The sequence below is a fragment of the Streptomyces sp. PKA51 genome, from assembly GCF_057552455.1.
Genome location: NZ_BAAJPZ010000005.1, coordinates 339,126 through 454,468, shown reverse-complemented (window position 1 = coordinate 454,468; position 115,343 = coordinate 339,126). Strand labels below are relative to the sequence as shown.

At 72.0% G+C, this 115,343-nt stretch carries 90 protein-coding genes, 2 tRNA genes and 1 pseudogene (2 of these 93 cut by a window edge); 63 read left to right on the top strand and 30 right to left on the bottom strand.

Annotated features, from left to right (window positions below):
• The 7 genes from AC27L3_RS11400 to AC27L3_RS11370 all read right to left on the bottom strand — a co-directional run.
• A protein-coding gene (locus AC27L3_RS11400; RefSeq protein WP_487233865.1) for a hypothetical protein crosses the window boundary here: on the bottom strand, positions 1–795 show its 5' portion. It extends 552 nt beyond the left edge of the window; only the first 795 of its 1,347 coding nucleotides appear in the window; its start codon is at positions 793–795; the stop codon falls past the left edge of the window.
• Between the two features lie 449 nt (positions 796–1,244).
• Positions 1,245–2,252 (bottom strand): N-acetylglucosamine kinase, encoded by a 1,008-nt coding sequence (locus AC27L3_RS11395; RefSeq protein ID WP_487233864.1) that lies wholly within the window; start codon positions 2,250–2,252, stop codon positions 1,245–1,247.
• Entirely contained in the window at positions 2,243–3,496 is a 1,254-nt protein-coding gene (locus AC27L3_RS11390) for a 6-phospho-beta-glucosidase (protein ID WP_487233863.1), read from the bottom strand. The genes AC27L3_RS11395 and AC27L3_RS11390 overlap by 10 nt, the downstream gene beginning before the upstream one ends.
• Positions 3,493–4,335, bottom strand: coding sequence for a carbohydrate ABC transporter permease (locus AC27L3_RS11385; protein WP_487233862.1), 843 nt, complete (start codon positions 4,333–4,335; stop codon positions 3,493–3,495). Before AC27L3_RS11385 ends, AC27L3_RS11390 begins: the two co-directional genes overlap by 4 nt.
• A gap of 5 nt (positions 4,336–4,340) precedes the next feature.
• Positions 4,341–5,285 (bottom strand): carbohydrate ABC transporter permease, encoded by a 945-nt coding sequence (locus tag AC27L3_RS11380; RefSeq protein ID WP_487233861.1) that lies wholly within the window; start codon positions 5,283–5,285, stop codon positions 4,341–4,343.
• Positions 5,286–5,298: 13 nt separating this feature from the next.
• On the bottom strand, positions 5,299–6,657 hold the full coding sequence (locus AC27L3_RS11375) for an extracellular solute-binding protein (protein ID WP_487233860.1): 1,359 nt from the start codon (positions 6,655–6,657) through the stop codon (positions 5,299–5,301).
• A gap of 17 nt (positions 6,658–6,674) precedes the next feature.
• A complete protein-coding gene (locus AC27L3_RS11370; protein WP_487233859.1) occupies positions 6,675–7,877 on the bottom strand; it encodes an ROK family transcriptional regulator in 1,203 nt (400 codons plus the stop codon).
• A gap of 178 nt (positions 7,878–8,055) precedes the next feature.
• On the opposite strand from AC27L3_RS11370, the gene AC27L3_RS11365 reads away from it, so the two are divergent.
• A complete protein-coding gene (locus AC27L3_RS11365; RefSeq protein WP_487233858.1) occupies positions 8,056–8,559 on the top strand; it encodes an FBP domain-containing protein in 504 nt (167 codons plus the stop codon).
• A 19-nt stretch (positions 8,560–8,578) separates the two neighbouring features.
• Here the strand turns inward: AC27L3_RS11365 and AC27L3_RS11360 are convergent, their stop codons facing one another.
• Positions 8,579–9,652 carry a mechanosensitive ion channel family protein gene (locus AC27L3_RS11360; RefSeq protein WP_487233857.1) on the bottom strand — a complete coding sequence of 358 codons (1,074 nt, stop codon included), beginning with the start codon at positions 9,650–9,652 and terminating at the stop codon, positions 8,579–8,581.
• Positions 9,653–9,865: 213 nt separating this feature from the next.
• On the opposite strand from AC27L3_RS11360, the gene AC27L3_RS11355 reads away from it, so the two are divergent.
• On the top strand, positions 9,866–10,402 hold the full coding sequence (locus tag AC27L3_RS11355; protein WP_365967679.1) for an HNH endonuclease: 537 nt from the start codon (positions 9,866–9,868) through the stop codon (positions 10,400–10,402).
• Positions 10,403–10,493: 91 nt separating this feature from the next.
• On the opposite strand, the gene AC27L3_RS11350 is transcribed toward AC27L3_RS11355, so the two are convergent.
• The gene (locus tag AC27L3_RS11350; RefSeq protein ID WP_487233856.1) at positions 10,494–13,472 is read right to left on the bottom strand and encodes a beta-N-acetylglucosaminidase domain-containing protein; all 2,979 of its coding nucleotides are present in this window, start codon (positions 13,470–13,472) and stop codon (positions 10,494–10,496) included.
• A 266-nt stretch (positions 13,473–13,738) separates the two neighbouring features.
• Between AC27L3_RS11350 and malQ the strand changes: the two genes are divergently transcribed.
• The 3 genes from malQ to AC27L3_RS11335 all read left to right on the top strand — a co-directional run bounded on the left by malQ (position 13,739) and on the right by AC27L3_RS11335 (position 17,307).
• Entirely contained in the window at positions 13,739–15,850 is a 2,112-nt protein-coding gene (gene malQ / locus AC27L3_RS11345; protein ID WP_487233855.1) for a 4-alpha-glucanotransferase, read from the top strand.
• Between the two features lie 47 nt (positions 15,851–15,897).
• Entirely contained in the window at positions 15,898–16,176 is a 279-nt protein-coding gene (locus AC27L3_RS11340; RefSeq protein WP_344434387.1) for a hypothetical protein, read from the top strand.
• Between the two features lie 165 nt (positions 16,177–16,341).
• The gene (locus tag AC27L3_RS11335) at positions 16,342–17,307 is read left to right on the top strand and encodes an acyl-ACP desaturase (RefSeq protein ID WP_487233885.1); all 966 of its coding nucleotides are present in this window, start codon (positions 16,342–16,344) and stop codon (positions 17,305–17,307) included.
• 55 nt (positions 17,308–17,362) lie between these two features.
• Here AC27L3_RS11335 and pepN (AC27L3_RS11330) read toward each other — a convergent pair whose 3' ends face one another.
• The 3 genes and pseudogenes from pepN (AC27L3_RS11330) to AC27L3_RS11320 all read right to left on the bottom strand — a co-directional run.
• Positions 17,363–19,933 carry an aminopeptidase N gene (gene pepN / locus AC27L3_RS11330; RefSeq protein WP_487233854.1) on the bottom strand — a complete coding sequence of 857 codons (2,571 nt, stop codon included), beginning with the start codon at positions 19,931–19,933 and terminating at the stop codon, positions 17,363–17,365.
• A 137-nt stretch (positions 19,934–20,070) separates the two neighbouring features.
• The gene (locus tag AC27L3_RS11325) at positions 20,071–21,099 is read right to left on the bottom strand and encodes an aspartate-semialdehyde dehydrogenase (RefSeq protein WP_487233853.1); all 1,029 of its coding nucleotides are present in this window, start codon (positions 21,097–21,099) and stop codon (positions 20,071–20,073) included.
• A gap of 229 nt (positions 21,100–21,328) precedes the next feature.
• Positions 21,329–24,037 (bottom strand): annotated as a pseudogene (locus tag AC27L3_RS11320) (S8 family serine peptidase); the annotation flags it as partial.
• A gap of 506 nt (positions 24,038–24,543) precedes the next feature.
• Between AC27L3_RS11320 and AC27L3_RS11315 the strand changes: the two are divergent.
• On the top strand, positions 24,544–26,283 hold the full coding sequence (locus AC27L3_RS11315) for a TIGR03767 family metallophosphoesterase (RefSeq protein WP_487233852.1): 1,740 nt from the start codon (positions 24,544–24,546) through the stop codon (positions 26,281–26,283).
• A gap of 43 nt (positions 26,284–26,326) precedes the next feature.
• Here AC27L3_RS11315 and AC27L3_RS11310 read toward each other — a convergent pair whose 3' ends face one another.
• Positions 26,327–27,373, bottom strand: coding sequence for a hypothetical protein (locus AC27L3_RS11310; protein ID WP_487233851.1), 1,047 nt, complete (start codon positions 27,371–27,373; stop codon positions 26,327–26,329).
• 131 nt (positions 27,374–27,504) lie between these two features.
• Entirely contained in the window at positions 27,505–30,096 is a 2,592-nt protein-coding gene (gene pepN / locus AC27L3_RS11305; RefSeq protein WP_487233850.1) for an aminopeptidase N, read from the bottom strand.
• 88 nt (positions 30,097–30,184) lie between these two features.
• Between pepN (AC27L3_RS11305) and AC27L3_RS11300 the strand changes: the two genes are divergently transcribed.
• Positions 30,185–30,829, top strand: a complete 645-nt coding sequence (locus AC27L3_RS11300) for a mycothiol-dependent nitroreductase Rv2466c family protein (RefSeq protein WP_487233849.1) — start codon at positions 30,185–30,187, stop codon at positions 30,827–30,829.
• A 194-nt stretch (positions 30,830–31,023) separates the two neighbouring features.
• A complete protein-coding gene (locus AC27L3_RS11295; protein ID WP_487233848.1) occupies positions 31,024–31,644 on the top strand; it encodes a hypothetical protein in 621 nt (206 codons plus the stop codon).
• A 104-nt stretch (positions 31,645–31,748) separates the two neighbouring features.
• Here AC27L3_RS11295 and AC27L3_RS11290 read toward each other — a convergent pair whose 3' ends face one another.
• The 3 genes from AC27L3_RS11290 to AC27L3_RS11280 all read right to left on the bottom strand — a co-directional run bounded on the left by AC27L3_RS11290 (position 31,749) and on the right by AC27L3_RS11280 (position 35,565).
• Positions 31,749–32,390, bottom strand: a complete 642-nt coding sequence (locus tag AC27L3_RS11290) for a superoxide dismutase (RefSeq protein ID WP_344434378.1) — start codon at positions 32,388–32,390, stop codon at positions 31,749–31,751.
• Positions 32,391–32,558: 168 nt separating this feature from the next.
• Positions 32,559–34,001, bottom strand: coding sequence for an amino acid permease (locus tag AC27L3_RS11285; protein WP_487233847.1), 1,443 nt, complete (start codon positions 33,999–34,001; stop codon positions 32,559–32,561).
• 157 nt (positions 34,002–34,158) lie between these two features.
• On the bottom strand, positions 34,159–35,565 hold the full coding sequence (locus tag AC27L3_RS11280; RefSeq protein WP_487233846.1) for an amino acid permease: 1,407 nt from the start codon (positions 35,563–35,565) through the stop codon (positions 34,159–34,161).
• Positions 35,566–35,872: 307 nt separating this feature from the next.
• Between AC27L3_RS11280 and AC27L3_RS11275 the strand changes: the two genes are divergently transcribed.
• The gene (locus AC27L3_RS11275; protein WP_487233845.1) at positions 35,873–36,475 is read left to right on the top strand and encodes a biotin transporter BioY; all 603 of its coding nucleotides are present in this window, start codon (positions 35,873–35,875) and stop codon (positions 36,473–36,475) included.
• Between the two features lie 85 nt (positions 36,476–36,560).
• On the opposite strand, the gene AC27L3_RS11270 is transcribed toward AC27L3_RS11275, so the two are convergent.
• A complete protein-coding gene (locus AC27L3_RS11270) occupies positions 36,561–37,472 on the bottom strand; it encodes a hypothetical protein (protein WP_487233844.1) in 912 nt (303 codons plus the stop codon).
• A gap of 80 nt (positions 37,473–37,552) precedes the next feature.
• On the opposite strand from AC27L3_RS11270, the gene AC27L3_RS11265 reads away from it, so the two are divergent.
• Positions 37,553–39,175: a serine/threonine-protein kinase gene (locus AC27L3_RS11265; RefSeq protein WP_487233843.1), complete on the top strand. Its 1,623-nt coding sequence runs from the start codon at positions 37,553–37,555 to the stop codon at positions 39,173–39,175.
• 37 nt (positions 39,176–39,212) lie between these two features.
• Here AC27L3_RS11265 and AC27L3_RS11260 read toward each other — a convergent pair whose 3' ends face one another.
• Positions 39,213–40,652, bottom strand: a complete 1,440-nt coding sequence (locus AC27L3_RS11260) for an amino acid permease (RefSeq protein WP_487233842.1) — start codon at positions 40,650–40,652, stop codon at positions 39,213–39,215.
• 166 nt (positions 40,653–40,818) lie between these two features.
• On the opposite strand from AC27L3_RS11260, the gene AC27L3_RS11255 reads away from it, so the two are divergent.
• The 19 genes from AC27L3_RS11255 to AC27L3_RS11165 all read left to right on the top strand — a co-directional run bounded on the left by AC27L3_RS11255 (position 40,819) and on the right by AC27L3_RS11165 (position 60,037).
• Positions 40,819–41,307, top strand: a complete 489-nt coding sequence (locus AC27L3_RS11255; protein ID WP_487233841.1) for a ribose-5-phosphate isomerase — start codon at positions 40,819–40,821, stop codon at positions 41,305–41,307.
• A gap of 68 nt (positions 41,308–41,375) precedes the next feature.
• Complete coding sequence (locus tag AC27L3_RS11250) at positions 41,376–42,185, top strand: Fpg/Nei family DNA glycosylase (protein ID WP_487233840.1); 810 nt, start codon at positions 41,376–41,378, stop codon at positions 42,183–42,185.
• Between the two features lie 399 nt (positions 42,186–42,584).
• Positions 42,585–43,724, top strand: coding sequence for a PP2C family protein-serine/threonine phosphatase (locus AC27L3_RS11245; RefSeq protein ID WP_365968901.1), 1,140 nt, complete (start codon positions 42,585–42,587; stop codon positions 43,722–43,724).
• A 28-nt stretch (positions 43,725–43,752) separates the two neighbouring features.
• On the top strand, positions 43,753–44,298 hold the full coding sequence (locus AC27L3_RS11240) for an NADPH-dependent FMN reductase (RefSeq protein ID WP_487233839.1): 546 nt from the start codon (positions 43,753–43,755) through the stop codon (positions 44,296–44,298).
• 105 nt (positions 44,299–44,403) lie between these two features.
• Positions 44,404–45,948, top strand: coding sequence for an alpha/beta fold hydrolase (locus tag AC27L3_RS11235; protein ID WP_487233838.1), 1,545 nt, complete (start codon positions 44,404–44,406; stop codon positions 45,946–45,948).
• 303 nt (positions 45,949–46,251) lie between these two features.
• Entirely contained in the window at positions 46,252–47,163 is a 912-nt protein-coding gene (locus AC27L3_RS11230) for a hypothetical protein (protein ID WP_487233837.1), read from the top strand.
• Positions 47,164–47,318: 155 nt separating this feature from the next.
• The gene (locus AC27L3_RS11225; RefSeq protein ID WP_344434363.1) at positions 47,319–47,651 is read left to right on the top strand and encodes a hypothetical protein; all 333 of its coding nucleotides are present in this window, start codon (positions 47,319–47,321) and stop codon (positions 47,649–47,651) included.
• Positions 47,652–47,671: 20 nt separating this feature from the next.
• Positions 47,672–47,986, top strand: a complete 315-nt coding sequence (locus tag AC27L3_RS11220; RefSeq protein ID WP_365968882.1) for a pore-forming ESAT-6 family protein — start codon at positions 47,672–47,674, stop codon at positions 47,984–47,986.
• A 46-nt stretch (positions 47,987–48,032) separates the two neighbouring features.
• Complete coding sequence (locus AC27L3_RS11215; RefSeq protein ID WP_487233836.1) at positions 48,033–48,425, top strand: DUF6507 family protein; 393 nt, start codon at positions 48,033–48,035, stop codon at positions 48,423–48,425.
• A gap of 35 nt (positions 48,426–48,460) precedes the next feature.
• On the top strand, positions 48,461–51,349 hold the full coding sequence (locus AC27L3_RS11210) for a YwqJ-related putative deaminase (protein ID WP_487233835.1): 2,889 nt from the start codon (positions 48,461–48,463) through the stop codon (positions 51,347–51,349).
• Positions 51,350–51,375: 26 nt separating this feature from the next.
• The gene (locus tag AC27L3_RS11205; RefSeq protein ID WP_487233834.1) at positions 51,376–51,855 is read left to right on the top strand and encodes an SUKH-3 domain-containing protein; all 480 of its coding nucleotides are present in this window, start codon (positions 51,376–51,378) and stop codon (positions 51,853–51,855) included.
• The gene (locus AC27L3_RS11200; protein ID WP_487233833.1) at positions 51,848–52,237 is read left to right on the top strand and encodes a YwqJ-related putative deaminase; all 390 of its coding nucleotides are present in this window, start codon (positions 51,848–51,850) and stop codon (positions 52,235–52,237) included. Before AC27L3_RS11205 ends, AC27L3_RS11200 begins: the two co-directional genes overlap by 8 nt.
• Before the next feature lie 31 nt (positions 52,238–52,268).
• Positions 52,269–52,916, top strand: a complete 648-nt coding sequence (locus AC27L3_RS11195) for a pentapeptide repeat-containing protein (protein ID WP_487233832.1) — start codon at positions 52,269–52,271, stop codon at positions 52,914–52,916.
• Positions 52,917–52,933: 17 nt separating this feature from the next.
• Positions 52,934–53,746, top strand: a complete 813-nt coding sequence (locus tag AC27L3_RS11190; RefSeq protein ID WP_487233831.1) for a hypothetical protein — start codon at positions 52,934–52,936, stop codon at positions 53,744–53,746.
• The gene (locus tag AC27L3_RS11185) at positions 53,743–55,173 is read left to right on the top strand and encodes a DUF6177 family protein (RefSeq protein ID WP_487233830.1); all 1,431 of its coding nucleotides are present in this window, start codon (positions 53,743–53,745) and stop codon (positions 55,171–55,173) included. Before AC27L3_RS11190 ends, AC27L3_RS11185 begins: the two co-directional genes overlap by 4 nt.
• Before the next feature lie 131 nt (positions 55,174–55,304).
• Positions 55,305–58,151, top strand: a complete 2,847-nt coding sequence (locus AC27L3_RS11180; protein WP_487233829.1) for a hypothetical protein — start codon at positions 55,305–55,307, stop codon at positions 58,149–58,151.
• Positions 58,148–59,170 (top strand): hypothetical protein, encoded by a 1,023-nt coding sequence (locus tag AC27L3_RS11175; protein ID WP_487233828.1) that lies wholly within the window; start codon positions 58,148–58,150, stop codon positions 59,168–59,170. The genes AC27L3_RS11180 and AC27L3_RS11175 overlap by 4 nt, the downstream gene beginning before the upstream one ends.
• Positions 59,171–59,177: 7 nt before the next feature.
• Positions 59,178–59,711 carry a hypothetical protein gene (locus AC27L3_RS11170; protein WP_487233827.1) on the top strand — a complete coding sequence of 178 codons (534 nt, stop codon included), beginning with the start codon at positions 59,178–59,180 and terminating at the stop codon, positions 59,709–59,711.
• On the top strand, positions 59,708–60,037 hold the full coding sequence (locus AC27L3_RS11165; RefSeq protein WP_487233826.1) for a hypothetical protein: 330 nt from the start codon (positions 59,708–59,710) through the stop codon (positions 60,035–60,037). The genes AC27L3_RS11170 and AC27L3_RS11165 overlap by 4 nt, the downstream gene beginning before the upstream one ends.
• On the opposite strand, the gene AC27L3_RS11160 is transcribed toward AC27L3_RS11165, so the two are convergent.
• The gene (locus AC27L3_RS11160) at positions 60,018–60,809 is read right to left on the bottom strand and encodes an ATP-grasp domain-containing protein (RefSeq protein ID WP_487233825.1); all 792 of its coding nucleotides are present in this window, start codon (positions 60,807–60,809) and stop codon (positions 60,018–60,020) included. The two genes, AC27L3_RS11165 and AC27L3_RS11160, sit on opposite strands and share 20 nt — an antisense overlap.
• Positions 60,810–60,953: 144 nt before the next feature.
• Between AC27L3_RS11160 and AC27L3_RS11155 the strand changes: the two genes are divergently transcribed.
• From AC27L3_RS11155 to AC27L3_RS11095, 13 genes are all read left to right on the top strand, one after another.
• Positions 60,954–61,466 carry a hypothetical protein gene (locus AC27L3_RS11155; protein WP_487233824.1) on the top strand — a complete coding sequence of 171 codons (513 nt, stop codon included), beginning with the start codon at positions 60,954–60,956 and terminating at the stop codon, positions 61,464–61,466.
• Between the two features lie 136 nt (positions 61,467–61,602).
• Entirely contained in the window at positions 61,603–61,935 is a 333-nt protein-coding gene (locus AC27L3_RS11150) for a hypothetical protein (protein ID WP_344434345.1), read from the top strand.
• A gap of 20 nt (positions 61,936–61,955) precedes the next feature.
• The gene (locus AC27L3_RS11145) at positions 61,956–62,270 is read left to right on the top strand and encodes a pore-forming ESAT-6 family protein (protein ID WP_365968882.1); all 315 of its coding nucleotides are present in this window, start codon (positions 61,956–61,958) and stop codon (positions 62,268–62,270) included.
• A gap of 45 nt (positions 62,271–62,315) precedes the next feature.
• On the top strand, positions 62,316–62,741 hold the full coding sequence (locus AC27L3_RS11140) for a DUF6507 family protein (RefSeq protein WP_487233823.1): 426 nt from the start codon (positions 62,316–62,318) through the stop codon (positions 62,739–62,741).
• A 6-nt stretch (positions 62,742–62,747) separates the two neighbouring features.
• Complete coding sequence (locus tag AC27L3_RS11135) at positions 62,748–65,795, top strand: toxin glutamine deamidase domain-containing protein (protein WP_487233822.1); 3,048 nt, start codon at positions 62,748–62,750, stop codon at positions 65,793–65,795.
• Between the two features lie 22 nt (positions 65,796–65,817).
• Complete coding sequence (locus AC27L3_RS11130) at positions 65,818–66,138, top strand: hypothetical protein (RefSeq protein WP_487233821.1); 321 nt, start codon at positions 65,818–65,820, stop codon at positions 66,136–66,138.
• Positions 66,135–67,286 (top strand): ADP-ribosylglycohydrolase family protein, encoded by a 1,152-nt coding sequence (locus AC27L3_RS11125; protein WP_487233820.1) that lies wholly within the window; start codon positions 66,135–66,137, stop codon positions 67,284–67,286. Before AC27L3_RS11130 ends, AC27L3_RS11125 begins: the two co-directional genes overlap by 4 nt.
• 58 nt (positions 67,287–67,344) lie before the next feature.
• Positions 67,345–67,731: a hypothetical protein gene (locus AC27L3_RS11120; protein WP_425583184.1), complete on the top strand. Its 387-nt coding sequence runs from the start codon at positions 67,345–67,347 to the stop codon at positions 67,729–67,731.
• 22 nt (positions 67,732–67,753) lie between these two features.
• Positions 67,754–69,121, top strand: coding sequence for a type VII secretion integral membrane protein EccD (eccD, locus tag AC27L3_RS11115; RefSeq protein ID WP_487233819.1), 1,368 nt, complete (start codon positions 67,754–67,756; stop codon positions 69,119–69,121).
• 28 nt (positions 69,122–69,149) lie between these two features.
• Complete coding sequence (locus tag AC27L3_RS11110) at positions 69,150–70,277, top strand: MinD/ParA family ATP-binding protein (protein WP_487233818.1); 1,128 nt, start codon at positions 69,150–69,152, stop codon at positions 70,275–70,277.
• A 12-nt stretch (positions 70,278–70,289) separates the two neighbouring features.
• The gene (eccCa, locus tag AC27L3_RS11105) at positions 70,290–74,282 is read left to right on the top strand and encodes a type VII secretion protein EccCa (RefSeq protein ID WP_487233817.1); all 3,993 of its coding nucleotides are present in this window, start codon (positions 70,290–70,292) and stop codon (positions 74,280–74,282) included.
• Positions 74,279–75,697: a DUF6177 family protein gene (locus AC27L3_RS11100; protein WP_487233816.1), complete on the top strand. Its 1,419-nt coding sequence runs from the start codon at positions 74,279–74,281 to the stop codon at positions 75,695–75,697. The genes eccCa and AC27L3_RS11100 overlap by 4 nt, the downstream gene beginning before the upstream one ends.
• A gap of 149 nt (positions 75,698–75,846) precedes the next feature.
• The gene (locus tag AC27L3_RS11095) at positions 75,847–76,041 is read left to right on the top strand and encodes a hypothetical protein (protein ID WP_365968871.1); all 195 of its coding nucleotides are present in this window, start codon (positions 75,847–75,849) and stop codon (positions 76,039–76,041) included.
• A 66-nt stretch (positions 76,042–76,107) separates the two neighbouring features.
• Here the strand turns inward: AC27L3_RS11095 and AC27L3_RS11090 are convergent.
• A tRNA-Gly gene (locus AC27L3_RS11090) sits at positions 76,108–76,181 on the bottom strand.
• A 154-nt stretch (positions 76,182–76,335) separates the two neighbouring features.
• On the opposite strand from AC27L3_RS11090, the gene AC27L3_RS11085 reads away from it, so the two are divergent.
• The 5 genes from AC27L3_RS11085 to clpX all read left to right on the top strand — a co-directional run bounded on the left by AC27L3_RS11085 (position 76,336) and on the right by clpX (position 80,995).
• Positions 76,336–76,412, top strand: a tRNA-Pro gene (locus tag AC27L3_RS11085).
• A gap of 130 nt (positions 76,413–76,542) precedes the next feature.
• Positions 76,543–77,901, top strand: a complete 1,359-nt coding sequence (tig, locus tag AC27L3_RS11080) for a trigger factor (RefSeq protein WP_487233815.1) — start codon at positions 76,543–76,545, stop codon at positions 77,899–77,901.
• A gap of 314 nt (positions 77,902–78,215) precedes the next feature.
• On the top strand, positions 78,216–78,821 hold the full coding sequence (locus tag AC27L3_RS11075; RefSeq protein WP_487233884.1) for an ATP-dependent Clp protease proteolytic subunit: 606 nt from the start codon (positions 78,216–78,218) through the stop codon (positions 78,819–78,821).
• A gap of 52 nt (positions 78,822–78,873) precedes the next feature.
• Positions 78,874–79,542 (top strand): ATP-dependent Clp protease proteolytic subunit, encoded by a 669-nt coding sequence (locus tag AC27L3_RS11070; RefSeq protein WP_365968869.1) that lies wholly within the window; start codon positions 78,874–78,876, stop codon positions 79,540–79,542.
• Positions 79,543–79,714: 172 nt separating this feature from the next.
• Positions 79,715–80,995, top strand: coding sequence for an ATP-dependent Clp protease ATP-binding subunit ClpX (clpX, locus tag AC27L3_RS11065; RefSeq protein ID WP_344434329.1), 1,281 nt, complete (start codon positions 79,715–79,717; stop codon positions 80,993–80,995).
• A 71-nt stretch (positions 80,996–81,066) separates the two neighbouring features.
• Here the strand turns inward: clpX and AC27L3_RS11060 are convergent, their stop codons facing one another.
• The 3 genes from AC27L3_RS11060 to AC27L3_RS11050 form a co-directional block, all read right to left on the bottom strand.
• Complete coding sequence (locus AC27L3_RS11060) at positions 81,067–81,891, bottom strand: hypothetical protein (protein ID WP_487233814.1); 825 nt, start codon at positions 81,889–81,891, stop codon at positions 81,067–81,069.
• 103 nt (positions 81,892–81,994) lie between these two features.
• Positions 81,995–82,987, bottom strand: a complete 993-nt coding sequence (locus tag AC27L3_RS11055; RefSeq protein WP_487233813.1) for a hypothetical protein — start codon at positions 82,985–82,987, stop codon at positions 81,995–81,997.
• A 22-nt stretch (positions 82,988–83,009) separates the two neighbouring features.
• Complete coding sequence (locus tag AC27L3_RS11050) at positions 83,010–83,993, bottom strand: hypothetical protein (RefSeq protein WP_487233812.1); 984 nt, start codon at positions 83,991–83,993, stop codon at positions 83,010–83,012.
• Between the two features lie 152 nt (positions 83,994–84,145).
• On the opposite strand from AC27L3_RS11050, the gene AC27L3_RS11045 reads away from it, so the two are divergent.
• Positions 84,146–86,782, top strand: coding sequence for a valine--tRNA ligase (locus AC27L3_RS11045; RefSeq protein ID WP_487233811.1), 2,637 nt, complete (start codon positions 84,146–84,148; stop codon positions 86,780–86,782).
• A 184-nt stretch (positions 86,783–86,966) separates the two neighbouring features.
• Here AC27L3_RS11045 and AC27L3_RS11040 read toward each other — a convergent pair whose 3' ends face one another.
• From AC27L3_RS11040 to AC27L3_RS11020, 5 genes are all read right to left on the bottom strand, one after another.
• The gene (locus AC27L3_RS11040; protein ID WP_487233810.1) at positions 86,967–88,181 is read right to left on the bottom strand and encodes a hypothetical protein; all 1,215 of its coding nucleotides are present in this window, start codon (positions 88,179–88,181) and stop codon (positions 86,967–86,969) included.
• 108 nt (positions 88,182–88,289) lie between these two features.
• Positions 88,290–89,657, bottom strand: coding sequence for an XrtP-associated glycosyltransferase (locus AC27L3_RS11035; RefSeq protein ID WP_487233809.1), 1,368 nt, complete (start codon positions 89,655–89,657; stop codon positions 88,290–88,292).
• Positions 89,658–89,735: 78 nt separating this feature from the next.
• Positions 89,736–90,866: a non-hydrolyzing UDP-N-acetylglucosamine 2-epimerase gene (gene wecB / locus AC27L3_RS11030; RefSeq protein ID WP_487233808.1), complete on the bottom strand. Its 1,131-nt coding sequence runs from the start codon at positions 90,864–90,866 to the stop codon at positions 89,736–89,738.
• Positions 90,867–90,997: 131 nt separating this feature from the next.
• A complete protein-coding gene (locus AC27L3_RS11025) occupies positions 90,998–91,699 on the bottom strand; it encodes a response regulator transcription factor (protein ID WP_365969639.1) in 702 nt (233 codons plus the stop codon).
• Positions 91,696–92,790, bottom strand: a complete 1,095-nt coding sequence (locus AC27L3_RS11020) for a PAS domain-containing sensor histidine kinase (RefSeq protein ID WP_487233807.1) — start codon at positions 92,788–92,790, stop codon at positions 91,696–91,698. The genes AC27L3_RS11025 and AC27L3_RS11020 overlap by 4 nt, the downstream gene beginning before the upstream one ends.
• A gap of 111 nt (positions 92,791–92,901) precedes the next feature.
• Between AC27L3_RS11020 and folC the strand changes: the two genes are divergently transcribed.
• The 15 genes from folC to obgE all read left to right on the top strand — a co-directional run bounded on the left by folC (position 92,902) and on the right by obgE (position 113,346).
• A complete protein-coding gene (folC, locus tag AC27L3_RS11015) occupies positions 92,902–94,446 on the top strand; it encodes a bifunctional tetrahydrofolate synthase/dihydrofolate synthase (RefSeq protein ID WP_487233883.1) in 1,545 nt (514 codons plus the stop codon).
• Between the two features lie 2 nt (positions 94,447–94,448).
• The gene (locus AC27L3_RS11010; protein ID WP_487233806.1) at positions 94,449–94,793 is read left to right on the top strand and encodes a DUF4233 domain-containing protein; all 345 of its coding nucleotides are present in this window, start codon (positions 94,449–94,451) and stop codon (positions 94,791–94,793) included.
• A gap of 89 nt (positions 94,794–94,882) precedes the next feature.
• Positions 94,883–95,296, top strand: coding sequence for a nucleoside-diphosphate kinase (ndk, locus tag AC27L3_RS11005; protein WP_487233805.1), 414 nt, complete (start codon positions 94,883–94,885; stop codon positions 95,294–95,296).
• A 284-nt stretch (positions 95,297–95,580) separates the two neighbouring features.
• A complete protein-coding gene (locus AC27L3_RS11000) occupies positions 95,581–96,600 on the top strand; it encodes a rod shape-determining protein (protein WP_004950903.1) in 1,020 nt (339 codons plus the stop codon).
• Positions 96,601–96,729: 129 nt separating this feature from the next.
• The gene (gene mreC, locus AC27L3_RS10995) at positions 96,730–97,662 is read left to right on the top strand and encodes a rod shape-determining protein MreC (protein WP_487233804.1); all 933 of its coding nucleotides are present in this window, start codon (positions 96,730–96,732) and stop codon (positions 97,660–97,662) included.
• Between the two features lie 4 nt (positions 97,663–97,666).
• Positions 97,667–98,368 carry a rod shape-determining protein MreD gene (gene mreD / locus AC27L3_RS10990; RefSeq protein ID WP_487233803.1) on the top strand — a complete coding sequence of 234 codons (702 nt, stop codon included), beginning with the start codon at positions 97,667–97,669 and terminating at the stop codon, positions 98,366–98,368.
• On the top strand, positions 98,365–100,569 hold the full coding sequence (mrdA, locus tag AC27L3_RS10985) for a penicillin-binding protein 2 (RefSeq protein WP_487233802.1): 2,205 nt from the start codon (positions 98,365–98,367) through the stop codon (positions 100,567–100,569). Before mreD ends, mrdA begins: the two co-directional genes overlap by 4 nt.
• Positions 100,566–101,765: a rod shape-determining protein RodA gene (gene rodA, locus AC27L3_RS10980; protein ID WP_344434314.1), complete on the top strand. Its 1,200-nt coding sequence runs from the start codon at positions 100,566–100,568 to the stop codon at positions 101,763–101,765. Before mrdA ends, rodA begins: the two co-directional genes overlap by 4 nt.
• A gap of 39 nt (positions 101,766–101,804) precedes the next feature.
• On the top strand, positions 101,805–103,310 hold the full coding sequence (locus tag AC27L3_RS10975) for a CYTH and CHAD domain-containing protein (protein ID WP_487233801.1): 1,506 nt from the start codon (positions 101,805–101,807) through the stop codon (positions 103,308–103,310).
• A gap of 110 nt (positions 103,311–103,420) precedes the next feature.
• Positions 103,421–105,346, top strand: a complete 1,926-nt coding sequence (locus tag AC27L3_RS10970; RefSeq protein ID WP_487233800.1) for a TIGR03960 family B12-binding radical SAM protein — start codon at positions 103,421–103,423, stop codon at positions 105,344–105,346.
• Positions 105,347–105,484: 138 nt separating this feature from the next.
• Positions 105,485–106,240: a TIGR03936 family radical SAM-associated protein gene (locus AC27L3_RS10965; protein ID WP_487233882.1), complete on the top strand. Its 756-nt coding sequence runs from the start codon at positions 105,485–105,487 to the stop codon at positions 106,238–106,240.
• Positions 106,241–106,485: 245 nt separating this feature from the next.
• Positions 106,486–110,901: an Rne/Rng family ribonuclease gene (locus tag AC27L3_RS10960; protein ID WP_487233799.1), complete on the top strand. Its 4,416-nt coding sequence runs from the start codon at positions 106,486–106,488 to the stop codon at positions 110,899–110,901.
• Between the two features lie 254 nt (positions 110,902–111,155).
• Positions 111,156–111,476 carry a 50S ribosomal protein L21 gene (gene rplU / locus AC27L3_RS10955; protein ID WP_344434309.1) on the top strand — a complete coding sequence of 107 codons (321 nt, stop codon included), beginning with the start codon at positions 111,156–111,158 and terminating at the stop codon, positions 111,474–111,476.
• A gap of 14 nt (positions 111,477–111,490) precedes the next feature.
• Positions 111,491–111,745 carry a 50S ribosomal protein L27 gene (rpmA, locus tag AC27L3_RS10950; protein WP_344434308.1) on the top strand — a complete coding sequence of 85 codons (255 nt, stop codon included), beginning with the start codon at positions 111,491–111,493 and terminating at the stop codon, positions 111,743–111,745.
• 161 nt (positions 111,746–111,906) lie between these two features.
• Positions 111,907–113,346, top strand: coding sequence for a GTPase ObgE (gene obgE / locus AC27L3_RS10945; RefSeq protein WP_344434307.1), 1,440 nt, complete (start codon positions 111,907–111,909; stop codon positions 113,344–113,346).
• 75 nt (positions 113,347–113,421) lie between these two features.
• On the opposite strand, the gene AC27L3_RS10940 is transcribed toward obgE, so the two are convergent.
• Positions 113,422–115,343, bottom strand: partial view of a hypothetical protein gene (locus AC27L3_RS10940; protein WP_487233798.1) — the 3' portion only. It continues 133 nt past the right edge of the window; only the last 1,922 of its 2,055 coding nucleotides appear in the window; its start codon lies beyond the right edge, outside the window; it ends in the stop codon at positions 113,422–113,424.

Below are 115,343 nucleotides of genomic sequence, written 5' to 3'. Positions count from 1 at the left end.
CATCGACCGCGCCCCGTGCTCGTAGGAGGCGGTCAGCTCGCTGCGGGCCACGGCGTGCCCCGCGACCAGCCACAGCAGGCCCACCCCCGCGGCGGCCGTGGCAGCCAGCAGACCGTGGTTGAAGACCCGGTGGGTACGCAGGTACTCGCGCCGCTGCGCCCAGCCGAGCGCACCCAGCGCGACGACCCCCGCGGCCAGGGCGGCCCACGGCCAGGCCGTGGCACCCGCGTAGTCGGACTCCAGCCGCCCCGTCTCCGACTCGTACAGCTCCCGTGCGGCGGGCAGCAGCTCCTCGCGCATCCGGTCGCTGGCGTACCGCAGGTAGGCACCGCCCAGCGGCAGGCCCTGCCGGCCCGCCGCACGGGCGGACTCCACCAGGCCGGTGTAGACCGGAAGTTGCGCATTGAGCCGGGTGATGCGGCTGCGCGCCGGATCGGCCGGATCCGTACTGGCCGCGGCCTTCACCAGCAACTCGGAGGCGACGGCGATGTCCTTGTCGTACCGCTGCCGGACCGCGGCCGGCTCCTGGCCGCCGGCCAGGAAACCACCCGCGGCGGTGGTGTCGGCGTCGGCCAGGGAACGGTAGATGTCCGCGGCATCCGCGCTCAGCGGCTGGCTGTGCCGCACGACGGCGTCCGCGGCGGACTGCCGGGCGGCCACCTGCCAGGCGGCCAGCGCGCCGAACGCGACCAGGAGGACGGCGAGGGCCGCACCGGCCAGCCGAAGTCTGCCCGGCTCGGTGGTGGCCGCCACGGCCGTTCTGAGCCGGTCCAGGGCCGGATGCGCTGGTGACACGTGACCTCCCCCTGGGTCGCGAGTGCCCGGCCAGCAGTATGGCCGCAGGGACCGGGGTGCACCATCCTCCACGCGCCGGGCGCGTGTTCGGTTCCCGCCGGGCGCTCCGCGGGGGCGGGGCGGTGTCGGTCTGCGGTTGCCGCCGGGTGGGTGCGATACGGCGGCTCGTCTGCGGGCACGTGGTGGCTTGTCGCGCAGTTCCCCGCGCCCCTACGGGGCGCCCCGTCAGGGGCGGGGGACCGCGCGCCTGCAGGCTGGGTGCGGTGCTTCGCCCGGGCCTGGGGGTGGTGCGTCGGCTGCGGGCCGTCGGTGGCCGATCGCGCAGTTCCCCGCGCCCCTACGGGGCGCCCCGTCAGGGGCGCGGGGAACTGCGCGACAAGCCACGACGCGTCCGCAGACGGGGGGCCGTGGCGCGCCCACGCGGCGGCAGCCGCCCCGCCGTGGGCGGCCTACGCGTAGTGGGTCCGCAGGCGGGCGTACGCGGGCGACGGTGCGCGCGCCCGGTCGAGTGCCAGCAGCGCCGCCCCCAGCACCGGCGGTGCCGTCACGACCCGCGGCACCGCCCGCGGCGCCCGCCGCGCCAGCAGCCGCGTGATGCCCTCGTCCAACAGCGCATGGCGCGCCGTCAGCACCCCGCCGCCCAGGATCACCGGCACCGTCGTGGCGCACAGGTCCAGCCGCCGCAGCGCGGCCGTCGCCATCGCCACGACCTCCTCGGCTTGGCGCTCGACGAGCGCCCGCGCCACTGCGTCGCCGCCGGCCGCGACCGCGAAGAGCACCGGTGTGAGCTCGTGGCGGCGGGCGGGGTCGATGCGGCCCAGGTGCAGGTCCTCGATGAGTTCGGCCATGCCGGGCAGCCCGAAGTGGGCGGGCAGGGCGTCGGTCAGGGCGGTGGGGCCGCCGCGCCCGTCGGCGGCGCGGGCCGCCCACCACAGGGCTTCCTCGGCCAGGTGCAGGCCGCCTCCCCAGTCCCCGGAGATGCGGCCGATTGCGGCGAAGCGGGCCCGGCGGCCGCCGGGGGCGAGCCCGCAGCAGTTGATGCCGGCGCCGCAGACGACGGCGACGCCGGCCGGTTCGCCGTCGTCGGGCAGGCCGGCCCGCAGCAGGGCGAAGGTGTCGTTGGCCACGGCGACGGAGGGGGGTCCGCCCTGTCCGCCCGCGGGGCGTACGCGCCGTGCGAGCTCGGCGGCGAGCAGTTCCTCCTCCGCCGGGAAGTCGGCGTTGGCGAGGCAGGCGGAGACGTGCCCGATGCGCAGGGGGCCGGGCCGTCCGGCGGCCCGGGCGGTGGCGAGCGCGGCGGTGACGGCCGCCTGCAGGATGTCGACGGCGCGTTCGACGCCGACGGTCTGCGGCTGGAAGCCGCCGCCGCGGGCGCTGCCCAGGACGGTGCCGTCCGTGGTGACGACGGCCGCGTCCGTCTTGCTGTTGCCGGCGTCGACCGCGACGATCACGCCCACGCCAGGTGCTCCCGGTTGTGGGCGAGGAGGGCGTCGGTCAGCCGTTCCGCCTGCGCGTACTGGCCGATGAGCGGGTGGGCGAGCAGTGCTTCGAAGACGCGCCCCCGGCCGCCCTTGAGCGCTGCTTCGAGCGCCAGGTGCTCGTACGCCGTCACGGCCGCCACCAACCCGGCGTACAGCGGCTCCAGGGGGCGTACGGGCAGTGGGTGGGCGCCCTCGGCGTCCACGGCCGCCGGGACCTCGATCACCGCGTCGTCGGGCAGGAAGGGCAGCGTGCCCCGGTTGAGGGTGTTGACCACCTGGACGTCGCCGGTGTCCCGCAGCAGCGAGGCGGTGAGGGCGACGGCGGCCTCCGAGTAGAACGCCCCGCCGCGGGTGGCGAGCAGCTCCGGCTTCTCGTCCAGGGCGGGATCGGCGTACATCGCGAGCAGTCGGCGTTCCGTCTCGGCGACCTGCGAGGCCCGGGAGGGCCCGCCGCGCAGCTCCTGCACCACCTCGTCGTGCCGGTAGAAGTAGCGCAGGTAGTACGAGGGGACCACGCCGAGGCGGTCCAGCAGGGCGCGTGGCAGGCGCAGGTCGGCGGCGATCGTCTCGCCGTGCTCGGCGAGCAGCTGGGGCAGCACGTCCCGGCCGCCGATGCGGACGGCCCGCTCCCAGGTGAGGTGGTTCAGGCCCACGTGTTCCAGTGTCACGTCCTCGGGGGCCACGCCCAGCAGTCCGGCGAACTTCCGCTGGAAGCCGATGGCGACGTTGCACAGCCCCACCGCGCGGTGCCCGGCGGCGAGCAGGGCGCGGGTGACGATGCCGACGGGGTTGGTGAAGTCGACGATCCATGCCCGTGGGTTGCGCCGGCGGATCCGCTCGGCGATGTCGAGCACCACCGGCACCGTGCGCAGCGCCTTGGCGAGCCCGCCCGCGCCGGTGGTCTCCTGCCCGACGCAGCCGCACTCCAGCGGCCAGGTCTCGTCCTGTTCGCGGGCCGCTTGCCCGCCCACCCGCAGCTGCAGCAGGACGGCGTCGGCGCCGTCGGTGCCTGCCTGAAGGTCGCTCGTCCAGCTCACGCGCCCGGGGTGGCCCTGCCGGGCGAGGATGCGCCGGGCCAGGCCGCCGACGCGTTCGAGCCGGTCGGTGTCGGGGTCCACCAGGACCAGCTCGTCCACGGGCAGTGTCGCGTGCAGGCGCGCGAAGCCGTCGGCGAGTTCGGGGGTGTACGTGGAGCCGCCCCCCACTACTGCAAGCTTCAACCCTTGACTCCTGTCAGTGTGATGCCTTCGACGAAGGCTTTCTGGGCGAAGAAGAAGACGATGACGACGGGGGCCGTCACCAGGGCGGTGGCGGCCATGGTGAGGTTCCAGTCGACGCCGTGGGCGCTCTTGAAGGACTCCAGGCCGTAGCTGAGCGTCCAGGCGCCGGGGTTCTGGGCGGCGTAGATCTGCGGTCCGAAGTAGTCGTTCCAGCAGAAGAAGAACTGGAACAGGGCGACGGCCGCGATGCCCGGGCGGGCCATCGGCACCACGACGCGCAGCAGCGTGCGCACCTCGCCGCAGCCGTCGACCTTCGCCGCGTCGAGGTACTCGGTGGGAATGGTGAGCAGGAACTGGCGCAGCAGGAAGATGGAGTACGCGTCCCCGAACGCCAGCGGGACGATCAGCGGCCACAGGGTCCCCGACAGGTGCAGTTGCTGCGCCCACACCAGGTACATGGGCACCACGACCACCTGGGGCGGCAGCATCATGGTGGCGATCACCAGCAGCAGTGCCGGCCGCCGTCCCCGGAAGCGGAACTTCGCGAGTGCGTAGGCGACCGGGACGGAGGAGCACACGGTCAGCAGGGTGCCGAGCCCGGCGTACAGCAGCGAGTTGCGCCACCAGGTCAGGAAGCCGGGGGTGCGGAAGACCTCGGCGTAGTTCGACCACTGCCACTGGTGGGGCCACAGCTCGCCGCTGAGCGCCTGTTCGTCGCTCATCACCGCCGTCAGCAGCACGAAGACGAAGGGCAGCGTGAAGAACAGCGCGGCGGCGACGGCCGTGGTGTGCACGGCTATCCAGTGCAGCACGGCCCGGGGTTCTTTGGCGGTCGTCACGGCCGTCAGTCCTCCGCCCGCAGCAGCCCGCCGCGCCGGCGCATCAGCAGGGCGGTGACCGACATGGCCAGGGCGAAGAGCACGAGCGAGAGCACGCACGCCGCGCCGGTGTTGAAGTTCTGGAAGCCCAGTGAGTAGACGAGCTGCGGCACGGTGAGGGTGGAGTGGTCGGGGTAGCCGGGCTGGACGACCGTGCCGGGGCCGATGCTCACGCCGGACGCCATCCGCCCGGCCACCAGCGCCTGCGTGTAGTACTGCATCGTCTGCACCACGCCCGTCACCACCGCGAAGGTCACCACGGGGGTGATCGACGGCCAGGTGACGTAGCGGAAGGTCGCCAGCGGCCCGGCCCCGTCCAGCTCGGCCGCCTCGTACTGCTCGCGCGGCACGTCGAGCAGGGCGGCGAGGAAGACGACCATGAGGTCGCCGATGCCCCACAGCGACAGCAGCACCAGCGAGGGCTTGGCCCAGGCCGGGTCGGTGAACCAGCCGGGGGAGGGCAGGCCGAGCGCGGAGAGGATGCCGTTCACGGGGCCGGTGCCGGGGTTCAGCAGGAAGACGAAGGCGACCGTGGCGGCCACCGGCGGCGCCAGGCACGGCAGGTAGAACAGGGTGCGCAGCAGGCCCTTGCCGAGCTTGATCCGGGTGGCGAGCAGCCCGATGCCCAGGCCGAAGACCACCCGTAGCGTCACCATGACCGCCACCAGCCACAGGGTGTTCCCCAGGGCCGGCCAGAACAGCGGCATCCGCTCCAGCACGTACGACCAGTTGCGCAGCCCCACGAAGGTCGGCGGGCGGATCTGGTTGTAGTGCATGAAGGAGAAGTAGACGGTGGCCGCGAGCGGATAGGCGAAGAAGACGCCGAAGCCGGCCAGCCAGGGGGAGAGGAAGCCCACGGTGCGCAGGCGCCGGCGCAGCCGGGCGCGGCGGGCCGGGTCCGGACGGTTCATCCCTGCCCTTTCGTCAGTCGGCGGACTGGAGGGTGTCGTCGTCGATCTGCCGGTCGAGCCGCCGCAGCCCCTTGCCGAGGTCGTGCACGCGGCCGGCCTCGACGGCGTAGCCGAACTCGCGCAGCGCCACCACGTACATCCCGCCGTTGACCGAGGGCGGCAGGGCGACGCTCAGCGGGTGCCGGGCGATGTCCAGGAAGGTGCGAAAGCCGGGGCCGGCTTGCAGCCGGGGCGAGGCGAGCGCGGCCTTGGTGGAGGGCACGTTGCCGAGCGCGTTCGCGAACGCGACCACCTGATCGGTGTCGGTCGTCAGGAACTTCACCAGCTCCCAGGCCGCGTTCTGGTGCCGGCTGCTGTGCGCGATGCCCACCACGGTGCCGGTCAGCAGGCCGCGCCCGTACGTCTCGGGCCGGTCGTCCGGTACGGGCAGGGGCGCGGTCGCCCAGCGGAAGCCGGGGCGGTCCGCCTCCAGCATCCGGGTGCGCCACTCCCCGTCCAGGTGCATGGCGAGCTTCCCCGTGCGGAAGGCGTGCTGCGAGGACATCTCCTCGCCGAAGGTGGTGCGGAACCTCTCCAGCGGCCCGTAGCCGCCGAGGGCGTCGATCAGCTCCCGCTGGAAGCGCAGGAAGGCGGTGGTCGCCGGCTCCCGCGAGAGCCGCGCGCTGCCGTCGCCGTCGAAGTAGGCGGGCCCCCACTGGGCGAAGAGGCGGTCCGGGCTGTTCTCGTACAGCCGGAAGTCCGGCATGAAGCCCACCCGGCGGTACCCGCCGCCGGCGGTGCGCTCGGTGAGGCGGACGGCGGCCGCCTTGAACTCCGACAGGGTGCGCGGGGGGTGGGGGATGCCCGCCTGCTCGAAGGCGTCCTTGTCGTAGTACAGGCCGTAGGCGTCGGCGAGCAGCGGCAGGGCGCACTGGGTGCCCCGGTAGGCGGTGTAGTCGAGCATCACGCGCGGGAAGACCGCCTCCTTCGCGATGCCGGAGCGGCGCAGGAAGGGGCCGAGGTCGGTCCACATGCCCGACGAGCAGTACTGGCCGACGTTGTCGGTGGAGAAGGAGGCCACGACGTCGGGCGCGCCCGGGCCGCCGGCGCGCAGGGCCTGGTTGACGGTGGCGTCACCGACGTTGCCGGTGGTCTCCACGCGGATGTGGGGGTGGGCGCGGCGGAACCGGGCGAGGGCCTCGTCGACCGCCTTCACCTCGTCCTTCTGGGACCAGCCGTGCCACAGGCGCAGGGTGACGGGCCGGGTGGGGTCGTCGTCGGCGCTGCCGGCGGCCGGGGCGGCGCAGCCCGAGAGCACCCACAGCACCGGCAGGAGCAGCAGGAGGACCGCAGCAGGCGCCCGTAACCGTGACCGCAGGGGTGACCGTGGCATCGGGCCTCCTCGCCGGGTCAGGCCGTGTCGAAGACGGCGTCGCGGGCGTCGGCGAGCCCGGTGCGCAGCGCGCCGACGAGGACGGGGCAGCCTTCGACGGTGCTCAGGCGCAGCTGCGGGCGGGGCAGGGCGAGATCGTCCAGCCGCGACTCGACCAGGGCGCGCAGCCGTTCGCCGCCGGCCCGGCAGACCTCCCCGGTCAGCACCACCAGCCCCGGGTCGACGACGGCGACCACCGCCGCGAGCCCGGTGGCGATGCGCTCGGCGAGTTCGGCGAACAGCGCGTCGCCCGCGCCCGGCGTGCGCGCCGCCGCATCGAGTGCCTCGCGCACGCTCCCGGCGGCCAGGCCCGCTTCCCGCGCGAGCCGCAGCACGGTGGGCGAGCCCACGAGCTGCTGGAAACCGCCCCCGCCGTCCGGGGCGACGGTGGCCTGGGGGCCGCCGCGGGCCAGCGGCGCCCCCGGCAGCGGCATGTAGCCGATCTCGCCGGCGCCGCCGGTGGCCCCGCGCAGGGGCCGGCCGCCGAGGACGAGAGCGGCGCCCACGCCCTCGTCGATCCACACCAGGACGAAGTCGTCCTCGCCCCGGGCGGCGCCCGCGTGGCGTTCGGCGACCGCGGCCAGGTTGACGTCGTTCTCGATGACGACGGGCGTGCCCAGCCGCCCGGCCAGCTCCTCGCACACGCCGGGGGCCTGCCAGCCGGGCAGGTGGGGGGCGTAGCGCAGGACGCGGGTGCGCGGGTCGAGGGCGCCGGGCGTGCCGATGACGGTGCGGTGCAGGTCGCCGGTGCCCAGCCCGGCGGCGGCCAGCGCACCGCGGACGGCCTCGGCGACCAGCTCGCCGGTGCGCCGGGCGACGTCCTCGTCCAGGGCCCGGGCGCGGACGTGGTGCTCGCCGAGCAGGGTGCCGGTGATGTCGGCGACGGCGGCGGTGATGCCCTCCTCGTCGACGGCGAGGGCGGCCACGTGCGCGACGGACGGATTGACCTCGTACAGCTGGGCGTTGGGGCCCGGGCGGCCGGTGACGCTGCCGACGCCGCGCACCAGTCCGGCGGCCTCCAGCCGGCCGAGCAGCTGGGAGGCGGTGGGCTTGGACAGGCCGGTCAGTTCGCCCAGCCGGGTGCGCGTGAGCGGCCCGAGGTCGACGAGCAGCTCCAGCGCGGCCCGGTCGTTCATGGCCCGCAGGACGCGCGGCGTCCCGGGGATTCCGGCCTGGCCCATGACGTCGAGTCCCACCCCTCGGCAGATCTGTAAGGAAACTTTCCAACCGATACGGGGGACGTTAGGGCCCGGCTCACACCGGCGTCAAGAGTGCCCTCTGCAACGATCTTCCGCAGCCCGTTGGCCCCGCCGGAAAATCGCATGCGCCCCTTCGTCACGTCTTGTTACGTTCCGTGGCATGGAACCACTCGGCGACCACGCCATACGCGCCAGCTTCGTCAACTGCTCCAAGGGCGAGGCGCGCCGCATCAACCTGCCCCGCGGGCTGGCCGAGCTGCCCTGGGAGGACCTGGACTTCCTCGGCTGGCGCGACCCGGGCGCGCCCGACCGCGGCTACCTCGTCACCGAGCGCGGCGGCGAGCTGGTGGGGGTGACCCTGCGCGTCCCGCAGGGCGGGCCCCGCAGCTTCACCAAGACCACCATGTGCTCGCTGTGCATGACGGGACACCCCGGCTCGGGCGTCTCCCTGCTGGCCGCCCGCCGCGTTGGCGCCTCCGGCCGCGACGGCAACACGGTCGGCGCCTACATGTGCGCCGACCTGGCCTGCCCGCTGTACGTGCGCGGCAAGAAGGTGCCGTTGCTGACGATGCGCTACAAGGAGACCCTGTCGCTGGAGGAACGGCTGCAGCGCATGCGCACGCACCTCGACGAGTTCCTGGAGAAGGTCCTGCAGGAGGCGTGACCGGGCATGGACGGGCGGGCTACTTGCCGAGCGTCGCCCCCGGCGGTATCGGCGCCGTCGCCTGGGACTGCGGCGAGGTGGGATTGCCCAGCACCGACGGCGGCGCCACCGCGGTCGCGAGGTCCGGGGCGGGGGCTGGGGCGTCCTCCTGCGGGCCCTGCGCCGCGGCACCCATGCGGATGCCGGCCGCGTCCAGGGCCTGCTTGATCCGCCAGCGCAGCTCCCGCTCGACGTCGGCCGAGTGCCCCGGCATGGCCTTCGCCTGCACCCGCACCACGACCGTCTCCAGCGTCACCGAGTCCAGGCCCATGACCCGCACCGGCTCCCAGATCCGCTCCGTCCAGGGCGCCTGCCGCGCCAGCTCCTCGCCGGCCTCGGCGATGACCGTACGGGCCCGGTCCAGGTCCTCGTCGTAGCGCAGGGTGACGTCGACCTCGGCCAGGGCCCAGCCCTGGCTGAGGTTGCCGATGCGCTTGACCTCGCCGTTGCGCACGTACCAGATCGCGCCGTTGGCGCCGCGCAGCTTGGTCACGCGCAGGCCCACCTCGACGACCGTGCCCGTGGCCACGCCGGCGTCGATCTCGTCGCCCACGCCGTACTGGTCCTCGAGGATCATGAAGACGCCGGAGAGGAAGTCCGTCACCAGGTTCCGCGCGCCGAAACCGATGGCCACACCCGCCACACCCGCGCTCGCCAGCAGCGGCGCCAGGTTGATCTTCAGTACGGACAGCACCGTCAGCGCCGCCGTGCCCATGATCAGGAACGAGGCCACGCTGCGCAGCACCGACCCGATGGCCTCCGACCGCTGCCGTCGCCGCTCGGCGTTGACCAGCAGGCTGCCCAGCGCCGTGCCGTCCACCGCCTGCGCGGTGCGGTTCATCCGTGCTATCAGCTTGGTGATGGCACGGCGGATCAAGGAGCGCATCGCCACCGCGATCACGAGGATCAGCACGATGCGCAGGCCGTTGCTGAGCCAGATGGACCAGTTCTCCTCGACCCAGCCCGCGGCGTCGTTCGCCGTGCGCTGCGCCTCGTCCAGGGACGAGGTACGGGGGGTCGGGGAATCACCGGCCGGGAGGGCGGACCAGAACACAGCAGAAGCCTCCTGGAGGGAGCGGGGCAGCCTCCCAGAGTAACGGGAGGGGGCCGCTCGCCCGCTGTTGTGTTCGAGATGGGACAGGTCTTGTTCAAAAACACCCGAGACCCGTTACCTGGTCATGGTGGCGCGCGTGCCAGGGGTAAGGGGACACTTGCAGGAGATCGTCCCGGCGCGAGCCACGCGCCGCCGGCGTACAAGGAGGCACCCGTGCCGCATGTCCTGGTCCTCAACGCGTCGTACGAGCCGCTCGGCGTCGTACCGCTCCGCCGCGCGCTCATACTCGTCCTCAATGAGAAGGCCGTCAGCCTTGAGGACACGGGCGCCTATCTGCACAGTGCAAGCTGCACCATCCCCGCGCCCAGCGTCGTGAGGCTGAAGCGCTTCGTGCGGGTGCCCTTTCGGGGACCCGTGCCGCTCACCCGCCGCGCCCTGTTCGCCCGCGACGGCGGACGCTGCGCGTACTGCGGTGGTGTCGCAACCAGCGTCGACCACGTCGTACCGCGCAGTCGGGGCGGCCAGCACAACTGGGAGAACGTGGTGGCCGCGTGCCGCCGCTGCAATCACGTCAAGGCCGACCGGCACGTCTCGGAGCTCGGCTGGCGCCTGCGCCACCAGCCGGCTCCGCCGACGGGGCTGGCGTGGCGCATCATCGGCACGGGCCATAGGGATCCGCGCTGGCTGCCTTACCTCAAGGCGTACGGCGCGGAGGATGCGATGGCCCGGATCGACGGCGTCTCCGCGTAGGCCGTCACCGGGCCTTCTGCTTGTCCCGCGCCGGACGGGCCCTTGAGTCCGTCCGGCGCTCTGCGATGCCGCACGGCGCCCGCCGCGGGCGTCAGCGCAGCGCGTACGTCTCCACCTGTCCCACCGCGTAGCCGCCGTCGCCGCGCAGGCGGACGAAGCGCGTGCCGGGCGCATCCAGGCGCAGCCCGCCCCCGGCGTCCGTCGTGAACGGCACCTCGCGCCACCCGCGCCCGTCCCCGGACACCTCGACGCGGTAGCGGCCCGGCCGTCCGCCCTGCCAGTGCGGCACCAGGCGCCCCAGCCGCACCGGGCGGGCCAGTTCGAGCTGCCACCACACGTCGCCGTCGGGCGGCGTGGTGCGTCCGCCGCGCGCCAGGTCCTCGCTCGCCAGCGCCGGGTACGCCCGGACCGTCACCGCCCGCTCGCGGCCCGCCAGCCGCACGGGCACGGTGAAGGTGCCGGCCGGGGTCCCCGCGGGCACCGACACCTCGATGCGGGCCGTGGTGACGCCCGCCCGGACGGCCGTGACCTCGGCGGGGGCGGTGACACTCACCCCCTTGGGAGCCTGGACGGCCAGCGCCTCGCGGATCGTCTCCGGCCGCTGGTTGATCACGCGGATGCCGATGACGGCGGGCCTGCCGCCGATCTCCGCCTCCGCCCGGCCGTCGTTCGCCAGTTCGAGTTCGGCCCGGGGGCTGTCGTCGAACCAGGGGGCGATCTCGTGCACGGCCGGCGGCTGCGCGCCCTGCTCCCACACCACCCGCAGGCCGTCCGCCCGCAGCCCCTTGCCGGGCAGCTGCGTCCAGCCGCCGTCCGCCACGGCCCCCAGCTGCTGCCAGCCGCGCACCGGGTCGTGCGCCTCCACGACGCCTGCGGCCCCCGGCGCGTCCGCCGTCAGCAGGGTGACCTGCGTCAGCGGCCGCGGCTCGGGCAGCCGTACGGCCAGGGGCGTGCCCGCCGCCGGGGTGAGGGCCGTCGCCGCATTGCCGTCGGTGGCCGCGCCCGCGGTGCGCACCGGCCGGTCGACGCCCGTCCAGCCGTTGGCGCGGGCCAGCGCCTGGTCGAGGAAGGGCACGAGGACGCCCTGCCCCACGGTCGCGCGCTCCGCGCTGATCCGCTCGCGCAGCTTCTGCACCGCCAGCTGGGCCCGCCAGGCCGCCGTGCCGTCGCCGCGCGCCTGGGCGGTGAGCATGTCGACGGCCTGCAGCCCGGCCTGTCCGTGCCGGCCCAGCTGCTCCAGCCAGGGCCCCACCTCGCCGCCGAGGGCCGGCCCGAGCCGCTCGGGGGCGCCCGCCATGGTGCGGAAGGCCTCCCGCAGCCGGCCCGCGGCCTGCTCCAGCCGCCCGGCGTCGGTGCCGGACAGCGCGTCGCGGAAGTCGTCCAGCAGCGGCCGCAGGTACGCCGACTCCTCGCCGCCGAGCACCGAGGACGCGTCGTTGCCGGCGAGCGCGAACAGCGCGTCGCGGGCCGCCGCGTCGCCGCCCGCGAGCGAGGCGAGGTCGGCCACGGCCGCCCGCCAGGACTCCTCCGGGCGGTAGCCGCGCGGGTTCCAGGCGAAGTCGGCGGCGGTGAACAGCGGGATGCGCGAGGCGGTGGGCTGCGCCGCCGCGTTGGCCAGCAGCGCGGCGGAACCCGCGGCCACGGCCGGCTCGCGGCCGGTGTAGGGCCCGAGGAAGATACGGTCCTGCGCGAAGTCGTTGACCGGGTAGTTGTCCATGGTCACCAGCGGGTGCCCGAAGGCGGTGCGGGCCTCGGCCAGTTCACCGCCGGTGATGGTGCGGGGCACCACGCCCACGCCCGTCCACGCCACCTCGACGCGCTTGTCGAGCTTCTCCGCCAGGGCCCGCCGGAAGGCGGTGCGCCCGTCCTGGTAGTACTCGGTGGGCAGCAGGGAGAGCGGGGCCGCCTCCGGGCCCTTGGCGGCCAGGTGCCGGGCCAGCTCGCCGGCCACCTTCGCCTGCGCCTTCGCCGCCGCCTTCGGCCCCGAGCCGAACTCCTCGGCGTCCGCGCCGCAGTGCCACTCGCTGTAGCTGACGTCCTGGAACTGCAGCTGGAAGGCGCGCACCCCCAGCGCCCACATCGCGTCCACCTTGCGCTTGAGGGCCCGCAGGTCGGCGGCGGAGGAGAAGCACATGGCCTGGCCCGGCGCCACGGCCCAGCCCAGCGTCACGTGGTTGCGCCGCGCCCGCTCGGCCAGCGCCCGGAACTCCGCGCGCCGCGCGGCCGGGTACGGATCGCGCCAGCGGGCCTGCCGGTAGGGGTCGTCGCCGGGGGCGTACAGGTAGCGGTTCTGCTTGGTGCGGCCCATGAAGTCCAGCTGGTCCAGGCGCTGCTGGGCCGACCACGGCTGCCCGTAGAAGCCCTCGGTCAGCCCGCGCACCGACGTGGTCGGCCAGTCGCGGATCAGCGCGCCGGCGAAGCCCTTGCCGCCGTCGCGCTCGACCGCCAGCTGCCGCAGCGTCTGGGCCGCGTGGAAGAGCCCGTCGTCGCCCACGCCCGCCAGCGCCACCGCCGGCCGCCCGTCGACGACGCCGGTGGCCAGCCGGTAGCCGCCCGCCGGCAGGTCGCCCGCGGCCGGCGCGCCCAGCGCCTTCAGGGCGCCCTCGGCGCTCCGCCCGCCGGCGTGCACGATCAGCCCGCCGGGCGGCGGAGTGCCGCCCGGCGCGGCGTCGACGACCGTGCGGGCGCCCGCGTCGCGCAGGACGTCCTTGAGCGCCTGCAGGGCGTACGGGTCGGTGCCCGGCTCCGCCATCAGGGTGACCTCGTCACCCACCCGGACGAACGAACCCTGGGCGCGCATCGACTGCGGCCGCGGCCACACCGCCGGCAGCGCACCCGCGCTCTCGCGGTCCGGGGCGTCCGGCGAACCGGCCGTCGCCGCCCGCTCGTCGCCCGGCCGGGGGTCGGCCAGGGCGTCCGCCGCGTTGCCCAGCAGCCCGCCCAGCAGGGCGGCCGCCAGCACCGTGACCCCCGCCCGGCGGGGCCGGCCCAGCCGGCCGGTGCCCACCGCGCGGCCGGGCACCGCCGCACCGCCGCTTTCGTACGAGGGGTCCTCGACCGGGAAACGCACCGTCTGCTGCTCCTCGCCCCTGGGCATCGCGCCTAGCCGTCGCGCCGTGGAGCGTCGAGCCCATCACCAGGTCCGTGAGCTGTCAACGTGCCTGCCCGAACTGCCGGTAATGCCCCTGCCGCCGCGAACGGGACCAGGTCCGGAACCGATCCGGAAGCCGCCCGAAGGGGCGTCAAAGCGACATGAGGGAACGCAAGGTGTCGGCGGCCGCCGCACATGGGTAGGGCATCAGGCGTCCGGCACCGGGGCCGACCGCGGAGGTCTTGATGGACGGAGTCGTCAGGGACAGGGCGCACCTGGCCGAACTGCACGGCGTCGCCGCCTCCTACGAGGCGGGCCCCGGCCGCACCGTCAAGGTGGCCGAGGACACCGTCGTCGCCGTCCTCGCCGCCCTCGGCGTCGACGCCTCCACACCACGGGCCGTGCGCGACGCCCTCGAAGCGCACGAGGCCGCCGCCCGCGGCCGGTTGCTGCCCCCCACCGTCGTCGTGCGCGGCACGGCAGGGCAGCCGCCCCCGCTCCCCGAGGGCACCGTGCTGCGCGTGGAGACCGAGGACGGCCGCACCCTGCCCTGGGATGACCCCGGCGGGCAGGAGCTGCCGCTCGGCGGCCATCTGCTGCGCGCCCGCACCCCCGACGGGCGCACCGCGAGCGCGCCCCTGATCGTCGCCCCCCGGCAGCTGCCCGGGCCCCCCGGGCGGGGCATCGGCTTCATGGTCCAGCTGTACTCGCTGCTGTCCGCCCGCTCCTGGGGCATGGGCGACCTCGGCGACCTCGCGGAGCTCGCCGCCTGGTCCGGCCGCACCTTCGGCTGCGACTTCCTGCAGGTCAACCCGTTGCACTCGGCCGTGCCCGGCCCGCCCACCGACCCCTCGCCCTACCGCCCCTCCTCCCGCCGCTTTCCCGACCCCGTCCACCTGCGCGTCGAGGAGGTGCCCGAGTTCGCCCACCTCGCCGGCGCCGCCCGGCAGGAGGCCGAGCACCTGCTGGAGCGGGCCGCGGCCCTGCGCGAGGACGTCCTGGTCCGCTCGACCCTCATCGACCGGGACGCCGTGTGGGACCTCAAGCGGCGCGCCCTGGAGCTGGTGCGCACCATCGCGCTCGGCCCCGGCCGGCGCGCCGCCTACCACGACTTCCTCGCCGCCCAGGGCCAGGCCCTGGACGACCACGCCACCTGGTGCGCCCTGGCCGAGGTGCACGGCCCCGACTGGCGCAGCTGGCCGGCGGGCCTGCGCGACCCGCGCTCGGCCCGCACCGCCCGGGCCCGCGGCGAGCTGCTGGACCGCGTCGACTTCCACTGCTGGCTCGCCTGGCTCACCGACCGGCAGCTGGCCGCCGCCCAGCGCACCGCCCGCGAGGCCGGCATGCGCATCGGCCTCGTCCACGACCTGGCCGTCGGCGTCCACCCCACCGGCTCCGACACCTGGGCCCAGCAGGAGATCTTCGCCGCCGGCATGTCGGTGGGCGCGCCCCCCGACGCCTTCAGCCCGCACGGCCAGGACTGGGGCCTGCCGCCCTGGCGGCCCGACGCCCTCGCCGCCACCGGTCACGCCCCGTACCGCGAGCTGCTGCGTCACCTGCTGCGGCACGCGGGCGCCCTGCGCATCGACCACGTGATGGGTCTGTTCCGGCTGTGGTGGGTGCCCCAGGGGTACGAGCCGCGGCGCGGCGCCTACGTGCGCTACGACCACGAGGCGATGCTCGCGGTCCTGGCCCTGGAGGCGCACCGCGCGCAGGCCGCCGTCATCGGCGAGGACCTGGGCACGGTCGAGCCGGGGGTGCGCGAGACGCTCCGGGAGCGCGGCGTGCTCGGTACCTCGGTGCTGTGGTTCGAGCGCACCTACGAGAGCTCCGACGGCACGGGGGGTAAGGAGGACAAGGAGGACAAGGGGGCCGAGGAGCCGCTGCCCCCCGAGAAGTGGCGCTCCGCCTGCCTGGCGACGGCCACCACCCACGACCTGCCCAGCACCGCCGCCCGGCTGACCGGCGAGCACGTGGAGCTGCGCCACCGCCTGGGTCTGCTGGCCCGTCCGCTGCAGGAGGAGCAGCGCGACGATGCCATGGACGTGGCCGAGTGGCTGGCCGCCTTCGTGCGCCTGGGGCTGCTGCCGGAGGGCCCGGGGGACGAGGAGGCGGCGGTACGGGCCGTGCACCGCTTCCTGCTGCGCACCCCCGCCCGGCTGGTCGGGATCTGGTTGCCGGACACCGTCGGCGACCGCCGGCCGCAGAATCTGCCGGGCACCTGGGACCAGTACCCGAACTGGCGGCTGCCGCTCGCCGACGCCCACGGCCGCCCGCTGTCCCTGGAGGAACTGGTGGCCTCGCCCCGGCTGCACGCGCTGATGGAGGACGTGGTGGCGGCCCGCGGCCCCCGATAGGCCACCCCGGGCGCGCGGCCCGTGCGGGGGTCCGATAGCTTGAGGCCGTGAGCAATAAGGTCAACAAGAACGCCGTGCGCGCCGGTGCGATCTCTGCCGGCACGATGCTGATGCTGCTGATGTCGTCCCCCGCGTTCGCGCTCACCCGCGACGACGGCGACGACCCGGGCCCGGGCCTGAGCGTGCTGAACACGCTCGGCCTGTACGTGGCGGCCCCGATCGTGCTGTTCCTGGTCATCGCGGGACTGACCATGGTGCTGTCCCGGAACTCCGACAACGCCCGTACCCACGCCGCGCAGACGCACTACCCGCGCGCCACGCGCTAGGGTCCTCAACCCTCACTCGCTTCCCGGAAGGCCGGCACCGCATGGTGCCGGCCTTTTCGCTGCCCTTTTACGTGTAGGAGCCACTGGCTTTGGCGTTTGTCGGACCGCTAACTTACGGTGTCGTAACCTACGGAGCCGTAGGTGATGATCGCCCAGGAGCCGCACGTGACCCTCGCCCCCGCCCACGACGGCCGTGCCGTCCTCAGCGACGCCCGCCTGCTGTACGCCCTCGAAGAGGTCGTCGAGGCCGAGCTCAACCGGCACCTGAAGGTGGCCAAGGAATGGATGCCGCACGAGTACGTGCCGTGGAGCGACGGGCGGAACTTCGACGGCCCCCTGGGCGGTGAGCCCTGGGCGCCCGAGCAGTCCAAGGTCACCGACATCGGCCGCATCGCCCTCGTCGTCAACCTGCTGACCGAGGACAACCTGCCCAGCTACCACCACGAGATCGCCACCCTCTTCGGCCGCGACGGCGCCTGGGGCACCTGGGTGCACCGCTGGACGGCCGAGGAGGGCCGGCACGGCATCGTGATGCGCGACTACCTGCTCACCTCGCGCGCCGTCGACCCGGTGGAGCTGGAGCGCTTCCGCATGGCGCACATGAGCGAGGGCTTCGAGTCCGACAACCGCCACAGCATGCTGCACTCGGTCGCCTACGTCGCCTTCCAGGAACTGGCCACCCGCATCTCGCACCGCAACACCGGCCACCACTCCGGAGACCCGGTCTGCGACCGCATGCTCGCGCGCATCGCCACCGACGAGAACCTGCACATGGTCTTCTACCGCAACCTGCTCGGGAAGTCCTTCGAGCTGGCGCCCGACCAGACCATGTGCGCCGTGCGCGACGTGGTCACCGGCTTCCGGATGCCCGGCCACGGCATCCCCGGCTTCGAGCGCGCCGCCGCGCAGATCGCCCTGGGCGGCATCTACAACCTGCGCATCCACCACGACGACGTGCTCCAGCCGGTGCTGCGCTTCCTGAAGGTCCTGGAGATCGACGGCCTCGGGCCGCAGGGCCTGCAGGCCCAGGAGGAGCTGGGGCACTTCCTCGGTGACCTGGATGAGCAGGCGCGGAAGTTCGACGAGCGGCGCGCGGCGATCCTGGCCCGCCGGGCCGCCCGTCAGGGATGACGAAACGCCGGACGGGCCGCCCGGCCCGTCCGGCGCTTCACCGGCGACGTGCCGGTCAGGCCGTCGCCGCGGCGTCCGCGGCCTGCGCCTTCAGGGCGCGCTCGACGCCCGCGCGCGCCTCGGTGACCAGGCGGCGCAGCGCGGCGTTCGGCTCGGCCGAGGCCAGCCAGGCGTCCGTGGCGGCCAGCGTGGCCTCGGAGACCTGCAGCACGGGGTACAGGCCGATCGCGATCTGCTGGGCCATCTCGTGGCTGCGGTTGTCCCAGACGTCCTTGACCGACGCGAAGTACTTCTCGGCGTAGCCGGCGAGCAGCTCGCGCTGGTCCGCCTGCTGGAAGCCGCCGATGACCGACTCCTGGACGGCGTTGGGCAGCGTGTCCGACTCGATCACCGACGCCCACGCCTCGGCCTTGGCCGCGGCCGTCGGGCGCGCGGCGCGGGCCCAGGCGGCGTGCTGCTCGCCGGCGGAGGTGCGGTCGCGCTCCAGCTCGGCCTCGATGGCCTTCTCGTCCGCGCGGCCGGTGGCGGCCAGCCGGCCGAGCAGGTCCCAGCGCAGCTCGGTGTCGACGGCCAGGCCCTCGATCGTCTCGGTGCCCTCCAGCAGCCCGGCCACGAGGTCGAGCTGCTCGTCGGTGCGCGCGGTGGCGGCGAAGGCCCGCGCCCAGGCCAGCTGGTGGTCGCTGCCGGCGACGGCCGCGCGCAGACGGTCGAGGGCGGCCTCGCTCCACTTGGCCAGGCCGCTCTCGCGCCAGGCGGGGGCGGCGTACAGGTCGAGGGCGGTCTTGACCTGGCGCTGCAGCGACTGCACCACGCCGATGTCGGACTCCTTGTCGATGCCCGAGAGCACCAGGTCCAGGTAGTCGCGGGTGGCCATCTCGCCGTCGCGGGTCATGTCCCAGGCCGAGGCCCAGCACAGGGCGCGCGGCAGCGACTGCTCGAAGTCGCCCAGGTGCTGGGTGACGGTGGCCAGCGACTCGGCGTCCAGGCGCACCTTGGCGTACGACAGGTCGTCGTCGTTGAGCAGGATCACGGCCGGGCGCCGGGTGCCCACCAGCTGCGGCACCTCGGTGCGCTCGCCGTCGACGTCGAGCTCGATGCGGTCGGTGCGCACCAGCTTGCCGCCTTCGAGCTCGTAGAGGCCGACGGCGATGCGGTGCGGGCGCAGGGTCGGCTCGCCCTTGGCGCCGGCGGGCAGGGCGGGGGCCTCCTGGCGGACGGCGAAGGAGGTGATGGCGCCGGACTCGTCGGTGGTGACCTCCGGGCGCAGGATGTTGATGCCGGCGGTCTCCAGCCACTTCTTCGACCAGGTGCCGAGGTCGCGGCCGCTGGTCTTCTCCAGTGCGCCCAGCAGGTCGGACAGCCGTGTGTTGCCGTAGGCGTGCGCCTTGAAGTACGCCTGCACGCCGCGGAAGAAGGCGTCCTCGCCGACGTAGGCCACCAGCTGCTTGAGGACGGAGGCGCCCTTGGCGTAGGTGATGCCGTCGAAGTTGACGAGGACGTCGTCCAGGTCGCGGATCTCGGCCATGATCGGGTGGGTGGAGGGCAGCTGGTCCTGCCGGTAGGCCCACGTCTTCATGGAGTTGGCGAAGGTGGTCCACGAGTGCGGCCAGCGGCTGCCGGGGGCGGCGGCCTGGCAGGCGATGGAGGTGTAGGTGGCGAACGACTCGTTCAGCCACAGGTCGTTCCACCACTCCATGGTGACCAGGTCGCCGAACCACATGTGGGCCAGCTCGTGCAGGATCGTCTCGGCGCGCACCTCGTAGGCGGCGTCGGTGACCTTCGAGCGGAAGACGTACTGGTCGCGAATGGTGACCGCGCCCGCGTTCTCCATCGCGCCCGCGTTGAACTCCGGCACGAAGAGCTGGTCGTACTTGGCGAAGGGGTACGCGTAGTCGAACTTCTCCTGGAACCAGTCGAAGCCCTGCCGGGTGACCTCGAAGATGGCGTCCGCGTCGAGGAACTCCGCCAGCGACGGACGGCAGTAGATGCCCAGCGGCACGACCTGCCCGTCCTTCTCGTAGCTGCTGTGCACCGCGTGGTACGGGCCGGCGATCAGCGCGGTGATGTACGTGGAGATGCGCGGCGTCGGCTCGAAGCGCCAGACGTGGTCGGCCGGGCGCTCGGGGGTGGGCGAGTTGGAGATCACGGTCCAGCCCTCGGGGGCCTTCACGGTGAATCGGAACGTCGCCTTCAGGTCCGGCTGCTCGAAGGAGGCGAAGACGCGGCGGGCGTCGGGCACCTCGAACTGCGTGTACAGGTACGCCTGCTGGTCGACCGGGTCGACGAAGCGGTGCAGGCCCTCACCGGTGTTGGTGTACGCGCAGTCGGCGACCACCCGCAGCTCGTTGCGGCCGGCGATCAGGCCCGGCAGCGCGATCCGGCTGTCGGCGAAGACCTCGGCCGGCTCCAGCGCCGTGCCGTTGAGCACGACCTCGTGCACGGTGGGGGCCACCAGGTCGATGAAGGTGTCGGCGGCTTCGGCGGCATCGAAGCGCACGACGGTCTCCGAGCGGAAGGTGCCGCCCTCCTGCGCGCCGGAGAGGTCGAGCTCGACCTCGTACGCGTCCAGGGTGAGCAGCCGCGCCCGCTCCTGCGCTTCCTCGCGGGTCAGATTCGTACCGGGCACGTGGGCATCTCCTTCAACGTCGCGATGGTCCGGCCATCCTTCCACGCCCGTCGCGCTGCGTGGCGGTGCGTACGCTGACGGCGGATGCGCGAAGGGGCGGGCCCGCACCGGGCCCGCCCCTCGCTCGTGCGTGCGGATCAGCCGCGCAGCTCGGCCGCGACCAGCTCGGCGATCTGGACGGCGTTCAGCGCCGCGCCCTTGCGCAGGTTGTCGCTGGAGAGGAACAGCGCCAGGCCGTGCTCGACGGTCTCGTCGACGCGGATGCGGCCCACGTAGGAGACGTCCTTGCCCGCCGCCTGCAGCGGGGTCGGGATCTCCGACAGCTCCACGCCGGGGGCGTCGGCCAGCAGCTCGTAGGCGCGCTCGACGCTCAGCGGACGCGCGAAGCGGGCGTTGACCTGCAGCGAGTGGCCGGAGAAGACGGGCACGCGCACGCAGGTGCCCGACACCTTCAGCTCCGGGATCTCCAGGATCTTGCGGGACTCGTTGCGGAGCTTCTGCTCCTCGTCCGTCTCGAAGCTGCCGTCGTCGACGACCGCACCGGCCAGCGGCAGCACGTTGAAGGCGATGGTGCGCTTGTAGACGCCCGGCTCCGGGAAGTCCACGGCCTCGCCGTCGTGGGTGAGCTCCGCGGCGCGGTCGGCGACCTTGCGCACCTGCCCGTCGAGCTCGGCGACGCCCGCCAGGCCCGAGCCGGAGACGGCCTGGTAGGTGGTGGCGACCAGCGCGGTCAGCCCCGCCTCCTCGTGCAGCGGCTTGAGCACCGGCATGGCGGCCATGGTGGTGCAGTTCGGGTTGGCGATGATGCCCTTGGGCCGCTGCTTGATCGCGTGCGGGTTGACCTCGGAGACCACCAGCGGCACCTCGGGGTCGCGGCGCCAGGCCGAGGAGTTGTCGATCACCACGGCGCCCTGGCCGGCGACCTTCTCGGCCAGCGCCTTGGAGGTGGCGCCGCCGGCGGAGAAGAGCACGATGTCCAAGCCGGTGTAGTCGGCGGTGGCGGCGTCCTCGACGGTGATGTCCTTGCCCTCGTAGGGCAGGGTCGTACCGGCGGAGCGGGCCGAGGCGAACAGGCGCAGCTCGGTCACCGGGAATTTGCGGTCGGCCAGGATCTTGCGCATGACTCCGCCGACCTGACCGGTGGCTCCGACGATTCCGATCCTCACGAGGACTCCCTACTTGCCGTTCAGCACGTACGTCCGACGACGGCTGACCTGGGTCTACGGTTCCATCATGCGGGTGACCCGGGGGTGGAAGTCCAATTTTTCGGCCGTGGGCCCGACCACAGGGCATCGCTCCGTGTCGTAAGCCGTCACTCGCGGTTGTGGCGGGGTGGGCCCGGCAGCCGCGCCCACCCCGCCGTGTCCGGCGTCAGCCGGTGACGTCCTTCGCGGTGATCGTCAGCTGGTAGGGGTTCTCCAGCAGCGGCGACGTGCGGCGGGACTCCACCTCGATCTCCCAGACGCCCGGCACCGGATTCGTGTACGACCGCAGGTCCGGACGGCAGGTGTTCTGGGGGTTCGGGTAGTTCGGGTAGCAGTTCGGCGTGGAGGTCGGGTCGACCGGCACGCCGTACGGGTTGATCGCGATGAAGCGGGTCTGGCTGCCGGCGGCCAGGCCGCCGAGGGCCACCTCCAGGCTCTTCGCGCCCTTGGGCACGGTCACGAAGTAGGACGTGGCGGCGTTGCGCGTGGCCGTTCCCGACTTCTGCACGGTGTACGAGGGCGCAGCGACCGGGTCCGCGACCACGACGGTCGTCATGATCTGCTTGTCGATGCCCTCGGTGCGGTCGTCGTCGACGGTCAGGATCGCGCTGTGGATGCCCGCCGCCTTGGCCTTGGCCTTCACCTTGACGGTGACCGGCTTGTTCAGCGGCAGCTTCACCTCGTCGTCACCGACGAGCGAGAAGGTGCCGTCGTTGGTGCGCCACTTCAGCTCGTGCCACACGGGCCGGTCCGGGCCGGAGGTCCGGGTGACGGTCACGTCGTACGTGCGCGTCTCGCCGGCCTTCAGGCCGCCCTCGCGGTCGTACAGGCCGGTGCCGAAGCCCGGGGTCTTCAGCCTGCCGGCCAGCACGGTGTTCACCGGCGCCTTGACCGTGTAGTCGTGGGCGGTGGCGCCCTCGCGCAGGGCCTCCCACGCCTCGTCGATGTCGATCAGGCCCGAGCCCTGCTCGTACGCCTGCGCGCCCTTGATCTTCTTCGCGGTACCGGTCAGCGCCGTGCGCAGGTCGGCCGGGGTGAGCTTCATGTGCTTCTGCTTGGCGGCCGAGATCAGCAGCGCGGCGGCGCCGGTGGCCTGCGGGGAGGCCATCGAGGTGCCCTGCAGCATGCCGTAGCCGGGCGGCAGGTCGTAGCCGGCCTCCTTGACGGGCGCGCCCGGCTCCCAGGTCGGCGTGGTGTTGATCGACGCGCCGGGGGCGGTGATGGTCGGGGTGAAGCCGCCGTCCTCGCGCGGGCCGCGGGAGGAGAAGGGCATCATGGCGTACTTGGTCTTCACCTCCGAGCCGTAGTTGGCCGCCCAGGTCTCCTTGGAGACCGAGGCGCCGACGCTGAGGACCTTGTCGGCCAGGGCGGGGTCGCCGATGGTGTTGGCGCCGGGGCCGCTGTTGCCCGCGGAGATCACCAGCTGGACGCCATAGGTGTCGATGAGGCGGGTGTACAGCTCGGAGCGGGCGTTGTTGCCGTCGTTGAGCGCGGGCAGCCCGCCGATGGACATGTTGACGATGTCGACGCCGTGGTTGACGACGAGGTCGATCATGCCCTCGGTCAGGGCGATGTTGGTGCAGCCGCCCGTCCAGGTGCAGGCCCGGGAGGAGACGAGCCGGGCGCCGGGCGCGGCGCCCTTCATCTTCCCGCCGAACAGGCCGTTGGCGGCGGTGATGCCGGCGACGTGCGTACCGTGCTCGGACTCGATGACGCCGATGTTGACGAAGTCGGCCTTCTTGCCGACCCACGAGCCGCCCTTGGGGTCCATCGGCACGTCCTTGCGGATCTGCACGACGAACGGGATGCGCTCGACGATGGGGGTCGAGGGGTCGTCCTTGCCGAAGTAGCCGACCTGGAAGCCGTCCTTGTACGGCTTCATCTCCTCGTCGTCGCCGAAGTCGCCGTTGTCGTCGAGGTCGACGCGGACGGTGCCCTTGGCCTTGTCGTACAGCACGGCCCAGGAGTCGGTGGTGTCGCCGTCCCGGTTGAGGTCGCCCTTCATGTCGCCGCCGGTCGTGGCGCTCTCGCGGAACAGCGCGACCTGGTAGCTGCCGCCGCCGGCCGGGGCGGTGTAGGTGCGGCCGTTGAAGGAGAAGGAGGGGCCCGAGACGTCCTGCGTCATCGGCAGCCAGGTGCCGTCGGAGTCGGTGAGCGGGTCGGTCGCGGTCACCCAGTCGACGATCTTGCGCTCGCCGGTGGTGGTCCTCTGCAGCGCCGGGTGGCCCAGGTCGATGCCGGAGTCGAGGATGCCGATGGTCACGCCGCGGCCGTCGGCCTGCGGGTGGTCCTCGACGAAGTCGACGGCGCCGGTCTCGAAGGCCGGCTGGTACGGGTTCTTCGCCGGGGTGTCCTTGCCGGGCCCCGGGTAGGTGCGGCTCTTGGCGAGGCGGGGGGCGCCCTGGGCGGAGTCCGCGCGGGGCGTCGGGTCCGGCAGGGGTATCTCCTGCTTGAGGTCGATGCCGTGCACGGAGGCCAGCTTCTTCGCCTCGTCGATGGCTTCGTCGGCCTTGGCGGTGGGCACCGTGGCCCGTACGTAGCCGAGCTTGTCGTACGCCTGGCCCACCGAGGCGCCCTCGATCGCGTCCAGTGTGCGGGCGACCTGCCCGGTCCGGCCCGGAGTGGTGGCGATCATCATCGTGACCGTCCTGTCGCCCTCGGCCTTGGCCTTGGCGAGCAGGGAGGCGTCCTGCGAACCGAGCTTGTCCGCGGGGTCGTTGGCCGGTGCGACCGGGCCCGGGGCGGGCCCGGGGTCGGCGGCGAAGGCGGGGGCGGCGCCCGCGGCGGTGAGGGCGGCCACGAGCGAGGCCGCGACGGCTATTCGGGCCGTGCGTCTCGCGCGCGCGGGGGGTGCGTCCACGGCACCGGCGGCGCCTTCGGGGGTGGCTTGCATGGGCATCCCTGGCTTGTCAGTGGTAAGCGGGTGACAAAAGGCGGAGCTGAGGGAACGAAAAGGGCACGACGACGCGGCGTCCGGAAATCGGAGCCGGGTGACCGCTCACTTTGATGGAAGTGGTGCGGTTTTGGGGAGAGTTGCCGGGGCGTGAGGATAAGGATGGCGTAAACCCGCCAGGGGTCAGGGTGGGATGAAGCGGGCGACGAACCACGAAGCGGTCAGGGAGCTCTCGTGGTCCGGCGTCTGTAGGGCAAACGGGCCAAAGAGTCGCCCCCCTGACCGGCCCAACGCTTCCCCCACGGGTGAACGCTGAGTGAGTGTCAGTGCACGAGGGGACGAGTGGTGTATGTCCATTCGCAGTAGCCAAGATCCATGCGAGATGACCGGCGGCGATCGTTGCGGCCCCGTTCACGCCCAGGTCACCCGGGGTGTCAAGCATCCCCGTCGACGGGGCCCGCCGGCCGCGTGCCGGACCGCCAGCCTTCGCGTTCGCACTCGGGGAGACCGCCATGCACCGCAGAGCCCGCAGGACCGCAGACTCGCCGCTGGACCGCCGCACCTTCCTGGCCGCCGCGGGCGCCACGACCGCGGGCCTGGGCCTCGGCCTGGGCGCCGGCAGCAGCCCGGCCGGCGCCGCCCCCGCCGACCCGACGCCCGCCCCCCAGGCGGCGGCCACCGCAACGGCCACCGCCACCTCCGAGGCCGCGCCCACCGCCGCCGGCACCACCCTGGTCTCCGTGGCCGCCCCGCGCGGCAGCGGCGGCTACCGCAGGCTGGGCGACGGGCCGGGCTGGCCGCGGCAGGTGCGCGCCGAACTGGCCCCGGCCGGCGGCGGGCGCGAGGACCGGCGCACCACGCTGGCCTGCTTCGTGCAGTTCACCGACCTGCACCTGACGGACGTCCAGCACCCGCTGCGCTACGAGTTCTTCCGCTCCGGCGAGCCCGGCGCCTGGCGCCCCCACGAGGCCCTGACCCTGCCCGGCGTCGTCTCCCTCGTCGAGCGCGTGAACAAGCTGCGCCGCGGCCCGGCCACCGGCAGCCCGCTGGCCTTCGTCGTCACCACCGGCGACAACGGCGACGAGAACGCGAAGATCGAGGTCGAGTGGTTCCTCACCGCCCTCAGTGGCGGCCGCATCGACCCCCAGACCGGCGACCCGCACCACTACGAGGGCGTCCAGAACAGCAACCTCAAGACCTTCTGGCACCCCGAGAGCTCCCTGCGCGACCAGGACAAACAGCTCGGCTACCCGCGCATCGACGGCTACCTCGCCGCCGCCTGCCGCGCGGTGAACAGCCCCGGCCTGAACATCCCCTGGTACTCCACCTTCGGCAACCACGACCTGCTCTCCGGCGGCTGCTACCCCGCGGCCGGCTCCTTCATCGCGGAGGTCTGCGTCGGCAACCGCAAGCTGCAGTACATCCCGCCCGCCGAGGCCAAGTGGCTCATGGCCGGCGAGGCGGACGGCGCCGACCCCAAGGGCAGGCGCATGGAGTCCCTGCTCAAGGCGCACACCAAGGAAATGCGCACCATCACGCCCGACCCGCGCCGGGCGCCGCTGACCGCCCAGCAGTACGTCGCGGCCCACCTCGACCCCCGGCACACCGGCCGCGGGCCGCTCGGCCACGGCTACACCCGCGCCAACCTGGAGACGGGCAACCTCTACTACACCTTCCCCGTCTCCGAGAAGGTCATCGGCATCAGCATCGACACCACCGACCCCGGCGGCCACTACCAGGGCTCCCTCGGCACCGCCCAGCTGCAGTGGCTGGAGCGCACCCTGACCGCCCACAAGGACCAGTACGCCCTCGTCTTCAGCCACCACCCGAGCTGGAGCATGAGCAACATGACGCCCGACCCGGCCCGGCCCAAGGAAAAGCGGCACAGCGGCGACGAGGTCGTCGCCCTCCTGCAGCGCCACACCAACGTCCTGGCCTGGATCAACGGCCACAGCCACCGCAACCGCATCCGCGCCCGCGGCAGCTTCTGGGAGATCTCCACCGCCTCGCACGTGGACTACCCCCAGCTCGCCCGCGTCATCGAGGTCACCGACAACCGGGACGGCACCCTCTCCCTGTTCACCACGCTCATCGAGTCGGCCGCCCCGTACCGCACCGACTACCACGACCTGTCGCAGACGGGGCTGGCCTCCCTCTACCGCGAACTGGCCTTCAACGCGCCCGGCTCCGACACCTCGCTCGCCGGCCAGCCGGCCGACCGCAACACCGAACTGCTGCTGCGCCGCCGCTGAGAAACCCCCGCGGGAGCAGGGACGCGCCGGAGCCGCCGGCGCGTCACCTCGGCAGCACCACCACGTACGCGGTGAGCTCCCGGTCGGCCGCCGCGAGCGCCGTACGCACCACCGTGGCCTGCTGCGCCAGCGCCGCCGCGTCCCGCAGCCTGCGCGGGGTCAGCCGCAGATAGGCGATGCCGAGCCGCTCCAGCCGCTCGCGCTTGAGCGCGGTCTCCGACCACACCTCCGCCTCGTCCCGGTACGGCCCGTGGACGTCGAGCTCCACCACCACCCCGTGGTCGGGCCAGTAGGCGTCGGCCGCCCCCAGGCACGGCCCGCCCGGCAGCCACAGGTCGACGTTCCACAGCGGCGCCGGCAGCGCATGCTCGCGCACCATGGCGTACAGCCTGTCCTCCGCCAGCGACCGGCCCTCCGCCAGCAGCGCCTCGACCGCGTCCATCACCTGCGGCCGGGTCAGCAGCCGGGCCCGCGACAGCTCGCGCACCAGCGCCGTCGCCTCGCAGTGCCCGCCGCGCACCGCCTCCGACAGCACCTGCCCGACGGCCCGGGCGTCCTCCAGCCGCGCCACCGTGTCGGCCACCGCCCGGGCCACCGGGGCCACCGGCAGGCCCGTCACCGGGCGGGGCCTGGGCACCGCGGAGGTGCGCACCAGCCGGACGAACCCGGTCGAGCGCAGCCGGCGGGTGCGCGGCAGCAGGACGTCGATGTGCTCCAGGGACAGCAGCGAGGGCACCGAGGTGAAGCGGTACAGCGCCAGCGCCGCCGGCCCCGTGATCATCGCCTGTCCGTACGCGGCCATGCCCTGCTCGCGCCCGCGCTCCTGCGGGCCGGGCTGGCGGGGCACCTGGGCCCGCGGCACGGTGTACAGCAGCGCGGCGTGCAGCCGCTCCTCGCCGGTGGCGGGGCCGGTGTGCAACAGGAAGACCCCTGGCAGCAGCTGCTGCCAGGGGCCTCCGGGCCGGCACCGCTCGCCGACGACGGACCCGGCGACGCCGTGCTCCCGCAGCTGACGAGATGTCAGCACGCGGTGGCGGACGTCGGACAGATGGTGCAGGGGGCGGGGGGAGAGGGGGGTGTTGGAGGTCATGCCCCGGCCATTCCCGCCCCGCCCGCGCCCCAAGACCGCTGTTACCGCTCCGTGGACGATCCGGGACAAGACCACCCGTCGGTCAGGAACGCCACCCGTGTGTCCGCAATGCCACCACTTTGCAATAGGCGTTACTTTTCCGCCGCAGCCGCGTCGCAGTCCATGGCGCGCAGCGCCCGGGCCAGGTCGTCGCGCGCCTCCAGCACCAGCCGCCGCAGCGCCGGCGGGGCGTCCGCGTGCGCCTCCAGCCAGGCGTCGGTGGCCGCGAGCGTGTCCGGGTGGTCCTGCAGGTGCGGGAAGAGCCCGCGCACCACCGCCATGCCCGTCTCGATCGACCGCTCGCGCCAGACGCGCTCGATCGCCTCGAAGTAGCGCGGCGCGAAGGGCGCCAGCAGCTCCCGCTGCCCGGGCTGGTCGAAGCCGCCGATGGTGGCCTCGGCCAGCGCGTTGGACAGGGTGTCGCCCTCCACGACCGCCGCCCACGCCTGCTCCTTGACCTCGGCCGACGGGCGGGAGGCCAGGCAGCGCACGTGGTGCCGCTTGCCGCTGGCGGTGTTGTCCCGGGCCAGCTCCGCGTCCAGGGCCGCCTCGCCGGCGGCACCGCGGGAGGCCAGGGTGGCCAGGAAGGCCCAGCGCAGCTCCTGGTCGACGTCCAGGCCGTCGATCTTGGCGGTGCCCTCCAGCAGCCCGCGCAGCAGCTCCAGGTCCGCCTCGGCGCTCGCCAGCCCCGCGAAGAACCGCGCCCACGCCAGCTGGTGGCCGCTGCCGGGCTCGGCCTGCCGCAGCTCGCGCAGTGCGCTGCCGGCCAGCTCCAGCGCCGCCCGCTCGCGCCGCTCGGGGGCCGTGTAGTGCACGAGCGCGGCGCTCGCGCACATCTGCACCGTCTGCAGGACGCCGATCTCGCTCTCCGCGCCCGCGAAGCGCCCGACGATCCGCAGGTAGTCGCGGGCCGGCAGCAGCCCGTCGCGCGTGAGGTTCCACAGTGCCGACCAGCACAGGGCGCGGGCGAGGGGGTCCGTGAGGTCACCGAGGTGCTCGTGCAGGGTGGCCAGCGAGCCCTCGTCGAAGCGGACCTTGCAGTACGTCAGGTCGTCGTCGTTGACCAGGATCAGCTCCGGCCGCTCGGCACCGGTGAGCTCGGTGACGACCGTCCGCGGGCCGGTGACGTCGGTCTCGGCGCGCGCGTAGCGTACGAGTGCCCCTCCGGGCGCCTCGCGCCGGTACAGGCCCACCGCGAGCCGGTGCGGGCGCAGCCCGGGCCGGGCCGGGTCGTCCTCCTGCAGCACCGCCAGCTCCGTGATGTGCCCCTCCGCGTCGTACGTGACCTGCGGCGTGAGCGTGTTGACGCCGGCGGTCTGCAGCCAGGAGCGGGACCAGGCGGCCATGTCCCGGCCGGAGGTCTCGCCCAGCACCGACAGCAGGTCCGCAAGACGGGTGTTGCCGTAGGCGTGGCGCTTGAAGTAGCGCCGGGCGCCTTCGAGGAAGGCGTCGCGTCCCGCATAGGCCACCAGCTGCTTGAGCACGGAGGCACCCTTGGCGTACGTGATGCCGTCGAAGTTGAGCTTGGCGTCCTCCAGGTCGCGGATGTCCGCGGTGACCGGGTGCGTGGAGGGCCACTGGTCGGCGCGGTACGCCCACGCCTTGCGCTGGTTGGCGAAGGTGATCCAGGCGCCGGTGAAGCGGGTGGCCTCCACCTGGGAGAAGGAGCCCATGAAGTCGGCGAAGGACTCCTTGAGCCACAGGTCGTCCCACCACTGCATAGTGACCAGGTCGCCGAACCACATGTGCGCCATCTCGTGCAGGATGACGTTGGCCCGCCGCTCGTACGCCGCCTGCGTCACCTTGCCGCGGAAGACGAACTCCTCCCGGAACGTCACACAGCCCGGGTTCTCCATCGCCCCCAGGTTGTACTCCGGCACGAACGCCTGGTCGTACTTGCCGAAGGGGTAGGGGTAGTCGAACGTCTCGTGGAAGAAGTCCAGGCCCTGCTTGGTGACCGTGAAGACGTCCTCGGCGTCGAAGTGGGGCGCCAGCCCCTTGCGGCACAGGGCGCCCAGCGGGATCTCGAGCACCGAGCCGTCCGGCAGCGTACGGCTGTAGTGGTCGCGCACGACGTGGTACGGGCCGGCGACGACGGCCGTGATGTACGTCGAGATCGGCTGCGTCGGCACGAACCGCCAGGTCGCCGCACCGGCCTCCGCTGCCTCCGGCTCGCCGTCCTGCGCGCCGTTGCTCAGCACCGTCCAGCCGGCGGGCGCGGTCACGGTGAAGGTGAAGGGCGCCTTCAGGTCGGGCTGCTCGAAGTTCGCGAAGACCCGGCGCGCGTCGGCCGGCTCGTACTGCGTGTACAGGTACACCTCGCCGTCCTCGGGGTCGACGAAGCGGTGCATGCCCTCACCGGTACGGCTGTAGGCGCACTGCGCGTCCACGACCAGCACGTTCTCGGCGGCCAGGTCCGTCAGCGCGATGCGGCTGCCGTCGAAGACGGCCGCGGGGTCCAGCGCGCGGCCGTTGAGGGTGACCGAGGTGACCGACGGGGCCAGCAGGTCGGCGAAGGTCGCCGCGCCCGGCTCCGCACAGCGGAAGCGGATCGTGGTCACCGACCGGAAGGTGCGCCCCTCGCCCACCGCGGACCGCAGGTCCAGCGCCACCTCGTAGGCGTCCACGCTCAGCAGGCGGGCGCGCAGGCCCGCTTCCTCGCGGGTCAGGTTCTCACCGGGCACGTCGCGACTCCCCTCTCGTAGTTTCAGGAATCATGGCACGCGCGGGTTTGTTGAAAGACAGACCGACTTCTCACCGGAGGTACCGCCCATGACCCCCCAGCCCGCACCCCGGGTGACCGCCGAGTTCTGGTTCGACCCCGCCTGCCCGTGGGCCTGGCTCACCTCCCGCTGGATGCTGGAGGTCCAAAAGGTGCGGCCGGTGGACGTGCGCTGGCACGTCATGAGCCTGGCCGTCCTCAACGAACCCAAGATCGACGAGGTGCCGGAGGAGTACCGCGAGTACCTCACCACCACCGCCTGGGAGGCGGTGCGGGTGTGCATCGCGGCCGCCAAGGAGCACGGCGACGACGTGCTCGGCCCCCTCTACACCGCCCTCGGCACCCGCTTCCACAACCAGGGCCTGCCGCGCGACCGCGCCACGATCGAGGCCGCACTGGAGGAAGCGGGCCTGCCCACGAGCCTCGCCGACGCGGCCGGCAGCACCGACTACGACGAGGAACTGCGGCTGTCGCACAAGGAGGGCATCGAGAAGGTCGGCCAGGACGTCGGCACCCCGATCATCTCCGTGCCGGGCCCCGGCGGGGACGAGGTCGCCTTCTTCGGCCCCGTCGTCACGCCGGCCCCGCGCGGCGAGGCGGCGGGCCGCCTGTGGGACGGCACGCTGCTCGTGGCGGCGACGCCGGGCTTCTTCGAGCTCAAGCGCACGAGAACGGCGGAGCCGAGCTTCGAGTGACGGCGGGGGCCGGGGCTTCACCCGGTGTCCTCAAACGCCGGACGGGCCAGCCCGTCCGGCGTTTGAGGACCGGGGTCCGGGACGGGGCCCCGGGAGACGGGGAGAGGGCGGGGCCGGGGATCGGTCCGCCGCAGGCGCCCCACGGAAGCCGCACCCAACGGGCACCGTGCGAGCCGACCGCTTAATGTCCCCCTATGGGCCAGACCGACCTCTCCCCGCCCATCGGCCGCGACGGCGGCTGGGCCGACGCCGAGCCGCCCTGCGGCAACGCCGCCCACGCCGAGCTCCCTGTACGCCCGTACGATCTGTTCACGCTCGCCGTCGGCAGGGCGATCGCCGCCGCGTGGTCACTGCTGGGGCTGCGCAATGCGGCGGGCATGCTGCGTCACTACCTCGGCGGCACCGGCACCCCGCGCCGCGTGGACGCGGAGGCCCTGCTGGCGCTGCCCGTCGTACGGGAGGCCGTCGACGCCCAGCTGGAGCGGTGGCGCGCCGAGGCGCTGGAGCGCGGGGGCGGGCGCGGGCCCGCCGCGTACCCGGCGGACAGCGGCTGGCGGGACGTGTTCATCGGCCGTCGCGCGAGCCGCGACTGGTGGCTGGCCCTGCGCTGCGTGGAGTTCCGGCTGACGGGCACAGTACGCCTCGACGGCGGCGGCTGCGTCGCGGTCGACTACCGCTTCGCCGTGCACAAGGCGTACAACTTCGACCGCGGCGGCTCGGAGCTGGGCGTGCCGTTCGCGCCGTTCGCGCGGTTGCACGAGACGGGGCTGGCCCGGCAGTTCGCGGTGACGGGGGAGGCGTTCGGGCACGCCTGAAGGGCCCCCGCGCAACGGGTGGCGGTGCGCGGGGGCCTTCGGTGTGCCTGCCGCGTGAAGGGTGAGAAGACGATCACGAGCAGGCGGTCAGGTGGGCCGGCCGGTCAGGCGCCGAGCAGGATGCTGTTGCCCTTGGCCTTGGCGGCGGCGTAGCGCGCGGCGACGTCCTGCCAGTTGACGACCTTCCACATGGCCTCGATGAAGTCGACCTTCTGGTTCTTGTACTGCAGGTAGAAGGCGTGCTCCCAGGCGTCGAAGACGAGGACGGGCACCGAGCCCTGGCCGACGTTGCCCTGGTGGTCGTAGACCTGCTCGACGACGAGGCGGCCGCTGACCGGCTCGTAGGCGAGGACGCCCCAGCCGGAGCCCTGGGTGGTGGCGGCGGCCTTGGAGAGCTGGGTCTTGAACTTGGCGAAGGAGCCGAAGGACTCGGCGATGGCGTCGGCGAGCTCGCCCACGCCGTCCTTCTCCAGCGGCTCGCCGCCGCCGTCGCCACTCATGTTCGTCCAGTAGATGCTGTGCAGGATGTGGCCGGAGAGGTGGAACGCGAGGTTCTTCTCCAGGCCGTTGATCGAGCCCCACTGGTCCTTGTCGCGAGCCTCGGCGAGCTGCTCGAGGGTGTCGTTGGCGCCCTTGACGTACGCGGCGTGGTGCTTGTCGTGGTGCAGCTCGATGATCTCGGGGCTGATGACAGGGGCGAGCGCCGAGTAGTCGTACGGAAGTTCAGGAAGTGTGTAGATGGCCATGCCGAGCCCTCCGACTGCTTATTGCAACTGATGTGCAGCTAAACGCTATCAGCAAGTGCGATCACTGATCAGTACGGTCCGGGGGACTTCGGTCCAAAGAAGGAGGCGGGGTGGGTCCTGAAGATCAGGACCCACCCCGCCTCGGGGACGACTGCGGCGAACGGCGCGTCAGCTCGCGGCGGCGGCCGCCTCGGCGCGCCGGGCCGCCGTCATCCGCTGCCGCAGGTAGCCGGTGACGGCGAGGACGATCGTCAGGCCACCGGTGAAGTACAGCTGGATGCGCGTGTCGTCCTCGCGCAGCATCAGCGCCAGGACGGCGACGATGCCGGCGAGGGCCGCCCACGTCAGGTACGGGAAGAGCCACATGCGCACCAGCAGCTGGTCCTGCGGGGTGCGCCGGCGCCCGCGCAGCTGGGAGACGGCGATGAAGCCCCAGACCACGAGCGTGGCCGCGCCGACCATGTTGAGCAGCCACTTGAAGACGGTGGTGGGCCACCAGTAGCTGAGCAGGACGGCGAAGAAGCCGAAGGCGGCGGAGGCGATCACCGCGTAGCGCGGGACACCGCCGCTGCTGATCTTGCCCAGCAGGCGCGGGCCCTGGTTGCGGGCGACGAGGGAGTAGGCGATGCGCGAGGAGCCGTAGATGTTGGCGTTCATCGCCGACAGCAGGGCGACCAGCACCACGACGTTCATGATCTGGCCGGCGCCGGGGATGTCCAGGTGGTTCAGGACGGCGACGTAGGGGCCCTTGTCGGTGACGGACTTGTCGTTCCAGGGCAGCAGGGTGACCACGACCAGCAGCGAGCCGACGTAGAACAGGGCGATGCGCCACATCGCCGTGCGCACGGCCCGGGCCACGCCCTTGCGCGGGTGCTCGGACTCGGCCGCGGCGATGGTGACCGTCTCCAGGCCGCCGTAGGCGAAGACCGAGGCGAGCAGGCCGGTGACCAGGCCCTCCGTGCCCTGGGGGAAGAAACCGCCGTGCCCGGTGAGATTGCTGGTGCCCGGGGCGTCGGTGCCGGGCAGGACGCCGAGGATCGCGAGGACGCCGAGGACGAGGAATGCCGCGATGGCGGCGACCTTCAGCGTCGCGAACCAGAACTCGAACTCGCCGAAGTTGCCCACCGCGGCCAGGTTCGAGCCGGTGAACAGCAGCATGAACAGCGCGACCCACATCCACGAGTCCGTGGAGGGGAACCATTCGGTCATGATGTGCGCGGCGCCGATGCCCTCGGCGGCGACCGCCACGCACAGCAGGGTCCAGAACACCCAGCCCGCGGTGAAGCCCGCCCACGGCCCGATCATCCGCTCGGCGTGGACGGAGAAGCTGCCGGAGGCGGGGTTCGCCGCCGACATCTCGCCGAGCATCCGCATCACGAGCATCACGAGGATGCCGGAGGCGGCATAGGCCAGCACGATCGAGGGACCGGCGGCGACGATGCCCTGGCCGGACCCGACGAAGAGCCCGGCACCGATGACACCGCCCAGCGCGATCATCGACAGATGGCGCTGCTTGAGCCCGTGCGACAGCGAGGAGCCCGACTGGGCCGGCTCTCTCGGCTCCGTTGTTTCGGGGGCCCCGGACTCCGGCGGGGAGGGTATACCAGTCATGATCGTAAAAGCCCCGTTGGTGTGAGCGGAAAAGTTGCCTCAGTGTGGAGGGCAGTTTGGCTGAGGACAACACTCCTCACGTATCTGTCCGATATTCAGACAGACATGTGACCTTCCGCACCTGACATTTCGGCAGAAACGAAAAATCCTCAGCAGGTCAGCCGGTGTGCCGGGCGCTCCGGCGCAGCCGCACGTCGCGCAGGAGCGCCACGAGCACCACCGCGCCCGTCGCCGCGGCGGACCACATCAGCTGCGGCCGGGCCTCGTCGTCGGTGAGCATCAGCACCAGCACCCCACCCATGGCGACCAGCGCCGCCCAGGTCAGATAGGGGAAGCCCCACATGCGCAGGGCGAGCCGGTCGGGCATCTCGCGCTCGATGCGCGGGCGCAGCCGCAGCTGGGAGGCCGCGATCAGCCCCCAGACGAACAGCAGCACCGAGCCGACGGCGTTGAGCAGATAGCGGAAGATCGAATCCGGCCATTCCAGGTTGAGCACGACCGAGGCGAAACCGAACGCCACCGACGCCAGGACGGCCCGCCAGGGCACCCCGCCCCGCGAGACCTTCAGCAGCGCCCGCGGCGCCTCGCCGCGCTCGGCGAGCGAGAAGACCATCCGCGAGGAGCCGTAGAGGTTGGCGTTGAGCGCCGACAGCAGGGCCACGAAGACGACCACGTTCATGATCTGCCCGGCCGCCGGCACCCCGAGGTGGTCCAGCACGGCGACGTACGGGCTCTGGCCCGGCTTCAGCGACGACCAGGGCAGCAGGGTCACGATGACCAGCATCGAGCCGATGTAGAAGAAGAGGATCCGCCACACCGCGCTGCGCACCGCCCGGCCCACCGCGCGCGCCGGGTCGTCGGACTCGGCCGCGGCGATGGTGAGCACCTCCAGGCCGCCGAAGGCGAAGACGACCGCCAGCACGCCGGAGACGACACCGCTCCAGCCGTGCGGAAGGAAGCCGCCCTGTCCCGTGAGATTGGTCATTCCCACGGCCTTGGTGTCGGGCAGCAGGCCGAGGACGGCGAGCAGTCCGAGGCCGAGGAACAGCACGATCGCGCCGACCTTCAAGGCCGCGAACCAGAACTCGAATTCACCGAAGTTCTTTACAGCTGCGAGGTTGGCAGCCGTAAAGACAATCATGAAAATCAGCACCCAGCCCCATTGCGGGACCGCCGGTGCCCAGCCGTGCGCGATCTGTGCCGCGGCCGTCGCCTCGACGGCGAGCACCACCACGAGCAGGAACCAGTACAGCCAGCCCACCGAGAAGCCCGCCCAGCGGCCCAGCGCCCGCTCGGCGTGCACCGAGAAGGAGCCGGACGCCGGCATGGCCGCCGACAGCTCGCCGAGCATCCGCATGACCAGCATGGCCAGGGCGCCCGCGAGCAGGTAGGAGATGATGATGCCGGGCCCTGCGACGGCGATGCCGGCGCCCGAGCCCACGAACAGGCCGGCGCCGATGACGCCGCCGAGCCCCAGCATCGTCAGGTGGCGCTGCTTGAGGCCCCCGGCCAGCGGTTCCCGCTCGCCGGCGAGCGGCTCTGCAACAGGCGGTGCATCGTGCATGGAGCTGGATCTTTCGGTGTGTGCGCCGGCGGGCTCTGTGCGCAGGTGCAAGAGCGCAAACGCGCGCAACGCGTGGGGACAGGGTCTCCCGGGCGGCCGCCCCGGGCCAAGCCCGAGCCCTTTTCTCGTGACGAGCATCACGTTTTACGGCGTTATCCCCTGGCTTGTCGCCACCTGGGCGCGTACGCGCGCTCGGAACCCGACAGCACGGGCGGCCCGCCTTTGTCACTGCCGCCCGGTGCCCGCGGCGTGACGCTGGGCTAACGTCGGCGTGTCCCACCGTCCCCGAAGATCTTGCGGAGTACCGATGGCCACCGCCGTTGCCCCAGTCACCCGGACCGGTACGGTCCTCGCCGACCTGCTCCCGGCCACCTCCGCCGGCCGCGCCCGGGTCCGGGACGCCGCCCTCGTCGTCGGCGGTGCCGCCCTGACCGGCCTGACCGCGCAGATCGCCGTGCCCGTGCCGGGCTCGCCGGTCCCGGTCAGCGGCCAGACCTTCGCCGCGCTCCTGGTGGGCACCGCCCTCGGCGCCCGCCGCGGCTTCCTCTCCCTCGCGCTGTACGCCGTCGCCGGCATGGCGGGCATGCCCTGGTTCGCCGAGGCCCGCTCGGGCGCGGCGTTCCCGTCCTTCGGCTACGTCCTGGGCATGGTGCTCGCCGCCACCGTCGTCGGCGCCCTCGCCCGCCGCGGCGCCGACCGCTCGGTGCTGCGCACCGCGGGCACGATGGCGCTGGGCTCCGCGATCATCTACGCGGTCGGCGTCCCCTACCTCGCGCTGGCCACGCACATGTCGCTGCAGCAGGCGGTGGCGGCCGGCCTGACGCCGTTCCTCATCGGCGACGCCCTGAAGGCCGCCCTGGCCATGGGCGCCCTGCCGACGGCCTGGAAGCTCCTCGGCCGCCGCGGCTGAGCCGCACGCCACCACGGGCCGGGCCCGTACCTCGACAACGAGGTACGGGCCCGGCCGCTGTCGTTCGGAAGCCGGACGTACGGCGTCAGTGCCGGCCGGCCCTGCGGGCCGTCAGCCAGAAGATCCCGCACCCGGCGGCGAGCAGCGCGAGTGCGGCCGCGGCCAGGACGCCCAGCCCGGCGGCCGGGCCGCCCGTGTGCGCGAGCTCGCCGTCGTCCGCGCCGTAGGACCCGCCGGAGGTCGGGCTCTGCGAGCCGCCCGGCGCGGGGGCGCTGCCGCCGCCCTTCGAGGGCGAAGCGGACGGGGTGGGGGTCGCGGGCGACGTCGGGCTCGGCGCCGCGGTCCGGCTCGGGGACACCGCCGGCGACGACGCGGGCGAGGACGCGGCCGTCCCGTTCGGCACGTTCTTCTGGCCGAGCAGCAGCGGGGTGTCCGGCGCGTCCGAGCTGGTGTCCGTGGTGCCGAAGTGCACGGGCCCCTGCTGCCACAGCAGCGTCTTGGTGTCCCCCAGGGTCACCGGCAGGCAGATCTGCCCCTGGTCCTTCAGGTCGAACGACGCCGAGACCCGGTAGCTGCGGCTGGCGCCGGCCGCGAGTTTTCCGACGGCACAGGAGTATCCGCTGTTCGAACCCTCGGGGAGTTCGCCCGCGGCAATGGCGGAACAGCCCTCGACGGAACGTATCCGCATTCCCTTGAAACCCACCACCTTCAGCCGTACGTCGGGTGCGTCCTTCGGCCCCGCATTGCGCACGGTGGCCATCAGACTGGTGTTCCCCGATTTTTTGTCCACGGATATCCGGCCGGGCAGTTCCGTGCTGATCCGGTAGCCCGCCGGGGCGCTCGGTCCGGGGCTGCCGCCCTGGCTGCTGCCGGGCGTCGGCTCCGCGCCGGACGCCGCCCATGCCGCCGGTGCGGCCAGTGGCAGCAGAAGTGCCACCACCGCCACCACCGGCGCCGGCGACCACCGGCGCCGGGCCCTGCTGATACTCAGGAACATTTTCGCTCCCCCCTATCTCCACTCCCCGCAGAAGTATTTGAATAGGTACCACAAGATTCCGATGTCCGAAGGTGCGGAAAATGAATTCCGCAATGGGGGCGGGCCTGGTGGGGAATTCGAGCGGCGAGATGCAGGGGCGACTGGTGGTGGGTCGCTACCGGCTCCTGGAATTGATCGGGCGCGGCGGAATGGGGCGGGTGTGGCGCGCCACGGACGAGATCCTGGGCCGCAGCGTGGCGGCCAAGGAGATCCGCGTCGGCGAGATGGTCGGCGAGGAGAGCGCGGTGCAGCGCGAGCGCAGCCTGCGCGAGGCCCGGGCCACCGCCCGCATCGACCACCCCAACGTGGTCCGGGTCTACGACGTGGCCGAGGAGGACGGCCGGCTGTGGATCGTCATGGAGCTGGTCGACGGCCGCTCCCTGGACCGGGTGCTGGGCCGCGAGGGCCCCCGCGACCCGCGCGAGGCCGCCCGCATCGGCCTGGGCCTGGTGCGCGCCCTGCGCGCCGTGCACGCCGTCGGCGTGCTGCACCGGGACATCAAGCCCGGCAACGTGCTGCTCACCGCCCGCGGGCGGATCGTGCTCACCGACTTCGGCATCGCCTCCATGCAGGACGCGGCCGCCCTGACCATGGCCGGCATGCTCGTGGGCTCGCCGGACTACATGGCGCCCGAGCGCATCGAGGGCCGGGTGCAGGGCCCGCCGTCGGATCTGTGGTCGCTGGGCGCCACGCTGTGCGCGGCGGTCGCCGGCCAGTCGCCGTTCTCCCGGGCCACGACCATGGCCACGCTGCACGCCGTGCTCTACGAGGAGCCGGTGATCCCGGCCGCCGCGGGCCCGCTGACCGAGCTGCTGGCCGGCCTGCTGCTGAAGGAGCCCGCCCGGCGGCCGGCCCTGGACGCGGTGGAGGAGGCCCTGGCGGTCCTGGCCGAGCCGCTGCCCACCGTCGTCGCCCGGCAGCCCCCGGCCCCGCCGCCGCCCCCGCCCGCGCCTCCGCCCGCGCCTCCGCCCTCGCCGGGATCGCCCGTACCGCCCGTACTGCCGGTCCGGCCCGTGGCGGCCGGCCGGCCGGGGCGGCGCAGGCTCCTGGTGGCGACGGGGGCCGTGGTGGCCGCGGCGGCGGTGGTCACGCTCGTCCTGGCCGTGCAGGGCTCCGGGGGCCCGGGGACGCGGGGGGCCGACGGCACCACCCCCTCCGCGACGGCCCCGGAGACGGCGTCCGGTGCGGCCTCCGGGGCATCGACGCCGGGCCCCTCGCGCAGCAAGGGAGCGGCCTCCGCCGCGCCCTCGTCCGGGCGGCGCACGGAGGACGGCTTCAGCTGGGCGCCGCCCGCGGACTGGAACCGTACGCAGCAGAGCCGGAGCGACGTCACGTACACCGCCAAGGACGGCACGATCGAGCTCTCGGCCAAGCAGGGCCGCACGACGGAGGACCTGCTGACCCACTGGCAGCGCTTCGAGGAGGGCTTCCACGGCACCCCGGGCTACCGCAAGATCAGGCTGGAGCGCAGCACGTTCGCCGGGAACCCGGCGGTGGTGTGGGAGTACGCCTTCCTCCAGGGCGACCAGCCGCGCCACGGCCGGCAGCTGGGCTTCACCAGCGGCGGCCGGACGTACCAGGTCAGCGTCTGGTACGCCGATACGGCCGAGTCCACCGCGCTGGACGTCTACGAAAGCGTGAAGGAGTCGTTCCGCACCGGCTGAGCGCCGGGCGGAACGACTCCTTCGATGTGAGGACCGACTACTTCTTCAGGGCCTTGCGACGCTTGTCCAGCGCCACGCCGATGCCCAGCACCACCGCGCCGACCAGCGTGGAGAGCAGCACCTGCTCGCGGTTGTCGCCGCCGTCGACGACCATGTAGCCGAGGACGAAGACGATCATGGCGATGGTGGCCCACGTCAGGTACGGGAAGAGCCACATCTTCACGCGCAGCTTCGAGGGGTCCTCGCGCAGGATGATCCCGCGCATCTTCAGCTGCGTGAAGCAGATGGCGAGCCACACGAACAGGGCGACCGCGCCGGAGGCGTTCAGCAGGAACTTGAAGACCGTGTCCGGCCACATGTAGTTGAAGAACACCGACACGAAGCCGAAGATCACCGAGCCGATGATGGCCGCCTGCGGCACGCTGCGGGAATTGGTCGTCGCGAACGCCTTCGGCGCGTCGCCGCGCTGGCCGAGCGAGAAGGCCATGCGCGAGGCGGTGTACAGACCGGAGTTCAGGCAGGACAGCACGGCGGTGAGCACGATGACGTTCATGATCTGGCCGGCGTGCGGAATGCCGATCGAGTCGAGGGCGGCGACGTAGCTGCCCTTCTCCGCGATCGCCTTGGAGTCCCACGGCAGCAGGCTGACCACGACCAGGATCGAACCCAGGTAGAAGACGCCGATGCGCCAGATCACGCTGTTGGTGGCCTGCGAGACCGCGCGCTGCGGGTCCTCGGACTCACCGGCGGCGAGCGTGACGATCTCGCTGCCCATGAAGGAGAAGACGACCATCAGCACACCGGTGAGGATCGCGCCCGGGCCGTGCGGCAGGAACCCGCCGTGCGAGGTGAGGAAGTCGAAGCCCGCGCCCGGGTTGTCCGAGCCCGGCAGCACACCGAAGACGGCCAGGCCGCCGACGACGATGAACGCCGCGATCGCGACGACCTTGATGCCCGCGAACCAGAACTCGAATTCGCCGTAGGAGCTGACCGAGGCCAGGTTGGTGGCGGTGAGCACGATCATCACGATCAGCGCCCAGGCCCACTGCGGCACGGCCGGGACCCAGCCCTCGAGGATCTTCGCGCCCGCGGTCGCCTCGACCGCCAGCACCACGACCCAGAAGAACCAGTACAGCCAGCCGATCGTGAAGCCGGCCCAGCGGCCGAGCGCACGGTCGGCGTAGGCCGAGAAGGAGCCGGAGGTCGGGTTCGCGGCGGCCATCTCGCCGAGCATCCGCATGACGAAGACGACCATCGCGCCCACCAGGGCGTACGAGATCAGAATGCCGGGACCGGCCGCGGCGATACCGGACGCGGAACCCACGAAGAGGCCGGCGCCGATGACACCGCCAATGGCGATCATGGACAGGTGCCGGTTCTTGAGGCCGGCCTTGAGGCCGTCCTCGCCCGACGCGGGGGCGTGGCCGGGGTGACCGGCCGTCGTCGCCTTCGTCGTGGTCGGCGGTGTCGCGCTCATGTGCACGTTCCTTCGGGTTGTTCCTTTGGTTCTCGGGTTACGAGCCAACGCATTAGAACTTTTCGAAGCCGTCTTTCGGAAGACCCGAATCCATTTCGTTGTATTCACTCAGCGTCACCAGCCCCGGTGACCTCCGGGCGCCCCGGCTCGTGCCACACTCGGACGCATGCGCGTGTACCTCGGCTCCGACCATGCCGGCTACGAACTGAAGAACCACCTCGTCGAGTGGCTCACGGCCCAGGGCCACGAGCCCGTCGACTGCGGGCCCCACATCTACGACGCCCAGGACGACTACCCCCCCTTCTGCCTCCGCGCCGCCGAGCGCACCGCCGCCGACGAGGACAGCCTCGGCATCGTCATCGGCGGCTCGGGCAACGGCGAGCAGATCGCCGCGAACAAGGTGAAGGGCGTCCGCTGCGCCCTCGCCTGGAGCGAGCAGACCGCGGCCCTCGGCCGCGAGCACAACAACGCCAACGTCGTCAGCATCGGCGCCCGGATGCACTCCGAGGACGAGGCGACGAAGTTCGTCGAGATCTTCCTGGCCACCCCGTACTCGGGTGACGAGCGTCACACGCGTCGCATCGCGATGCTGTCCCGCTACGAGGAGACCGGCGAGCTGCCGGAGATCCCGGCGCACCACCCCCGGCAGGACTGAGGCGAGGCGGGCCGGGCCCTGCGGGGCCCGGCCGTCCGCCCGCGGCTGACGACGAAGGACGACGCGACATGCCCGAAGGGCACACGATCCACCGCCTGGCAGCGGATCACCGCACGGCATTCGCCGGCCGCGAGGTGCGGGCCACCAGCCCCCAGGGCAAGTTCTCCGACAGCGCCGCCCTCCTGGACCGCCGGGTCCTGGAGGAGGCCGAAGCCCACGGCAAGCACCTCTTCCTCGGCTTCGACGACCTCGGCTGGATCCACATCCACCTCGGCCTGTTCGGCAAGTACACCTGGGGTACCGGCTACGCCCCGCCGCCCACCGACACCGTCCGCCTGCGCCTGGCGAACGCCACCTCGTACGCCGACCTCCGCGGCCCCACCACCTGCGCGCTGATCACCGACGCCGAGAAGCAGGCGATACACGACCGCCTCGGCCCGGACCCGCTGCGCGAGGGCGACGACCCCGACCGCGCCTGGCGGCGCCTGTCCCGCAGTCGTACGAGCATCGCGGCCCTGCTGATGGACCAGAAGGTCGTCGCGGGCGTCGGCAACGTCTACCGCGCCGAGGTCCTCTTCCGGCACGGCATCGACCCGTACCGCGCCGGCCGCGACCTCACCCGCGCCGAGTGGGACGCGATCTGGGCGGACCTGGTGGTCCTGATGCACGAGGGCGTCCGCAACAACCGCATCGACACCGTGCGCCCGGAGCACACGCCGGAGGCGATGGGCCGGCCGCCGCGCGTGGACGATCACGGCGGCGAGGTGTACGTCTACCGCCGCACCGGCCTGCCGTGCCACATCTGCAGCACCGAGGTGCGCGTCGCGGAGCACGCGGCCCGCAACCTCTTCTGGTGCCCGCGCTGCCAGCCGGCGTGACGCACGGGCCCCGGAGGCCGTTGAGAAGCCACCGGGAACGGCGTGCGGGGCGCACACCCCCCGTACTCCAGCGCGCCCGGCTGCCGTGCGCGACCCCGCGCCCCGGCAAGCCCCGTCCCCGCACCCTGTGTTGCGTACGAGAAACAGGTGCCGGATGGGACCGGCCGGCCCCCTCATCCCTTTTCCGCACCGCCGCGGGGGCGGCGCCCGGCCCCCTCGCACGCGCGCAGTAGACGCTGCTCCGTCGTCATAGCCATGCCCCACGCCACATCCCCGTGCAGGCGAACGAATGTCGCATATGGTTGCTCTCCGGGTGCGCGCACGGCGTTCCCCACGGCAGCCCGCTCGGCGCGGCGCGAATCGACGCACCGCCGAATGGGTGGATAAGGTCCCGAAGCAATGACTGGCGGTGCGGAGACCCCGACGGCCCGGATGCGCAAAGCACTGCACCGGGTCCGCACGAGTGTGCGCAAGGCAGGTGTCGACTATTTCCGGGGCGACGGCTCCGACTCCGTCGCCCTGACCGCGCTGCTGCTGTCCGTCCCCGCCCTCGCCTGGGGCACCGTCTGCCAGCCCGAGTGGTGCGCTCCGGCGGCGCTCGTCCTGCCCATCGTCGCCGGCGGTCTGCTGCTGCGCCCGGCCAGCCTGCTGGGCCTGTACGCGGCCGCCGCCTCGGCCCTGATCGTCGAATCGGCGCTGCTGGACGACCCCGGCCACCGCGGCGCGGACCGGGTCACCCCCGGCACCATCCTCGTCGTCGCGGCGATCGGCTTCTTCGGCCTGCTCATCGCGCAGTTCCGCAGCCGCGTCGGCGTGCCGTGGCGGCGCGGCGGCACCATGCTCTTCGACCTGCGCGAACGCATCCGCGTGCAGAGCAAGCTGCCCAAACTGCCGCGCGGCTGGCACCGGGAGATGGCGCTGCGCCCGGCGGGCGGCCAGTCCTTCTCCGGCGACTTCGTCGTCGCCGCCCGTACGAACGGCGGCCGCACCCTGGAAGTCGTCCTGACCGACGTCTCCGGCAAGGGCATGGACGCCGCCTCGCGCGCCCTGCTGCTGTCCGGCGCGTTCGGCGGCCTCCTCGGCTCCCTGCCACCGCACGCCTTCCTGCCCGCCGCCAACGGCTACCTCCTGCGCCAGGACTGGGACGAGGGCTTCGCCACGTCCATCCACCTCGTCCTCGACCTCGACACCGGCGACTACGAACTGCTCTCCGCCGGCCACCTCCCCGCCCTCCAGCTCAACGCCGGCTCCGGCCGCTGGGAGGAGAAGTCGGCCGAGGGCCCGTTGCTCGGCGTCTACGACGGCGCCCAGTTCGACCCCGTCAAGGGCACCCTGCGCCCCGGCGACGTCCTCATGCTCTTCACCGACGGCCTCGTCGAGACCAACGAGCGCGAGCTGACCGAGGGCATGGACCGCCTCACCGGGGAAGCCGACCGCTACGTCAAGTCCGGTTTCCACGGGGCCGCCTGGCACCTGATCGAGGCGGTCGCCAAGGACGTCAACGACGACCGGGCGCTGCTGCTGATCTGCCGCGACTGACGGACCGCCGGCCGGTTACGTTGTGCGCATGCCGACACCCGAAGTCCTCCTGATCCCCGGCAGCTTGCGCGCCGGTTCCTCCAACGAGACCGCGCTGCGCACCGCACAGGCCGTCGCTCCGGAGGGCATACGCACCGTCCTGTACGAAGGCCTCGCCGCCCTCCCGCACTTCAACCCCGACGACGACCACGACCCGCTGCCCGCCGCCGTCGCGCAGCTGCGCGCGGCCATCGCGTCGGCCACCGCCGTACTGATCTGCACGCCCGAGTACGCGGGCACCCTGCCGGGGGCGTTCAAGAACCTGCTCGACTGGACCGTCGGCGGCACCGAGATCTGCGACAAGCCGGCCGCCTGGCTGAACGTGGCCCCGCCCGGACGCGGCCAGGGAGCCGCGGCCACGCTGCGTACGGTCCTCGGCTACACCGGCGCCACGATCGTGGAGGAGGCGTGCGTCCAGCTGCCGGTCGGCCGGGAAGAGGTCGGCCCGGACGGCACCGTCAGCGACCCGGCCGTACGGGAGCGGCTGCGGGAGCTGCTCACCACCCTCGTCGCCGCGTCGCCCGCGCAGCTCTGACGACGCGGCCCGCTGGGCTGTTCGGCCGAACCCGCCGTGCGCCCTCCGTATCGCTGAAGGACGCTGCGGGCAGACCCGTGCAGCGAACCGGTGAGGAGAAGCGTGGTGGACGGCAGCAGCCCGGAGGGCGACGGCAGAAGGACCGGCCCCGGCCCCGCCCGGTGGTGGCGCCCCGCAACGGCTGCGGGCCGCCGGTGGCTCGTGATCGGCGCCTGCCTGGCCCTCGGCGTGACCGGCCTCGGCGGCCTGGTGGCCGCCGACCGCCTGTGGAGCGCGGCCCCCTGCGACAAGGAACCGACCGACATCACCACCAGCGACTACGCGCTCGACTTCACGGTGCAGTCCGGTGCGATGCCGGACCCGCAGTTCAACGGCCAGGCGGCGAAGCTGCACATGCACCGCGTCCAGCCGGTGTACGAGCACGGCCGCTGCTCCGGCACCCCGGCGCGGGCCGCCGTCCTCATCCACGGCCGTTCGGTCTCCGGGTCACCGGTCTTCGACCTCAAGGGCAAGGACCAGGACGGCAACAAGCTGAGCCTGCAGGGCGGCCTCGCCCGCGCCGGCATCGACACCTTCGTGCCGGACCTGCTCGGGTACGGCGAATCCACCCGGTTCGCCAAGGGCCTGGACGACCCGCACAACGCGAGCCTGAGGGCGTACCCCGCGGGCAGCAGCACCTGCCCGTTCCCGGAAGGATGCGACCGCACCCACAACCCCATCTTCCCGCTCGACCAGCAGGGCACCCGGCTCGCGACGAACCCGCTCGCGGGCAAGCGCTACGCGCACTCCAGCGGCATGCGCTTCGCGACCACCGACACCTGGGTGCGCGACGTGCGCCAGGCCATCGACGACGCCCTCGCCAAGGCCAAACCGACCAACGGCAAGGTGACCCTCCTCGGCTACTCGCTCGGCGGCAACCGCGTCGGCCGCACGCTCTACGCCGCCAACCCCAACCCGCTCCTGCCCAACAGCGCGGCCTACATCGCCAAGGTCGACCGTGCCGTCTTCGTGTCGTCGTTCTTCGGCGGGACGAAGGAGGAGTCGACGCCCTCCGGCGGCTTCGTCACCTTCCCCCTGGTCCTCGGCACGCGCCAGGCCCTCGACGCCGGCGCCGCGCTGAAGGCCGGCACCAGCGAAGCGGACTGCTCCGGTCACGTCATCAAGGACAGCCTCGACGAGCAGTGGAAGGAACTGATGCAGACGGACGGCGGCCCGGGCCGCAAATGGGGCGGCACCGACCCGAACCACCCCGACGGCCTCATGCGGTCGCCGACCTTCTCCACCTTCGGCTGGAACGACGAGGTCGCGGCACAGCTGTCCGTACCGGCCCTGGTGATGCAGGGCGCGGACGACGCCGTGATCACGCCACCCACGGCGACGAGGATCTACGACGTGCTGCCGGCGTCCGTGACGAACAAGGTGCTGGTCCAGATCAAGTGCGCGAGCCACGCCCTGCCGAACGAGGGCTGCTCGGGCAGCCGCTGCATGCCCCCCTCCGGCCAGGCGGCCTACGGACAGGCCGCGGGCACGTCGTGGGCGGGGCCGCACCAGACGCTGCAGGCGGCGGTGATCGAGTGGATCACGAAGGGCACCTTCAACGGCTCGGCGAGCGGCAAGTTCACGGTGGACCGGAACGGGGTGGTGTCCTGAGGGGGGGCCGGTGCCTTGAGGGGCCCGGGGGCGCATACGACAGCCCCCGGCGCTCCGTACAGGTTCCGCGAGCCCTCGGTCGTCGCCGAGAACCCCGTCTCCCCATACGTGCCCTTCCGGGGGCCTAGCCAGTTGAGCCGAGATGCGGGTCACTCGATCGATGAACGTCTTCACCGAGGGTGTGGCTCTCACCGGTTGTCTGGTGTAATGGCCAGTTTCCTCCATATATGCCGGAAGTCAAGAGGTGGCGGGTGGAGTGGGGAGCAATGCCCGTTTGTCAGTGCCGACTGCCATGATCGTGGCGTGAACGAGACGATTGCACAGCTGGCGAAGCGCCTCCTTGCGGCCGACACGAAGGGCTGGACGGAGGCCGGCGCCCGGGCCCTCGCCGCCGCCATCGGCCCCGACGCCCGCCTGCGCCCGGTGGGGCAGTACGAGGAGCGGTACGTGGACGGCGAGGCGTACGTCGGGCTCGCCGTCCCCCTGCAGAAGCCGGCCGAGGCGGGCCCGGCGGCCCAGGCGGCCGCCTTCGCCGAGGCCAGGGAGGAACTGACGGCGGAGCTCGGCGAGGCGTCGATCATGGGCGTGTACGGCGACCTGGGCCCGTTCTACGACTCCGGCCCGCTCTGGGGCACCCCCTACCTGCGCTGGCGCGGCCGGCCGAACACGCTGGAGCTGCGCGCGGGCACAGCCGGCCCCGAGCTGGTGCTGCAGCCGACCGACCCGGTGGAGAGCTGGTTCTGGCGCCAGGGCCACGGCGAGGAACACGCGATCACCGGCTTCTTCGGCAGCACCCGCGGCCCCGCCAACGCGGGCCTCGGCTTCCCCGGCGGCTGGCGCGCCCAGCGCTGGGAGACGGTGACGCGGGCCCTGGCCGACTTCCTCTCCACCCTCCCGGCCGAGACGACGGCACTGGGCGCGTCGATCTCCATGCCGATCTACGGCCGCGGCGCGGGCCAGGGCGCACCCCTGCTGTTCGAGATCGCCTGCAGCGACCGCCTGGAGATCACCTGCTTCCCGCCGTCCGACGACGAATGGCACATCGACGCCGGCGGCCCGGGCGAACCGCGGGGCCACGAACTGGCGGAGACGATGGTGAGCGCAGCGAGAGCGGCAGGCGTCCGCGACCCGCAGGACCTCATCGTGGGCGGCGAGGCGGAGTACATGAGCCCGTACCACGTCACGTTCTACGGCCTGGGCCTGCCGACGGGGTGAGGCGGCGCACCGCCTGCCGGGGCGGTGGGGGCGGACTGCCACACGTTCGTAACAGAGTGCCCGTAGGCAGCCAAGCGCTTTGTGGTCGAACCAACGATGTTGATAGACATGTTCGAGTCGACAAGTGGTGTGAGTGAAGACGGGGGTGTGCGCTCGTGAAGTTCGATATGGGCAATACGACGCTGTCCGGCCTGGTGTCCAAGACGCGGGGGTCCAGCGATGACCTCGGTGGGCTGATTCGCCAGCTGATCGTGGCGGCGCAGCCGTTGGAGGGGAAGTTCAACGGTTCGGGCAAGGCGGCGTTCGATCAGTTCAAGGCGCATTCGGATGAGGTGACGGCGGCTCTGAACAGTTCGCTGAGTGCGATTCTGGGTGGTCAGTCGGGGATGGATTCGTCGTTCGGTCAGGGTGACCAGGAGTCGGCGGACAACGCGCGTCAGCAGATGGCGGCGGCGAACTTCGATGCGGCTCGGTTCTCGGGTCGTTAAGGAAACGGGGGATCACTGACATGGCTGGTGCAGGTGCGGACCGTCGTAGTTACGACGTGGGTGCGTCCACTGAGGTGCAGGGGTCGCTGCAGGGCATCATCTCGCGTCTGGAGACGGTGTTGACGGAGCGTGATGGTGCGGTGAAGGCGGCGATGGCCGACTTCCAGGCGGATGGTGTCTCGGACGCGTATCACGACAAGGAAGTGCGCTGGAACAAGGCGGCGACGGAGGTGCGGCAGATCATTCACCTCCTGCGGTCGACGATGGAGAAGAACGACGGTACGGCGCAGTCGACGCTGGCCAAGGCGAAGGCCGCCGTCGACGCCATCGGCTAGCAGCCGGCAGCAGGTAGTACGCAGCACGAACGGGGGAGAGATCGGCGTGGGTGACAAGTGGGACATCAAACTGGACGGCGTGCGCGCCGCCTTGAGTCACACCGGTGAAGTCGCCGGCAAATTCGAGGAAGAGTTCACGTCCTACAGCGAGCACCTGTCGGGTGCGGCGACGTCGGCGGGCACGATGGTCCTGGGTGGGGCATCGGCACCCGAGGGCGGTTTTGTCGGCCCCATAGGCGCGGCGCTGAAGGAGTTCGCGGACGGCACGCAGGACGAACTCCGCTTCATCCCCGTTCGTGCGGGCAAGTCCCTCAAGGGCGCGCGGGAGGCCACCGAGGCGTACCTGCAGGGTGACCAGGAGATGGCCGAGAACAAGGAGAACGCGGCCCTGCAGGCGCCGACTCCCGAGGAGCTCATGCCGAAGGGCGCCAAGAAGTGATCGAGCCGGGCAAGATACCCACGTACACGGGCAACTTGGCGAACCTGGAGACGCACGCCTCCTCGCTCAAGACCACCGCGTCCAACATCCGCGGCACCGGCAAGGACGTCCACAACGCCTTCCAGGCCCTGGGTCCGTCCTTCGAGACCCCGCACACGCACGAACTCCTCGCGACCACGGCCCCTGTGCGGGACAAGTCGGACGACTTCGCGAAGAAGCTGGAAGCCGCCAGCGGTGCACTGTCGACCTTCGCGACCACCGCGAAGCCACTGGTCGACAAGATGAACCGGCTGCGGCGCGAAGCCGAGGCGTTCGTCAAGGAGAACAAGGGCGACGACGACTGGCAGAAGGACCAGAAGAAGGTCGATCAGAACAAGCATCTGGTCGACGAGGTGGGCGCCACGTGGCGGGCGTTCCAGGAGGCCGAGCGCGACGCCGCGAACAAGATCACGGCGTTGGTGAAGGACGGCACGCACTTCGTCGTCGACGACGGTTCGCACAAGCCGGGCATGTACGGCTTCCGGGAAAGCGACCTCAAAGGTGCCACCGAGACGCCGTGGGGCACGGTCGACAAGCGTGAGTACACCGGTTGGCGCGCGGCCTGGGAGTGGACCAAGGACAACGTCGGCGGCGCCCTGAAGGGCTTCTTCGTCGACGGCGTCTGGGGCACGATCAAGGGCCTCGGCGACATGGTCGGCTTCGGCGGCTGGGACAAGTTCAAGGAGACCTGGAAGGGCATCGGGGACGTCTTCGGCGGTGTCAGCGCGTACATCATGACGCCGTACGAGTGGGTCATGGACAAGACGTTCGGCCCGACCGACCACAGCGACACGGACCGCCAGAAGGCGGCCCTGCGCAACTTCGGCAAGTCGATGGTCGCCTGGGACGAATGGGGCAAGGACCCCTCCCGCGCCTTCGGCACGGTCCTCTTCAACGCCGTCACCATCGGCTCGGGCTCGGCGCTCAAGCTCGGCAAGGCGGGCCAGGTCGGCAAGTTCGCCACCGGCGCGAAGGTCCTGAGCGCGGTGGGCAAGGTGGGCGAGATCGCCGACCCGATGACGTACGTCGGCAAGGCGGCGGGCGTCACGAAGATCAAGGTCGGCGACTTCTTCAACGGCCTGAAGGAGAGCCAGGCCGGCCTGAGCGACCTGGGCCGCAACCTGCCCGGCGGCAAGGGCGTCCACCCGGGCGACCTCTCCGTCCCGCAGGTCCACGAGCCGACGCTTGCGGGCCCGGGCACACCGGCACCGTCGCACGTGGACGCCCCCCACCCGGGCCAGACCCACGCGGCGGGAACACCGTCGACCCCGCCGCACGGGGGCGACAGCCACCCGGCCCCGTCCCACACGGGCGACAGCCACCCGGCGCCGGCGCACTCCGCCGGTACGCCGTCGACGCCGCACGCGGGCGACGGCCACCCGACCCCGGCCCACGAGACCCCGTCCGCTCCGTCGCACACGGGCTCGCACACGGGCGAGGCCCCGGCGACCCCGCCGCACTCCGGCGAGACGCCGTCGCACCCCGCCCACTCCGGCGAGGGTGCCGGCAACCCCGGCGAGAAGCCCTCCACCCCGGCCCACTCCGGGGAGACGACTCCCGCGGGCAAGCCCGACCCGAACTCCATGCCGTACACGGACCACGAGGGCAACCACCGGGTCCTCGGCGGCGACGGCGTCATCCGCGACGAGCACGGCCAGCCCGTGAAGGACACGGACGCGCGCAAGGAGCCGCACAAGTCGGACCTGCCGAACGTGCCTGCCCACGAGACGGTCCCCGCTCACGAGACCGTCCCGGCCAAGGAGTCGGCGAAGGTCCTGGAGGGCGCGGGCGGCCCCAGCCACGTGGAGCACGCGGGCGGCCACGCGCCGACCGACCCGATCAACATGCACCACCCCTCCGACGGGTCCCACCCGTCGGGCGGCGGCGCCGACCACGGCCCGAACACCACGCCCCACACGGGCGGCGGCCACGTCTCGGACCACCCGACGACCGGCGGTTCCGGCTCCCACGGCCCGTCCGGCGGTGGCGGCGGCTCCCTGCCGCCCCAACACGGCGAGGGTGGCGGCGCTGGCCACGGCAGCGGCCATGGCGACCATGGTCACGGCGGCCACGACGAGGGCCACCACGCCGACGACGGCAACCCGCCGCACGACGGCCACGGCGCCGGCGGGCACGACGCTTCCACGGCTCACCCGCACGAGGCCGACGGCGCTCACACCGAGGAGCCCGGCGGCGAGACGTCTCCGCACGGTGCGGGCGGGACCGGCCACACGCCCCGTGGCGTGCCGCTGGACCCGCAGCCGAGCTGGCACGGTTCGAGTGCCGACAAGATGCGGCACTACCGCCTGCCGGCGGAGGACGTGAAGGGCCTGAGCCCCGAGGAGCAGGTCGACGCCCTCCGTGAACGCACGCACGAGCTCGCGGACGATGCGCGCAAGCCCACGATGACGGAAGAGGAAGCCAAGGCGTACGCCAAGCAGAACATTCCGCCGGGACAGAACAAGCTCAAGGACGGCTGTGCGGGTAGCCTGCTGCACGATGGCGTGATTACTTCGCACACGAGTACGACCAAGATGGGGGGCCAGAAGATGCCCCATACCCATCCCGTGCTGAAGAGCATTCTGGACAAGATCAAGGCTGATTACGATGCCGGGAGGATCGACAGCATAGGTGGCGGTCACGGCAAGTGTTCCGAGGTTTCCCTCATCAGTGACCGGCTCGAAATGCTGGAACGCAACGGTGTGCAGATCCGTACCCTCGAGGACGCGCGGAAGGCGCTTGAGGGAGCGAAGGTCCACACGACGCGAATCGGGGACTTCGTCGAACGGGATACCGGAAAGGTCCTGCACCCGCACAACGAATACTTCCCGCCCTGTGACACCTGCAAGCGAGTCCTTCCCGAGCTCGGTATCGAGCCCGTCTAGAAGCGCGAAGTCCTGAAAGGAACACCATGACGCTGAGCGCTCACGCCCCCGAGGTGGAGGGGTGGCTCACGGAGCACGGCTGGTTCCCCGGCCGGGACATCGGGCCTCGCGCCGACGAGCTCATTCAGGTGAGGGTCGACGACGCCACCCGGCAGGGCTGGCAACTCCCCGTGCTCGAAACGGCCGTTCGTTTCGTCCATGAGTACGGTGATCTGGAGCTCCGTTCGCCGCGGAAGTCTCCGGACGTCGTCCTGACCATCAAGCCGACCGGCGGCTACGACGGTGACGTCGAGGATTTCGCCGAGCTCGGCGAGGGCCTCGGTGTGCGCCTGTTCCCCGTCGCGTACGAGACGTACGAGCGCGGGATCTGGCTCGTCGACGAGGTCGGCCGGTTCTTTTATTGGCATCACACCGGGGGGTACTTCCTCGGTGAGAACGAGTACGAAGCCTTCGCCGCGGCAATGAGTGGTCGGCTTCTTCCCGACGCGGAGGACTACTTTGTCTGAGGTCTACCCGGCGGTGGCCGCTTCCCTGCTCATTCAGGGAAAGATCTTCAGCCACACCAGCCTGTTCGGTGAGGGGACGCCGCACCTTCACCCGGCCGTCCAGGCGTTCTTCGACGCCCTGCCGGCCGAGCAACGCGAACGCTTCATCGGCATGTGCGCCGAATCGGCTCTGGTCTCCGACCAGTTCTGGGGACTGGACGCCGAGCGGGCGGACGGAGCGGTCACCACGTTCGGAGAGGCGCTTCCTCATTTCGAGGGTGCGGTGATCCTGTCGAAGAAGGTCCGCCCCGAGGGCGACCCGGAGCACGGTCAGCCGACCCTGCCCTGCCGCTCGTGCACCGCCCTGCTGCAGGCACTCGGCGTCCGCATCCTCGAGGACTGACAGCCGGAGCCGGACTACAGGGGGGAAGAGCGTGCCGTGTGACGTCGCCGCGAACTGGCAGCCGGCCGCTCTCCCCTCCGACCCCGAGGCCGCCCGCCACCTGCGGGAGTGGCTCGACGACCCGGGCTACAGCCTTTACGGCATCGAGCAGGACTTCCGCGGTGCCGACCTGGCCGGCGGGAACTTCGCCGGTGGGTGGTTCATCGGGGCCCGGCTCACAGGCGTACGTCTGGCCGGTGCGTGCTTCTACCGTGCCGACCTGCAGTCGGCCGACCTCGCCGGGGCCGATCTGACCGGCGCCTGCCTCGTCAAGGCGAACCTCGACGAGGCCGTGCTCCGGTCGGCGCGGCTCGACGGTGCCGACATGGTCCGCGCGGATCTCTGTGCAGTCGATGCCTCGCGAGCGAGCTTCCGCGGGACGCCGATCCGCGGTGCCTCGTTCCTTGGCGTCGACCTGCGGGGTGCCGATCTCACCGATGCCGTCGTGAGCGAGAATTCGTTCAAGGTGCGCGTGGACGACGCCACCGTCGTAGGCGGCCTGACCGGTACCGTGTTCGGGCCGATCACCGTCGTCAGTAGTGACGCGTCCCGGGAGCTGGCCGGCGCCGAGCTGGAGGCTTGGATCCGGGCGCGGGGCGGAGACGTCCAGGTGATTCCTCCCCGTCGGCAAGCAGGCTAGGAAAGGACCCGGCCCTCGTGGCCCCAATAGACACCTTGCTGGGCACCGACTTCGACGGCCGGCCCGTCGACGATCCGTACGACGTGATCGACGAGGGTCTCGACGACCCCCGGCACCGCGAGCGCGTGCCCGGGCTCGTCGCCCTCGTGCACGATGCCGCCGCGCCGGACCTCGACCGGTTCACCGCCTGCATCGCGCTGCTGACGTGGGGCGAGGCGGCCGGGTACGAGGCGGTCGTGGCCGCGGCCGCGGAGCCGAGGACGACGGCTTGGTACGACTGCTCCATCGACCGGAAGTTCTCCGTCGACAACACCTTCGCCCAGCTCGCCAGGGCCATGGCCTTCGACCTCTCGGACGAGAAGGGCACGCAGGCTGCCCGTACGGAAGCCGTCCGCGCCCTCGTTCGCATCGCCGACAGCGAGTACTTCGACGAACAGTTGGAGCCCGTCGTCGGCGGCTGCATCCGGGAACCCGGTGTCCTCGACGAGGTGGAGGACGTCGTACGACGTGGCGTCCTCCGGCTCTCCGGCGATACGCGCGTCATCGGCTTCGACCTCGCCACCCAGCTCGTCGACCTCGCCTGCGCCGTTGCGATTGCCGACCCGCGGCGGGCCATGCGGCTCGCCGCCGAGGTGCTCTTCGTCGCCCCGAGCGACCGGGCGCTGAAGCACGCGGAGGCCATCGCCACCGGCGCCGACGGGCCTGACGGGAAGCTCTTCGCCACTCACCTGCAGAACGTGCGCAACGCCCTGCACACCTTGCTCACCATCCGGCAGCACACCATCCGGCAGCACACAGCGCAGAACACAGACAGGACGACCACCGCATGACCAAGGACGTGATCGCGCTCACCAGGCGCATGCCCGACGCCATGAGCGTCATAGCCGGTCTCCTCGCCGGTGGTCCGGACGTGCACGTGGACACCGCCGGTGACGGCGCCGTCATTCAGCTGTGCGACGCCGAGGGGCGGCCGCTGGTGTCGATCGAGGCGCCGGTGATGATCCAGGTGCCCGACGAGGCGGACCGGCTGCTGGGCCCGGGTGCGGAGCCGCCCGGCGAGGAGCCGCAGTGGTGGATGGAGGCGCGGGCGACGACGGGCGTACCGGAGGCCGAGCAGCTGGCCGGTGCGTTCGCGGCCCGGCTGACCATGTTGCTGGGCGGGCGCGTGTGGCCGCCGGACGCTCCCGGTACCAAGGGTGCGGCCCAGCCGGTCGACATGTCGGGCGTGAGCGCCGTCCCCGTACCGGCCGCCGCGCAGCCCGCCGTCGACATGCTGACCGAGCAGGCGGCCGTCGTCCTGCAGGACCGTCCCGTCGTGCCCATGACGAGCTGGCTGTCCGATGCGCTGCGCGCCACGGTGGAGAGCGACCGGACGCTGCAGATCATCACCCCCTCGCACTGCCGCCTCTCCCTCCCCACCCGTTTGCTGCTGCAGTCGGTCCCCGCGCGCTGGGTCGTCCAGGACGAGCGGTGTGGCTACTACGACGGGCTGACGGGCGCGGTGCTGCGGTGGCAGGAGGAGGCGTTCGTACCCGACCGGTCCGCCGAGACGGGTGAGACGCCCGTGGCGGAGACCTTCGCCGCCTTCGAACCCACCGAGGAGCGGCAGCTCGTCCTGTCCTTCCGCACCCTGCACGCTGCCGAAGCGGATCTCGTGCTCGGCGGGGCCCTCGAAGCCGCCTGGCGGGCGCTGACCGGCAGTCCGCCGGCCGGCTGGGGTACGGCGGAACCGGCGGGCCTGGCGTGGTCCCGGCGACAGCTGACCGACCTGGCGTACCGCCGGGCCCCCGAACCCACCTGGACGGTGGTCGTCGGCACCCAGGACCGGCCAACCGTCGCCACCCTGCGGGTGATCCGCACGCCGGAGGGCGTCGAGGAGGACGTCACCCTCACCCTCGGCTACGGCGCGGGGGAGAAGCCGCCGCTGGAGGCGCTGCCGGACCTGGCCGCCGAGCTGGTGGCCCGGCACGGGCTGAAGACGATGGTGTGCCAGCTGCGCGCGGCCCGCCGCGACCTGACCGCCCCGGCCCGCTTCGAACGGCCCCCGATGCCGTACGCCTTCGTGCTCGGCCCCGCCGAGGTCCGCGAGGCCGGCCGCGACCTGGCCGCCCGCACGCCGCTGCCCCAGGCCCCCGTACAGCTCGGGCCCGACGCCGCCCCCGGCTTCTACTACGCCCTCGGCGACGGGGAGTCGGAGGAGAGCTGGGAGACCTTCGGACGGCTCGTACGGCACCTGCGCGGCGCCGAAGTGGGCTGAAGCGCCACGTACGTCGCGGCCTCAACGGTCTTGTAACAGACGGTCTGCCGAACCCACCGGGGGCTTTGTGATCGCCTGGTGGGGTTGGTAGACATGTTCGAGCAGCTGTGTGACGCAGGGGGGCGTGGGTCATGCTGGAGCCGGGTGAGATACCGCAGTTCACGGGAAATCTGGGGGAGCTGGAGAAGGACGCCTCCGGCCTGACGAAGACCGGCGGGGACATCCGGGACACGGGTGGGGACATCCATGCCAAGTTCCAGGGTCTGTCGGCCTTTTACCACGCTCCCGAGGCGGATCAGCTCTTCGCGACGACGCTGCCGGTGCGCGAAAAGGCGAAGGGCTTCGGCGACAAGCTGGAGAAGGTCTCGTCCGCGCTGACGGAATACGCGGCCGAGGTGCGCCCGCTGGCGGAGAAGCTGAAGTCGCTGAAGGCGGAGGCGGAGTCGTTCGTCGCCTCGGTCAAGGGCGACAAGGACTGGGCCTACGACAAGAAGAAGACCGACCACCAGAAGCGCATTCGCAGCGATGTGGACGAAACGGTGGCGGCCTTCTACGAGGCCGAACGGCGCGCCGCCAACAAGATCACGGCACTGGTGGGCGGCACGCAGTTCATCGCGGATGACGGTTCGCACAAAAGCAACATGTACGGCTTCAAGGCCGAGGACCTGAAGCACGCGAAGGTCCCGTGGGGCGAGCCGGAGGACCAGCGGCACCACTGGTACGAAATCGGCCACTGGGTGAAGTCGTTCGTGTGGGACGGCCTGATCGTCGACGGCGTGTGGGGGACGATCAAGGGGCTGGGCACCCTGGTCGGCTTCGACGGCTGGGACAACATGAAGAACGCCTGGAAGGGCCTGGGCATGCTCGCCGTCGGCGTCGCGGTCTACGCGAGCCCGATCGGCCGGGCGATCCCGGACTCGATGCTGCCGAAATTCGTCCAGGACTCGAAGAAGGTCGCCCGGGAAGCCGGCAAGGCGATGGTGGCCTGGGACGAATGGGGCAAGAACCCGGCCCGCGCGGCGGGTGCCGTCACCTTCAACGTCCTGACGTCCATCACGGGCGCGGGAAACGTCGCCAAGGCGGGCGTGGCCGGCAAGGTCGTGAACATCGCCGGCAAGGCGGGCAAGATCATCGACCCGATGACGTACATCGGAAAGGGGCTCGGAGCCCTCAACGTGTCCGTCCCCAAGGTCGGCGACCTGATGGCGGGCCTGAGGAACACGATCGGCGGCGGCAAGGTGGCCCCGGGGTCGTTGCCGCTGCCGCACGACCTGGCGGTGAAGGTGCCGGAGGCGACGCATGTCGCCGTGCCGACGACGACGCATGCGGTGCCGGTGGGGGATGCGGGTGCGGCGGCGCATGCGGCGCCGAGCGCGACCCACGTGGCGACGGACGCGACGCCGGGAGCGGCGACCCATGCGGCGCCGGCTCCGGCGCCCACGGCACCGGGCGCGACCGCGCCGGCGCACGCGGCCCCGGCCCCGACGCACGCCGCGCCTGCCGTTCTCCCGGACAAGTCCGTCAAATTCCCCGACGGAACGATCCTCCACGAGGACGGCCGCATGGTGGACCCGGTCACGGGCCCCCACAAGAACCCCATCCCGGTCGAGCTCTCGGGCGCCGACCGCGCCGCCCACCATGAGATCGCCGCCTCCACGCACGTGGCGGCCGACGCCGAGAAGCCGGTGCTCGTCCACGCGAGCGGCGGCAGTGCGGAGCAGGCGGCCCACGTGGGAGCTGCCGATGGCAACACCGTCCACGCCAGTGGCCATGTTCCTTCCCCTGGCTCTGCATCCGCCGGGGGCCCGCACGCTCCGGCCTCCATGCACATCGGTGCTCCGGACGGCGGTGTTCCTCATTCGTCGCCCCACGGTGGCGGATTACCCGGAGCGACGGACAACGCCGGCGCTTCAGGGGCCGGCCGAGGTGGACTTCCTGCGAGCGGCCCAGGAAGTCACGGCGTGGACCCGGCTGTCCCCAGCAGCGGTGCTCACGGTCCTGTCGCAGACCACGGCTCTACTGCCTCCCCTCACACCCCGCACGACACTCCGGCCGGTGGATCCGGAGAACCGGGCGGGCAGCACGGCCAGAACGGCGACGGCCACTCGGCCCCTGGCAACTCCGAGTCGACACCGCAGGGGCATGAGCCCGAGCCTCGGCACGAGAACGACGGGAATCCGCCTCACGACGGCGAAGGTCACGGCGGCGAGCACGACGCTGCTGCGCCCAACACGCATGAAGACGATGCCGCACACACCCCGGAGCCCGGTCCGGCTGATCACACTCCTGCTCCTGATGCCCCTCAGTCCCAGCACGCCCCTCTGGTGCGGGGAAGTGATCTGGAGCAGAGGTTCCACGACGGCATTCGTCAGTTGCCGGGCGCCAAGCGGCCCAAGCCGAAGGTCCTGGAGAACATTCTCGACCGGTTGTCCACACACCCGAACGGCCAGGAGATCGCCGAAGTCGTCGCCTCCGGGCGCTTCGCCAAGAGCGAGAACTTCGCCCAGGTCGTCTCCAGCATGGGGGCGGCGCGTGAGCAGCTCATGCAGCCCGCGGTGGACCAGATCCGCTTTGCCAATGACCTGTATGAACGAGGGTTCCGGGACATAGAATTCGAGCACAAAGCCAACAAGGCAGACATCGATGTTCTGGTTCGCGACAGGACGGGCTATGCGGTGGGTTACCAGATGAAGCGGCTCAACGATCCGCTGAATCCCCTCGACGAAATAACGCGCGACAAGTATCTGCTCCAACTGCAGCGGGCCGATGTGAACCACAGGGTGCTTCTCGTTGACAGCCGGGGTACTCTGGCCGACTGGCGGAGCAGGGGATACGCGGAAACCCTCCAGCAAGTGCACGACGGAATTCATCCGGAGACCTTGAAGAAGGGCGAGGGCATCTCGTTCGTCATACGTCTCGATGACGGAAACCTCATCATTCCTCCGGACGGCAGTCTTTACCCGAAGGGTGTCCAGTGATCACATCGATTCCAGTCGGCAGCTGGACCTGGCAGGTCAAATCCGGACCTGCAGGGAGTGGGACGCTGCAGAGGTGTGTCCGGACAGCCCTTGCTGTCCACGACCTGCTGGTAGGTCTCGGCTGCGCTTTCGGAGCGCCGGAGGGGGCTGCGGAGGTCCGGAGCGCGGGCCCGACGAAGCAAGTCCTCTTCTCGCGTCGTCACGTAGCGGTCGCCCCCGGGACTCCGGACGGCGGAGCCGACCTCGTTCGACTGCTCCAGGAGGCGGCGGATGCGGCAGGTGATGCGGAAGGGCTTGTCAGCTTTTGGCTGAGCTGCCCCGGCAAGTGGACGGACGCGGGGACCGAGATCGCCGCCGCCAGGCTCTTCGAAATCGATGTGGCGGCATGGTCGGATTCTGCTGAAACGGTCACGTTGCACACCTATTCCGACGCCTGGCTCACCCACAATTTGCGGGGCTACAAGCAGGTCGAGGTCCACTCGTCGAACGCCCCGCGCCTGAGTGCGGCACTGCAGGGAATTTCGGAACTCACTGGTGATGAACCCGACCCCGGAGACCCTACCTGGTACGCCACGCCCACCGCTGACGGCTTCGAGGAACTTCCGGACGAGGACCCCGAACTCCTCGACTCCTGGGAAATGTTCGAAGTCCCCCACAGGCTTGAGAAGCTGGCTGAGGCTGCGTCTTCGGAACCGGAAGGCTACGTCGACGAGACCGAGGGCGCTGTCCACTACGTGGCGGTGGCTCATGGGGGTCGGATTCTCGGGTACCTGTGGGAAGCCGACGCCGATGCGGCCGCGGGCTACGAGCCTCGGAGCGCGGCCGGCGAAGCGGCCTTCGAAGCCGGTGCGTTCTGGCTTGCACGGCTCGCATCCGCAAAGAGCCGCGGACTCTCACCGGCCGAAGCCGTCCGGGAGCTCGCGGCCGTCGAAGGGGCCGGTGCGGGAAGCGTGCTTCCCGGCTCGGACGCCGACGCGGCGAACCTGGGCGCATTGCGAGACCTGGCGGGACGGTACTGAGACGGTCGTGGATCTCGGATCGGTGGTCATCGCCGTTGTCGGGGTGGCCGGGACCGTGGCGGGTGCCCTGCTCAGTCAGCGTGGGGCGGAGCGGGCCAAGCGGCACGAGCTCGAGTTGGTGCGGGTGCACCAGGAGTCCCGGGAGGAACTCGCGCTGCGTCGTGCTTGTTACGTCGAGCTCAACAGGGACGCGCGCCAGTTCACGACCGCACTCAACCGGCACCTGCACGTCATGCGGGAACGCGATGTCCAGGACGCCGACAAGGAAGCGCTGGAGGAGGCGAAGAACGCCCACCGCGACCGGTATTCGGAGGCGCAGATGATCGCCCCCGACGAGGTGCTCGCCTGTGCGCGCGCTGTCAATCGTGCCCTGACCGACACCTACGGTCAGGTCAAGCGCCTTGAGCGGGGCGAGCCGGCGGCGGGCGAGACGATGGAGGGCGCGGCGCAGGCGCAGTATGGGATATGGGAGCTGATCCGGGCCATGCGGAGTGCGATGCGACGCGATCTCGGGGTGGCTTCCGAGGGGCAGGCGGCGTGAAGTTCCTCGACGCGCCCGGACCTGAATTCTGCCCGGAGGCGGGGGAGGGCCAACCCGATTCGGCGGCGCTGGCCGGCTATCTGCGGGCCGGGCATGTGCTCTTCGCTTCCATGGGCGGTGTCGAGGACGTATTCGGATCCGGGGAGTACGTCCTTGGGGGTGGCGCCCTTCTCACCGACGGGGAGTGGGCATGGCGCGGGGTGCTGTGGTTCTACGTGGAGCGGTATGGCTTTCCGCTCCCCGAGACGTTCGTGGCGCGGGTCCGGGCAGCCGGCTATCGGATGCCGGTCGTGGAGGAGGAGCGGCTCAGGGGGTTGGTGGGGTGAGGTGGCGGCAGAACGGGGTGTCGCGGGGCGTCAGGCGTTCGCGGGGGCCCGCTGCGCGGAGGACGACGTCGAGGGCTTGGTCCGGGGACGCGGCGTAGCAGTTCGTGAACCAGGGGAGGTTGGCCTCGACCACCGCCCAGCCCTCCTCCAGCAGGCCGACGTCCAGCACGACCGCGCTCGGTAGCGTGTGGGCGTGCGTGCTCAGGACCGTATGGGCGAAGTCCAGGACGGCGGCCTCGTCCGGGTGCCCGGACAGGGGCGCCGGGTCCAGGCGGCCGAAGGTCGCGTACTGGCTGCCCGTGCGGCATGCGCCGTCGAGGACGTACAGGCGGAATTCTCGTGCCCACGTCACGACGTCGGACACCTGGACCGCAGTCGTCGGCGGCTGGTCTGCGCAGGCGTGCATGAGGTGGGTGCCGTTCGCGTAGACGGCTGCGGGGAAGCTCTTGTCGCTCGGCGGTTTGACGAAAACCCGTCCCGGTAGCCGGCCGGCTTCGGCCAGGGTGGATGCGGTGATGCGCCGCCGGACGTAGGTGTGCGGCAGCGTCGTCAGCCAGTCGTCCGCCGGTTCCAGCAGGGCGATGCCCAGGGCGTCGCGTATGCGTGCCGCGAGCTTCGGGCCGCCGAAGTAGTGGGCGCCCGGGCGGGCGCCGTCGGGGCCGGGCGCGGTGAGGACCTCCACCCGCATGCCGCGCCGGCGGGCTTCGGTCGCCAGGAGGTGGGCCGTCGTGGAGGGCTGCGGGGTGAGGGCGAGGTAATCCGTCGTCGTCATGGGGGTCAAGGATTCCATCGGGCCCGTCCGGATTGTCCGGGCGCTTTGCATGTGTATTGCAACGTTGATAGACATGAACGCCTGTGCCCGCCGCGAGTCGTGCGCGGTCCGGGATTCTTTGATGGATACGTACGGGGGACATTCGTGGCGACTCCGCCGCAACAGCAGCCTTTTCCGCAGTACCAGCACCCGCAGCAGCCGGTCGGTTACGCGCCGCCGCAGCCGGGGCACCCGCAGCCGGGATTTGCGCCGGCTGCGCATGCTTCCCACACCTACTGCCGTATTTGCGGTGGCTTCCCCGCCGTCGATGCGACCGTGCGCGGCCATCAGGGCATTTTGGTCATGATGCGGTTCCTGCGCCTGGAGGGCCCGTTCTGCCGTACTTGCGGAATGTCCGTATGGCGCGACATGACCGGCAAGACGATGGTGCAGGGCTGGTGGAGCCCGGTTTCCCTCGTGCTCTTCACGCCGTTCACGCTGCTGTGGAACCTCGTCGTGCGGGCCCGGATCACCAAGCTGCCGCCGCCCGTGCCGGGGCAGCCGCGGCAGCAGCTCGACCCGGGTGTGCCGCTGCGCCGGCGGCCGTACATGCTCGGTCTGCTGCTGCCGGTCGCCTGGGTGGCGTTCATCGTCTTCCAGGCCGTTCGCGGGTCATAGCAACACCAACCACACGCCACGGTCTCGTAACAGAGCACCCGTCAGCGGGGTCAGGGCTTTGTGATCACCTTGGTGATGTTGGTAGACATGTTCGAGTCATCGAGTGGCGTGAGAGAGAACTCGGGGGTCTGTGCTCATGAAGTTCGATATGGGTAGTACGACGCTGTCCGGCCTGGTTTCGAAGACGCGGGGTTCGAGTGACGATCTGGGCGGTTTGATCCGCCAGCTGATTGTCGCCGCGCAGCCGTTGGAGGGGAAGTTCAACGGTTCGGGCAAGGCGGCGTTCGATCAGTTCAAGGCGCATTCGGATGAGGTGACGGCGGCTCTGAACAGTTCGCTGAGTGCGATTCTGGGTGGTCAGTCGGGGATGGATTCGTCGTTCGGTCAGGGTGACCAGGAGTCGGCGGACAACGCGCGTCAGCAGATGGCGGCGGCGAACTTCGATGCGGCTCGGTTCTCGGGTCGTTAAGGAAACGGGGGATCACTGACATGGCTGGTGCAGGTGCGGACCGTCGTAGTTACGACGTGGGTGCGTCCACTGAGGTGCAGGGGTCGCTGCAGGGCATCATCTCGCGTCTGGAGACGGTGTTGACGGAGCGTGATGGTGCGGTGAAGGCGGCGATGGCCGACTTCCAGGCGGATGGCGTGTCGGACGCGTATCACGACAAGGAAGTGCGCTGGAACAAGGCGGCGACGGAGGTGCGGCAGATCATTCACCTCCTGCGGTCGACGATGGAGAAGAACGACGGTACGGCGCAGTCGACGCTGGCCAAGGCGAAGGCCGCCGTCGACGCCATCGGCTAGCAGCCGGCAGCCAGCAGCGCGTAGGACGAACGGGGAGGGCCCGGCATGGGCAAGTGGGACATCGACGTGGGCGGTGTGAACTCCGTCCTCTCCGCTACCGGTGAGGTGGCCGGAAAGCTGGAAGGGCAGTTCACCTCGTACTCCACCAACATGGAGCACGCCGGCACGCACGCGGGCACCATCGCCGCCGGCGGCAAGGCGCCCGAGGGCGGGGGCGGCCTGGTGGCCGTCGCCCTCGCGGAGTTCGCGCAGAAGACGAAGAGCGACCTGCAGTTCATCGCCGCGCGGACCGGCAAGTCCATGAAGGGCGCCGTCGAGGCGACCAAGGCGTACGTCCACGGTGACGAGCAGATGGCGCAGGACGCCCAGAACAACGCCATCAAGGCGCCCACGCCCGAAGAACTCAAGGGCAACCAGGGCAACCAGGGTGGCGGCAAGGGTCAGCAGGGCAAGGGCACAGGAAAGGCGTAGCGGGTCGTGCTCGTACCGGGGGAGATACCGCAGTTCACCGGAAACCTCGCCGAGTTGGAGAAGGATGCGTCCGCTCTGACGAAGAATGCGGGCGACATCCGGGACACGGGCGGTGACGTCCACACCAAGTTCCACGGACTGTCGGCGTTCTATCACGCACCGGAGGCGGAGAAGCTCTTCGCGACGACGCTTCCGGTGCGGGACCGCGCGAAGGATTTCGGCGGCAAGCTGGAGAAGGTCTCCTCCGCGCTGACCGAGTACGCGGCCGAAGTGCGGCCGCTGGCCGAGAAGCTCAAGTCGCTGAAGTCGGAGGCCGAGAAGTTCGTCGCCTCGGTGAAGGGCGACGACGACTGGGCCTACGACGAGGACAAGGTCAACCACCAAAAGCGCATCCGCGGTGACATCGACACCACGGTCGCCGCCTTCTACGAGGCCGAGCGGCGTGCCGCCAACAAGATCACGGACCTTGTCGGCGGCACGCACTTCATCGCGGACGACGGTTCGCACAAGAAGAACATGTACGGCTTCAAGGCCGAGGACCTCAAGCACGCCAAGGCCCCCTGGGGTCAGCCGGAGGACGAGCGCCACCACTGGTACGAAGTCGGGCACTGGATCAAGTCGTTCGTGTGGGACGGCCTGATCGTCGACGGCGTCTGGGGCACGATCAAGGGCCTCGGCACCCTGGTCGGCTTCGACGGCTGGGACAACATGAAGAACGCCTGGAAGGGACTGGGCATGCTCGCCGTGGGTGTGGCCGTCTATTCCAGCCCCATCGGCCGCGCCATTCCCGACTCCATGCTGCCGAAGTTCGTGCAGGACTCGAAGAAGGTCGCCCGCGAGGCCGGCAAGGCCATGCTGGCGTGGGACGAGTGGAGCAAGAACCCGGCCCGCGCCGCCGGTGCCGTCACCTTCAACATCCTGACCACCCTCACCGGCGCCGGCAACGTCGCCAAGGCCGGCACGGTCGCGAAGGTCGCGAGCGTCGCGGGCAAGATCGGCAAGGTCATCGACCCGATGACGTACGTCGCCAAGGGCCTCGGCAAGGGCATCGAGGGCCTCAAGGTCTCGATCCCGAAGGTCGGCGACATGATGTCCGGCCTCAAGGCGAACCTCGGCAACGGCGCGAAGGTCACGCCGGCCAACTTCGCCGTGCCGGAGGGCGGCATCGCCGTACCGCACGACCTCTCCGTACCGGTGTCGGTGACCGACCACTCGGTGAAGCTGCCGGACGGAACGATCCTGCACGACAACGGCACGATGGTCTCCCCGGCGGGCGCACCCCACACGGAGCCCATCCCGGTCGAGGCTTCCGCTGCCGACCGTGCCGCGCACCAGCAGATCCCCTCGTCCACGGCCACGCCGGTCCACGCGCCGTCGGTGCACGCGGAGCAGCCGGTCGGGGTGCATGCGGGTGTGCACGGTGCGGATGGTGCGCCGGGTGCGCACGGTCCGGCCGTGGACGGCGGTCCGCGCGAGGTACCGGGGCACGGCCCCGGCCACGGCACCGGCACCCCGGAGGCCGGGCCCGGCTCCGGCTCCGGCTCCGGCCACCACGATGCGCCTGCGGCGGCGCCCCACGGGCACGACGCGCCCGCGCCCCACGGGCACGATGCGCCCGCGCCCCACGACGCGCCCTCCGGGCGCGGCGGCGGCCATGACGCGCCTTCCGGGCACGAGCCCGGTCACGAGCACGGGCATGACGCGCCGGCATCCCACGACGCGCCCTCCGGGCACGAGTCGCCCTCCGGGCACGACGCCCCGCACAGCCACGAGTCGCCCTCCGGCCACGAGTCGCCCTCCGGCCACGAGTCGCCCTCCGGGCACGAGTCCCCCTCCGGGCACGAGCCCTCCGGGCACGACGGCGATCACCCCGCCGGTGACCACGGGCACCACGACGGCAACCCCCACCACGACTCCTCCGCCCCCGAGCGGCCCAGCGAGCTCAGCGGTGGGAAGCACGACCCCCTCCACACCCCGCGCGACCCCGTCCCCCAGCCCTCCACCGCGTCCGCGAGCCATCTCGACATCCGCAACGAGCTCAAGGGCGGTCCCGCCGGGCTGCGGGAGCCGCACGCGATCGACCAGGTGCTGCTGGAGAACGCCGTCCCGCGCGACGCCGCCGGCAACTTCCAGCGGTTCCCGGACCCGACCGAGCACTGGTCGGAGCTGCAGAACGACGGCGGCATGTCCGTGCCCGGCCGGAGCAACAACTGCGCGGACTGCACCCGCTCGTTCCTGGAGACCTGGTACGGCAACCCGCAGGTTTCCGCGCCGCGTACGTGGGACATGCTGCCGGACGGCACACTGGACCGCATGTCGGCCGAGCGGAACTCCACCGCGAACATCGAGCGCTGGGCCGGTTCCTCGTACCACTACGAGGGCAAGGGGCCGGCCTACGAGCAGCTGGCGCAGCGGCTGCACGCGTCCGGGCACGGGTCGGCGGCTGCCATCGCCGTGGCCTGGCCGTCGCCGGACGGCGTCGCGGCCACGGGGCACGCCTTCACCGCGGTGAACCACCACGGCAGGATCCTGTGGGTGGACACCCAGGCCAAGCTCGTCAGTGATGTTCCCATCCACACGAACGCGGCCGGGGTCTGGTCGATCGTCATGGACGCCAACCGCAAGCCGGTGCCGCCGATTCCGCAGCACGCCCCTGCGGTGCCGACCGTCACCCCGCACCACCAGCCGGTCCAGCAACCGGTGCACCAGCCCGTCCAGCAGCCGGTCCATCCGCAGACCCCGCAGCAGCCGACGGTGAACCCGTACAACAATCAGCCGGTCCAGCAGCCGGTTCACCAGCCCGTCCAGCAACCGGTGCACCAGCCGGTTCACCAGCCGGTTCACCCGCAGACCCCGCACCAGCCGACGGTGAACCCGTACAACAACCAGCCCGTCCAGCAGCCGGTGCACCCGCCGTACAACCCCTACGCCACCCCGCAGGTGAACCCGTACACCCAGCCCGTCCACCCGCAGCACAACCCGTACGCCACCCCCCAGCCCCAACCTCACCCCCAGCCCTACCCCCACCCCCACAACCCGACCGCCGCCCAGTAGGAACGTAGGAACGGCAACGACGATGTCCTCCCACACCCCCGAATACGCGCCCCGCGTGCCGTCGACCCCCGAGGAGGCCGTGGCCGTCGCGCGCGGTTACTGCCCCGCGACGTGGCCGGACGGCAGCCCCATGGGGCTGGCGGTCCATGAGTTCGACGAGGGCTACCTGGTCTACGCGACGGGCGCGCCGGAGCCGGATCCCACGCGCCCGCCGCAGAACCTCGGTGGCTCGCACGTGGTCATCGCGAAGGACGACGGCCGGGTCAGCTTTGTGCCGAGCTTCCCGTTCGAGCAGGCGATCGAGCTGTACCGCACGCACTACCGTCCCCGCGAGGGCCAGTGATCCCTTTCCCTTCGCACGCCGCCCTCCGTGCCCGCATCCGCGGCTGCCTGCTGGGGGGTGCGGTCGGTGACGCCCTGGGGAACCCGGTCGAGTTCCTCTCCCTCGACCGCATCCGTTCCTCCTTCGGCCCACGGGGCATCACCGGCCCCGTGCCCGCGGGCAACGGCGTCGTCGCGCATGTCACCGACGACACGCAGATGACGCTGTTCACCGCCGAGGGCCTGATCCGGGCCCGGGCGCGGGCACAGTCGAAGGGCAGCAGCGGCAGCAGCGGCATCGGCGGCGCGGAGACCGCGCTCGTGCGCAACGCCTATCTGCGCTGGCTGGAGACGCAGAACCACCCGGCCCCGCCCCCGCCGGCGGGCGGCGACGACCCGGTGCGCTCGGGGTGGCTTCGGCTGCAGCCGTGGCTGTACGCGCGGCGGGCGCCCGGCAACGCCTGTCTGTCGGGGCTGCGGCAGGAGTACGTGCCCGATCCGTACGGTCCGCTCGACGGTTCGCACGGGCCGGTCAACCCCGACTCCAAGGGCTGCGGGACGGTCATGCGCTCGGCGCCCTTCGGGCTGATCGGCCTGCCGGCCCCCGATTCCTTCCGGCTGGCCGCGCAGTGTGCGCACCTCACCCACGGCCATCCGACAGGCGCGTACGCCGCGGGTGCCCTCGCCGCGATCGTGCGGCACCTGCTGGACGGGGAGTCGCTGGAGGGCGCGGTGCTGCGCACCCTCGAACTGCTCGCCCGGCACCGGGGGCACGAGGAGACGAGCGCGGCGCTGCGCCGGGCCCTGGACCTGGCCGCCGAGGGGGAGCCGGCGCCGGAGAAGGCCGAGCGCCTCGGGGGCGGCTGGGTCGCCGAGGAGGCCCTGGCCATCGCCGTGTACGCGGCTCTCGCCCGTCCCGGCTCGGTGAGGGAGGCGCTGCTGCTGTCGGTCAACCACTCCGGCGACAGCGATTCGACGGGGGCCGTGTGCGGCAACCTGATCGGCGCCCTGTACGGTGACGCCGCGCTGCCGGCGGCGTGGGTCTCGCGTACCGAGGGGCGTGCCGTCATCGCCGAGGTCGCCGACGACCTGGCGTACGCGTTCCACGGCGCGGGGCCGGTCGCGGACGGCGAACCGGTCTTTCCGTACGAGCGTTATCCGCATTACTGATGCGCACATCGTCAATCATCGGTGGGCTTCAATGAGCAGTACGCGGAACTAGCGGGGAATGATGGCGAAGGATTACGACAGTCAACTGCTGGAGTCCGTCTCGGTACGGCGCCGGCGGATGCGCGACGCCCTGCTCTTCGGGGCCCAGCGGGCGCGGCGCACGGCGGACGAGAAGCTCGGCAAGGTGTTCGCCGGAATAGCCATTGCCGCGGTGCTGTGCGCCGGTTGTGTGGGCTGGTCCTTCATCAAGGTCACCCTGGCCAAGCAGAAGGAACAGCAAAAACAGCAGCAACAGCGGTACGCGCCGGCGACACCGGGGCCGTCGGCGAGCGCCGATGCCACCCCGTCCGTTTCGCCGTCGGCCGTACCCGAGCCGGCCGCCTCGCACACGAAAGCGGCGAAAAAGCCGAAAGGAACGCAGAAAGTGACGGAGCCCTCGTCATGAGGCCAGTGATAGGTTCTGCCGCGTGGTGAACGTGGGGGCCAAACAGCGTACGGAATTGAGCAGGGTGACCCTCGTCGGCGACCGCCGCCGGGTGGATCTCGTGCTGCCCGCGGACGAACCGATCGGGCGACTGCTGCCCGACGTGCTGCGGCTGCTGGACGACAGGGTCGGCAAGCGCCCGGCCGCCCGGCATCTGATCACCGCTGACGGAACGGTTCTGCCGCAGGACGGCACGCTCGCCGAGGCCCAGGTGCCCGACGGCGCGCTGCTGCGGCTCGTGCGCGTCGAGGACGCGCCGTCCGCGCCCGTCGTGCACGACGTCACCGACGAGGTCGCCGAGGACCTGGACGTACGGTCCTGGCGCTGGCGACCCGAGGCGCGGCGCTGGACCGCGAGCCTGGCCACGATCGCCCTCGCGGTGGCCGCCGGCGTGCTCGCCCGCAGCAGCCTGGGAACCGCCGCCGTGGCGGGCCCGCTGACCGTCGTGGCCGTGCTCCTCGCCGTCGTCGGCGCGGTCGCCGCCCGCATGGGCGGGCGCGGCGGGCAGGCCGCCCGCGACCTGGGCACCACCCTGGTGCTGGCCGGCGGCGCCCTCTGCGTGCTCGCCGCGTGGACCGGCGCGGACGCGCACGCCTGGAGCGGCCCGGCCCGGCTCGCCGGCACGGCCGCCGCGCTCGCCGTCACCCTGGCCCTGCTCGGCCTGTTCTCGCCGCTGGGCAAGGGCGGGCTGATCGGCGCCGGCGCGGTCGTGGCGACCGGTGGCGTGTGGGAGGCCGTCGCGCTCGTGCAGGACGACGCGGCCCGCCTGGGCTCCGTCATGGCCGTCGTCTCCGTGGTGGTCCTCGGCCTGCTGCCCCGCCTGGCGCTGATGGCGGCCGGCCTGACCGGCCTGGACGACCGCCGCTCCGGCGGCGCCTCCGTCAGCCGCCACGAGGTGGAGACCGCGCTCGCCGCCACCCACCGGGGCCTGGCCCTGGCCACGGTCGTCGTCGCCGCCTCCGCCACCGCCGGCGGACTGCTCGCCGTCACCGCGCCCACGGGCTGGACGGTCGGCGTCGGCGCCGTTCTCGCCGTCGTCCTGCTCTCCCGCTCGCGTGCCTTCCCGCTGGTCGCCGAGGTCGTGGCGCTGCTGGCCGCGGCGCTGGTGCTGCTGGTGCGCCTGGCGGTGCTGTGGACCGACCACGTGCACGGCACCCCGTACGGGCCGCTGGCCGCGCTGTGCGCGGTGGCCGTCGCACCGCTGGCCGTCCTGGCCGTGCGGCTGCCGGAACACGTCGGCGTGCGGCTGCGCCGCGCGGTGGACCTCGTCGAGACCATCGGCGTGATCGCCCTGTTCCCGCTGGCGGTCGGCGTGTTCGGCGTGTACGTGCGCCTGCTCCACCAGTTCTAGTGCGTACGGCAGACCCAGGAGAAACCCCATGTCCCAGGACGATTGGCAGGGCGACGTCCTGCGCAACCTGCGCGACCTGACCAACGACCTCGGCAAGCTCAAGGAGAACCCGGTCCCCGCGGACGCCCCGGGGAACGACGCACCGCAGGAGCCAGCAGCGCCGGCCGCCGCGCCGCAGCCGGCCCCCGCGCCGGCCCCGGCGCGGCGGCCGCTGCCCACCCCGGTGACCATGGAACTGCCCCTGCCGCCCGAGCTGGTCAAGGGCAAGCAGCTGGCCGGCGACTCGGCGGCCCGCCGCACCTCCCGCTCGCTGCGCCGGCTCGTCGGCTCCTCCGCCACCCGCGAGGTGGAGGAGGCCACCCGCACCGCGCAGGCGCTGCAGCAGCCGCTGACCACCGGCCGGCAGATCGTGGTCACCAGCATCCGCGGCGGCGCGGGCAAGACCACCGTCACCGCGCTGCTGGGACGCACGTACGCGCACTACCGCCAGGACCCGGTGCTGATGCTGGAGGCGGACGCCAACCTCGGCACCCTGCCCTCCCGGCTGGGCGTGACCAAGGTGCGCTGGACCACCAGCGACCTGGCCCGGATCCTGGACCCCTCGATGCAGCTGACCGACGTCGTCGGCTACCTCGTCCAGCTGCCCGAGCGCGGCTGGCTGCTGCCCGGCAGCCAGGGCCGCGTCGGCAACCGGCTGGAACTGGCGGAGTACCGCTCGGCGATGGTGGCGCTGCGGCGCTACTTCGGCATCACCGTCGTCGACTGCGACAGCCTGCCCAGCGAGCTCTCGCGCACCGCCCTGTCGGCCGCCCAGGCCCGCGTCCTGGTCACCCCGGCCACCACCGAGGGCATCACCAGCACCCGCGCCGTCCTGGAGTGGATGGCCTCCGTGCCGCGGCCGCGCATGCTGCCGGGCACCGTGGTCGTCCTCACCGCGACGTCCCCCCACATGACGCTCGACGTGGCCGCGGCGAGCGAGCACCTGCAGCTGGAGGGGGTCAAGGTCGTCACCCTGCCGTACGACCGGCACCTGGCCGGCGGCGGGCCCATCCGCACCGATCTCCTCGGCCAGGGCACCCGCGAGGCCGTCACCGAGCTCGCGGCCGAAGTCCTCACCCGCGCCATGAGCCGGCGCCCGTCGAGCAGCGACCGATAAGCAGGCGTTTCGATGACCACCCGAATAGTCCACCGCCCCGCCCGCACCACGCGCCCACTGCCGGCGCCGGAGGCGCGCACCATCGAGCCGCCGCCCAACCTGCCCGAGGGCAAGACCGGCGGCGCCCTGCACTCCCTCATGCCCATCGCCGGCGTCATGAGCTCCGTGATCATGATGACGGTCGTGCGCAACAGCCAGTTCGCCTCGCTCGGCGCGATCGTGCTCGTCGTCACCGTCATCGGCTCGGTGGGCATGCTGCTCTCCCAGCGCGGCAAGGCCCAGCGCACCCGGCGCCAGCAGCGCGAGCGCTACCTGGAGTACCTGGAGGAGCTGCGCGAGGAGCTCGGCGCCGAGGAGCGCGAGCGCCGCGAGGTCGCCCGCGTCCTGGACCCGCCGCCGGAGGCGCTGTACGACATCGTGCGCGACCCCGCCCGGCTGTGGGAACGCCGCCGCCTGGACGGCGACTTCCTGCGCGTGCGCGTGGGCACCGGCCGCATGCCCGTGCGCGAGATCACGGTCGGCCGCCCCGGCGGCAGCGTCCTCACCCCGCCCGACCGCTTCATGCTCAACGAGGCCGGGGCCCTGAAGAACCGCTTCTCCACCGCGGCAGACCTGCCCCTGACCGTCCCCCTCGACCGCGCCGGCAACGTCAGCGTCGTCGGCGACCGCGAGGGCGTCCTGCGCGTCGCCCGCGCCCTGCTCGCCCAGACCGCCGTCACCCACGCCCCCGACGACGTCGCCCTCGCCCTCGCCTGCCCCGGCGACCGCATGGCCGACTGGAACTGGCTGAAGTGGCTGCCCCACACCCTCGACCCCGAGGAGCACGACGGCCCCGTCGCCGCCCGCCGCATCGCCCCCTCCCTGGCCGCCCTCGGCCGCCTCATGGGCCGTGACCTGCGCCAGCGCGCCTCCTACGCCGCCGAGGTGCGCCGCGGCCTGTCCGGCAAGGACGCCCTGGAGATGGCCGGACGCCTGCTGGTCGTCAGCGACGGCTACGGCGAGGACGCCGCCGAACTGCCCCGCCCCGACGAGGCCGTGCCCCTGCCCGACATGGGCGTGACCGTCCTGCACCTGGTCGCCGAGCGCATCCAGGAACCCGGCCACGTCTCGCTGCGCCTGACCGTCGACGGCGACGAGGTGCGCATCGAGGACCTGCGCCACCCCGAACCACTGACCTCCGGCGGCACCGTCGACGCGGCCACCGCCGCCGGCGCCGAGGGCCTGGCCCGCCAGCTCTCCCCGCTGCGCCTGTCCGCCGAATCCCTCGTCGACGCGCCGCTGTCCGGCCCCGTCGACTTCGCCGAGCTCCTCGGCATCGACGACCCCGCCGCCCTCGACGTCGCCGCCCTGTGGCAGCCGCGCGGCGAACGCGCCTTCCTGCGCGTGCCCATCGGCGTCAGCGACAGCCGCGAGCCCGTCCTGCTCGACCTCAAGGAGTCCTCCGAACTCGGCATGGGCCCGCACGGCCTGTGCGTCGGCGCCACCGGCTCCGGCAAGAGCGAGCTCCTGCGCACCCTCGTCCTCGCCCTGGTGGCCACCCACCCGCCGGAGGACCTCGCCATGGTCCTCGTCGACTACAAGGGCGGCGCCACCTTCGCGCCCTTCGCCGACCTGCCGCACGTCGCCGGCGTCATCACCAACCTGGAGAACCAGGCCGGCCTCGTCGAGCGCGTCCACTCCTCCCTCGCCGGCGAGGTCCAGCGCCGCCAGCAGGTCCTCAAGGACGCCGGCAACGTCGCCGACATCGGCCACTACGCCGCCCTGCGCGAGAGCAGGCCCGACCTCGACCCGCTGCCGCACCTGTTCGTCGTCATCGACGAGTTCGGCGAACTGCTCACCGCCAAGCCCGACTTCATCGACCTGTTCCTGTCCATCGGCCGCATCGGCCGCTCCATCGGCGTGCACCTGCTGCTCTCCAGCCAGCGCATCGAGGGCGGCAAGCTCAAGGGTCTGGACACCTACCTGTCGTACCGGCTCGGTCTGCGCACCTTCTCCGCCGACGAGTCCCGCACCGTCCTCGACACCACCGACGCCTTCAACCTGCCGCCCATCCCCGGCTTCGGCTACCTCAAGGTCGACGTCAGCGCCTACGAGCGGTTCAAGGCCAGCTTCGTCTCCGGCCCCTACCGCGGCCCCGCCCTGCGCGAGAGCGACGACACCGGCCCGGCCGTCCTGCCCTACCCCGACTACAACGAGCTCGCCGAGCCCGAGGCCGCCCCCGGCGAGGGCGAGCCGGCCATGCGCCACCGCAACCCCGGCCCCACCACGATGTCCGTCATCGTCGACCAGCTGCGCGAGGCCGCCGCCCCCACCCGGGCCATCTGGCTGCCCCCGCTGCCCCGGGCCGTCTCCCTCGACGTCTCGGCCGGACCCGTGCACTCCGGCGCCCGCGGCATGCAACTGGCCGTACGCCCCGGCTTCATGAAGGTGCCGCTCGGCATCCTCGACGACCCCGCCCGCCAGTGGCAGGGCCAGTGGGTCCTCGACCTCTCCCTCGCCGGCGGCCACGCCGCCGTCATCGGCGGCCCCCAGGCCGGCAAGACCACGCTGCTGCGCACCCTCGCCCTGTCGCTGGCCATGACCCACACCCCGCGCGAGGTCGGCATCTACGGCCTGGACCTCGTCGGCGGCGGCCTGGCCGCCCTCTCCGGCCTGCCCCACGTCGGCGGCATCGCCGGCCGCGCCGACCGCGAGCGCGCCGCCCGTACGGTCGAGGAGGTGCGCGGCATGCTCGCCGCGCGCGAGGAGCTCTTCCGCGAGCACGGCATCGACTCCGTCGAGCGGCTGCGCGAACTGCGCGCCGAGGGCAAGGTGCCCGAGCTCGCCTCCACCGAGATCGTCCTGGTCATCGACGGCTTCGGCGCCCTGCGCGACGACTTCGCCGAGATCGAGGACGCCGTCACCGACCTGCTCAAGCGCGGCGGCGGCTACGGCATCCACGTCGTGGCCTCCATGCTGCGCTGGAACGACGTGCGCATCGCCACCCAGGCCACCTTCGGCACCCGCGTCGAGCTGCGCCTGAACGACCCCGGCGACTCCAGCATCGACCGCAAGCTCGCCGAGACCCTCGCCCCCGACGAGCCCGGCCGGGTGCTCACCGACGGCAAGCTCTTCGCCCAGACGGCGCTGCCGCGCATCGACTCCCTCGCCTCGACCTCCGAACTCGGCCCGGCCGTCGAGCAGGCGGCCATGGTCATCCGGGCCGCCTGGTCCGGCGACGGCGCCCAGCGCGTGCGCGTCCTGCCCGCCCGCATCCCCGCGGCCTCGCTGCCCTCCCCGACCGCCGAGCCCAACCGGGTGCCCCTCGGCCTGGACCAGACCGCGCTCGCGCCCGTCCTGCTGGACCTCTTCCGGCGCGACCAGCACCTGCTGATCCTCGGCGACAGCGAGTGCGGCAAGACCAACCTGCTGAGGCTCGTCGCCGAGGGCCTGATGGAGCGCTACGGCGACGACGAGCTCGTCTTCGCCGTCATGGACCCTCGGCGCGGCCTGCGCAAGCTCGTGCCCGAGGAGTACCGCGGCGGCTACGCGCACAACTCCCGGCTGTGCGGGGCGCTGGCCACCGGCATCGCCACCGAGCTCGAGAAGCGCATGCCGGACGACCTCGCCGCCCAGGACGCCATGGCGTCCGGCACCTGGTACTCCGGGCCGCGCATCGTCATCCTCATCGACGACTACGACATCCTCACCACCGCCGGCCAGCAGCCGCTGGCGCCGTTCCTGCCGTTCATCCCCTCCGCCCAGGACATCGGCCTGCACTTCGTCGTCACCCGCCGCGTGGCGGGCGCCTCGCGGGCGCTGTACGAGCCGTTCCTGATGACGCTGCGCGAATCCGGCACCACCGCCGTCGTCATGACCGGCGACCGGCAGGAGGGCCAGCTCTTCCCGGGCGTCTACGCGAGCACCCAGCCGCCGGGCCGCGGCACGCTGGTGCGCCGCGGCGAGCCGACCCGGCTGATCCAGACGGCCCTGGCCGACGAGACCGACGAAGGGGAGCGGGCATGACCAAGGACGTCATCGCGCTGACCGAGCGCATGCCGGACGCCTGGAGCGTCCTGGCCGGCCTGCTCTCGGGCGGTCCCGACCTGCGCGTGCAGACCACCGCCGACGGCGCCGTGGTGCAGCTGTGCGACGAGCAGGGACGACCGCTGGTCTCCATCGAGGCACCGCTGCTGCTGCAGGTGCCCGGGGAGGCCGCCCGGCTGCTCGGCGAGCCGGCGCCCGCCGGCGACGGGCCGCTGTGGTGGGTCGAGGCCCGCGCCTCCACGGCCGTGCCGGCCGCCGAGCGGCTCGCCGGCGTCTTCGCCGCCCGCCTGGCCAGGCTGCTCGGCGGCCGCGTGTGGCCGCCCGGCGCCCCCGGCACCGACGACCCGGGCACCCCGGTCGACGTCTCCGGCGTCACCGCCGTGCCCGCGCCGGCCGCCGCGCAGCCCGCCGTGGACGTGCTCACCGAGCAGGTCGCCGTCGTCCTGCAGGACCGGCCCGTGATCGCCACCACCAGCTGGCTGTCCGAGGCATGGCGCGCCGCCCTGGAGAGCGACCGCGGCCTGCAGATCGTCACCCCCGGCCACAGCCGTCTCTCCCTGGCCACCCGCACCCTGCTCACCGCCCAGCCGTCGCGCTGGGTCGTGCAGGACGAGCGCGACGGCTACTACGACGGGCTGTCCGGCGCCGTGCTGCGCTGGCAGGACGGGGCCTTCGCCCCGGCGCGCGACGCCGCCGGCGACACGCCGGTGGCCGCCGCCTTCGGCGAGACCGCGCCCACCGGTGAACGCCAGCTGCTGATCACACTGCGCACCCGCCACCAGCCGGACGACCACCTCGTCCTCGGCGGCGCCGCGGAGGCCGTCTGGCAGCACCTCGCCGGCTGCCTGCCGGCCGGCTGGGGCACCGCCGAGCCCGCGAACCTGCCCTGGTCGCGCCGGCAGCTCACCGACCTGGCCCACGAACGCGCTCCCAGGCCCACCTGGACCGTCCTGGTCGGCGGCCGGGCCCAGGGCACCCTGCGCGTCGTACGCACGGCCGACGGGGTCGAGGAGGACCTCACCGTGGCCGTCGGCTTCGGCGCCGGCGAGGAGCTGCCGCTCGCGGCCCTGCAGGAGCTGGCGCAGGAGCTGACCGCCCGGCACGGGCTGCGCACGATGCTCTGCCAGGTGCGCCACGGCCGGGCCGACCTCACCACGCCGCCGCGCCTGGAGCGGCCGCCGGTGCCGTACGCCTTCGTCCTCGGGGCGCAGGAGGTGCAGGGCGTCGGCCGCGCCCACGCCGCCCGTACGCCGCTGCCCACCGCGCCCGTCCGGCTGGGGCCCGCCGGGCGGCCCGGCTACTACTACGTCCTGGGTGACGGAGAGACGGCACAGGGATGGGAGGCACTGGAGATGCTGATGCGACACCTGCGCTCGTCCGAGCCGCAGTCCTGAGGCTGCCGGGACGGCTGTGGCGCCGGGGTGCGGGGACGAACCCTTACTCGTACCCCGATGAATCGTCACGGCATCCCAATACGGGGCGAGTTGGTGGCACGATGGTCGTGGTCCGGGCCGGGTGTTCCCTATCGAAGGTGTGATCAGTTGTGGCCATCTCACTGTCCGTGGTGCTGCTCCTGGCGATCATCCTGGTGGTGATGATCCGAAGCAACAACATCAAGGCGGGGCCCGCGATCGTCGCGATCCTCTTCGGCTTCTTCCTCGCGTCGACCGGCATGGCGCCTTCGATCAACCGTTTCCTCAGCTCGCTCGCCCAGACGATCAACGGCATCAAGTTCTGAGGCGCGCCCTCGGACGGGGTGTGCCGGATGCACGAACGCCTCCGACCGGTGGTCGGAGGCGTCCCGTGGAGCGGGCGACGGGAATCGAACCCGCGTAGCCAGTTTGGAAGACTGGGGCTCTACCATTGAGCTACGCCCGCGTGCGCTGCGTGTGCGCCCAAAGGGGGCGCGCGGCACGGTGTGCATCGTAGCGGGTCGGGGCGGTCCCCCGCACGCCACCCCCGTGCACCGGTTGCCCTGCGGAAAAGCGGCGTCCGGACACCCCCTGGGCATGTACCCTACGTCTCGCACTTACGGGGTGTGGCGCAGCTTGGTAGCGCGTCCGCTTTGGGAGCGGAAGGTCGTCGGTTCGAATCCGGCCACCCCGACCAGCAAGATCACATTGGGGCCCCCTGGGGCTTGCGGTTACTATGCAAGCTACGTGTCCGTGTGTCTGTCGACCGGGCGCGATCCGCTGGACATCAGCAGAATCCCAGAAGTCAGCCCCAAGGAGACCGAACCGTGAAGAGCGCCGTGGAGACCCTGAACCCGACTCGGGTTCGGCTCACTGTCGAGGTGCCCTTCGAGGAGCTCAAGCCCAGCCTCGACGCGGCGTACAAGAAGATCAACCAGCAGGTCACGGTGGCGGGCTTCCGCAAGGGCAAGATCCCGGCCCGCGTGATCGACCAGCGCTTCGGGCGCGGTGCGGTGCTGGAGGAGGCCGTCAACGACGCCCTCCCGAAGTTCTACACCGAGGCCGTCAACGAGGGCGAGCTGAACCCGCTGGGTCAGCCCGACGTCGACATCACCGAGCTGAAGGACGGCGAGCTGCTGACCTTCACCGCCGAGGTGGACGTCCGCCCCGCGCTGGAGATCCCGGACTACTCCGGCATCGAGGTCACCGTCGACGCGACCGAGGTCACCGACGAGGACGTCGAGAAGTCCGTCGAGCAGCTGCGTGAGCGCTTCGCCACCACCTCCCCGGTCGAGCGCGCCGCCGCCGAGGGCGACATCGTCACCGTCGACCTGGAGGCCAAGGTCGACGGCGAGGTCCTCGAGGACGGCGTCGCCCAGGACGTCGACTACACCATCGGCTCCGGCCAGCTCCTCGACGGCATCGACGACGCCGTCAAGGGCCTGGAGGCCGGCGGCTCCGCCACCTTCACCTCGCAGCTCAAGGGTGGCAGCGCCGAGGGCAAGGACGCCGAGATCAAGGTCGACGTCAAGGCCGTCAAGGCCCGCGAACTGCCCGAGCTGGACGACGAGTTCGCCCAGATGGCGAGCGAGTTCGACACGCTGGACGAGCTCAAGGCCGACAGCCGCAAGCGCCTCGAGCGCATGAAGAAGTTCGACCAGGCCACCCAGGCCCAGGAGAAGGTCCTCGAGGAGCTCCTGAAGCTGGTCGAGGTCCCGATGCCCGAGAAGCTGCTCGAGGACGAGATCCGCACCCGCAAGCACAACCTCGAGCACCACCAGCTCGGCCAGATCGGCATGACCCTCGAGAAGTACCTCGAGATGCAGGGCAAGACGGCCGAGGAGTTCGACGCCGAGCTCAAGGAGCAGGCCGAGAAGGGCATCAAGACCCAGTTCGTCCTCGACGAGATCGTCAACAAGGAGAAGGTCTCCGTCGGCCAGGACGAGCTGACCGAGCACCTGATGCGCCGCGCCCAGTCCTCCGGCATGGCCCCCGACCAGTTCGCGCAGGCCGTCGTCGAGCAGGGCCAGGTCCCGATGCTCGTCGGTGAGGTCGCCCGCGGCAAGGCCCTCGCGACCGTCGTCGAGGCCGCCACGGTCAAGGACACCAACGGCGAGGTCGTCGACCTCGACGAGGCGGACGAGGACGAGGCCGCCGAGGCCGCCGCGGAGACCACGGAGGCCTGAGCCCCCGGGGTCGCCCCTCGATCGCTCCTGTGAGTGAGCGCACGGGCCCGGACGCGTTGCGCGTCCGGGCCCGTCGTGCGTGCCCGGGGCCTGACGCAGGTTCCCGCGGCCGTGGCTCATGCGCTCAGAGCGAACAGTTCCTGATGCGGGATGGCGCCCGCCGACCAGCGCGTTAGGGTCCGTAGATACGAGGGCAGGGGAGAAAAGGCAGCGCGCCGGCGCCCACCGGCACCGCGGCCCCCCGGTTCCCGAGAGAAGACGCGGAGACGGCCCGTTGCCGTCAGAGACGAGCAGGTGGACACGTGACGAATCTGATGCCTTCTGCCGCCGGTGACATCGCCATCGGTGGTGGCCTCGGCGACCAGGTCTACAACCGGCTGCTCGGGGAGCGGATCATCTTCCTCGGCCAGCAGGTCGACGACGACATCGCCAACAAGATCACCGCGCAGATGCTCCTCCTGGCCGCCGACCCGACCAAGGACATCTACCTCTACATCAACAGCCCCGGTGGTTCGGTGACGGCCGGCATGGCGGTCTACGACACCATGCAGTACATCCCGAACGACGTCGTCACCATCGGCATGGGCCTGGCCGCCTCCATGGGCCAGTTCCTGCTCACCGGTGGCACCCCCGGCAAGCGCTTCGCGCTGCCGAACACCGACATCCTCATGCACCAGGGCTCCGCGGGCCTGGGCGGCACCGCCTCCGACATCAAGATCCAGGCCGAGCAGCTGCTGCGCACCAAGAAGCGCATGGCCGAGATCACGGCCGCGCACACCGGCCAGAGCGTCGAGACGATCATCCGCGACGGTGACCGCGACCGCTGGTTCACGGCCGAGGAGGCCAAGGAGTACGGGATCATCGACGAGATCATCACCCACGCCTCCGGCGTTCCGGGCGGCGGCGGCACCGGGGCCTGATCCCCGGCCGTACGCCAGCAAGCCGCAATCCAGCCCACCGACCGCCATCAGGATGGTGAACACCCGCATGAACATCTCGTCCCCCAGCGGCCTCTACACGGGCCCGCAGGTCGAATCCCGCTACGTGGTCCCGCGCTTCGTCGAGCGCACCTCGCAGGGCGTGCGCGAGTACGACCCGTACGCGAAGCTCTTCGAGGAGCGCGTGATCTTCCTGGGCGTCCAGATCGACGACGCCTCCGCCAACGACGTCATGGCGCAGCTGCTGTGCCTGGAGTCGATGGACCCCGACCGTGACATCTCGATCTACATCAACTCGCCGGGCGGCTCGTTCACCGCGCTGACCGCGATCTACGACACGATGCAGTTCGTGAAGCCGGACATCCAGACGGTCTGCATGGGCCAGGCCGCCTCCGCCGCCGCGGTCCTGCTGGCCGCGGGCACCCCGGGCAAGCGCATGGCGCTGCCGAACGCCCGGGTGCTGATCCACCAGCCCTCCACCCAGACGGGCCGCGAGCAGCTGTCGGACCTGGAGATCGCCGCGCAGGAGATCCTGCGGATGCGCACGCAGCTGGAGGAGATGCTGGCCAAGCACTCCACCCAGCCGATCGAGAGGATCCGCGACGACATCGAGCGGGACAAGATCCTCACCGCTGAGGACGCGCTCGCTTACGGTCTGGTCGACCAGATCGTCTCGACGCGCAAGTCGTCCGTGGCCGTCTGACCGTCCTCCATCGGTCAGCCGTCCCGGTTGCCTCCGCGCCGTCCGCGACGGACCTCCCTTGGCCGAACAGGGCCAAGGGGGGCCCGCACGGGGGGCCCGGCAAGGTACCGTCGATAGGCAAGCACTCGGGTTCGCAGAACAAGGCGGATCCCAGGCGAAGGGGAAGCACCTCGTGGCACGCATCGGTGACGGCGGCGATCTGCTCAAGTGCTCGTTCTGCGGCAAGAGCCAGAAGCAGGTGAAGAAGCTCATCGCGGGTCCGGGTGTGTACATCTGCGACGAGTGCATCGACCTCTGCAACGAGATCATCGAGGAGGAGCTCGCGGAGACCTCCGAGGTCCGCTGGGAGGAGCTGCCCAAGCCCCGCGAGATCTACGAGTTCCTCGAGGGCTACGTCGTCGGCCAGGAGGCCGCCAAGAAGGCGCTGTCGGTCGCGGTCTACAACCACTACAAGCGGGTGCAGGCCGGGGAGAACGGCAGCCACCGCGACGACGGCATCGAGCTGGCGAAGTCCAACATCCTGCTGCTGGGCCCCACCGGCTCGGGCAAGACGCTGCTCGCCCAGACCCTCGCCCGCATGCTCAACGTGCCCTTCGCCATCGCCGACGCCACGGCCCTGACGGAGGCCGGCTACGTCGGCGAGGACGTCGAGAACATCCTGCTGAAGCTGATCCAGGCCGCCGACTACGACGTCAAGAAGGCCGAGACCGGCATCATCTACATCGACGAGATCGACAAGGTCGCCCGTAAGAGCGAAAATCCGTCGATCACCCGGGACGTCTCCGGCGAGGGCGTCCAGCAGGCGCTGCTGAAGATCCTGGAGGGCACCACCGCCTCGGTGCCCCCGCAGGGCGGCCGCAAGCACCCGCACCAGGAGTTCATCCAGATCGACACGACGAACGTCCTGTTCATCGTGGGCGGCGCCTTCTCCGGCCTGGAGAAGATCATCGAGTCCCGGGCCGGGGCCAAGGGCATCGGCTTCGGCGCCACGATCCGCTCCAAGCGCGAGATCGAGGCCAGCGACCAGTTCCAGGAGGTCATGCCGGAGGACCTGGTGAAATTCGGCATGATCCCCGAGTTCATCGGCCGGCTGCCCGTCATCACCTCCGTGCACAACCTCGACCGCGAGGCCCTGCTGCAGATCCTCGTCGAGCCGCGCAACGCCCTGGTCAAGCAGTACCAGCGGCTGTTCGAACTCGACGGCGTGGAGCTGGACTTCGACCGCCCGGCCCTCGAAGCCATCGCCGACCAGGCCATCCTGCGCGGCACCGGCGCCCGTGGCCTGCGCGCCATCATGGAAGAGGTCCTGATGTCGGTGATGTACGAGGTGCCCTCCCGCAAGGACGTCGCCCGCGTCGTCATCACCGCCGACGTCGTGCAGTCCAACGTCAACCCGACCCTCGTGCCGCGCACCCGCGCCGAGCAGGGCGAGCGCCACGAGAAGAGCGCCTGACGACGACCCGCGCACGAAACGGGGGCTTCCGCCGCATGGCGGGAGCCCCCGTTTTCCTGCCGCAGGAGTCCCTACTGGTCCTCCTGCTCCTTGCGCGTCTCCGTGCGCACGGTGGCGGTGGCCGCCGCCAGCTCCTGCGCGCTCATGGCATTGCCGGTCGCGGAGACCTCCGCACCGGCCGCCAGCCCACCCGTGGTCCGGGAGACCGTGTGCTGCACGACGCCGATGGTGTCGGAGTCGCCCCAGACGCACACCGAGCTCTCGGTCGAGGACGAAATCGTGCCGTACGCGTAACTGCTCTTGTCCGCCTTGCACTTCATCACCGCCCCGTTGAAGCCGCCGGGCGCGATGTCCGTCCACGGCGTGACGTTCTGCACGTTGGTCTTGGCGGCGCCCAGCAGCTTCTTCTGGGACTCCTCCATCCGGGCGATGAGCATCTCCACCGTCTTGCGGGGATTCGCAATCTTCCCGTAGGCGCCGCTGACCGACAGCCGCTGCTTGTCGAGGTTGGTGTACGACTGGGAGACGGCGGTGCCGTTCTCGATGCCGAGCGCCTTGGCGTCCTCGTTGTCGGCGATGGACTCCGGGTGCTTGTCCGGGGCCGAGGTCGTCGCCTTGGTGTACTTGCCGCTCAGCAGCGCGTCGGGCATCACCAGCATGTACGTCTTCTTCTCACCGCCGCTGCCGCCGATGGCGCCGGTGGAGTACAGGTACCCGCCCACGGCGGCGCCCACCAGCACGAGGGCGCCGACGGTCACTCCGATCGCCTTGCCCTTGCCGCGCCGTGGCGGCTCCTGCTGGTAGGGCGGGGCGGGCTCCCCGTACGGCGTGGGGGAGTGCGGCTGGGCGTACGGCTGTGGGGGAGCACCGTACGGGCCCGGCTGGTGATAGCTCATCGTGTCCTTTTCGACGCAGGATCATTCCGTGGGGGGTCTGCGTCATCCTTGCGACGGCTGGTACCGGCTTGAGGTCGAGCCCGCAACGGTTTCGGAACGACGGCTACTGCTTCGTAACTTCGACGCGCGTCTCCTTGCGCAGTTTCGCGGTGCGCTCGGCGGCGTCCTGGAGGGTCACCTCCGACCCGCCGGGCACCAGCGCCGAGGCGTCGGCGACGAAGACGGTGCCGACGGTGCTGTGGTCGGCCCAGATGCACAGCGGCATCCGGAACGTCCGCGAGCCCAGCTCCCCGCCCGAATAGACGGTCTTCTGGCACTTCATCACCGCGCCCGGTTCGAGGCCGGCCGGCGTCATCTTCTGCGGGTCGCCGTCGAGCGTGGTCTTCGTGCCGTCGGACTTCTCCTTCGACGACGCCATCGACACGCTCAGGAACATGCTGTCCACGGTGGCCTCGGGGTCCTTGACCTGGCCGTAGAGGCCGGTGAACTTCATCCCCTTGCGGTCGGCCGCCGTGCCCTCGGTCACATAGCCGGCGGTGACGTTCTGCGCGTCCTTGACGCCCAGCAGCAGAAGGCTCTTCTGGTCGACGGAGGCGAAGCCGCCGCCGCTGCCGCTGGGGTCCTTCTTGTACGCGCCGTCGAGCACGGTGTCGGGGGTCACGAGCTTGTAGCGCTTGCCGTCGTCGCCCGGGGCGAGCGAGGAGGCGGAGGAGGACGGGGAGGGGGAGGCCGAAGGTCCGGCGCTCCCGGCGGCCTTGGCGTCGTGCTTGCCGCCGTCCTCCTTGCCACCCATCAGGGCGTACGCGCCGCCGGCGATCGCACCGACCAGGACCACCGCGCCGATGGCGATGCCGATGGCCTTGCCCTTGCCGGAGCGCTGCTCGGGCACCGGCGGCGGGAAGGGCGAGGGGTACGCCGGCGGGTAACCACCGGCGTTCTGGTACGGGTTGGGCTGCTGGGCGTACGGCGCCTGCGCGGGCTGCGGTGCCTGCGGGGGCTGCTGGGGTATCGGGGGCTGCTGGGCGTAGGGGTTGGGCTGCTGGGGCGGCTGCTGCGGCGGCACGCCGTACGGGCCCGGCTGCGGGGGCTGGCTCATGGCGGTGCGGTGTCCTCTCCGGCTACTGCTTCGGTATCTCGACCCGCACGTCGCGGCGGGTCTTCGCGGTCAGTTCGGCGGCCTGCTCCAGCGGGACCTGCCTGCCGGCCAGCACCGCGGCCTGGTCGAGGGAGAGGACCATCGCCGTGGTGCTGTGGTCGGCCCACACGCACATCTGCATCGTGATCGGCTTGCCGCCCGGCGCGGTCGTGCCCACCAGGCGGGTCTGCTGGCACTTCATGACGGCGCCGTCGTCGAGCCCGGCGGGGGAGACCCTCTCGGACGAGCCGAGGAGCTCCATGTTGTCGTTGGTGCCCTTTTTGATCGCCGTCCGCAGGGACAGGAACATGCCGTCCACCACGCCTTCGGGGCGCTTGATGGTTCCCCACGCGCCCATGAAACGAATGCGCTTCTGCGTCATGACGGGGGCGTCGGTCTGGTAGGCGCCCGAGATCGACTCGGGGTCGGCGACGCCGATCTGCCGCAGCTCCGTCTTCTCCGCCGCGCCGAACGCGGGCACGTGCGCGTCCGGGTCCTTCTTGTACTCGCCGGCGAGGATCGCATCCGGCGCGGTGAGCTTGTAGCGCTTGCCGTCGGCCGCCGTGGTGGCGCCACCGCCGTCCTTGCCGCCGGCCAGGAGCACGAAGCCGCCCGCGACGATCGCGCCGACCAGGATCACCGCGCCGAGCGCGATGCCGATGGCCTTGCCGGTGTTGCTCTGCTTCGGCGGCACCGGCGGCGGGTACGGCCCGGGCATCCCCGGCTGCCCGTACGCGGCACCGTACGGCCCGGGCTGCTGCGGCACCCCGTACGGACCCGGCTGCCCCGGCGCGCCGTACGGGCCCGGTGCGGGGGCGCCGTACGGGCCGGGCTGCGGGGGTGCGCCGTAGGGCGCCGGGGGCTGCTGCGGGTAGCCGTGGCCCGGCTGGGCTCCGCCCTGGCCGTAGGGGCCCGGCTGGGGTGGCTGCTGCGGCGCGCCGTACGGGCCGGGCTGGTGCTGGCTCATCGTCTCTCTCTTGTCGCCGTGAGGTGGGGCAGGGGGTGGCCGAACGTGTGCGCGTCATCCTCCCGGATGGCCTGTCCATGGCGAACGGCGGGGCGGAGACGGGGTGGAAAGCAGTTCGTGACCTGTCACCGGTGACCCGTAGAATTCCGTCCGTGACCGATAACACTCAGCAGAGCCCCGGACGAGGGCCCAAGGACAGCACCCCCGAACTGCCGACCCAGTACGCGCCGGCCGAGGTAGAGGGGCCGCTGTACGAGCGCTGGGTAGAGCGGGGTTACTTCGAGGCGGACGAGAAGAGCGAGAAGCCTCCGTACACCATCGTCATCCCCCCGCCGAACGTCACCGGCTCGCTCCACCTCGGACACGCGTTCGAGCACACCCTGATCGACGCGCTCACCCGCCGCAAGCGGATGCAGGGCTTCGAGACGCTGTGGCAGCCCGGCATGGACCACGCCGGCATCGCCACGCAGAACGTCGTCGAGCGGGAGCTGGCCAAGGAGGGCAAGTCCCGGCACGACCTGGGCCGCGAGGCCTTCGTCGAGCGCGTCTGGAAGTGGAAGGCCGAGTCCGGCGGCCAGATCTCGGGCCAGATGAAGCGCCTCGGCGACGGCGTCGCCTGGTCGCGCGAGCGCTTCACCATGGACGAGGGCCTCTCCAAGGCCGTCCAGACGATCTTCAAGAAGCTCTACGACGACGAGCTGATCTACCGCGCCGAGCGCATCATCAACTGGTGCCCGCGCTGCCTGACCGCCATCTCGGACATCGAGGTGGAGTACCAGGACGACGACGGCGAGCTCGTCTCCATCAAGTACGGCGAGGGCGACGCCTCCATCGTGGTGGCCACCACCCGCGCCGAGACGATGCTCGGCGACACCGCCGTGGCCGTCCACCCCGAGGACGAGCGCTACAAGCACCTCATCGGCACCGAGATCGAGCTGCCGCTGACCGGCCGCCGCATCCCCGTCGTCGCCGACGCGCACGTCGACCCCGGCTTCGGCACCGGCGCCGTCAAGGTCACCCCGGCCCACGACCCGAACGACTTCGAGATCGGCCGCCGCCACGGCCTGCCGTCGCTGACCGTCCTCGACGAGCACGGCATCATCACCGTCCACGGTCCCTTCCAGGGCCTGGACCGCTTCGAGGCCCGCTCCGCCATCGTCGGCGCCCTGCGCGCCGAGGGCCGCATCGTCGCCGAGAAGCGCCCCTACGTGCACTCCGTCGGCCACTGCTCGCGCTGCAAGACGACGCTGGAGCCGCGCCAGTCCATGCAGTGGTGGGTCAAGGTGGGCCCGCTGGCCGAGGCCGCCAGCGGTGCCGTCCGCGACGGCAAGGTCAAGATCCACCCGCAGGAGATGGAGAAGCGGTACTTCGACTGGGTCGACAACCTCCACGACTGGTGCATCTCGCGCCAGCTGTGGTGGGGCCACCGCATCCCCGTCTGGTACGGCCCGAACGGCGAGACCGTCTGCGTCGGCCCCGACGAGCAGCCGCCCACCGGCGAGGGCTGGCACCAGGAGACCGACGTCCTGGACACCTGGTTCTCCTCGGGCCTGTGGCCCTTCTCCACCCTCGGCTGGCCCGAGCGGACCGAGAGCCTGGAGAAGTTCTACCCGAACTCCGTCCTGGTCACCGGCTACGACATCCTCTTCTTCTGGGTCGTCCGGATGATGATGTTCGGCCTGTACGCGATGGACGGCACCCCGCCGTTCCACACCATCGCCCTGCACGGCATGGTCCGCGACCAGTTCGGCAAGAAGATGTCGAAGTCCTTCGGCAACGCGGTCAACCCGCTGGACTGGATGGACACCTACGGCTCCGACGCCGTCCGCTTCACCCTGGCCCGCGGCGCCAACCCCGGCGTGGACGTGCCCATCGGCGAGGACTGGGTCCAGGGCTCGCGCAACTTCGCCAACAAGGTGTGGAACGCGACCCGCTTCGCCCTGATGAACGGCGCGACGGTCGAGGGCGAGCTGCCGCCCGCCGAGAAGATGTCGGCGACGGACCGCTGGATCCTCTCCCGCCTGAACACGGTGGTCGCCGAGGTCGACGCGTACTACGACGACTACCAGTTCGCCAAGCTCACCGACACCCTCTTCCACTTCGCGTGGGACGAGGTCTTCGACTGGTACGTCGAGCTGTCCAAGACCACGTTCATGGGCGGCGGCGAGCAGGCCGAGGTCTCCGCCCGCGTCCTGGGCGAGGTCCTCGACGTCACCCTCAAGCTGCTGCACCCCGTCGTGCCCTTCGTCACCGAGGCCCTGTGGACCGCGCTGACGGGCAAGGAGTCCGTCGTCGTCGCCGACTGGCCGGTCGACAGCGGCTTCCGCGACGCCGAGGCCGAGCGGGAGATCGAGAACCTCCAGCAGGTCATCACCGAGGTCCGCCGCTTCCGCTCCGACCAGGGCCTGCAGCCCGGCCAGAAGGTCCCGGCCCGCCTGGAGCTGTCCGGCACCGCGCTGGCCGCCCACGAGGCGGCCATCCGCCAGCTGCTGCGCCTGCAGCCGGCCGAGGAGGGCTTCCAGGCCACGGCCAGCCTGCCGGTGGCCGGCGCCACCGTCGAGCTCGACCTGTCGGGCGCGATCGACTTCGAGGCCGAGCGCAAGCGCCTGACGAAGGACCTCGGCGCGGCGGAGAAGGAGAAGGCCCAGGCCAACGCCAAGCTCGGCAACGAGGCGTTCCTGGCCAAGGCGCCCGACAACGTGGTGGAGAAGATCCGCACGCGGCTCGCCGCGGCCGAGGCCGACATCGAGCGCATCACCGGCCAGCTCCGGGCCCTGCCGGGCGCCTGAGCACAGGCCGATACAAAGGGCCCCCGTCGCGCATGCGACGGGGGCCCTTTTGCACGGTGCCCCGAAGGGGCGCGGGGAACTGCGCGACAAGCCACGACGCGCCCGCAGACGGAGTGCCGTGAACCTCGGCTGCAGGCCGTCGGTGGCTTGTCGCGCAGTTCCCCGCGCCCCTTCGGGGCGCCCCTTACGGGGCGCCGTGGTGGCGGGCCTCCCAGGGCCTGGTGCGGCCGGGGTCCCACATCGGGCCCCACGGGCCCTCCACCGGTTCCTCCTCCACCCGCCCCCGGGGCCGGTGCTGATTGCGCTCGCGCCGGTCGCGGACCGGGGCGAAGAGCACGTACGCCGTGGAGACCACCACGAAGCCCAGCCTGATCAGACCGCGCGCCGACTCGTCCGGGACGAGGAAGACGCTGCCGTACAGCACCAGCAGCGCGATCCAGCTCCACCACGGCACCAGGCGCCGCTGCCCGCACACGTCCCACAGCAGCGTGCCCAGCAGCACCGAGGCCGTGTAGTAGGTGTAGACGCTCGGGTCCAGCATGATGCGCGCGTTGGCACCCAGCAGCACCACCGCCGCCCACCGGCCCCGCCACACGGCGATCGTGCCCAGCGCCAGGCCCAGCGCCGCCTGCGCGGGCCGCGCCCAGCTCGGCGTCTGCGGGTCGTTGGCACCCAGCCAGCGCAGCGCCGAGGCCGGGTTGTTGGGGATGGTGAACTTCGCGGCGGCGAAGGAGTCCGGGGCGACCACGAAGAACGGCAGCCAGGCCAGCGCCACCAGCGCCGCGCACCACAGCCCCGCCCGCAGCCAGCGCTCCTTCGGCAACGCCAGCAGCAGCGGGACGAACGCCAGCGCCGTGGGCTTGGAGTCCAGGGCCAGCGCCATGCAGATGCCGGTCGCGGCGGCGTTGCAGCGCGTCAGGTAGTACACGGCCAGCGCGGTGAAGAACAGCGCGAGCACGTCGTCGAGATGCGCGAAGCGGACCGAGACCTCGATCCACATGGGGGTGAACGCCAGCCCGGCGATCAGCACGCGCCGCCGCAGCCGCTGGTGGTTGGTGCCGGTGCCCAGGAAGTGCCGGGCCGCGCTGCGCCCGGCGAGCACCAGGATCACCAGGCCGAGCGTCGACATCAACGCCTCGGCGAGCACCTGCCCGACCTCGGCCGGGAAGGGGTTGAACAGGCCGGCCACCAGGAAGCTGACCGGACCCATCTGCAGTTCGGGGTGGCGGGCGTAGAGGTTCAGCCCGCCGTCCCCGGACGACCCGTAGATCAACTCGCCGCCGGTGCGGAGGTAGTGCCAGGAGAAGCCCCCGCTGGGCTCGACGATGGCGAACCAGAGCACGGCCCACGCGGTGAGCAGGACCAAGTGCGTCCGGTTGCCGATGTGGGGTGTGCGCACGACGCTCCCGTTCCGCCACCCGGAACCGCTCCGGGCATGAATGTCACCGTCGGTCAGATGGCGGAAACGGAAGGAAGGTTGCTCGTGCGGCAAGGGCTGTGGCGGGGCTCACGCCTCGATGGCCACCGGGCCCGACGCCGTGCTCTCGGCATTGCGGCGGGTCTTCGCCCAGCCGTTGCGGCCGCGCAGCATCCGCACGAAACCACGCGCCGACGCCGGGAAGAGATGGTAGGCGTACAGCCACAGGGCCAGCCCCCACAGCACCGCCGTCAGCAGCGAACGGTCGGAGGCGAAGTCCCGGCGGTAGACCGGGCCCCACAGCACGAACGGCCCGATCGAGAGTACGGCCAGTCCCAGCACCAGCGGCCACAGTGCCAGCATGCCGCCGAAGGCCGCACCCGCGCCGTCCGCGGCGGCCGTAAGGCCCAGCAGGACGAACATCACCGCGCACAGCGCCAGCGTCACCAGGTGCGCGACCGGCTGCAGGAACGTGTACAGGGTCTCCAGCACGCCCCTGCCGCCGTAGTGGCGGGAGGAGACGATGCGCGGCGCGTAGCGCACGCACTGCAGGTTGCCCTGGGCCCAGCGGGTGCGCTGCGTCAGGAAGCGGCGGCCGTGCGGCAGGCCCTCCTGGGAGACCCAGGTGTCGGCTATGTGTGCTATGCGGTCACCGTTGAGGATCATGTGCAGGCCCAGCTCGTAGTCCTCCAGCAGCGCACCGCGCTGCCACGGGCGGCGCTCGGCGGCGGCTATCCGGTCCAGCGAGGCGAGCCGGGTGAACTGGCCGTTGCCGCCGAGCCCGACGGAACCGGTACGGCCGCGCAGCAGCTGCATGCCGGCGTTGGAGACGGAGAACTCCATGTCCTGCATGCGCACCAGCAGACGGGCGAAGGCGTTCGCGACCCGGCCGCGGTCCTCGCCGAGCGGGTGCTTCTCGCCGGCGTTGCGCATCCGGACACTGACCTGGACGCCGCCGACCTCGGGGTCGCCGAAGCCCTGCGGGCCGCTGACCTTGGCCAGGGCGTCCGGGGCGAGCTGGCCGTCGGCGTCGACGACGCACACCACGACGCGCTCGCGGTCGGTGTCCTTCGACAGGAACTCGTTCAGCTCGTCGTACGCGGCGTTGAGTGCCGCGCCCTTGCCCTGGCGGGCGTGCGGACGGTGCCGGCGCACGAGGTGCACCCGGCGGTCCTCCTCGGAGAGCCCGGCCACGATGGCGCCCGTGCGGTCGTCGCTGTCGTCGTCGATGACCCACACGTGGGCGGCCGGGTGGTCGGCGCGCAGTCGCGCGACGGTGGTGCCGACGACGGCCTCCTCGTCCCGGCACGGGACGAAGAAGTGCCAGCCGAACGCGTCGGGGTTGCCGTTCTCCACGGCGGGGCGGCGCAGGTAGGCGTGGCGGGCGCCGGCCCAGTAGAGGAGGAAGCAGAGGAGGAGGAAGAAGGGGAAGACGAGGAGGAAGGGGTTAGAGAACATGCGGCTGCGGTGTGCTCCGGTGCGGGTGGGATGCGGGTTGCTGTGGGTGGCCCTGCGGGCGGGGTCGGGAAGTGACTCCTACGCCGCCGCGGCCAGCTCCTGCGGAGCCGCGATCGCCGTCAGGAGCGTGACGATGCGCTCCGACGCGAGCCCGTCCCCGAAGGGGCTCGGCAGTGCGGCGAGCCGCGCCAGCCCCTGCGGCCCCTCGGCCAGGCGGCGCCGGGCCGCCGCGCCGATGGCGGGCCCCGGCTCCACGAGCTCCGCGAAGTCCGCCATGGCCTCCGGCCGCTCCGTGGAGCGCCGCACCACGACCAGCGGACGGCCGAGGACGGTGCACTCCTCCTGGATGCCGCCGGAGTCGGAGACGAGCAGGGCCGCGTGCCGGGCGAGGCCGAGGAACTCGGCGTAGCCGAGCGGCGCGGTGACGGTCAGCGGGGCGAGGAGGCCGCCCAGGCCGGCGGCCTCGATGCGGCCGCGGGTGCGCGGGTGCAGCGGCAGCAGGACGGGCCGGTCGGCCGAGGCCAGGGCGCCGAGCTCGGTGAGGACGGCCCGCAGGGCGGCCGGGGAGTCGGTGTTCTCGGGCCGGTGCACGGTGGCCAGGACGTAGCCGTCGGCCGCGAGCCCGTACCGCTGCAGGAGCGCGGCGCGCTCCGCGGCGCCGGGCAGCTGCCCGTGGACGGCCTCGACGACGGTGTTGCCGGTGACGGCGATGCGCGCGTCGTCGATGCCTTCGGCCAGCAGGTTGGCCCGGTTGTCCTCGGTGGCGGCGCACAGCACGTCGGCGATGCGGTCGATCAGGACGCGGTTGTGCTCCTCGGGCATGTTGCGGTCGTGGCTGCGCAGGCCGGCCTCGACGTGCAGCAGCGGGATGCCGCGGGCGTTGGCGGCGAGCGCGCCGGCGAGGGCGGCGTTGGTGTCGCCCTGGACGACGACGGCCAGCGGCGGCTCGGCGGTGAAGAGGTCGTCGAGCTGGGCCAGGGCGGCGGAGATCTGGACGGCGCGGGGCTGTCCGCCGACGCCGGTGAGGAAGGTCGGCTCGGGCAGGCCCAGCTCGGTCAGGAAGCGGCCGGAGAGGTTCTCGTCGTAGTGCTGCCCGGTGTGCACGAGGTGCGCGGCGGGGCCGAGGAGGCGCACGAGGTCGGTCAGCTTGACGAGCTCGGGGCGGGTGCCGAGAACGATGGCGACGCTGCGCGGGGGCAGGGACAGCACGGGAGGGACTCCTGGAGCGGACGACGACGGCGAACGCTCACGAGCCTGTGGTGCGTCGGTTGCGGGTCGGGCGGGTGTTCGGTTGCCGGACGGTTGCGAACGGACGATCGGGGACCTTGGTCCCGGTGCGGTCAGGGACCTTCGTCCCCCGGCGGCCGGTAGCGGTAGCCGAGGCCGCGCACGGCCTCCAGCGGGTCGGCGGCCTCGTCGCCCGCGGCCTGGCGCAGTTTGCGGCGCAGCCGCAGCACCGCGAACTTCACCCGTTCCCGGCCGGTGCCCTCGGGGTCGTCCCAGACCCGGTCCAGCAGCTGCTCGGTGGTGATCACCCGGCCGCGGTTGCGGACGAGCAGCTGCAGCAGCCGGTACTCGATGTCGCTGAGCCGGGTCTCGTGGCCGTGCCAGATGGCCGAGCGGCGTTCGGGCACCAGGCGCAGCCCGTCCTCGCCGTGGTTCTCGCCCGCCCAGCGGGCGGGGGCGCTGCGGCGCAGCAGCGCCTCGACGCGGGCGAGGAGCTCGTCGTTGCCGAAGGGCTTGGGCAGGTAGTCGTCGGCGCCGGCGCGCAGTCCGCGTACGCGGTCGCTCTCGGCGCCGCGCGCGGTGAGCAGCAGGACGGGCAGGTCGGACATGTCGCGGGTGCGTTCGAGCACGTCCCAGCCGTCGAGGCCGGGCAGGCCGATGTCGAGGATCATCAGCGCGGGGCGTTCGGCGAACAGCAGCCGCAGGGCCTCGCGGCCGTCCTCGGCGTGCACGGCCTCGTAGCCGTTGCGGGCGAGCAGGACGCGCACGGCGAGGGCGAGGTCGGGGTCGTCCTCGACGACCAGGACGCGGGTCATGGCGCTCCTCCGGCCGGATCGGCGGTGCCGGGTCCGGCGACCGGCAGCCGGATGCGGAAGGTGGCGCCCTCGCCGGCCCGGCCGCCGGCGGTGATGGTCCCGGCGTGGAGCCCGACGACGGTGCGGGCGATGGCCAGGCCCAGGCCGGTGCCGGGGTAGCCGCCGGAGCGGGCGTTGGGGGCGCGGACGAAGCCGGTGAAGATCTCGTGGCGGGACTCCTCGGGGATGCCGATGCCGGTGTCGGTGACCTCGATGTCCCAGTGCACGCCGCGCAGGGCTGCGGTGATGCCGATGCGGCCGCCGGGCGGGGTGAACTTGGCGGCGTTCTCCAGCAGGTTCCCCAGGACGTGCCGCAGCCGGTGCGCGTCGCCGCGCAGTGGGGGTCCGGGCTCGCAGTCCAGGGCGGCGAAGAGGCCGGCGCGCTCGATGGCGGGCATGTGTTCCAGGAGGGCGTCCAGGAGCAGCTGCGGCACGTCGACGTCGCCGAGCTCCAGCCCGGGCTCGGCGCCCGGGGCCCGCATGCGGGTGGTCAGCAGCAGGTCGGAGATCACCCGCTGCATGCGTTCGGCGTTGCGCCGGATGGCCTGCAGGAAGGAGCGCTGTTCGTCGGTGAGGGTGCCGAAGGACGGGTCGGCGAGCAGCTCGCCGAAGCTGCTGATGGACGACAGGGGGGTGCGCAGCTCGTGGGAGGCGGCGGCGGTGAAGGCGTTGCGCTGGCGGGCCAGCTCGGTCAGGGCCCGGTTGTCGCGCTCCAGGTCGCGCTCGCGGCGTTTGGCGGCGGTGATGTCGGTGAAGACCCACAGGGCGCCCAGGTACGCGTCCCCGTCGCGCAGGGGCTCGACCTCGCGGCGGATGACGCGGCCGTCGGCGAGCGGCAGCTCGGCGACCCGGTGGACGTGCACGCCGGGGGTCGGGGCCGCGCCGCTGCCGGGGCCCGGCACGCCGAACAGCTCGGTGAAGCGGCGGTTGACGGCCAGGACCTCGTCGGTGGGGCCCTGCAGGAGGGCGCCACCGGGCAGCGCCTCCAGGACCGCCTGCAGGACGGCCTGCAGCCGGTCCGGGTCCTTCGGGCCCCCGGACGCCGATGCCATCGTCTCCCAACGTAGGGCAAAGCGGATCAATCCGCTCCTCTGGGTGCCGGGGGCGCCCCGGCCCCGCGGCCGCCCGGGGTCCGTAGACTGGTCGCCGTGAGCGAGCGCCCCATGAACGACGACAACGGCGATACCGGACGTGACGAGGCCGGTGAAACCGGCGGAAACGACGCGAACGAGACGTTCGAGGAGATCGTCGAGACCGAGACCGGCCGAGACCCCGACCTGGCCGTGATCGAGGCCGGCAGCCGCACCCTGCGCACCCAGGCCGGGCCGCCGCAGGGCGATGGCGTACCCGCCCGTCCGGAGGACCCCGAGGTCGACCGGGCGCTGCGCGAGGTGGAGGCCGAGCTCGCCGGGCGCTGGGGCGAGACCAAGCTCGACCCCTCGCTGGGCCGCATGGAGGCCCTCATGGACATCCTGGGCCAGCCGCAGCGCGCCTACCCCGCCATCCACATCACCGGCACCAACGGCAAGACCAGCACCGCCCGCATGATCGAGGCGATGCTGGGCGCCTTCGAGCTGCGCACCGGCCGCTACACCAGCCCGCACGTGCAGTCGGTCACCGAGCGCATCAGCCTGGACGGCGCGCCGATCCCCGCCGAGCGCTTCATCGAGACCTACCGCGACATCGAGCCGTACGTGCGCATGGTCGACGAGCGCGAGGAGTTCCGGCTCTCCTTCTTCGAGGTCCTCACGGGCATGGCGTACGCCGCCTTCGCCGACGCCCCGGTCGACGTGGCCGTCGTCGAGGTGGGCATGGGCGGCACCTGGGACGCCACCAACGTCGTCGACGGCACCGTGGCCGTGGTCACGCCCATAGCGCTCGACCACACCGACCGGCTGGGCACCACGCCCGCCGAGATCGCCACCGAGAAGGCCGGCATCATCAAGGCCGGCGCCACCGCGGTGCTCGCCCAGCAGCCCGTGGACGCCGCCCAGGTGCTGCTCAAGCACGCCGTCGAGGTGGACGCCACGGTCGCCCGCGAGGGCATGGAGTTCGGCGTCGTCTCCCGCGAGGTCGCCGTCGGCGGCCAGCTGCTGACCCTGCGCGGCCTGGGCGGCGAGTACGAGGACGTCTTCCTGCCGCTGTACGGCGCGCACCAGGCGCACAACGCCGCCGTCGCGCTGGCCGCCGTCGAGGCGTTCTTCGGCATCGGCTCGCAGCACGCCCGGCCGCTGGACATCGACACCGTGCGCCGCGCCTTCGCCTCCGTCACCTCCCCGGGCCGCCTGGAGGTCGTGCGCCGCAGCCCCACCGTCGTCCTGGACGCCGCGCACAACCCGGCCGGCGCGCAGGCCACGGCCGAGGGCATCACCGAGGCATTCGGCTTCAGCCGCCTGATCGGCGTCGTCGCCACCAGCGCCGACAAGGACGTCAAGGGCCTGCTGGAAGCCTTCGAACCGGTCTTCGCCGAGGTCGTCGTCACCCGCAACTCCACCCCGCGCGCCATGGACGTCGACGAGCTGGCCGCCCTGGCGGTCGAGGTCTTCGGCGCCGAGCGCGTGCAGGTCGAGCCGCGCCTGGACGACGCGCTGGAGGCGGCGATCACCCTGGCCGAGGAGGAGGACGAGTACGCCGGCGCCGGCGTCCTGGTCACCGGCTCGGTCGTCACGGTCGGCGAGGCCCGGCTGCTGCTGAAGGGCAGGGGCTGACGATGCGGACGCTGTGCGCGAGCACCCTGATCGGTGAATTCTTCGTCATCGGCTTCGCGGGCCTGGTGGCCATGCAGACCTCCGACCTGTCCACGGGCACGGTCTGGGCCGTCAGCGGCACGGCCATGGTGCTGAGCGTGCTGCTGTGCGGCATGCTCACCCGGCCCGGCGGCGTGGCCCTGGGCTGGGCACTGCAGCTGGGGCTGATCGCGAGCGGTCTGGTCGTGCCGATGATGTTCATCCTCGGCGCGGTCTTCGCCGGCCTGTGGTGGGCCTCGGTCCACTTCGGCCGCAAGGTCGACGAGGCCAAGGCCCGCTTCGCGGCCGCCCAGGCGGAGGCGCAGTAGCCGGATTGTCGGTGGGTCGCACCCTGCCTGTACCCTTCCGCCCAACCGGACACGATCACCTTTACGAGTCCCCTCCAAGGAGCCGCAGCATGAGCCAGCGCACCCTCGTCCTCCTGAAGCCTGACGCGGTTCGCCGCGGGCTCGTCGGCGAGATCATCAGCCGCATCGAGCGCAAGGCCGGCTGGACGATCACCGCGCTGGAGCTGCGCACGCTGGATCGCGGCACCCTCGAGCAGCACTACGCCGAGCACGTGGGCCGCGACTTCTACGAGCCGCTGATGGGCTTCATGTCCTCCGGCCCCGTCGTCGCCCTGGTCGTCGAGGGCGAGCGGGTCATCGAGGGCGTGCGGGCGCTGGCCGGCCCGACCGACCCGATCTCGGCCGCTCCCGGCTCCATCAGGGGCGACTTCGGCACCATCACGCGCGAGAACCTCATCCATGCCTCGGACTCCGAGGGCTCGGCGGAGCGGGAAATCAAGATTTTCTTTCCCGGTCTCTCCTGAATCCGCCGGATACGAACGCCCATTCTGATCAGGGGCGACCGATTTCCTTTCGGTCGCCCCCCGGCATATGCGCGCCGAACGAGGGAACCTCTCACTCCGACACGACGTCACCATTACGGGGGCCGGCTCGTGTTCCGCCGACAATGGCGGAGGAACCCTCGCGCCGCGTCCGACCGGTCGAGACTACGATGAAGCTTCCGCGCCCGCAGCGCACCACACCTGCCGACCTCGAGTAAGCGATCGCTCAAACTGGGAAGGCCAGACGCATCCTCATGGGGAACAACATGTCGTTCATCGGCCGTGACATGGCTGTCGACCTCGGGACCGCCAACACGCTGGTGTACGTCAGAGGCCGGGGGATCGTTCTCAACGAACCGTCAGTCGTTGCGATCAATACCAACACCGGTGGCATCCTGGCGGTCGGTGCCGAGGCCAAGAAGATGATCGGCCGGACCCCGGGCAACATCGTCGCCGTGCGTCCGCTCAAGGACGGCGTGATCGCCGACTTCGAGATCACCGAGCGCATGCTGCGCTACTTCATCCTGAAAATCCACAAGCGCCGCTGGATGGCCCGTCCGCGTGTCGTGGTGTGCGTGCCCTCCGGCATCACCGGCGTCGAGCGCCGCGCCGTGATCGAGGCGTCCACCCAGGCCGGGGCCCGTCAGGTGCACATCATCGAGGAGCCCATGGCGGCGGCCATCGGCTCCGGGCTGCCCGTCCACGAGGCCACCGGCAACATGGTCGTCGACATCGGCGGCGGCACCACCGAGGTGGCCGTGATCTCCCTGGGCGGCATCGTCACCGCGCAGTCCATCCGGGTCGCCGGCGACGAGCTGGACAACGCGATCATCCAGCACATCAAGAAGGAGTACAGCCTCCTGCTGGGCGAGCGCACGGCCGAACAGATCAAGATCACCATCGGTTCGGCCTACGACCTGGAGCAGGACGAGCACACCGAGATCCGCGGCCGCGACCTCGTCAGCGGGCTGCCCAAGACCGTGGTCATCTCCGCCGCGGAGGTCCGCAAGGCCATCGAGGAGCCGGTCAACTCCATCGTCGACGCGGTCAAGACCACCCTCGACAAGTGCCCGCCCGAGCTGTCGGGTGACGTGATGGACCGCGGCATCGTTCTCACCGGAGGCGGTGCCCTGCTGCGCGGCCTGGACGAGCGGCTGCGCCGGGAGACCGGCATGCCCATCCACATCGCCGAGGACCCGCTGGACTCGGTCGCCCTCGGCTCGGGCAAGTGCGTGGAGGAGTTCGAGGCCCTGCAGCAGGTGCTCGACGCCCAGCCGCGCCGCTAGCGGTCGGGCGGCCACCGACGGCGGCAATCCCCTTGCTGTCGAAACAAACTGATATACAGGCAGAACGCTCCCTAATGACCGTCCGGACCCGCAGCCGGGCGGTCCGACGAGAAGGGCACGCCGCCGCACGTGAGGGACACACGAGAGAGCCGGCTGCTGCTGGTGTTGCTGATCGCGATCGCCTTCGCGCTGATCACGGTCGACATCCGCGGTGGTGAACAGTCCCCGCTCGACGGTGTCCGGCACGCCGCCGCCTCCGCCTTCGGCCCCGTGGAAAAGGGCGTGGCGGCGGTGGTGGACCCGGTCGGCAACGCCATCGCCGCCGTCCGCGACTCCGGCGACCGCAGCAGCCGCATCGCCGAACTCGAACGGGAGAACACCGCCCTCAAGCAGCGGCTCGGCAGCGACGACCGCAACCGCGGCCGGACGCGCGAGCTCGACGCCCTGCTCAAGACCGCCGGCCGCGGCCAGTACGGGATCAAGGGCGCCCAGGTCATCGCCATAGGAGCCGCGCAGGGCTTCTCCTGGACCGTCACCATCGACATCGGCAGCGACGACGGCGTCCGGCGCGACATGACCGTCATCAATGGCGACGGCCTCGTCGGCCGTGTCACCACCGTCGCCCCGGGCACCTCCACCGTCCTGCTGGCCAGCGACCCCAAGTTCACCGTCGGCACCCGCATGGAGAAGACCGGCGAGCTCGGCTTCGCCGGTGGTCAGGGCGACAGCGCCCTGCGCGTGGAACTGCTCAACGGCAAGGCCGCCGTCCACAAGGGCGACCGCCTGGTCACCTTCGGCTCCAGCAAGGACAAGCCCTTCGTGCCCGGCGTCCCCGTCGGCGAGGTGGTGCGTGTCGAGCCGTCCGCCGGCGGCCTGACCCGCACCCTGCAGGTGCGTCCCTTCGTCGGCTTCAGCAAGCTCGACATCGTCGGCGTCGTCGTCGAGGCGCCCCGCGACGATCCGCGCGACACGGTCCTGCCGCCCAAGCCCGAGGCGCCCAAGCCGGCCCCCACCGTGACCGTCACCGTCACCCCCAGCCCGAGCGCCAAGCCCCAGGACTGACGACATGCGCCTGAACCGGATCCTGCTCTCGACCGTGCTCGTCGTGGTGGCCCTGGTCCTCCAGGTGAGCGTCTTCGCCCGGCTCCACCTGCCCGGCGCCGTCCCGGACCTGATGCTCCTGGTGGTCGTCGGACTCGGCCTGGTCTACGGCCACACCGCGGGCTGCCTCATCGGCTTCGGTGCCGGCCTGCTCGCCGACCTCGCCCCGCCCGCCGACCACGCCACCGGCCGCTACGCGCTCGTCCTGTGCGTCATCGGCTACCTCGTGGGCCTTGCGAAGCCCGAGACCGGCCGGGTGCGCTCGGCCACCGTGCCCATGGTCGCCGTGGTGGGCGCGGCCGTGCTCTCCACCCTGCTGTACGCGGGCGTGGGCTCGCTCGTCGGCGACACCGCGGCCCGGCACGTGGGGCTGAGCGGGCTGGTGCTCACTGCCGCCGCGTACGACCTGCTGCTGGCGCCGTTCACCGTCCCGCTGGTCATGGCGCTGGCCCGGCAGACCGCCGGCGACCCGCTCACCGGCGACGGCACGCCCGTGGCGGCCGCGAGCGAGAACACCTACCGGCGCCGCTCGGCGGGCACCTTCCGCATCGGCCGCACCCGCCGCTCCCGGCTCGGCGGCCGCCGCGGCCTGATGGGCACGCAGCGCAGCGGGCTGCTCGCGGGACAGGGGAGGAAGCAGAAGATCAAGGGGGTGCGGCGGCTTTGAGGAACCTTCGCGAAGCGGGCCGGAGGGTGACCATCCGGCTGGTCGTCATCCAGGTCCTGGTCTTCTCGCTGCTGCTCACCCTCGCCGGCCGGCTGTGGTACCTGCAGATCCGCAACGGCGACCAGTACACCGCCGAGGCGGCCAGCAACCACATCCAGCAGGTCGTCGCCCCCGCCACCCGCGGCTCGATCCTCGACGCCCGCGGCGTGCCGCTCGCCGACAACGAGACCCGGCTGGTGGTCTCGGCCAACCGCACCGACCTGATGCGGATGAAGGACAAGGGCAAGGGCGTGCTCACCCGCCTCGCCGGCGTCCTGGGCCTCAAGCCCGAGGACGTCGCCGCCAAGGTGCGGCTGTGCGACGCGAAGACCCCCAAGCCCTGCTGGGCGGGCTCGCCCTACCAGCCGATCCCCATCACCGACGAGGCCACCACCCAGCAGGCGCTGCAGATCCGCGAGCGCCAGGAGGACTTCCCCGGCATCACCGCCGAGCCCACCGCCGTACGCCGCTACCCCGGGCCCGGCGGCTCCAACACCGCGCAGGTCCTCGGCTACCTCTCGCCCGTCACGGACGAGGAGATCACCAAGGCCAAGAAGAGCCGCTCCCCGTTGCTGCGCTCCGACCAGGTCGGCCGCAGCGGCCTGGAGCGGCAGTACGACACGGCGCTGCGCGGCAAGGCCGGCGTGACCCGCTACGAGGTCGACAATCTCGGCCGCGTCATCGGCAAGGCCAGGAGCGACAAGGCGCAGCCCGGCTCCAACATCGTCACCAGCATCGACGCCCGGGTGCAGGCCATAGCGGAACGCGAGCTCGACCAGGCGATGAAGGACGCCCGCAAGGAGGTCGACCGCAACACCGGCACCACCTACAAGGCCGATGCCGGTGCCGTGGTGGTGATGGAGTCGAAGACCGGGCGCGTCGTCGCCATGGCCTCCAACCCCACCTACGACCCCAACGCCTGGGTCGGCGGGATCTCCGCCAAGGACTACAAGGCCCTCACCGGCGAGGACTCCGGCTTCCCGCTGCTCAACCGCGCCATCCAGGGCCAGGCCGCCCCCGGCTCCATCTTCAAGGTCATCAGCACCACGGCCGCCGTCAACGCCGGCTACTCCTTCACCGACCACTACAACTGCTCCAGCGCGTACAGCATCGGCAGCCAGGTCTTCAAGAACTTCGAGTCCAAGGGCTACGGCCCCATCGACCTCGGCCAGGCGCTGGAGGTCTCCTGCGACACCGTCTTCTACGACCTGGCCTACCGCCAGTGGCAGAAGGACGGCGGCAACAACCCCAAGCATCCGGCCGACTGGTTCTACAAGACCGCCCACCAGTTCGGCCTCGGCAAGGAGACCGGCATCGACCTGCCCAACGAGGTGCGCGGCCGCGTTCCCGACCGGGAGTGGAAGAAGCGCTACTGGGAGGCCAACAAGGACGCCTGGTGCAAGCAGGGCAACGACGAGAGCTACGCCGGGAAGATCGCCCAGGAGAACTGCGTCTCCGGCATGCGCATGCGCGCCGGTGACTCGGTCAACTACTCCATCGGCCAGGGCGACACCCTCGTCACCCCCATCCAGATGGCCACCATCTATGCGGCCATCGCCAACGGCGGCACCCTGTACAACCCCACCATCGGCAAGGCGGTCATCAGCCCCGACGGCAGGAGCGTGAAGGAGATCCCGCCCACCGCCCACGGGAAGCTGCCCTTCGACGGCAGGCTGCGCGACCAGCTCGACGCAGCCCTCGCCGGCGTCGCCACCCGCGGCACCGCGGCCTGGCGGTTCGAGGGCTGGCCGCAGAAGCAGATCGCCATGCACGCCAAGACCGGCACCGCCGAGGTCTACGGCAAGCAGACCACCTCGTGGTTCGCCACCTACACCGACGACTACACGGTCGTGATGACGATCTCCCAGGGCGGCACCGGCTCCGGCGCCTCCGGCCCGGCCGTGCGCAAGATCTACAACGCGCTGTACGGCGTCGACGAGCAGGGGAAGATCGACGAGAAGAAGGCCCTGCTGCCGCACCCGGAGACCAAGCTGCCGAAGATCGACAAAGACGGCACCATCGAGGCCCAGCCCATGCCCTCGCCCAGCCCGTCCGCCTCCGACTCCGCCTCGCCCTCGGCCTCCCCTTCCGGCGGTGCGCCGTCCGACCCGGCGGAGCCCTCGCCCGAGGCCCCCGGCCGCAGGGAGGACACCCTCCGATGAGCACCACCGAGGGCTACCGCGTCCGCCGCTTCAGCCCCGAGCGCGGCACCTGGTCGCGGCTGACCGCGCGCGACTCCGTCGTACGCCGCCTGGACTGGGTGATGCTGCTCGCCGCCCTGGCGCTGTCCGGCATCGGCACCCTGCTCGTGTACTCCGCCACCCGCAACCGCACCGAGCTCAACCAGGGCGACCCGTACTACTTCCTGCTGCGCAACGTCCTCAACACCGGCATAGGGCTCGCCCTCGCCGTCGGCGCGGTCTGGCTCGGCCATCGCTCGCTGCGCGGCGCCGTGCCGATCCTCTACGGCGTCTCCGTGCTGTTCACCCTGGCCGTGCTGACCCCGCTCGGCGCCACCATCAACGGCGCCCGCTCCTGGATCCAGCTCGGCGGCGGCTTCTCCATCCAGCCCTCCGAGTTCACCAAGATCACCATCACGCTGGGCATGGCCATGCTGCTCGCCGGCAAGGTCGACGGCGGCGAACGCCGCCACCCCGACCACCGCACCGTCGTCCAGGCCCTGGGCCTGGCCGGCCTGCCCATCGCCGTCATCCTGCTCATGCCCGACCTCGGCTCCGTGATGGTGCTCGTGGTCATCGTCCTGGCCGTCCTGCTCGCCTCCGGCGCCTCCAACCGCTGGATCGCCGGCCTGCTCGGCGCCGGCGTCATCGGCTGCGTCCTCGTCTGGCAGCTCGGCGTCCTCGACGAGTACCAGATCAACCGCTTCGCCGCCTTCGCCAACCCCGCCCTCGACCCCTCCGGCGTCGGCTACAACACCAACCAGGCCCGCATCGCCATCGGCTCCGGCGGCCTCACGGGCTCCGGCCTCTTCCACGGCTCCCAGACCACCGGCCAGTTCGTCCCCGAACAGCAGACCGACTTCATCTTCACCGTCGCCGGCGAGGAACTCGGGTTCCTCGGCGCCGGCACCATCATCTTCCTGCTCGGCGTCGTCCTCTGGCGCGCCTGCCGGATCGCCCGCGAGACCACCGAGCTCTACGGCACCATCGTGGCCGCCGGAATCATCGCCTGGTTCGCCTTCCAGAGCTTCGAGAACATCGGCATGACCCTCGGCATCATGCCCGTCACCGGCCTGCCCCTGCCCTTCGTCTCCTACGGCGGCTCCTCCATGTTCGCCGCGTGGATAGCGGTCGGTCTCCTGCAGTCCATCAAGGCGCAGCGGCCGGTGTCCGCCTGAGTCTGCCCACGGCGGCGTTCGCGCACTAGATTCGGCGTCATGGCGGACACCGTGCGAGAGATCGAGCGGAAGTACGAAGCCGAGGACGGCGCCGGCGAGGTGCGATGGCCCGACCTGAGCGGCGCCGGGCCCATCGCCTCGGTGGCCCGGCAGGACGCGGTCGAACTCGACGCCGTCTACTACGACACCGGCGACCTGCGCCTGGCCGCGGCCGGCATCACCCTGCGCCGCCGCACCGGCGGCACCGACGCGGGCTGGCACCTCAAGCTGCCGGTGGCCCCCGGCGTGCGGGACGAGATCCGCGCCCCGCTCGGCGAGCGGGTCCCCGCCCGGCTGGCGGGGCTCGTCCGCTCCCGTACGCGCGAGGAAGCGCTGCTGCCCCTGGTACGCCTCGTCACGCGCCGCGAGGTGCAGCACCTGCTCGCCGCGGACGGCACGCTGCTGGCCGAGGCCAGTAGGGATGCGGTCACCGCCGAGCGGTCGGACGGCGACCGGCAACCCGTGCACTGGACCGAGGTCGAGGTCGAACTCGCCCCGGGCGGCGACGCAGCCCTCCTCGACACCCTCGAACCCCACCTGCGCACCGCCGGACTGCGGCCCTCCCCGGCCCCCAGCAAGCTCGCCCGCGCCCTGGACGGCCTGGGCCTCGCCCACCCCGCCCCGCAGCCCGCCGCCGAACCGGCCACGGCCGGCGAACACCTCCTCGCCTACCTGCGCGAACACGCCGAAACCCTTCTCGCCCTCGACCCGGGCGCACGACTGGGCACCCAGGACGCCGTCCACCAGATGCGGGTGGCCACCCGGCGGCTGCGCAGCGCCTTCCGCAGCTACGGCAGGATCCTCGACCGGCGCGCGACCGATCCGCTCGGCGAGGAACTCGGATGGCTCGCCGCCCGGCTCGGCGTCGACCGCGACCGTGAGGTCCTCGTGGAACGCCTGCGCGATGCGCTGGACGACGTGCCGCGGCCGCTGGTGCGCGGACCGGTACGGGCCCGGCTGCGCATCTGGGCCACCCGCAACCGGGCCGAAACGCGGCGGCAGGTGGCCGCCGTCCTCGACGGCAAGCGCTACCTCGCCCTGCTCCGGGCCCTCGACGCCCTCCTCGCCGACCCGCCCCTGCGGCCCGCCGCGGGGCGGCCCGCGCAGCCGGTGCTCACCAAGGCCCTGCGGCGCGACCACGCGCGCCTCGCGGCACGCGTCGACCGCGCCCTGGCCACGGAACCGGGCCGGGCCCGGGACCTCGCCCTGCACGAGGCCCGCAAGGCCGCCAAACGCGCCCGCTACGCGGCGGAGGCGGCGACGCCGGCCCTGGGCAAGCAGGCCAAGCGCTTCGCGCGGGACGTCAAGGCGGTGCAGACGGTGCTGGGCGACCACCAGGACAGCGTCCTGACCCGCACGGCGCTGCAGACGATCGCCTCCCAGGCGGCGGTGGCGGGGGAGGCGACGTTCACGTACGGGCTGCTGTACGGCAGGGAGGAACGCCGGGCGGCGGACGACGAACGGGAGCTGGCGCAGGTGTGGGCCCGGGTGCGGCCCCTGGGGTGACCCCCGGGAAGCGGTCGAGGGCGGGGCCGGGGGGAAGATCACCCCGCCGGCACCGCGACGCGGCACGTTACTCTTGAGGGTCACCCCTGTCAGCTCACGAAGGTCCAGCGATGTCTGTCGAGTCGGTTTTCCCGCAGCTCGAAGCCCTGCTCCCGCATGTGCAGAAGCCGATCCAGTACGTAGGCGGCGAGCTCAACTCCACCGTCAAGCCGTGGCACGAGTGCGACGTCCGCTGGGCCCTGATGTACCCGGACGCGTACGAGGTCGGTCTGCCCAACCAGGGCGTCATGATCCTCTACGAGGTCCTCAACGAGCAGGAGGGCGTGCTCGCCGAGCGCACCTACAGCGTGTGGCCGGACCTCGAAGCGCTGATGCGCGAGCACGACGTGCCGCAGTTCACGGTGGACTCGCACCGCCCGGTCGGCGCGTTCGACGTGTTCGGCCTGAGCTTCTCCACCGAGCTGGGCTACACCAACATGCTCACGGCGCTGGAGCTCGGCGGCATCCCGCTGGAGGCCAAGGACCGCACGATCGACCACCCGGTCGTCGTGGCGGGCGGCCACGCCGCGTTCAACCCCGAGCCGATCGCGGACTTCATCGACTGCGCCGTCATCGGCGACGGCGAGCAGGCCGTCCTGGAGATCACGAAGATCATCCGGGAGTGGAAGGCCGAGGGCCGTCCCGGCGGCCGCGACGAGCTGCTGCTGCGCCTGGCGAAGACCGGCGGCGTGTACGTGCCGCGCTTCTACGACGTGGAGTACCTGCCCGACGGCCGCATCGCGCGCGTCGTGCCCAACCGCTCCGGCGTGCCGTGGCGCGTGTCCAAGCACACCGTGATGGACCTCGACGAGTGGCCGTACCCGAAGCAGCCGCTGGTGCCGCTGGCCGAGACCGTGCACGAGCGGATGTCCGTGGAGATCTTCCGCGGCTGCACCCGCGGCTGCCGCTTCTGCCAGGCCGGCATGATCACTCGCCCGGTGCGCGAGCGCAGCATCACCGGCATCGGCGAGATGGTGGAGAAGGGCCTGAAGGCGACCGGCTTCGAGGAGGTCGGCCTGCTGTCGCTGTCCTCGGCCGACCACACCGAGATCGGTGAGGTCGCCAAGGGCCTGGCCGACCGGTACGAGGAGGACAAGATCGGTCTCTCCCTGCCGTCGACCCGCGTGGACGCCTTCAACGTCGACCTCGCCAACGAGCTCACGCGCAACGGCCGCCGTTCCGGTCTGACCTTCGCCCCCGAGGGCGGCTCCGAGCGCATGCGCAAGGTCATCAACAAGATGGTCTCGGAGGAGGACCTGATCCGCACCGTCGCCACCGCGTACGGCAACGGCTGGCGTCAGGTGAAGCTGTACTTCATGTGCGGCCTGCCCACCGAGACCGACGAGGACGTGCTGCAGATCGCGGACATGGCGATGAACGTCATCGCCAAGGGCCGCGAGGTCTCGAAGTCCAACGACATCCGCTGCACCGTCTCCATCGGCGGCTTCGTGCCCAAGCCGCACACGCCGTTCCAGTGGGCGCCGCAGCTGTCCGCCGAGGAGACCGACGCGCGCCTGGAGAAGCTGCGCGACAAGATCCGCGGCGACAAGAAGTACGGCCGCTCGATCGGCTTCCGCTACCACGACGGCAAGCCCGGCATCATCGAGGGCCTGCTCTCGCGCGGCGACCGCCGCGTGGGCGCCGTGATCCGCGCCGTGTACGAGGACGGCGGCCGCTTCGACGGCTGGCGCGAGCACTTCAGCTACGACCGCTGGATGAAGTGCGCCGAGGCGACGCTGCCCACCATGGGCGTCGACGTCGACTGGTACACCACGCGCGAGCGCACCTACGAGGAGGTCCTGCCCTGGGACCACCTGGACTCCGGTCTGGACAAGGACTGGCTCTGGGAGGACTGGCAGGACGCCCTCGACGAGACCGAGGTCGAGGACTGCCGCTGGACGCCCTGCTTCGACTGCGGCGTGTGCCCGGCGATGCAGACCGAGATCCAGATCGGCCCGACCGGCAAGAAGCTCCTGCCGCTCTCGGTCGTCAAGTAGCAAATGGTTCGGGCGAGGGTCCTGCCGGGTCGGCGGGGCCCTCGCTGCACGTACTCTAGGTAGCAGTACGACCGCACTCACGAAGGACGAAGAACACTGGGCAAGCGACAGCCCGAAGGCCCGCCGCCGGCACCCGTGGTGCAGCGCATCCGCCTGCGCTACACCAAGCGCGGCCGCCTGAGGTTCACCAGCCACCGCGATTTCCAGCGCGCCTTCGAGCGGGCATTGCGCCGTGCCGAGGTGCCCATGGCCTACTCGGCCGGCTTCACCCCGCACCCCAAGGTGTCGTACGCGAACGCCGCGCCGACCGGTACGGCCAGCGAGGCCGAGTACCTGGAGATCCAGCTCGCCGCGCCCCGCGAGCCGGCGCTGCTGCGCACGCTGCTCGACGACTCGCTGCCCGACGGGCTCGACGTCGTCGACGCCGTGGAGGCGCACACCTCCTCCTTCGCCGACCGGCTGCAGGCCTCCGTGTGGGAGCTGCGGCTCGACGGCGTGGACGTCGCGGACGCCGAGCGCGCCGTGGCGGCGTTCCTCGCCGCGGACGCGGTGGAGGTGCAGCGCCGCACCAAGAACGGCATGCGCACCTTCGACGCACGGGGCGCCGTGTGCCGACTCGAGGCCCTCGACGCTCCGGCCGATAGGCCGGGCAACGGTGCCTGTGCGATACTGCGGCTGGTAGTTCGGCATGCGACACCTGCCGTACGACCCGACGACGTCCTGTCCGGTCTCCGCGCTGTGGCCGACCTGGCGCCGCCGGTCCCCGCTGCGGTGACCAGGCTGGCGCAGGGGCTGCTCGATGAGGAGTCCGGCACGGTGACCGATCCGCTCGCGCCCGACCGCGACGCCGCCCCGGCCGCTGCACCCACGGCCGCCGGGCCGGGAGCCGCGTAGCAGGTGCCGGAAGGTTCCCTTGAGGACGGCCGCCGACGCGCCGCCGCGCCACCAGGGAGCCACCCGGTCCGGCAGGCGCACTGACCTGGAGACTTTCGCCGGTGCCGTCGAGAAACGGACCCGGCGAGTGAGACGACAGCTCCCGTGCGGCGACCGCGCCCCGGACTGCGGTACCGCGCTCATCACGCGGCGCGGCGGCCGGAGAACGGCGCGGCGCCCGGGAGCGTGACGGGAGAACCGCCCGCATGCTCGATTCCACTGAGCCCATGGGGCCGGAGGGCGCACACAGCGCCGCCGGCAACAACGACAACAGCCCCAGCGACACGCTGCCGCCGAGGCGCCGCCGCCGTGCGGCGTCCCGCCCGGCCGGCCCGCCGACCGGGGCCGCCGCCGAGCCGGTCACCGGTTCGGCCCCCGAGGCCGCCGCCGAGCCGGCCGCCGCGGAAACCCCTGCGCGGCCCCGCCGCCGCGTGACCCGCAAGACCGCCGCCGCCGCCGAGGCGCCGGCCCAGGCCGAGCCGACCGAGGCCGCCGCGGAAGAGGCGGCGCCCGCCGCCCGTACGCCGCGCCGTCGCGCCACCCGCAAGACGGCCGCACCGGCCGCCGAGCCGCAGGCCGCCGAGGCCCCCGAGGCCGCCGCCGAGGAGGCGCCCGCCGAGGCCGCCCGTACGCCGCGCCGCCGGGCCACCCGCAAGGCCGCCGAGCCGGCCGTGACCGCCGAGGCCGCCCCCGAGCAGCCCGCCGCCCGGACGCGCCGCCGCGCCACGCGCGCCGCCGAGGCCCCCGAGACCACTCCGGAGCTCGCCGAGGCCGCCTTGGAGGGCGCCCCCGAGGAGACCGCGGAGGCCGCCGCTCCGGCACGCCGCCGTCGCCGGGTCACCCGCGAGGTGACCACCCCGGCAGCCCCCGAGGCGACCGCGCCCACCGAGGCCGCCGTCATCGAGGAGCCGGAGGAGACCGAAGAGGCCGAGGAGGCCGCCGAGGAGGCTGTCGTCGAGGCCGCCGAGGCCCCGGCTGCCGCTGCCCCCGCCCGTCGCCGTCGTCGTGCGACGCGTGAGGTGTCCGCGCCGGTGGGTGCCGCGCAGGAGACCGAGACGGTCGTGGCTGCCGCCGAGACCGCCGCCGCGCCGGCCGAGGAGGCCGTCGTCGAGGCCCCGGCTGCCGCTGCCCCCGCCCGCCGTCGTCGTCGTGCGACGCGTGAGGTGTCCGCGCCGGTGGGTGCCGCGCAGGAGACCGGGACCGTCGTGGCTGCCGCCGAGGCCGCCGCCGCGCCGGCCGAGGAGACCGCCGAGGCTCCGGCTGCTGCCGCCCCTGCCCGTCGCCGTCGTCGTGCGACGCGTGAGGTTGCTGCGCCGGAGGCTGTTGCCGAGACGGTCGAGGAGGCTGTCGAGGCCCCTGCTGCCCCTGCCCGTCGCCGTCGTCGTGCGATGCGTGAGGTTGCTGCGCCGGAGGCTGTTGCCGAGACGGTCGAGGAGGCCGCTGAGGAGGCCGCCGAGGCGCCTGCCGCTGCCCCTGCCCGCCGTCGTCGTCGTGCGACCCGTGAGGTTGCCGCCCCCGAGGCCGTCGCCGAGGAGCGCGAGGAGGCCACCGAGGCCGCGCCCGCCGGGCGTGCCCGCCGCCGGGCCACCCGCCGCGCCGCGGCGCCGGTCGGCGAGCCGCTGGCCGCACCGGTGCTGGCCGAGGAGAGCGCGGCGATCGCCGAGGCCGCCGAGGTCGTCGAGCGCGGTGCCCAGGAGGCGCCCGGACGCCGCCGTGCCGCGAAGCCGCCGACGGCGGTCTTCCAGGCCCCGGTGTTCACCGAGCCGATGTTCCAGACGCCGGAGACCGCTGCCGCCGCCGCTGCCGCGGCCGCCGCCGAGGAGCGGCAGGTCGAGGTGGAGGCCGAGGAGGAGCCGGCCGAGCGCCCGTCGCGCCGTCGTCGCCGGCGCCGTGGCGAGCCCGCCGAGGTCGCCGAGCCGGTCGTGACCGAGGCCGAGGAGGCCGCCGAGGAGGAGGCTGCCGAGGCCGAGGCCGCGGAGGAGGACGAGGAGCGCGAGGAGGGCGAGCGCCCGTCGCGCCGTCGCCGCCGGGGCGGTCGTCGCCGGCGCCGTGGCGAGGCCGCCGACGCCGAGGGTGCCGAGGAGGACGTGACGGCCGAGGAGGCCGCCGCGGAGGAGGAGCCCGAGGCCGGCGAGGAAGAGGGCGAGGAGGCCGAGGAGGGCGTCTCGTCGTCCGCCGGCAGCCGTCGCCGCCGTCGCCGTCGCCGCCGCAGCGGTGAGGCGATCGAGGCCGAGCCGGGTGCGGACGAGCCGGAGCGCACGGTCGTCAAGGTCCGTGAGCCGCGCGCCTCGCGCCTGGAGGGTGGCACCGGTTTCGACGAGGTGCAGTCCATCAAGGGCTCGACCCGCATGGAGGCGAAGAAGCAGCGCCGCCGCGAGGGCCGTGAGCAGGGCCGCCGCCGGGTGCCGATCATCACCGAGGCGGAGTTCCTGGCGCGCCGCGAGGCCGTCGAGCGGGTGATGGTCGTGCGTCAGCAGGGCGACCGCACCCAGATCGGCGTGCTGGAGGACAACGTCCTCGTCGAGCACTTCGTGAACAAGGAGCAGGCCACCAGCTACGTCGGCAACGTCTACCTGGGCAAGGTCCAGAACGTGCTGCCGTCGATGGAGGCCGCCTTCGTCGACATCGGCAAGGGCCGCAACGCCGTCCTGTACGCGGGCGAGGTCAACTTCGAGGCGCTCGGCATGGCCAACGGCCCGCGCCGCATCGAGACCGCGCTGAAGTCCGGCCAGTCCGTGCTCGTCCAGGTCACCAAGGACCCGATCGGCCACAAGGGCGCCCGCCTGACCAGCCAGGTCTCGCTGCCCGGCCGCTACCTGGTCTACGTGCCCGAGGGCTCGATGACCGGCATCAGCCGCAAGCTGCCCGACACCGAGCGGGCGCGGCTGAAGCAGATCCTCAAGAAGATCGTCCCCGAGGACGCGGGCGTCATCGTGCGCACCGCCGCGGAGGGTGCGAGCGAGGACGAGCTGCGCCGTGACGTCGAGCGGCTGCAGGCGCAGTGGGAGGACATCCAGAAGAAGGCCAAGCAGATCTCGACCAGCGTGCCGAGCCTGCTGTACGGCGAGCCGGACATGACCGTCCGCGTCGTGCGCGACATCTTCAACGAGGACTTCTCCAAGGTCATCGTCAGCGGTGACGAGGCGTGGCAGACCATCCACGGCTACGTCTCGCACGTCGCGCCCGACCTGGCGGACCGGCTGCAGAAGTGGACGTCGGAGGTCGACGTCTTCGCCACGTACCGGATCGACGAGCAGCTGGCCAAGGCGCTGGACCGCAAGGTCTGGCTGCCCAGCGGCGGTTCGCTGGTGATCGACCGGACCGAGGCGATGGTCGTCATCGACGTCAACACCGGCAAGTTCACCGGCCAGGGCGGCAACCTGGAGGAGACGGTCACCAGGAACAACCTGGAGGCGGCCGAGGAGATCGTGCGCCAGCTGCGGCTGCGCGACCTCGGCGGCATCATCGTGATCGACTTCATCGACATGGTGCTGGAGTCCAACCGGGACCTGGTGCTGCGGCGCCTGCTGGAGTGCCTGGGCCGGGACCGTACGAAGCACCAGGTCGCCGAGGTCACCTCGCTGGGGCTGGTCCAGATGACCCGCAAGCGGGTGGGCCAGGGCCTGCTGGAGTCCTTCTCCGAGCAGTGCGTGCACTGCAACGGCCGCGGTGTGATCGTCCACATGGACCACGCCATGACCGTCGGCGGTGGCGGTGGCGGCGGTGGCAAGCGTGGCCGCAAGAAGGGCAAGGCGGCGGCCGTCGAGGCCGCTCCCGCGCCGGTCGCCGAGGTTCCGGCCGAGGCGCCGGTCGAGGCCGAGGCCCCCGAGGCCGTGGAGCTGGAGCCGGTCGCGGTGACCGAGGCCGACCTCCAGCCGGAGGTCGCGGCGGACGAGGAGTGGTTCGGCAGCCCCGCCGAGGCCGAGGCGGCCGCGCGCCGCGGCGGCCGTACGCGGCGTCGGGCGACCCGCAAGGTGTCGGCCCCGGCCGGTGCGCCGAAGGCCGCCGAGCCGGCCGAGGTCGTCGTTCCGTCGGCTGTCGTCCCGGCGGCGGAGCCGCAGGCGGCTCCCGAGCCGGTGGCCGAGCCCGCCGAGGCCGTTCGGCCCGTCGAGGCCGAGGAGGCGCCGGCCGCCGAGGCCGCCGCTCCCGCGCGGCCGCGGCGCCGGGCGACCCGTCGGGCGTCCGCTCCGGCGGGTGCGCCGAAGGCGGCCGAGGAGGTCGTGGTCGTGGTGGCCGCACCGGCCGCCGAGGCCGCTGCGGAGCCCGTGGTGATGGCCGAGGCGGACGTCGAGGTGATGACCGCCGAGGCCGCCGAGGCTCCGGAGGCCGTGGAGGCCCCCGAGGCTGCTGCGGAGGCCGTGGAGGCCCCCGAGGCCGCGGAGGAGGCTCCCGCCAAGAAGACGGCCCGTAAGACGGCCGCCAAGAAGGCGCCGGCCAAGAAGACCGCGGCGAAGAAGACCACCACGGCCAAGAAGGCGGCGGCCAAGAAGACGACCACCGCCAAGAAGGCGACGGCCAAGAAGGCGGCCACCAAGACCGCCAAGAAGGCCCCTGCCAAGAAGACGGCGACCAAGAAGGCCGCCGCCGAAGCCGTGGCCGCCGAGTCCTCCACGGAGGGCTGACGGCCGCGGGCTCCCGTACCGCCGGTCCTTCGATTCGGAGGACCTGCGGTACGGGGGCCCGGTTTGACCCCCTGGTCAAGGCCCCGTAACCTTGACCGTCGGTGTCCGTGCGTCCCGTGCGGCACCGAACCCCTGAGCAAACACCTCCCGGCGCTCGTCGGGGGAGGCCGCTCGTCCTTCCGGACTGTCACGGTGCTTCGGCCCGTGCGAGCGGCTGGCGTCAGAGGTCCGTTCCTAGCGAGAGAGAGTTCCGCGTGTACGCGATCGTGCGCACCGGCGGCCGCCAGCAGAAGGTTGCTGTCGGCGACGTCATCGAGGTTGACCGTATTTCCACCAGCAAGGTCGGCGACACCGTCGAGCTCTCCACGCTGCTGGTCGTCGACGGTGACTCCGTCACCAGCGACCCCTGGGTCCTGGCCGGCGTGAAGGTCCAGGCCGAGGTTGTCGACCACCACAAGGGCGACAAGATCCGGATCCAGAAGTACAAGAACAAGACGGGCTACCGGAAGCGGATCGGCCACCGTCAGCTGCACACCGCGCTGAAGATCACCGGCATCGACGCCCCGGCGAAGTAAGGGACTGAGAACACATGGCACACAAGAAGGGCGCATCGTCCACTCGGAACGGTCGCGACTCCAACGCTCAGCGGCTCGGCGTGAAGCGCTTCGGCGGTCAGGTCGTCCTCGCCGGTGAGATCCTGGTCCGCCAGCGCGGCACCCACTTCCACCCGGGCGCCGGCGTCGGTCGCGGTGGCGACGACACGCTGTTCGCGCTGCAGGCCGGTGCGGTGCAGTTCGGCACCCACCGTGGCCGCAAGGTCGTCAACGTCGTTCCGGTCGCCTGATCATCTGATCAAGGCTCCGTAGAGCGACAGCAGAACGACAGTTCGAGGGCGGACCTCCCTTCCCGGCTCGGGAAGCGGGTCCGCCCTCGCTGCGTTACACCAAAGACAATCCCGTACTCCCCCAGCCTCCGGCCGGGGGCACCCCCAGGAGGCACACCGCTATGACCACCTTCGTGGACCGCGTCGAGCTGCATGTCGCCGCGGGTAACGGAGGCCACGGCTGCGCCTCCGTGCATCGCGAGAAGTTCAAGCCGCTCGGCGGCCCCGACGGGGGCAACGGCGGTCGTGGCGGTGATGTGACCCTGGTCGTCGACCAGTCGGTCACCACCCTCCTGGACTACCACCACAGCCCGCACCGCAAGGCCACCAACGGCAAGCCCGGCGAGGGCGGCAACCGCTCCGGCAAGGACGGCACCGACCTGGTGCTGCCCGTCCCGGACGGCACCGTCGTCCTGGACAAGCGCGGCAACGTCCTCGCCGACCTCGTCGGCCAGGGCACCACCTACATCGCCGCCCAGGGCGGCCGCGGCGGCCTCGGCAACGCGGCGCTGGCCTCCGCCCGCCGCAAGGCCCCCGGCTTCGCGCTGCTCGGCGAGCCGGGCGACGCCCAGGACATCGTCCTGGAGCTCAAGACCGTCGCCGACGTGGCGCTGGTCGGCTACCCGAGCGCGGGCAAGTCCTCGCTGATCTCGGTGCTCTCCGCCGCCAAGCCGAAGATCGCCGACTACCCCTTCACCACCCTGGTGCCCAACCTCGGCGTGGTCACGGCCGGCTCGACCGTCTACACCATCGCCGACGTCCCCGGCCTGATCCCCGGCGCCAGCCAGGGCAAGGGCCTGGGCCTGGAGTTCCTGCGGCACGTCGAGCGCTGCTCGGTGCTGGTGCACGTCCTCGACACCGCGACGCTGGAGTCGGAGCGCGACCCGCTGACCGACCTCGACGTCATCGAGGCCGAGCTCAAGGAGTACGGCGGCCTGGAGGACCGGCCCCGCATCGTCGTCCTGAACAAGGTCGACATCCCCGACGGCAAGGACCTCGCCGACATCATCCGCCCCGAGCTGCAGGCCCGTGGCTACCGCATCTTCGAGGTCTCCGCCGTCTCCCGGGTCGGCCTGAAGGAGCTGTCCTTCGCCCTGGCCGAGATCGTGGCCGAGGCCCGCGCCGCCAAGCCCAAGGAGGAGGCGACGCGCATCGTCATCCGGCCGAAGGCCGTCGACGACGCCGGCTTCACCGTCACCCTGGAGGACGACGGCATCTACCGCGTGCGCGGCGAGAAGCCGGAGCGCTGGGTGCGCCAGACCGACTTCAACAACGACGAGGCCGTGGGCTACCTCGCCGACCGCCTCAACCGCCTCGGTGTCGAGGAGGAGCTGATGAAGGCCGGTGCCCGGGCGGGCGACGGCGTGGCGATCGGTTCCGAGGACGACGCGGTCGTCTTCGACTGGGAGCCGTCGATGTCCGCCGGTGCGGAGATGCTGGGCCGCCGCGGTGAGGACCACCGCTTCGAGGCGCCCCGTCCCGCCGCCCAGCGCCGCCGCGAGCGCGAGGCGGAGCGCGACGAGGCCCAGAACGAGTACGAGGGCTTCAACCCGTTCGGGTAAGGGGCACTCTCCTGTGACATGCCGTTGGCCGGACTGCGCGTGCGCAGCCCGGCCAACGGCATTCTCCGGGTGTTCTCAGCCGCCCGGCCGGGAAGCACCCGCGGCCGACGCCAGACGGGGGGCGGGGATCTCGGAGGCCCGGGCCTCCATCCGTACCCGCCGCTCGTCCGCCTTCGCCGCCAGCGCCGTCACCGCCGCCTCGAACCGGACCAGTGACGGCGGGTCCGCCGGACCCAGCAGCTGCACCTTCAGCTCCTGCCGCGCCCCGGCCAGCGCATCCAGCGCGGGGTCGCGGACCGCGGCGAGCAGGTCGGCCACGCCGCGCGCGTCCGGGGTGAGGATCGTCGCCGCGCTCACCGTCGGGTAGTTCGCCCGGAACTCCTCCTCGCCCATGCCGCTGGTGTTCGCCACCGCGTACGGCTTCTCGCTGACGAGGAAGTCCGACACGACGCTCGACACGTCGCTGATCAGCAGGTCGGACCGGTTGAAGCAGCTGAACAGCGCCGGCCGCACGTCGGTGACGACCTGGTGCTCCCACTCCGGCAGCGAGGCCCAGAACGCCTCCTCCCAGGCGGCCGTGGCGGCCTCGACCGCCTCCGCCCGGCCCGGCGGCGGGGTGCTCTGCAGCAGCATGCGCTCCACCTCGTCCGCACTCTCGCGGAAGGCGGCGGTGGTCAGCCGGTCGAGCTCGGCCGTGCGCCGGGCCAGCTCGGCGGCGGCCGCCGGCCCGGGCCGGGGCCCGGAGCGCTCCGCGTTCGCCGCACGGATCATGGCCTGGATGCGCGCGTCGGCCCGCGCGGCCCGCCCGTCCACCGACCCGGTCATCGGGTGCGGCTTGTACAGCAGCCGTACGCCCGGGTCGGCGAGCAGCTCCCGGACGATGTTCTCGCCGGCGAGGACGACCGAGGTGTTGCCAGGGTTGCCGTCCCAGCCCTCCCAGGTGGGCGCGTAGAGCACGGTGACGTACGGCTTGCCGGCCGCCGCGCCCGGTGCGGCGGTGCGGATGGGCGCGAGCTGGGGGCGGCCCACCTCGACGACGTCCTTGTCCTCGACGCCGATGTCCGCGAGCCGGTAGCGCTCGCGGGCGGCGGGGCCGGCGACCCAGACCTCGTCGTACGCCTTGGCGTAGGGATTGCAGCTGGAGAGCTTGTCGCTCTCGCCGTGGTTGATGAAGGCGTGCTTGATGGAGGGCATGCGCAGCACCTGCGAGGTCTTGCCCGAGTTGGCCGGGTGCAGCATCGCCTTCAGCGAGGACTTCTCCAGGGCCATCAGGTGCACGACCTTGGGGATGCACACGACGGGCAGGTCGGTGGCCTCGATCTTCTGCATCATGAAGCGCTCGCGCAGCACGACGATCGGGTTGCCGCCGAGCGCGCCGAGGGTGGAGAGCCACATGTTGGCCTGGTAGGCGGAGGTGGTGCCGCCGGAGAAGTACATGCCGACGGTGGGCCGGTACTCCGCCAGCCACCCGTCCAGCCACTCCAGCGCCTGCCGTTCGCCGGCGACGCGCTTGCCGGGCAGCAGCCAGGTGGCCAGGTACGCGGTGCCGGCCGCGCCGAGCGCGAGCGCGAGGCCGACGCCGGCCAGGGCCCACAGCCCCTCGCCCGTGCCGGCCGTCGCCAGCAGGCCCGCGGTGGCCGGCACGGCGAACCGCAGCAGGCGGCGGCCGTGCTGACGGGCCAGCAGGCGCGGCGGGGCCGGCGAGAGCCCCAGCCCGGAGGCGTCGACGTTGCGGGTGAGGAACGGCAGGGTGCGGCTGCGGCGCACCAGGATCGCCAGGGTCTGGCAGGCCAGGTGGGTGGCGTAGCACAGGGCGAGGGCGAGGAAGACCGGCGCGTAGTCGCGCAGGGAGCCGTTGCCGTGCAGCCGCAGCAGACCGATCAGGAGCAGTATGTCGCGCAGCAGCTGGCGCACCATGACGTCGAAGCGGATCTTGCCGAGCACGGCGATCAGGCCCGGGTCGCGGTGCTGCAGGTACACGTCGAGCGCCAGGCTCG

What these genes read in the sequence shown, in the direction of transcription:
- AC27L3_RS11180 (WP_487233829.1), top strand. Translation starts at nt 55,305, where the DNA reads ATGCTGGAGCCGGGTGAGATACCGCAGTTCACGGGAAATCTGGGGGAG.
- AC27L3_RS11100 (WP_487233816.1), top strand. Translation starts at nt 74,279, where the DNA reads ATGACCAAGGACGTCATCGCGCTGACCGAGCGCATGCCGGACGCCTGG.
- AC27L3_RS11185 (WP_487233830.1), top strand. Translation starts at nt 53,743, where the DNA reads ATGACCAAGGACGTGATCGCGCTCACCAGGCGCATGCCCGACGCCATG.
- AC27L3_RS11290 (WP_344434378.1), bottom strand. Translation starts at nt 32,390, where the DNA reads ATGGCCATCTACACACTTCCTGAACTTCCGTACGACTACTCGGCGCTC.
- AC27L3_RS11255 (WP_487233841.1), top strand. Translation starts at nt 40,819, where the DNA reads ATGCGCGTGTACCTCGGCTCCGACCATGCCGGCTACGAACTGAAGAAC.
- malQ (WP_487233855.1), top strand. Translation starts at nt 13,739, where the DNA reads ATGGACGGAGTCGTCAGGGACAGGGCGCACCTGGCCGAACTGCACGGC.
- AC27L3_RS11000 (WP_004950903.1), top strand. Translation starts at nt 95,581, where the DNA reads ATGTCGTTCATCGGCCGTGACATGGCTGTCGACCTCGGGACCGCCAAC.
- AC27L3_RS11270 (WP_487233844.1), bottom strand. Translation starts at nt 37,472, where the DNA reads ATGTTCCTGAGTATCAGCAGGGCCCGGCGCCGGTGGTCGCCGGCGCCG.
- AC27L3_RS11380 (WP_487233861.1), bottom strand. Translation starts at nt 5,285, where the DNA reads ATGAACCGTCCGGACCCGGCCCGCCGCGCCCGGCTGCGCCGGCGCCTG.
- AC27L3_RS11275 (WP_487233845.1), top strand. Translation starts at nt 35,873, where the DNA reads ATGGCCACCGCCGTTGCCCCAGTCACCCGGACCGGTACGGTCCTCGCC.
- AC27L3_RS11120 (WP_425583184.1), top strand. Translation starts at nt 67,345, where the DNA reads ATGATGGCGAAGGATTACGACAGTCAACTGCTGGAGTCCGTCTCGGTA.
- AC27L3_RS11060 (WP_487233814.1), bottom strand. Translation starts at nt 81,891, where the DNA reads ATGAGCTATCACCAGCCGGGCCCGTACGGTGCTCCCCCACAGCCGTAC.
- AC27L3_RS11280 (WP_487233846.1), bottom strand. Translation starts at nt 35,565, where the DNA reads ATGCACGATGCACCGCCTGTTGCAGAGCCGCTCGCCGGCGAGCGGGAA.
- AC27L3_RS11130 (WP_487233821.1), top strand. Translation starts at nt 65,818, where the DNA reads ATGTCCTCCCACACCCCCGAATACGCGCCCCGCGTGCCGTCGACCCCC.
- AC27L3_RS11110 (WP_487233818.1), top strand. Translation starts at nt 69,150, where the DNA reads ATGTCCCAGGACGATTGGCAGGGCGACGTCCTGCGCAACCTGCGCGAC.
- AC27L3_RS11150 (WP_344434345.1), top strand. Translation starts at nt 61,603, where the DNA reads ATGAAGTTCGATATGGGTAGTACGACGCTGTCCGGCCTGGTTTCGAAG.
- mreD (WP_487233803.1), top strand. Translation starts at nt 97,667, where the DNA reads ATGCGCCTGAACCGGATCCTGCTCTCGACCGTGCTCGTCGTGGTGGCC.
- AC27L3_RS10960 (WP_487233799.1), top strand. Translation starts at nt 106,486, where the DNA reads ATGCTCGATTCCACTGAGCCCATGGGGCCGGAGGGCGCACACAGCGCC.
- AC27L3_RS11300 (WP_487233849.1), top strand. Translation starts at nt 30,185, where the DNA reads ATGACCCCCCAGCCCGCACCCCGGGTGACCGCCGAGTTCTGGTTCGAC.
- ndk (WP_487233805.1), top strand. Translation starts at nt 94,883, where the DNA reads ATGAGCCAGCGCACCCTCGTCCTCCTGAAGCCTGACGCGGTTCGCCGC.
- AC27L3_RS11375 (WP_487233860.1), bottom strand. Translation starts at nt 6,657, where the DNA reads ATGCCACGGTCACCCCTGCGGTCACGGTTACGGGCGCCTGCTGCGGTC.
- AC27L3_RS11245 (WP_365968901.1), top strand. Translation starts at nt 42,585, where the DNA reads ATGACTGGCGGTGCGGAGACCCCGACGGCCCGGATGCGCAAAGCACTG.
- obgE (WP_344434307.1), top strand. Translation starts at nt 111,907, where the DNA reads ATGACCACCTTCGTGGACCGCGTCGAGCTGCATGTCGCCGCGGGTAAC.
- rpmA (WP_344434308.1), top strand. Translation starts at nt 111,491, where the DNA reads ATGGCACACAAGAAGGGCGCATCGTCCACTCGGAACGGTCGCGACTCC.
- eccCa (WP_487233817.1), top strand. Translation starts at nt 70,290, where the DNA reads ATGACCACCCGAATAGTCCACCGCCCCGCCCGCACCACGCGCCCACTG.
- AC27L3_RS11050 (WP_487233812.1), bottom strand. Translation starts at nt 83,993, where the DNA reads ATGAGCCAGCACCAGCCCGGCCCGTACGGCGCGCCGCAGCAGCCACCC.
- AC27L3_RS11055 (WP_487233813.1), bottom strand. Translation starts at nt 82,987, where the DNA reads ATGAGCCAGCCCCCGCAGCCGGGCCCGTACGGCGTGCCGCCGCAGCAG.
- AC27L3_RS11265 (WP_487233843.1), top strand. Translation starts at nt 37,553, where the DNA reads ATGAATTCCGCAATGGGGGCGGGCCTGGTGGGGAATTCGAGCGGCGAG.
- AC27L3_RS11145 (WP_365968882.1), top strand. Translation starts at nt 61,956, where the DNA reads ATGGCTGGTGCAGGTGCGGACCGTCGTAGTTACGACGTGGGTGCGTCC.
- AC27L3_RS11025 (WP_365969639.1), bottom strand. Translation starts at nt 91,699, where the DNA reads ATGACCCGCGTCCTGGTCGTCGAGGACGACCCCGACCTCGCCCTCGCC.
- AC27L3_RS11295 (WP_487233848.1), top strand. Translation starts at nt 31,024, where the DNA reads ATGGGCCAGACCGACCTCTCCCCGCCCATCGGCCGCGACGGCGGCTGG.
- AC27L3_RS11220 (WP_365968882.1), top strand. Translation starts at nt 47,672, where the DNA reads ATGGCTGGTGCAGGTGCGGACCGTCGTAGTTACGACGTGGGTGCGTCC.
- AC27L3_RS11285 (WP_487233847.1), bottom strand. Translation starts at nt 34,001, where the DNA reads ATGACTGGTATACCCTCCCCGCCGGAGTCCGGGGCCCCCGAAACAACG.
- AC27L3_RS11370 (WP_487233859.1), bottom strand. Translation starts at nt 7,877, where the DNA reads ATGGGCCAGGCCGGAATCCCCGGGACGCCGCGCGTCCTGCGGGCCATG.
- AC27L3_RS11205 (WP_487233834.1), top strand. Translation starts at nt 51,376, where the DNA reads ATGACGCTGAGCGCTCACGCCCCCGAGGTGGAGGGGTGGCTCACGGAG.
- AC27L3_RS11315 (WP_487233852.1), top strand. Translation starts at nt 24,544, where the DNA reads ATGCACCGCAGAGCCCGCAGGACCGCAGACTCGCCGCTGGACCGCCGC.
- AC27L3_RS11140 (WP_487233823.1), top strand. Translation starts at nt 62,316, where the DNA reads ATGGGCAAGTGGGACATCGACGTGGGCGGTGTGAACTCCGTCCTCTCC.
- rodA (WP_344434314.1), top strand. Translation starts at nt 100,566, where the DNA reads ATGAGCACCACCGAGGGCTACCGCGTCCGCCGCTTCAGCCCCGAGCGC.
- folC (WP_487233883.1), top strand. Translation starts at nt 92,902, where the DNA reads ATGAACGACGACAACGGCGATACCGGACGTGACGAGGCCGGTGAAACC.
- AC27L3_RS11075 (WP_487233884.1), top strand. Translation starts at nt 78,216, where the DNA reads ATGCCTTCTGCCGCCGGTGACATCGCCATCGGTGGTGGCCTCGGCGAC.
- AC27L3_RS11010 (WP_487233806.1), top strand. Translation starts at nt 94,449, where the DNA reads ATGCGGACGCTGTGCGCGAGCACCCTGATCGGTGAATTCTTCGTCATC.
- AC27L3_RS10975 (WP_487233801.1), top strand. Translation starts at nt 101,805, where the DNA reads ATGGCGGACACCGTGCGAGAGATCGAGCGGAAGTACGAAGCCGAGGAC.
- AC27L3_RS11070 (WP_365968869.1), top strand. Translation starts at nt 78,874, where the DNA reads ATGGTGAACACCCGCATGAACATCTCGTCCCCCAGCGGCCTCTACACG.
- AC27L3_RS11240 (WP_487233839.1), top strand. Translation starts at nt 43,753, where the DNA reads ATGCCGACACCCGAAGTCCTCCTGATCCCCGGCAGCTTGCGCGCCGGT.
- AC27L3_RS11365 (WP_487233858.1), top strand. Translation starts at nt 8,056, where the DNA reads ATGGAACCACTCGGCGACCACGCCATACGCGCCAGCTTCGTCAACTGC.
- AC27L3_RS11020 (WP_487233807.1), bottom strand. Translation starts at nt 92,790, where the DNA reads ATGGCATCGGCGTCCGGGGGCCCGAAGGACCCGGACCGGCTGCAGGCC.
- AC27L3_RS11260 (WP_487233842.1), bottom strand. Translation starts at nt 40,652, where the DNA reads ATGAGCGCGACACCGCCGACCACGACGAAGGCGACGACGGCCGGTCAC.
- AC27L3_RS11160 (WP_487233825.1), bottom strand. Translation starts at nt 60,809, where the DNA reads ATGACGACGACGGATTACCTCGCCCTCACCCCGCAGCCCTCCACGACG.
- AC27L3_RS11250 (WP_487233840.1), top strand. Translation starts at nt 41,376, where the DNA reads ATGCCCGAAGGGCACACGATCCACCGCCTGGCAGCGGATCACCGCACG.
- AC27L3_RS11310 (WP_487233851.1), bottom strand. Translation starts at nt 27,373, where the DNA reads ATGACCTCCAACACCCCCCTCTCCCCCCGCCCCCTGCACCATCTGTCC.
- AC27L3_RS11035 (WP_487233809.1), bottom strand. Translation starts at nt 89,657, where the DNA reads ATGTTCTCTAACCCCTTCCTCCTCGTCTTCCCCTTCTTCCTCCTCCTC.
- AC27L3_RS10970 (WP_487233800.1), top strand. Translation starts at nt 103,421, where the DNA reads ATGTCTGTCGAGTCGGTTTTCCCGCAGCTCGAAGCCCTGCTCCCGCAT.